Raw genomic sequence first — 115,343 nt, 5'->3', positions numbered from 1 at the left:
GGGGTTCAGTCCTGCGACCGCAACCGTCGGCTCCTCGACGCCCAGTTCACGGAGCGCCTCGTCGGTCACCCGGATGGTGTCGAGCACCGACTGTTCGCTCACGAGGTCGCAGGCCTCTCGCAGTGGGACGTGGGTGCTGACATGCGTGACCCGGAGATCGCCCTCGATCAGCATCATCGAGTAGTTTTCCGTACCCGTGTAGTCGGCAAGCATCCCCGTGTGGCCCGCATACTCGCTGCCCGCGAGTTCAGTCGACTGCTTGTTGATCGGGGCGGTCACCATCGCGTCGATTGCGCCGGACTGAGCGAGCGAAATCGCTCGCTCGATATACTCCAGACTCGCCGTTCCGTACGCCTCGTGGACGATGCCGCGCTCCAAGTCGGCGACGTTGTCCAGATCGAGCACAGGGATTCGCTCGCGCTCGAACGACGCCTCGGTGGGCGAACCGATCCGCTCGACGCCGAGGTCCGACCCACAGATCCCGCAGGCGCTCTCGACGACCCCGGCGTCGCCGATCACCAGCACGTCAGCGGTCTCCCGAAGCTCGCAATATCCCTTGACGACGATCTCCGGGCCGATCCCGGCCGGGTCACCCATCGTGATTCCGATCGTGGGCTTACTCATGGTCGTTACCGAGGAATCGCAGGCAGTTAATTACTGTTCCCTCGTGTCCGAACCCACCCGCCTTCGTGACGGCTGGGGTGCCGTCAGCGATTCCACCGTCGAGCCGACTGACCGGGATTCCCGCCTCGATCTCCTCGCCCGAAAGACAAAGCGCTCTCACCTCCAGCGCATCGAAGACGGCCATCGCGACGTTCCCACCGGTAACGAACAGCCCAGCCGCCTCCTCGATCCCCGTCCGCGCAGCGCTCGCGAGCGCGTTGGCGACCCGCGTTTTGGTCACCTCGTCGTCGAGGCCGCCCTCCCGACCGAGTTCGAGCGTTCGATCGACCGCCTCCCGGTCCTGTGCGGCCGTGACGACGGTGTGCTCGCCGTTTGCGAGACGTTTCGTGGTCCGCTGGCCCGCCTTCCGGCCCGCATCCTCGGGATCGGCGAGCATCTCCTCGGGGTCGAGCGCGAGTACCCACTCGGTAGGTAGGGTCGAGAGTTGGTCCAACGAGCGCTCGCTGACGCTGCCAACGATCCCCAGAGATCCTCCGTCGCCGGCGATTCGGCGGGGCTCGCTATCGAGTTCGCCCGAAACGGCAACGTGTGCGGCGAGGCCGGCGCTCCCGACGTAGAGCGTCGGGCCGTCGAGTTCGCTGTCCGTCCGTGCGATCGCTTCGAGGTGCCGCTCGTGGGTCGTGTCACAGGCGACGAGCGCGCCGGACGGAACCTCGGCGAGCGCCTCGTGAATCGATTCAGATCCGGCGGCGACGACTTCGACTCCGAGAGGTTCGATGGGAGACTCGGCTTCGGCCAAGAGCGTCGGCAGGTGCGCATTCGGAGGACCGTTCGGGTCGTCTGCGTATTCGGTATCAGTAAGTAACTGACCGTCGACGAGGTGGTAGCCGCCAGCCGTGATCCGGCCGAGAGCGGGCGAGGCGGGCGCGAAGAGGGCGAGATCGAAGCCATAGGACATCGCACCCCGGATCTCGGAGACGACGTTCCCCCGAAGCGTCGAGTCGACCTTCTTATAGACGGCCCTCGTGTCGGTCGTTTCGATCGCCCCTCGGACCCGGTCTGCGGCGATCTCGGGGTCGACGTACCGGGAGTCGGTAGTGACCGCGAGGACGGTCGCATCCGGTGGTGTTCGGTCGGAGTCGACCTGTACCGCCGTCTCGTAACCTCGTTTCGCGAACGCGTGGGCGGTGTCGGTCGCACCGGTGAGGTCGTCTGCGACGACCAACGTGTGTGGCATGGTTCAGGCTTCGATTTCCTTGGTAAAAACGGGTTCCCTCGACAGGTCCTCGGCGGAGTACGGCGACGATTACAGCGGTGTGAACGGTGTGGCGTCGCGAGCGATTCTGCCGTGTACTCGAGCGTCTCGTCCTGGTCGGTCCCGTCCGGCATCAGGAGGACGACGATCCGCAGGCGTTTCCGACCGCGTTCTCGCGTGCACCGCCGAGGAGGCCATTGCACACCGACTTCGACGTGTGTATCTGCCGTTACTCGCGGTATTGCTTGCTGTATGGCTCGTCCATATAACGGCCTTTGATGCGGGAGCATGGACAGCGAGTGCTGCAGTCGGTATTCTCCCTGGTGTAGTAGTCATAGCCGTTGTTGGATTGTTCTATCTTGGTGCAGTTATTGCGGCTGTTCGCCCTCGAACGTGGTATGCGAGAGGTGAACTTCGATCGAAAGATCTCCGTGAGTAATGTGCTAATATATACTACAGCCCTCCTCCGTCTCTCAAATTCACTATATATGATGTTTGATATTCGTTAACAGAGCATTTACAAGCGATCACCCCGAAAACAGTAGTGGTATGCAACGTGACTTCGGGCTACTCGACGTGACCATTCGGGGTCCAAAAGAGCCGGAGGTCATAGTTATCGGTGGCGTCCACGGCGACGAACGAAGTGGCATCCGTGCGGTGCGGCGCCTGCGCGAAGCCGATCTCGATCTCCAACGGGGCGTTGCATTCGTACTCGCTAACCCGGCTGCGATCGAAGCCGACAAACGCTACCTCGATTCGGATCTCAATCGCGTCTTTCCCGGTGACCCGGACGGTGATCGAGAAGAACGGATCGCAGCCCAGCTCTGCGAACTCATCGAAGGGCATACAACCCTCTCATTGCACGCGACTGAGTCCGAACCCACGCCGTTTGCGCTCATCCACAGCTCTCGACCCCAGGAGTTCGATCTGGCCTCGGAGCTCCCTGTCCCATATGTCGTTGATCACTGGGGAGTGAATGAGCAGACGATCACCGTGTGTGGTCTTAGCGTCGAGATCGAGCTCGCGTCGGACGATTCCGAGGAAACGGCTGTGACCGCTGAACACCAAGCCCGGGCGTTCCTCAAGCGGGTGGACGCACTTCCGGGCGAGCCCTCTGACGCCGATCCGGAGTATTTCCATATGAGCGAACCCGTTCCGAAACCCTCCGGAACGTGCTACGAGCTATACGGAGAGAACTTCGAGCGTGTTCCTGCGGGAACGGCCTATGCGAGCGTCGATGGGACCGATCTGATCGCCGATGAGTCATTCTGGCCGATAATGATGTCCACGCATGGCTATGAGGATCTCTTCGGCTATGAGGGACACAAGATCGGTGAGTCACTTACAGAAGTAAAAGAAACGTGGCTCGACGGGGACTAGGATCAGCGAAATTCGTATAGCTGTGACGTCTATCCGCAACTATCGCGTTACAGTTGGCCGTTTTACAACCGCCGATCTCGAACCAAGTAAGAGTGTGCGTGATACTGACGAAGAAGGGGAGCGGGACCGTTACTTAACTCCGGTCAGGAATCCAAGTATCGAGAGCGGCCAGCTAAGTTCGAGACCCAGCAACGCCGATCTCATATAGTGGCTGTGTGCGGTCCCATTCACAGGAAAGGGAAACGATGAGCCTGCGTGTTCAGATCTTCTCCGTTACTTCATCCATCCGGTTGGTGGCGACGAACGCGATCACTCGGTCTCCGGTTTCGATGATGGTGCCTGCACGCGGTGTTCGAAGTGTCTCCCCTCGAATAATCGCACCGATGGTGAAACTCTCGGGTAGATGTTGTGCGATATCGTTCGGGGAATCCCCGGCTAAGATGCTCTGTTCGTCTACGACGATATCCAGAACTTCAGCCGCGCCGTGGTTGAGTATACTCACACTCTCCGTCCGCTGGTGATAGACCGATTGTAGGATCTCTTCTGTAACGATGTTTTCCGGGTGAACCGCTACCTCGATACCCCCCTCCTCGAAGATATCAAGCACCTGTGAATCATCAACGATCGCGGCTGTCCGGGCCGTCCCAAGTTCCTGTGCCAACTGTGCCAGCAGGTAGTTCGTATCGTCGTCGGTCGCACCAACCAGAAGGTCAGTATTCGGGAGCTGTTTGCGGCCGAACGCTTCGACGTCAGTCACGTCGGCTTCGATGACTGACGTGTTCTTGAGCCGATCTTCGAGCCAGGAGATCCGTTCGGGATCGTGCTCTACCAGTCGCGTGTCTAACCCGCGCTGTTCGAACAATCGAGCGATTTGATAGCCGATCGTGCCCCCACCAGCAACTATAACGGTGTCGTCCGACTGTGGCACCGGTTGGGCAGCGATGTCGTTTGCGAGTCGGGACACTGCCGTGGGACTCCCGATGACCACGAGTGAGTCCTCAGCACGAATAACGCTCTCCTTCTCTGCCGGGAGAATCCTCTCATCGCGAATGATGGCGGCGAAGGTCAGGGACGGATAGGTGTCTCCGTCTGCAACGGTCCGATCCGTTATCGGTGTGTCCTCTCCAATGTGGAATTCGGCGACCTCCGCCATGCCATCGGCGAGGACGCCGGTGGATCGAGCTCCCGGTACTGTCAAGGTTTGGACGAGGTCTTGTGCAGCGAGCAGGTCGACACAGAGCATCGCATCGACACCGAATCCACCGTCCGACGATTGCCATACCTGAAACAGTCCTGCGTCCTTGACCCGAGCGATCGTACGAATACTGCCGATTCGATTGGCAGTAGTACAGACCATCACGTTGGTCGCGTCATTATCGGTGCTCGCAATGACGATATCTGCGTTCTCCAGCCCGGCCTCTTTGAGCGTTACCAGTGATCGGCCGTCGGCAGTTATGCCCGTTATATCGAGCTGTGCGGTGAGCGTATCGACCAGATCGGGGTTTCGATCGATGACCGTGATCTCGTGCGTGTCAGCGAGATCACGAGCGAGGTTCGATCCCACGTCGCCTGCTCCGACGATGAGGATATCCATTTCTCCTGATAGAGGGATCCGCTATCTTGTAGTCTTTTCCGAACACACGTTCACTCCGGGGAGGAGGGTGTCCTCTCAGTTCGAAATAGGTCCGAAGTTCCGATCGGCCGATAGAGACCTCGCCCGAAGTACGCCGCTTCGACAATGGCTGTTCTCCTCGCCACGAGCCGAATCGTGTCTAACAGTTGTACGTCACCTCGTCCGTAGTGCTTTCTTTTGAGGGAGAGAGGGTTCTCGGCTCACTCGTCGTTTTCGGCGGTCGTTTCGAAAGCGGAATCGGGTGTCTGTGTTACCTCACTATCTGCGGTGATGCCTTCCCAGTCCTGATCGGCATGGAACCCTTCGCGTTCTTTCGCGCTTTGGGCGACCCGGATGAATTCGGCCGTTTCACGGGCCTTCGGGATCGTATGGCCGCCACAATAGGAAAGCCCTGAGCGGAGCCCGGCACAGAACTCCTCGGCCACAGCAGCGATTGGCCCTTTGTATGGAGAGAGGGCTTCGACTCCTTCGTCGGCACTGACGTCGTTCTGCTTGTCCTCACGGTCCTCCGCCGCTGCCGTGGTTGCCATCCCTCGGGACCGCTTGTACCGCGTTCCATCGACTTCGATGACCGCGCCAGGTACTTCCTCGGTACCGGCAAAGAGGCTCCCGAGCATCACGGTATCCGCCCCGGCCATCAGTGCCTTGACCGCATCGCCCGAGGTACGAATTCCACCGTCCGCACAGATAGTGACATCCAGATCCGCAGCCGCTGTTGCACAGTCATCGATGGCGGTCAGCTGGGGGACGCCGGCACCGGCGACCTTTCGGGTGGTGCAGTGAGAGCCGGGTCCGATACCGACTTTCACGCAGTCGGCACCGGCAGCAGCGAGGTCCTCGACGCCTGCAGGCGTCGCGACGTTGCCGGCAACGAGGTCCGTATCAGGGAACTCCACGGAGAGGGTTTCGACGGCGTCGAGCGTCCGTTCGAGATGTCCGTGCGCGACGTCAACGACGAGTGCGTCCACACCAGCGTCAACCACGGCACCGGAGCGTGCGACGTAATCTTCATCGATACCGATGGCGGCGCCGACTTGTTCGTCCGCGGTTTTCACTCGTGTGACCTGTGCGGCCTGTTCATCGGCGGTGAGGAACCGGTGGAGAACCCCGAATCCCCCGGCACGAGCGAGTTCGATCGCCAGGTCGGCTTCCGTAACGGTATCCATCGCGGCCGAGACGAGCGGCATATCCAGTTGCACAGTCGGGGTGAGTGTCGTCGAGAGATCGATGTCGGTCCGACTGTAAACAGATGACCGCTTCGGTACTAACAGGACATCGCCGTAACTCAAGCCGGTGCGCAAATCGTTCATTATCCCCAGTATGGAAACCGTTCCTGACGGATAAGCGTCTCGGATCTCTCGTATCGAGGTGACTATTGGGACGACGATGACACGGTCACGATACACTCAGTTCTCCGGTATCGTTTTCGGTGGTTCGAATCGGTTCAAGTCCCCTCCCGATGATCTCACCTTCGAGACCCGTTCCGTCCCGGTAGACCTGAACGGCGAGTACGTCCCCGGTATCGTAGCGCTGGAGGACGGTACAGTACCCCTGTCTTGCCTTATCTTCGCCCATTTCTGCGTCCGCAATCGTGGTTAGTAGAGGGGACGAGTATTTAGTAACGGGACGACCAAAGAGTAGTAGCGATGGCTACTGCGTTATATCAGATCTCTATGGCTGGACAGCTCTCGAACCGATAGGCCCACAGCGGATCTCGGAGATAGCCGGCAGTACCTCGTCCTGAAACGGCCCGTCGGACCCACCACCGTCTCGGCTCCGGGTCGTCGGTAGGCAGCTCCTTCGGCGTCAACGACCGCCATAACCGCGAGCGGGAGGCTCTCCTTGAGAGACCGTCCGATGTATCCGAGGATCCCAACCGTGGTGGAACGTCACGAATTCCTGACCGTGTATATCGATTTGTGAACCGACCGCCACATATATGTATTATCGTCGCACATGAACAGTCTATACCCATGGAAATAGACATTACGTTGAATGGGACACACCGAACGTTCGAAGCCGAACGTTCGGAGTCGCTTCTCGACGTCCTCCGACGCAACGGGTATACCGGTGCGAAACGCGGCTGTGATACGGGTAACTGTGGGTTCTGTACCGTAGCCGTCGACGACGAACCCGAACGCGCCTGTATCAAGCCGGTTGCTACCATCGACGGAGCGGACGTCGAAACGATCGAGAGTCTCGGCACCCAGGACGATCTCCACCCCATCCAAGCCGCGTTCGTGGACAACGCCGCCCTCCAGTGTGGGTTCTGTATCCCCGGGATGATCATGCAAACGCGAAGCCTCCTGCAGGCGACCCCCGATCCGACCGAGACCGAGATCCGCGAGGGGCTCTCCGAAAACCTCTGTCGGTGCACCGGCTACGAGAAGATCATCGACGCCGTGCAGGACGCCGCCGGTCGAATGAACGACGAGCGGACCGTCGCCACCGACGGTGGTGACGCGCCCTGTGAGCGGAGCGGAGGTGAGAACGAGTGAGTAGAACCGACGAGCCGCACGAGGACGACCAGCAACAGTCCTCGTCGGCCGAGACCGACCATCCCCTCGAATGGGCCGAAACGCCGAACAATAGAAAGGCAGAGAGCGATCGACGGGCCATTTCCAAACGCGAGGAGAAAACCGACGCCCGCAAGATCGTCACGGGCGAGTCGAAATACACCGCCGATTACGCGCAGAACTATCCCGATCTCGCCGAGGCGGCGGTCCTGCGCTCGGAGATCGCCCACGGGTACGTGACCGAAATCGATACGAGCGCCGCCGAGGCCATGGATGGCGTCCACGCGGTCATCACACCGGACTCCGAGACGGTGCCCGATGCGGTGTACACCTCCGCGGGACAGTCGTATCCCGAACCGAGCCCGTGGGATCTGCACGTACTCCGGCGGACGGTGCGTTTCGTCGGCGATCCGATCGCCGCCGTCGCCGCCGAGAACGGCGATATCGCCGACAGAGCCATCAGGACGATCGACGTCACGTACGACGAGTTGGACGCCGTTTTCGATCCCGAAGATGCGATGAAGCCTGACGCGCCGCGGATACACGATCCCGACCGGGTGGAGAACGCCCAGCCGGGTGCGGACTACGAACGAAACGTCGAGGCTCACACTGAAGGCGAGATCGGCGACGTCGATGCGGCGTTCGAGGAGGCCGAAACCCGCGAGGATTGGGTCGTCACCGAAACCGAGTGGGAAACACCGTACCAATCCCACTGCGTGCCCGAGCCGCACACGACCATCGCCCACCGCGACGAGGACAACCGGTTTCACCTCGTCACGAGCACGCAGGTGCCGTACCACACGCGCCGGCAGCTCGCGCACCTGTTCGACGTTCCGATTCGAGACGTCCGGGTAACGAAACCGCGGATCGGCGCCGGGTTCGGCTCCAAGCAGTCGATGCTGATCGAACCCATCACGGTGGCGTTGATGCTCGCGGCCGACCGGCCCGTGAAACTGGAGGCCACGCGCCGAGAGGAGTTCTACGCGATGCGCTCGCGGCGTCCCGCCCGCATCCGTCTGCGAAGCGTCGTCACCGACGAGGGCGACATCGAGGCACTCGACATGTCGGCGATCACGAACTCCGGTGCGTACGGTCCCCATGGACTGACGGTAACCGGTTCGATCGCGACGAAACCGCTGCCGCTGTACACGCACACGCCGAACATCCGATTCGAGATGAAAGCCGTGCACACGAACCTCCCGATCGGGGGTGCGATACGCGGCTACGGGGCTCCCCAAGGCCATTTCGCGCTCGAAGGGCACATGGACGAAGTCGCCCACGAACTGGGAATGGACCCCCTCGAACTCCGCTCGCGAAACCACATCCAGAAAGGAGATCTCGACACCGCGTCGGGTGTCACGACGAACGGCGAACACGTCCGCCGGATTCGCTCGTGCGGTCTCGACGAGTGCATCGCCCGCGGGAAGGCCGCCATCGGCTGGGACGACGTCAAACAGCCCGACGAGGAGCACCTCCATCGGGCCTGCGGCGTCGCCCTCACCGCACAGAAAAGCGGCGTCGCCGGCGACGAACTCGGCGCCGCACACATCAAGATGAACGAGGACGGCTCGTTCATCCTCCAGACCGGGGCCGTCGATATCGGGCCGGGAGCCGACACCGCGATGGCCCAGATCACCGCCGAAGTGCTCGGAGTCGAACCAGAAGACGTCCTCGTTCAGCCATCGGACACCGATATCTCGCCGTTCGATTACGGTGCGTACGCCTCCTCGACGACGTACGTCACCGGGAGCGCGGTCAAGAAGGCCGCCGAGGACGCACGCGACCAACTGCTCGAGTTCGCCTCGCGGATGCTCGACGAATCGGCGGAGGCGCTCGAAACGCGCGACGGAGCGGTGCTCTCCGAACGGACGGGCGAGTCGGTCACGATGGAGGAGATCGGCTACGAGTCGATCTACGGCGACGAACTGCGTGCACAGGTGATGGGACAGGCGAGCTTCTCGACGGACGAATCGCCGCCGCCCTTCGGCGCGCAGTTCGCGGACGTGACCGTGGACGAGGAAACCGGCGAGTTCGAGATCCACGAACTCGTCTTCGCGGTCGACTGCGGCGTCGCGATCAATCCGGACCTCGCCGAGGGACAAGTCGACGGCGCGATGCACATGAGCTACGAGCTGGCTACCTCCGCGGGCCTCTCGTTTGACGAGGACGGCACGCCCGAGACGCTCGGCTTTCGCGACTACGGAATGCCGACGACGGCCGATCAGCCCCCCCTCGAATCGATCCTCGTCGAAACCCACGAGCCGACGGGACCGTTCGGCGCGAAGTCCGTCGCCGAGATCCCCGTTAACGCCGTTCCTCCGGCGTTGAGTAACGCGATTCGTCGGGCGGTCGGGGTTCGGATCAGCGAGCTGCCGATCACCGCCGAGAAGATACGGGCGAAACTCGACGAGAACTGACCGGCGCGCCGTGACTCTCCTCTTACAGTCGAAACGAGTTTAGCGCGGTCGACCGAACCGATGGGAGTACCATCGACATCATGACCGATACGCTACTAACCAACGGGACGATCGTCACGCAGGACGAGAACAGACGGATCATTACCGACGGCGCGGTTGCGATCACCGGCAACCGGATCTCCGACGTCGGTCCGGCCGATCGACTCGAGGCCGACACGTCGCCGGCTCGAACGCTCGACATCGATGGCCGAGTCGTGATACCGGGGCTGATCAACGCGCATACGCACGTCTCCGATATCCTTCTGCGAGGGGCGTTCACACAGGATCGGGGCCTGTACGACTGGTTGTTCAACGTGAAACAACCCGCACTCTTCGAGATGGGTCCCGAAGAGCACGCGCTCGCGGCGCGGTTGTACTGTATCGAGGCGTTACGGTCGGGAACGACGACGTTCGTCGAGAACGACACGGCGCTCGACTGGACGGACCTCGAGCCGACCCGACGCAAGCTCGACGTATACGACGAGATGGGTGTTCGGAACGTCTACGGCGCCGGTATCAGGGACCTCGCGCCGGACGAAGGGTTCGAACAACTGTTCGAGGACGTCACTGCGCGTGATCCCGATGTCCCCCATCCGGGTCCCGACGCGCTCGTCGTCGAGACCGACGACGCCCTCGAGGACACCGTGGCTCTCATCGAGGAGTTTCACGACCCTGCGGGCAGACAATCGGTCTGGCCGGCGCCCGCAACGCTCGCGACGACCACGGCGGACGCTCTCCGGGGCGCGTATCGGCTCGCCGAGCGGTACGACGTGATGACGACCACCCACGTCGCGGAGGCGAAAGCCGAGGTGCGCGAGCGCGGCGCGCTCTCGAGCATCGAGTATCTCCGCAACATCGGCTGTCTCGGCGACCGCGCACTGCTCGGTCACTGCGTCCAGACTGACGCCCGCGACGTCCGACTGCTCGCACGGTCCGGAACGGCGGTCGTGCACAACTACCGGGCGAACATGCGGCTGGCGACCGGGTTCGCACCGGTCGTCTCGATGCTCGACAAGGGCGTACTGACGGCGATCGGGACGGACAACTCGATCCTGAACGACACCGTCAACCCCCTTTCTGACGCCGGTGGCGTCGCGACGGCACACAAGGGCTTCCATCGGGACCCCGGTGTCGTTCCCGCCCAACGGGCGTTCGATATGGTGACCCGCGATGCCGCTACGGCTATCGGACGCGCCGATACTCTCGGTTCGATAGAGTCGGGCAAGCAGGCCGATATTGCCGTCTTGGATCTCGACGAACCACATCTCACCCCGTCGCCGGATCCCGTCCACGCGCTCGTCTACGGCACCCGGGGCTCCGAAGTGGAAACCGTCCTCTGTGCGGGAACTGTTGTCATGGAGGATCGCGAGATCACCGGGATCGACGGGGAACTGCCCGCGGTTCTTGCGGCGGCCACGGCGGCCGCCGAGGACCTCGTCGGGAGAGCGAACATCGCATAGCGGATCCCCTTTCGAGGGAGCTTCGCGAGGGGCTCACGGATCAGTCGTCGTCGACGGGCTCGGAGAGCGGCGGGACGCGCTCGGGTGCATCGAACAGGGGACTCGAGTGGCCCGGAACGAACGTGTTCAACAGCAGTGCAGCCAGACCGGTCATGATCACCGGCTCGCCGAAAAAGGTCCCCACGCCGGCAGGCAGCTCGGCGAGTGCCTCAGGCACAGTCGCGACACCCAGTCCGAGGCCGAGCGCGGTCGCGACGATGACCATGTTCCGGCGGTTCATCTCGACGTTCAAGAACAGCAACCGCATTCCGCTCGCGGCCACCATCCCCACCATGACCAGCACTGCGCCCCCGAAGACGGCGGTGGGAATGGTCGTTACGATCGCCCCGATCTTCGGAACGAGCCCGAGCACGACGAGGATGACGCCGCCGATCCCGACGATGTGTCGGCTCATGATCCCGGTGAAGTTGATGATACCGACGTTCTGTGAGAAGGAGGTCTGGGGAAACGATCCGAAGACGGCGCCGATCGCGCTGATGAACCCATCGGCGAAGATCCCACCGCGAAACTCGTCCGCAGTCGGGTTTCGTCCTTCCGCCGCGGTGATCCCGGACATATCGCCGATCGTTTCCATCCCCGAGACGAAAAACAGGAACGCGAACGTAACCAGTGGAATCGGCTCGAAGCTGAATCCGAACTCACCCGGCGTTGGGATCGTGATCCACGCCGCATCGGCGACCGGCATGAAATCGACCAGCCCGAGTGCGATCGCAGCGACGTAGCCGACGCTGATACCGATGAGAATACTCATCATTCGCCAAACCCCCTTTAGAAGCAGGTTGAACGCGACGGTGATTCCCAGCACCAACGCGGCGAGCGCGAGGTTATACGGCGCGCCGAAACCGGCCGAGTCCACACCACCCGCGGCGTACTCCATTCCAACGGGGATGAGATAGAGTCCGATGATGACCACGATCAGCCCCGTGACCAGCGGTGGGAAGAACGATTGGAGCCGATTGAACTGCCACCCGAGCAGGAAAGGGACGACGGTCGCCGCGACGACGATCGACCCGAAGACGACGTCGAGACCGGAACTCGCGCCGATAGAACTCATCGCTCCCACGAAGGCGAAGCTCGTTCCCATGACGATCGGGAGCCTCGCACCGACCGGGCCGACGGTGTACGCTTGTACCACGGTCGCGATTCCGGCGAACAGGATCACCATCTGGACCAAATACGTCGTATCGCCAGCGCCCAGTCCCGCGGCCCCCGCGACGATGAACGCGACCGCGGTCGAGGGGACGATCATGACGGACACGTGTTGTAATGCGAGGAGAATTGATTTCGGTAATGGTGGTTTTTCGTCGAGACCGTATTCTAAATTGATCTCTTTTCCGCGTTCATTGGACATTTTCCAATCGGGAGATACGTATGCACCCTGTTAAACCTTTGCATCATTCTGTTTCCGGGAATTCGACCAACGGAGAGCGGTGGACTGACCGCAGATGATAGTACGGTCAGGACATCGTTCGATATATACAAACACGATTGCGCCACCCGGTGCGGTTTTCTCGTCAGTCGATCCCCCGAGAACGCTCATGGGATTTAGTTACGCTCGTACTGTTGTAATCCGACTCGTCCCGAATAACTGAGTATACACCAACTATAGGTCTATCTTTACGAATATCTGGGCTTGGGATGACAGCAGAAGTGGATAGTAACGTATTACGTACCGCCCGGAGCTGTACGTGATTGCCGTGACCATTCTCGTACCGTTTTCGGGCGATATCGTATGAGACGTGAGCAAAGACCATACAATGGGTCGGACGCCGATACTCAGTTCTCGTCTTCGATTATCTCCGAACTCCTCGTGGACATATTCACGTTCACCTCGATGACGTTCGCCGTGTTGACCACCAGGTCGACGATCTCCTGGTACTCGGACTCGTCGCCGAACACGCTTTTCGGACCGGAAACGCTTATCGAGCCAAGCACCGCTTCGTCGCGGGACCTGATCGGAGCGCCGATAGCTCGGAACCCCTCGATTTCCTCCTCGTCGTTGTGCGAGTAGCCCTGTTCGCGTATCTCGTCCAACTCTTCGAACAAGCGTTCCCGATGGGTTATCGTTCGGTCGGTACGAGCGGGGAGCCCATGGCGGCCGATGATCTCTTCGGCCCGCTCGTGGGGGAGGTACGCGAGGATTGCCTTCCCGGAAGCGGTGATATGGAGGTAATCTCGCTGCTGGAACTTGGCCGTTTGATAGTCCTCCCCGACTGCTCGGTCCCCCTTCGATTTGTACAGGTTATGACCGCGCCCGTTTTCAGCCACGACTAGGTGTGCGTACTGGCCCGTTTCCGCTGCCAAACCGTCTATTTCGGATTTGCCGATCGTATACAGGAGGCTCTGATTGCGCACGTACTCGCCGAAAATCAGCATCTCGTACGATAGCCGATAGTCGTCATCGGCTTTCGTAACGAGACCGCCTTTCTCGAGCGATTTGAGATAGGTGTACGTCGTGCTCTTCGATTCGTCGAGGTGGTCCGCGAGTTCCGTCACCCCCGCTCCATCGAGACGCATGAGCGCACGCGTGATCTCGATCGCGTTGAGCACTGTGGTCAACGTCCGTGGATCGGATTTCGTACCGGTGGGCGGCATAGAGCCGTCTCCGAACCCGACTCACTTCAATAGTTCGTTGTTGTTCAATATATACAAATACGTTCGCGTTTCGTTCCGGTGTTCTCGCCCCATCATTAGTATTCCGGTGGAGCACAACCAATTATATAGCCGTGTGCGGAAACGCGAGTGATGGCCATCGACACGGTGATTAGCGGAGGAACACTTGTTACCACCCGGACGACCCGTGCGGCTGATATCGCAATAGACGACGGAACGATCGTCAGTATCGGAGCCGGACACGCCATGCCGGACGCCGAACAAACCGTCGACGCATCCGGTCTTCTCGTACTACCGGGGGTCGTCGATCCACACGTCCATATCGACGACCACGTCTCGCTCGATACGTACGAAAGAGCGACGAGCGCAGCCGCATTGGGCGGCGTAACGACGGTTATCGACTTCGCCTGGCAGTCCTACGTCACCGACGAGAGCCCCTGGGACGAGGAAAGGACGCTCCACGACGGTGTCGAGCGAAAGCGTGGGAAGGGCGAGGGTGCGCTCGTCGATTTCGGGTTGCACGGCGGGATCCTCCGCGAGGATCCGGCGCTGTTCGACGAGTTAGCGTCCCTCGTCGAGTCGGGGATCACCTCGTTCAAGATGTACACCACCTACGAGTTCGGGCTCTCGAACGGGTTCATCCGTGCAGTGCTCGAACGGCTTGGAGAGCTGGATGCGGTCGGCGTCGCCCACACGGAGGACGACAGCGTCTGCGAATCGCTGACTGCCGAATTCCGGGCTGCGGACCGGGACGATCCGACGTGGCTTCCCGCTGCCCGGCCCGATTATGCGGAGGCGATGGCGGCGGACGACGTCGCCAGGCTCGCACGGGAAACCGGCACGAAGTACTACGGCATTCACACCTCCTGTCGGAAGGCAGCAGACGCCCTCGCCCGATACCAAGACGACGGTAGTCACGTTCGTGGCGAGACCTGTACGCACTATACGACCCTGACCGATGAGGTATACGAGGAGCTGGGGACCCTTCCGAAGATCGCGCCGCCGATCCGCACCGGTGACGATACCGACGCGATGTTCGAACACCTCAGAAAGGGCGCGCTGAGCGTCGTTTCGACGGATCACGTCGCACAAACCCGCGACCGGAAGGAGAACAGCGAGTGGTGGGAGGACCCCTTCGGTGCGAACGGTTTGCAGACGAGTCTGCCGGTGTTTCACGACGAGGCCGTGAACGAGCGCGGGTTGTCGTACCCGTTCCTCGTCCGCGTGATGTGTGCGAACCCGGCACAGACGTTCGGCCTCCCACAGAAAGGGACCCTCGAACCGGGAACCGACGCGGATATCGTGCTGTTCGATCCGGACGAAACGTACACGATCTCGGCGCGAGACAACGCCTCAATCGCCGACTACACGATCTACGAGGGTCGCGAGGTCACCGGGAGGGTAAAGCGGACGTATCTCCGGGGAGAACCCGTTGCCGACGACGGAGTCGTCGTCGGCGAGGCCGGTCGCGGCGAGTTCGTTCCCCGCGAGTGCCCCGTTTGGGACGATAACTAACGATTGCGATCAGGAATCGGGGCGACCAGTCAATAGCGGTTCGGCAGAGGCATGGGAAGCGGTTCAATGCCACGGTATGTACCGCTGCCCTATCACATTCGGGGAGCCGAAAGAGATAATTGCCAGCGCTCTCGACTGTGAGGCGGCCATACGCCAGTACCAATGAGCGCACTAGAATTCGAGATCGAAGAGCGGTCGTTTACGGCGGAACTGCACGAGGACGCGGCACCCGAATCGGTTGCTGCCGTGAAGGAGTTCCTTCCCCTGCAGTCGGAGTTGATGCACGTCCGTTGGAGTGGTCACGCGACATGGATCAACATCGACGAGATCGAGCTGCCTGAGCTGCCACGGGAGAACCACACGGTGTATCCCTCCTACGGGGACATCCTCCTCTACCCCGGCTACAGGAACGAACAGGAGATCCTCGTTCCGTGCGGGTCGACCTGTTTCAAGAGCCCGGCGGGCGAACTCGCCGGTAACCACGTCGCGACGCTTGAAGCACCGCGCGAGGAACTCCGTGAGATGGAACAGGAGACGCTTCGAACCGGACTGAAGGACGTAACGATCCGCCTGCAGGAGTAGGTCGGTCGGCGCTTCTCCACGTACCTCTCATGTCGTCGGTCGCGAACTCACGCGCTCGCCAGATCGTAGAGCGCCTCCGCGAGCACCCGCGTCGCGGTGGCACAGTCGCTCCAGTCGGTCCACTCGGCCGCGCTGTGTGAATACCCGCCCTTCGACGGGGCGAAAACGAGGCCTCCATCGGTCGCTTTTGCGACGTGCATCGTATCGTGTCCGGCCCCGGAATGCAGATCTACAGTGTCGACACCCGTCCGCGTGGCCGCACCGTGAAGGGCCGTGATACAGCGTTCGCTCATTGAGGTGGGTTCGATATCGTACGGGCGGCTGAACGACGTCTCGACGCCGCGTTCGTCCTCCAACCGTCCCAAGCAGCGCCGAATGCTCGCGACGATCCGCTCCATGGAGTCGTACTCGACGTCGCGGATGTCGACCCCGAGATGGACCGAACCGGGGATGACGTTGATCGAGCCCGGTTCGACGTCGAACTGGCCGACGGTTCCGACGGCGGTCTCGCTGTCCGTTTCGACGATCCCGTTCGTTACCGACTCGATTTCGAGCGCCAGTTCGCTCGCCGCAGTCAACGCATCGGTCCGAGAGGTCATCGACGTGGTTCCGGCGTGGTCCGCCTCGCCGATAACATCGATATGACAGCGGATCGTCCCGGTGATATGTGTCACGATACCGGCGGAAGCGCCGACGTCCTCCAATCGAGTCCCCTGTTCGACGTGGAGTTCGAGCCACGAGTCCCACGCCGTGGCGTCCAGACGTCCCTCGCCCCGGAATCCGATCCGTTCCAACGCTTCGGCAAGCGCTACGCCGTCGTCGTCGCTTGTTGCGAGCGCGTCCGCTACGCCGGTCGCACCGATCGCGACTGAGGAGCCGAGCACGCCGTCGGAAAACCGTCCGCCCTCCTCCTCTGTGAACGAGACGATTTCGATCGGACGATCGGGGGAGAGCGCGGCGTCTTGCATGGCGCGGATCGACTCGAGGCCCGCATAGACGCCGAGTACGCCGTCGAAGATCCCCCCGGAAATGACTGAGTCGAGATGACTGCCGGTCGCAACCGCACTCGCGGCTGGGTTGACACCCTCCGGTACCCACCGGCCGGTGATGTTGCCAACCGCGTCGATGGCCACGTCTAGACCGCGCTCGGCGAGTGCCTTGACGAGGTACTCTCGGGCATGTCTGTTGGCGTCCGTTCCGGTCAGGACCGTTCGACAGTGCCCCTCTTCGCCGGTCACCGACCCGAACTCGGCAGTCTGCGTGATGTCCGTTCGGAGCCTATCCTCGTCGATATGCCGGTGGAGTTGCTGATCCATTCGTCTTGTATGATACGGTACCACACGTTTTCTTTTGAAGCTATCGGAACCACTCATCCGACGGCGGAGAACCGACCAGCCAGCCCCGCATGAAGACAGCCGACCGTCGATCGTCGCGGCTATCAGGACGGTAGACGACAGTAACGACGGTTACAAGGAATGACCGACGGCTGTGACGTATCGTCCGTCGTTCTTGACGGGTCCCATCTAAGGAAAAGTTTAAGTACTGAGTGTACCCCATCTGAGACGCGATGACGCGACTCACGGTTGAGGACCTGAATCAGTCCGACGAAGAACAGTTCGTGGACGCCCTCGGTGGCGTGTACGAGGAATCGCCGTGGGTAGCTACGCGAGCCTGGTCGGAACGGCCGTTCTCCTCCATCGACGACCTGCAGCGGACCATGGCGGACGTCGTTCGCAACGCCTCACGGGACGAACGGCTGGAGCTATTGCGGGCCCATCCCGATCTCGGCGAGCGTACGGAGATGACCGACGAGTCCCGAGAGGAACAGGCCTCCGCCGGACTCGATCAGCTGAGTCCCGACCAGTACGAAACGTTTCACCGTCTGAACGAGACCTACCGGGAGACGTTCGGGTTCCCGTTCATCATGGCGGTGAAAGACGAATCCGTCGATGCGATCCAGCGGGCCATGGAAGACCGGATCGAGCACTCCCGGTCCGAGGAGTTCCGGACCGCCTTGGACGAGGTCAACGCCATCGCAGAACTTCGACTCGATGAGCTAACGGCATCGCGCGACGGGAGACAGGAGCGACACTGATGACGACCGAACCACTGAGCACGACCACCGAAGAACAGCGACACAAACACTGCCGTACTACGCATGAGTTATAGCAACGAAACCGACGCAGAACAGCGGGGTACCGATCGACGAACGATGAACTACGGAAAGGAGAAGATTGCGGTCTACCGGACCTACGCGAACCCGTTGGAGGACGTTCGGACTATTCCGGAATCGTCCTTCGACGGCCGTGACAACATCCTCTTCGGACTGGAAGTGCGCGTACAGTTCGAGGGGGAGGAGTTCTTGCCGTCGTTCAGCGAGGCGGACAACACCACGGTGGTAGCGACGGATTCGATGAAGAACTTCGTGCTCCATCAGGCAGGGGAGTACGAGGGAGCGACGGCGGAGGGCTTTCTCCATTTCGTCGGAACGGAGTTCCTTGAGACCTACCCGCACGTCGAGGCGGTGAAGATGTCGGCCATCGAGTATCCGTTCGACGAACGACCGGTGCCGGGCGAGGACGGGTTCGAACCGAGCGACCTCGTGTTCCGCGTCTCCGACGACGAATCGGCGTTTGGCGAGGTGTCCCTCGAACGGGACGGCGACGAGTTGCGGTTCGAAGAACAAACGAGCGGTGTTACCGAGATCGAACTCGTCAAAGTCAAGGAGAACTCCTTTACCGGGTACGTTCAGGACGAGTACACCACGCTTCCCGAACGGGAGGACCGCGCGCTCTACATCGCGCTTGACGTCTTCTGGACCTACGCCGATCCGGAGGACGCGCTGGGGGATGACCCCCAGCGGTACGTCCCGGCCGAGCAAGTCCGCGACATCGCCCACGTCGTGTTCCACGAGGTGAACTCGAACTCGATCCAGGACCTGATCTATCAGATCGGCCTCCGTGTCTTGGAACGGTATCCGCAGCTCGAATCCGTCAGTTTCGAAGCGAACAACCGGACGTGGATCGAGGTGCGCGACGATTTGGAGGGGGATGCGAAAGTCCTCCGGGAGCCGCCCCGTCCGACCGGCTATCAACAGTTCTCGATGGATCGCAGTGACCTGGAGGAACAATGAGTGCGGGACTGACCACCCACGTCCTTGATACCGGTCGCGAGGGGCCCGCGTCCGGCGTCGACGTGACGCTTCAGCGATTGGATAGTTCGGGCAATGCGGAAACGATCAACCGAGGAACGACCAACGACGATGGGCGACTCGACGAGCCCCTGTTGACCGCTGATCGGATGGAAACCGGTACGTATCAGCTCCTGTTCGACGTCGGGGAGTACTACCGCCAGGGGGAGTCGGAATCGTCGTTCTTAGAGACGGTTCCCGTCCGGTTCGTCATTGATGACACGGACGAACACTACCACGTGCCGCTCCTCCTGTCTCCGGGAGGATATACGACGTACCGAGGGAGTTGACCACCGCCTTCGCATGGAGTGGGGTCGCGGTGGAACCCGTCGCTGCGGTCGGGCACTGAACCGCTTTTGTGCTCCGGTACGCCGATCACAGCAAATTACGGCGATTCGGAGGACTTGAGCCGCCGCTCTTCGTTGTCGATAGCGTCGCCCTGGGATCCGATGGATCGTAATCGCTCCGGGCGGGATGGCCACACAACGGGGTGACGATCACAGGGGACGAGGACGATCTCTCCCGACGACGGTCTCGATCGAACCGTTATTCAATATATACAAACGAGGAAACGAGGGGACTGGAGTCCCATGACCTACCGAGGATCGAAAGCGGCGACAACGTGCTTGACGAGTATATGACTGTAATTATCGTGGGAAAAGAAGAGAATAGAATCATGAACAGGGTCGTTTTGGATAGCCGTTCAGTATATACAAACGATGAATTATATCGTTCGATCCAGCTACCTCGACGGATATATCAGGAACATGGGCGATATCCGATCGCCGGTTGACGCGATAGGCATTGTCAGCGTTCGCGGTCAGGTGGCTACACTAATTCCCCATAATCATGACAAAGCTAAAGCTCGTCTATAAATCTATAGTGTATACCAATAAGCGTTTTGGTGTTTTCGGAAGGCGAAACTGAGGGAACGCGCTATGCAGGTATTCTCGAAGACCCAGTTCGGGGGTTCTATCGCGGCAGCGATTCACGGTGAACGATCGGTTGCTGTTCGCTCCTGTATCGGATCGTGTCGCCGGCTATACGGTGATGTATCCCGTCGTGAAGAGAACGGTATTGTAGAGTGCGTGGACGGTAATCGGAATCGAGTACCGTTCCGGGGGTGAGTCCTAGACGAGTGAGGAGGACAGTCGCGCCGGTAGCGACGGCGAGCGCAGTGACAGCCCCGCCGATCGCATACCTGATACCACGACGGTTCGGTCGGTGAAACGGAACGGACAGGCCATAGCGACGGACGTACAGGTGGCCAACGGCGAGGACCCGATCTGATCGCCGACGAGGCGGATCACGATGGCAGCCGGGCTCTCGTATCGACTCCCAGAACGAACAGAGGAATAACAACGAGAACACCCGAGACGACTGAGAGAACGGTTGCGGCGATCGTCAATCCGAACGAAACCCCAGTGTCCGAAGCCTCCAGTCGTCCTTCGTGGGAGCTGTCGGTCCGGATTGTTCCATACCGTGTTTCGGTGCTGGATTCCTATAATACGCCACGACAACGGTCCCTCCGAGTGTTGCCGACCGAACCCGAGTACATCGAGAGACTCTATTGTACATTCCATTCTATCTATAAATAAAGTTATTACAATATCTTTTTTAGATATAGAAATGAATGCATTAACAGTGAGTGGCGTTCTTTCGGCAGCGGTAACCGCGCTCCTCGTGAGAGGTTGTGTTCACGTTTGGTCGGAGAACAGTCTGAAAGCGGCGCAATCGATCGGCGGACTCGGAACGGAATCGGACTTTACGGAGAGGGTTTCGAAATAATCGATCTCCTGGGCGTGACGACATCGTCGGTCTCCGTACTGGCGACCGTTCCGCCGATATCCGTTTATCAGAAAAATTAATATTAAATTATATATTATATAATTTATTTTATATTTGCACCCATAGAAAAATTTTAGACTATACAATACAGATTCAAATATGAATGCAACAGGATGTTTCACGCCGTGGGTTCATTGTAGGGACAGCAACGGGAGTCGCTGCAGCCAGCGTCGCCGGTTGTACACAATCAGAGTCGGACGAGACGGAGGAGAACGGCTCGACGGACGATAACGGGTCGGCGGCGGACGAACCGTCGGTCCCGGAGGACGCGAGCGTCTCGTTGTCGGTGCCGACGGCCGACGAACTCGACGGTCTGTATACTCCGCTCGTCGCTTTTTTCGAGGCCGAGAACTTCACCGTAGAGGAAGCGGGGGAGGTCAACGAGGGTGCAGGCCACTTTCACGTCCTGATCGATACCGAGCAAATCGAACCGGGGGAGACGATCCCGAACGACGACCAGCATCTGCACTTCGGCGATGGCTCCGAGCGCGGCGTCCTCGATCTCGAACCGGGCGAGCACGAACTCACGCTTCAGATGGGCAATGGGGAACACGTCGCGCTATCGCTAACCGATACGCAGTCCGTTACGGTCGACGGCGCCGGCGAGATCGGTCTCGACGCGCCCCAGGACGGTGCGACGTTCTCGACCGGAGAGACGATCACGTTCGAACCGAGCGTCGAGAACGTCGTTCTCGAGGAGGCTGGCGAGGTCACCCAGAACGCTGGCCACCATCACGTACTGATAGATACGGATCCCGTCGACACGGGCACGGTCATCCCGACCGACGACCAGCATCTGCATTTCGGGGACGGAACCGAAACGCCGGAGGTCGACGCCAGCGACCTCGAAGTGGGCGAGCACGACGTCCTCGTTCAGGTCGCAAACGGCGTACACGAGGCCTACCCGCTCGCCACGGATCCCATCACGATAACCGTCGAGGAGTAAGCGACAGTCACCGACGGAGAACACATCGACGTTCGTGTTCGACCACCTGAGTGATCCGCGCTTCTTGCCCGAGGAAAGAAGAAGACTCAACAGCGTGACCGAGAACGAGTAGGTAGGTGACGACCACCGTTGATACGCTCCCTCTCGACTTCGAAACAGGTGATCGCGGACCTCCGAAGCGGCGGCCGCGGGAAGATGCTCCTCGCGGTCGCCTTCGGCTGGTTCCTCTCGATCAGCGTTCGGATGGTCTATCCAGCGCTGTTGCCCCATCTCCGCGATGCGTATGGCCTCACGCTCGCGACCGCCGGACTCCTCCTGACCGTCCTGTGGGTGGCCTACGCGTGTGGACAGCTCCCCGGCGGGATCCTCGCCGATTGGGTCGGCGAGCGCCTGCTGTTGATCGCCAGCTCCCTTTTAGCGGCGACGATGCTCGCGCTCGTCGTCCTCGCGAACTCGGCGTTGGTCCTGTTCGCTGCGACGGCCCTGTTCGGGCTGGGGACGGCGCTGTACGGCGTCTCACGGTTCACGATCCTCAACGAGATCTACCCCGAGCAGATCGGTACGGCGACGGGCGTGACGTTGGCGGCCGGCGATCTCGGAAACGCGATCATGCCGCCCACCGCCGGGTTCGTCGCGGTTGCGGTGACCTGGCAGTACAGTTTTGGGATCGCCGTTCCGCTGTTCGTCCTCGCGGCGATCGGCCTCTGGTCGACGCTTCCGAGACCTGAGTCGAGAACGACTACGCTACGCGAGAGCCTCGCGCTTGACGGCGTCGTCTCGACGCTACTCCAACCAGCCGTACTGCGTGGAACCGTGTTGCTCATGCTGTGGAGCGTGATCATGCAGGCGTTCATCGGGTTCTACCCGACGTATCTGATCGACGAGAAGGGGCTCGCGACGCAGCTCTCGACCGTCCTGTTCGGCGCCTTTTTCGCCCTCGGAATCCTGATGAAACCGATCGCCGGCCGGGCGTACGACCGGGTCGGCGTACAGCTCCCGCTGTTGGCCATCATGAGCACGACCTGTCTGGCTCTGGTTGCACTCCCGTTCGTGCACGACGTCTGGCTGCTCGTTCCCCTGACCGCGCTCGCTAGTAGCATCCTCGGGTTCGAGACGATCGTAATCTCGGACCTCACCCGTCGCCTGCCGGACGGAACGCGGGGGACGAACCTCGGCGCGCTGCGGACGGTTTACATCGGGCTCGGCGCGCTAAGCCCGGTTCTCTTCGGTGCCGTCGCGGATCAGGGCTACTTCGACGAGGCGTTTCTCGGCGTCGCCGGACTCGCCGGCGTGGTGATGCTCATCGTGCTCGTCTCGGTCGACTACTGAACCGAGACGCGCCCGCTGGCCGTTCGGTCGGTCCCGACGGGAGGGGGTCATATTATCATTATTAATCACGCATAATTAAATTCAGTAGATTAATATAGTGGAAAATAATTTAGTTTATAGTGGTGGCTAACAGATAAAGATTAGTCAGAAATAAATAAAAATAATCTATGCGCGAGCTGCCACCGATCGAGGATGACTATCCCAACCATGGACGACGAAACCGACACTACCGACAACGACAGCGGCGACGCACAGCAGAACCGACGAACGACCCTCCAAGCACTCGGCGCGGCCGGGCTCGCCCTCACGGGCTGTTCCGCACCGGCAGCCGCCCACGGCAGATACGAACGCCGACGGAAGCGCGATCGGGACCGGAAACGAAAGAGAAAGAGCGACCGGAACCGCCGTCGCCGACGCGGCGGCTGCGGGAAGTGGTGCCGCGGCCACAAGGGACGCGGCCGCGAGCACGGATGGGGCTACGACCGCGACCGGGACCACCGCGACGATCGAACCCGGTGGGACGATCGGGACGGGGAGACCGAGGACGGGGATCGGGATTGGTGGGATGATGAGGAAGGGAACGAGGACGATGAGGACGAGCCGGAGGACGACGATTTGGGCGAGGAACCGGGCGAGAACGATCCCGAGCCGGAGCCTGAACCGGACGAGTCCGATAACGCTGACGGCGACGGTGGTGACGACGAGTCGGACCAGGGTGCGGACGGAAGTGGCGATTCGGACGACGACGATAGCGAGGGAGGCGACTCGGGCGGGGACCCGGGACCCGAACCCGAACCGTCGTCGTTCGAGGCGCGCGTCGAGCAGCGCGTCCACGCCGAGATCAACGCCTACCGATCCGACGAGGGGCTCGGCGGGCTTGCATATCACGACGACCTCGCGAGCGTCGCCCGCGCCCATTCGGAGGACATGGCCGACCGGGACTACTTCGACCACGACAATCTCGAGGGGGAAGGACCGGACGATCGCCTCGACGCTGCTGGCATCGACTGTCGCGCGTGGGCCGAGAACATCGCGTGGGAGTCCTCCGGTAGCGTCAGCGACGAGGACGCCGATTCGATCGCCGACAGTACCGTCGAGGGCTGGCTCGACTCGTTGGGCCACCGCCGGAACATCCGCGGCGACTACGAGGCCGAGGGGATCGGCGTTGCCGTCACCGGTCGGGACGTCTACATCACGCAGATGTTCTGTACGCCGAACTGACGTCGCCCGAAACGCCGAATCGGGCGACCATGTTCACCGACACCGTTTGGCCGGTCTCGTGCGATGGTACTACGGATCTAGCTGCGATTCACCGGCACGAGAGCTATACAGATCCATTCGGAACTCCACCGTGGGAAACTCGCCGTGCATTGATTCGAGGCGGACTTCCTCACTCCGTCGAGAGGCGACGTCGTACGTGAGAGCTCGCGTTCCCGCCGGAGCCGTGCGTACCCCTCCATGACACCCGTCGGGCTCGCCAGCGGAATACAGCCGGATCGTCGAGCGCGGCGAGTTCGATTGACTGAAGGGCCGGTTTGACGGTTCTCGCGTTCGCGCCAGTCGCCGGCGCAAAGCCGATACGCATAGCAGGGCGTACCGACCGATTTCCGCACCGCTTCCTCCGACGTCGGCGTTTCGAGCGGTCTCGATTCGGTCTGTTGCACGTTTGTGACGAGGCACTGATAGAGGGTGGTGGAGCGTGGTCCGGCCTGAAAAGGGGATCGTTACGTCGTATTCGGCTCATATGATGATTTACATATATAGTACTAGAAAAATTAGATCACAAAAACTATGTATTTATAGTAGAGTTATCGGATTGCTCATGGTAAGTCAGCCAGCCATCGAGGACGGGGATTCCGACGCGATTCTACGGGACGTAAGGGCGGTCACCCTGCCGCCCGGCCTCGCCCGTCTCGCAGACGAGTACAACGACACCATCGGGGATCGGGATCCGTACCTCTGGAAATGGCTCTACGAAGTGATCCCGCTGTTCAGACTCTCGACCGTCGAAGCGCGGTATGCGGACCAGCTCCTCGAGCAGAAACTCCTCCTCGCGATCTACATCACATTGCTCGACGACCTCGCGGAGATCCACGGCGACGGCGAGACGTTCGACGAGGCCCGAAAGCTGTCCCGTCCCCATCAGGAGATCTCCTATGACCGACACGGGCTCGACGAAAAGCGGCTTCGGTTCGCCGAGACGGTCTGGAACGGGTTCGAGCAGCGCCAACGGGACGCGCCGTTTTACGGGGAGTATCGGGCGCTGTTCGACTTCGACGTCGGACAGACGCTCAACGCCATCGATTACAGCCTCCTCCTCAACGACAACCCGGCGATGGGCAATACCCGGGAGTGTAAGCTCTACGACTCGCACAATATGGCCGTCTACTCCTACGTCGACCTCGATCTCATGTACTCCCCCGGGTTCTCCCGGGCCGATCTCAGCACCCTCCGTTCGATCACCTGGTACGTTCAGTATCTGGCCCGAATCGGAAACTGGATCGCGACCTGGGAACGGGAGCTGGTCGAGGGTGATTACACCTCCGGAGTGATCGCGAGGGCCCTCGAAACCGGTGTGGTCGATGACCTTCCGGTGGACGGCGTCTCCACTGAGACGCGAAACCGGATCGCCCGCCGAATACGGACCGCCGGCATCGAGGAGCACTTCGAAACCGAATGGCGAAACACCCTCTACGAGCTGCAACGTACCGACTGTACGGCCGTCTCCGTCGACCTGCCCGCGTTTATCGATGGGATGCGCCGGGTCGACCGCTACTACGAGGCGGGCCGCGGCTATCTATAAAGGAATCACACTGATCGTCCGCGTCGACGGGGACGAAAGACGGGGATCTGACTGTCCGAACCACGGCCCGTCGTTCCTACCGGGGAGCAGACGGGTCAGGCGTATCGAAGGACGGTGAGTATCCGGTGGTCAGTTGGTCGGCTCGGCTTCCGTGTCCATGAACTGTCGTTCCCACTCGCGTCGCGATTCGAGTTCCCGACGCCCACGCTTGGAGACCGAGTAGACGTTCGTTCGCTTGTCCATCTCCCCTTTCTCGACCAGTCCCTTCTCGACGAGGGTATCGAGGTTCGGATACAGACGCCCGTGGTGGACCTCCGAGCCGTAGTACTCCTCGATGACGTCCTTTATCGCAAGCCCGTGTGGTTCATCGAGTCCAGCGATTGCCCACAGGAGATCCCGCTGAAACCCGGTCAGGTCGTCCATGCCAGATCACTGGACGAGGTCGTTGTCAACTTTTCGTCTCTCGGTCGGTAGACGATTCTGGTCTCGAGTGACGACTCGATGAAAATATCCGAGTTGGTTCTCCGGCTACGCAGCCGATGGCCTTGGCGGTCAAGGGGAAGCGAGACCGATCGCAACCAACGGATCTATTCGTTCGCCCGCCCAGTACGGGGTATGGCTCCCTCAGTTACGTTCGCGATCGACGGCGACGACGGGTCGAGCGACGAGGTGGTCGTCCCGACCGCACTCCTCGAGACGCTCGCAGACGGCGATGAGACGTCCGCGGAAACTCTCGGCGACCTGGCGATGCTTTCGGCCGCCCAGCAGGTCCACGCGATGTTGCACCACTCGCCGGGCGAACCCGACGACGACCTCCGGACGATCGAGGAGGAAACGATGGCACTGTTCGAGGACCGGTTCGGCGTGTCCTTCGCCGAGATGACGGGACACGACCACTAACGGCGGTCGCGGGACAGTACGACGGATGGGGGATTCGCCGCGCTCGAAACACGGCGATCAGGCGACGAACAGTCCCCGTATCCGAGATCGCTATTCGGCTGGAACGTACCGGATCTCCCACTCCCGTCGCGCCTCCAGTTCTCGCCGGCCGCGGGCGGTGAGGGCGTAGACGTTGGTCCGTCGGTCCAGGGATCCCTTTTCGACCAGTCCCTTATCACAGAGCGTGTCCAGATTGGGGTAGAGTCGCCCGTGGTGGACCTCGTCGTCGTAGTACTCCTCGAGAGTGCTCTTGATCGCCAGCCCGTGTGGATCGTCGAGGCCGGCGATCACGTACAGGAGGTCCCGCTGAAATCCCGTCAAGTCATCCATACACCGACCCGTACGCTGGTATCCCTCATATCTCATTTCCCGATATCACCGATAGCTACATTCGTTAAACTATATCTAGATTAAATTATATTATTGAAAGGGCAATTGCGAGAGCATATCGCCGCCGTCCCGCGTTCCCCGTGGTCACGCAAGTCCGACGGAGTGCCAATCAAAAAATTGACATAGGGAGAAGTGGACTAGCCGTCGAACGATGGTAGTAGAGTGTCCCCGCTGCGAGAAGGGATTTCTGACGAAACGAGCGCTGAACGGACATCGGTCGATGTGCCCCGAAAACCCGGATCGGACGGTCCCGACCGAGTGGGCGCCGGACGCTCACGGCCGGTGGGGGACGGATGAGAGCAACCCCTGATCGGGTCGAACGCAAGCGTTCCGTGCCTGCTCGAGACATGGAACGCGCCCGCTTGCTCGTTACCGAAACGCCGAAAAGGCAGGTCGACGCCGTCCAGTGAACCGGTGGATACACCGCCGGGTGGGTTGTTTCGTTGTAGAACGTCATGACCGGATCGAGGAACCCGGTTTCGATCGGCCGCGTGACGGCTGCTGACTGTCGGAGACGACTTCGATTCGTGGTATCGTATCGTTGGTTGCTTATGCAGTGTTTTTTGGATTTCACGAGGGTACGGACGACCGGTGGGGTTGAATCGGTCGATTACCATCCCCACCGAAGAAGGCCGTTCACTCGATTCGGGTCCGGAGGTCGCCTGCGACCGCCTCGGTTCCCGACTCGCCGCCGATATCGGGGGTGCGCGGGGCGTCGCTATCCGCGAGCTGATCTGCGACCGCCGCCCGGAGTTCCCGCGCGACCGCTTCTTCGCCGAGGTGGTCCCAGAGCAGTCCCCACGAGAGGACAGTGGCAATGGGGTTGGCGATCCCTTCGCCGGTGATGTCGAAGGCGCTGCCGTGGACGGGCTCGAACATCGAAGGATAGGTGCGCGTCGGGTCGATGTTCGAGGACGGAGCGAGTCCCATGCTCCCCGAGATACCGGCCCCGAGGTCGGTGAGGATGTCCCCGAAGAGGTTCGAGGCGACGATCACGTCGAACTCCTCGGGGCGCCTGACGAAGTCCATGCTGGCCGCGTCCACGAGCAATCGTTCCACCTCGACGTCGGGGTACTCCGCACCGACCTCCTCGACGACGTCGTCCCAGAAGACCATTCCGTGGGCCTGGGCGTTGGACTTCGTGACGTTCGTTAGCGCCCCTTCACGCTCGGTTGCGGCCTCGAACGCCGCTCGAACGATGGTCTCGGTTCCCTCGCGGGTGAACATCGCCCCCTGAAACGCGACCTCGTTGTCGTGACCCCGGTACTCCCGGCCGCCGATGTGGGCGTACTCGCCCTCCGTGTTCTGCCGGTAGACGACGAAGTCGATGTCGCCGCCGGAGTACCCACGCAGCGGGCCGGTGATCCCCTCGTACAGGTACGTGGGGCGCTTACAGACGTGCTGTTTGAACCCCTTCGTGATCTCCAGTCGCAAGCCGTGTAGAGTGACGTGATCGGGGACGTCCGGGTGGCCCACGGCGCCTAGAAAGATGGCGTCGTGCTCCTGAAGTCGATCGAGCCCGTCCGCGGGTATCATCGCTCCCTCCGCGAGATAGCGATCGCTGCCCCAGTCATAGTGGGTGAACCCGACGTCGACGCCGGCGGCGGTGACGGCCTCCTCGACGGCCGGGATCGAGTGTTCGACGACCTCGGTGCCGATCCCGTCACCCGGAATCACTGCGATATCGTGCGTCATTAGGTATCGGCTACCGCGGTAATGCAAATCCCTTCCGATCCCGGCCGCAATCGCGGGCGTATCCCCGGCGGGGATCCGGGACGCGGGCCAACAAGGTTACGAGCGCGAGGCTCGTAGGAATCGAGAGCCCCGCTGTCGCGGTCGCAGCGATGTCCAATCATGTCCGAGAGAACCCGCCTCAAGTGTCCCTCATGCGGTGAACACCACCCGGTCGACTCGGAGTCACCTATCGAGTGGCGCTGTCCGCAGTGTCGGATCCTCCTGAAACAAACCGACAGGACCGAATCGCTCGTGCAGTTTGCCACCCGGGACAGCAGGACCGACCACATCAACGTCCCGGATCGGTGTCCGTACTGTGAGAACGACGCGATCACATCGTGGACCCCCGAGGACGAGGTGTGGATTCGCCACCGGTGTCAGAACTGTCGTCGCGAGTGGACCGACAACACCGGCCGGCTGGCCGCCTTTTTCGACTGGGGGGCGAACTACCTCCGTACGCGCGGCTGGCTCCAGTAGCTCCGGCATCGGGTCCCTTTGAAGTGCTTCTCGTGGACAGGTGACTCTACTCCCTTCGGCCCAGTAGCTCTCGCGGGTTCTCGTAGACGACCTGCCGGATCGTCTCGACGTCCAGGCCCATCCGGTAGAGTTCGAAGATCGTCCGCTTGTACGCGAAGACGTCGCTACGGAGGATGCCCGCACTGTCCGTCTCGACCAGCACCCGCTCGGGACCGTACTCGGCGACGACCTCGGCGACGTGGTGGGGCTCGACGCCCAGCAACCAGGGATAGCTGACGGTGAAACTGAGATAGCAATCGGTGTTCTCGAGCACGTACGGCGCGACCGTCTTGTCGGCGTGCGAGAGCACCACTCGCTCTTCGGGCAGTCCCGCCTCGGCGGCGAGGTCGACGTCGATCTCGATGGCCTCACGTTTCGGGTTCTCGCCGGTGAGGACCGGTTCCTGTCCGAGCGAGGCGTCGACCTCGTAGCCGGGAATCGACCCGTGGACCCGGTCGGGGAACTCGACGTCCCTGAGATCCGCCGGCGTGTGCAGGATCGCCGGCAGGTCGTGGTCGGCGGCGATTTCGAGTTGCCGGCGGGTCACGTCCTTCTGTCCCTCGAGATCCCACCCGGCGACGTGCTGTGATTCGGTGATCCCGATCTCGCCGACGGCACTCACCTCGTCGAGCGCGCAGTACTCGGGCATGGTATCGAGAAGCTCGTCGTAGTCCTCGACGCGCGCGCCGGTGTGGATGCCGATCCCGAGCGAAGCGTCGAAGGGGTGGGCGTCGCGGATCGGCCCGAGCCGGGCGAGCGCGTCGTCCCAGAGGGAGCGCACGTCCTCGGGCGCGACGGGTTTGTAGGGCGTCCAGTAGTAAGCGGCGGCCATCATCACCATCGCATGACAGCCACTCAGGGCGAACTTCTCACGGTCGTTCCACGAGAGCGTGTGCGCGTGGTTGTGGACGTCGATCCACGGGATGGTCGTCAGTTCTGACGGGAGGTCGGCGGCCGCTCCCTCGGTGCGGTGATCGCGGTCGGTCGGCCGACGGGTGGGATACTCGTGGGGCATCGACTCAGGTGTGCCGGCAGGTGTTGGTCAGCTCACCGATCCCCTCGACGCCGACCGTGACGGTGTCACCGTCGTCGAGGAGCACCTGTGGCTCACGGAAGTAGCCGACGCCGTCGGGCGTCCCCGTATAGATCAGGTCGCCCGGTTTGAGGGTGAACGCCCGGCTACAGAAGGAAACGAGTTCGGCGATATCGAAGATGAGATACTGCGTGTTCGCGTCCTGCAGGCGCTCGCCGTCCACCTCGGCCCAGATATCGAGGTCGCCGATGTCGTCGATCTCCTCGGGCGTCACGAGGTCCGGACCGAGGGGCGCGAACGTATCGAGGCTCTTTCCTCGCACCCACTGCTCGTCGGCCATCTGAAGGTCGCGTGCCGAGACGTCGTTACCGACCGTGTAACCCGCGACGTAGTCGAGAGCCTCTTCCTCCGAGACGTTTCGTGCCTGTTCACCGATCACGGCCACGAGTTCGGCCTCGTAATCGACTGCTTCGGTGAGCTCGGGGTCCCACTCGACGGGCTCGTCGGGACCGACGATCGACTGGGGGAACTTCGAGAACAGCACGGGCTCGTCGGGCGCGTCGAACCCGCCCTCGTCCGCGTGGTCGGCGTAGTTCAACCCGACGCAGACCACCTTCTGGGGGTCGGTAATCGGCTCGCACTGGGTGAGGCCGTCCCGGTCGTAGAGGCCCGTCCCGGTCTCGAGGGCGTACTCGAGCACGAGATCCGCCTTCTCGCGCCAGCGCCACTCGCCAAGGATTTCCCGAAGCTCCACTGGAAACGAGACACCGGCGGCTTCGGCCGCCTCTCCGAGCCGGACGACGCCGTCCTCGTTCTCAATGCCTGCCCACGGATCGTCGCCGCTCTCGGCGGTGAACTGTCCGAGCCTCATCGCTTCTCCCCGTGTTCGTCGCTGGTTCGCATACACATTCCTGTGACGCACAGCCACATACCTCTTACCATCTGGTAGGCTTCGGCGCGGTGAGTATAAACGCTCGAACCGCGATTCGTCCGTATGAGCAGTCCCGACGGGCGTGCCTCCTCGGAGGAAACCCGGAAGGCCATCATGGAGGCGACCTTCCGCGCGCTCAGCAAGCACGGCTACGCCGATCTCCGGATGCGCGACATCGGCGAGGAATTCGAGATGACCCGTCCCGTGATCCACTACCACTACAACAGCAAACACGAGCTGATCTCGTCGTTTCTGGAGTACGTCATCGCCCAGTACAAGGACGACGACATCGTCGACGCCGAGGGCCACTGGGACCACCTCCGGATCCGGATCGACCAGTGTATGTTCGGGCCCGACATCGACGGGTTCGACCACTGGGAACGCATGAAAGTCTATCACGAGCTGTTCTCACAGGCCCAGCACAACGAGACCCATAGGGAGTTATTCAACGAGCACTACGAGGGGATGGTCGTCGGGCTCGCCGACGTGATCCAGGCGGGGATCGACGACGGGACCTTTACCGAGGTCGACGCGATGGAGTTCTCACAGCTGCTGACCGACGTCATCCACTCGGCGCGGGCACGCCGGATCTCACTGGGACAAAAAGAGGCCCCTGAGCGGGCGCGTGCGGCGATCGACCGGTTCGTCCTCCCGCGTCTCGTCCCGAACGTCAGCGTCGATATTCCTAACGATCGGGCCTCAGTCGACGGTGATGTCCGGTAGCTGTTCGTCGATGTACTCGACGTCGACGTCGAGCCAGTCGGGTACCCGGAGCTTCTCGCCGAGCTCCGAGACGTCCTCATCGAGGGTGACCCCAGGGCCGGTGGTCGCGAACTCGAAGATCGAGCCGCCGGGCTCGGTGAAGTACATCGACCAGAAGTAGTCCCGATCCTTTCGGGAGGTCGTGATCAGGTCGGCGTCGCGAAAGCGCTCGCTCCACTCCTTTTGTTCCCACATCTCGCCCGCGTCGAAGGCGACGTGGAGGAAGGTTCCGGTGCCCATCACGCCCTGTGGAGCGTTCGGGCGGATCAACACGTCGACGAACTCCGCGCCCGTCGTGTCGCCCGGAGCCTGGAACCGAACGCGGTCGCCGGCCTGTGGTTCGTCGTGCCGGCCGACCCGATCCCAGTCCATGGTGTCGAGCGCTCTGAAGCTTCCGGTGGGGTCGTTCGAGTGGACCGTCACGCTGTGAAGCCCCTCAATGCCGTGTTCGGCGGGAACCGGTCCGTCGCCCCACGCTTCGATGTCGGACTCGCCGGTAACGAGTTCAAACGGCGTTCCGTCGGGGTCCGAAAAGCCGATGGCCGTCTCGTCGAAACGTTCCTCGACGGTATACTCGACGTCGTGTTCCTCGAACCGATCGGTCCAGTACTCGACCGATCCCTCGGGGATCACCAGCCCGGCGGCACTGAGCTGTCCCTTCCCGAGGCTTCCCTCCGGCATGTCCTGAATCGGGAAGAACGTCACGATCGAACCGGCGGTTCCGACCTCGTCACCGTAGTAGAAATGATAGATCTCCTCGGGGATGTCGAACCGGACGGTTCGTTTGACGAACCGCATCCCTAGCACCTTACGGAAGAAATCGAGGTTTGCCTGTGCGTCGCTTGCGAACGCCGTTACGTGATGTAAACCGTTGATCTGTCCCATATTGCTACGGTCTTACCAAGTGGTAAATCTATAAATACCTACCGGCCATAGAGGGTGATATGAGCGACAGACGCGGCTCGAAACCGGCGGCAAAGCACGATCCACCCGCACTGCTCGGACGACTGCTGTTCGGCGGAATGTTGCTCGCGGCGGCGATCAACAGCTTCCGGGGAATGGAGGGCCAGATCGCCTATGCCGAATCGAAGGAGATCAAACACGCCGACCTCCTCGTTCCTGCCACGAGCGGGATGCTCGCACTCGGGAGCGTTGGGATCGCACTCTGGCGGTTCCCGAAACTGGCGACGGGCGCCGTCGTCACGTTCCTCGCGGGCGTGACTCCGACGATGCACGACTTCTGGAACGCGCCCGACGAGCAGAAACAGAACGAACTGAACCACTTCATCAAGAACGGTGCGATGCTGGGAGCGGCACTCGCCTTCTTCCACCGGGCGTTCAAGTAACGGCGAGCGGGCGCGGTCCGCTCTCCGAGGAATCTCTTTTCGGCGCCAATACCCCCCGACGCTAAAAGATCACGTACAGGCACGCAGAGCCGAACCGACGGCTGGAGCACAGTAGATGGCTACGAGAAAGGTTGATTTCGTCGCGCGGCGTAGGGAATGCGATGAGTCGCACCGAAACGTCCAGCCGACCGGATCGGGTAGAGACTCCGTTTACCGCCGTCGCGGAACACCTCGAACGGTTCAAGGCGGCGATCGTTGACGAGACGGACGACACGCGTCTCATCGAGATCGCGGGGGAGCTGTGGGACATCGTCGCCGCGGTCGAGGCCCTTCTCACGACGATCGATTTCGAGGAGCTTCCCGATGCGATCGCGCCCGAAGCGTTGCCCGACGTCGTCGACGTCGAAACCGTTCCCGACGCGATCGCCGCGGGCGACGCGGGCGAGGCGATCGATCTCAGGGAACTGAACGAGGCGATCGAACTCCGGGAGCTCTGGGAGGCGGTCGACCTCCCGGCGCTTCGCGACGCCAAGCGCGATCTCGACATCGAACTCGCGGACGTCATCGACACGGACGCCGATTTCGGGGACGAGGAGACCGAAACAGCCACCGGAACGGGCGGCGCGGAGAGCCGGGTCGGCGTCGGCGCCCGACGCGAGGCGCTACTACGATCGATCGGGAACGCGACCGAGGCGTTCCGGACGGCACTGTTCGAAGCCCACGAAACGCTCCGGGCGTTCTACGAGCACAATCGCGACTCAGTCGGCGGGACGAGTCGGTCCGCCTCCCGGCCAGCGAGGGGTGCAACGCTTTCCCGGGGGCCGCTCGCGGATTCCGCCTCGACCCGGTATTCGAGCGTTCCCGCCCGGGTCCGTCACTCCCGAACGAGCAATCCGCCGCGGATCTACGGACGACGGTTCCAACGGGCGGGTCGAGGATCATGGAAATAGTTCCCGTCGCGGATTCGACGGTCCACAGGAGCATGAGTGGGTTCGGGAAGTGAAACGTGGGCAGTCGATCAGTCCGAAGGCGTTTCGAGTCGCTTGTGGGCGTCCGTCGGCGCCACAGTCGTCGAGTACTGTTCGACCGAGTGCCCGGTTTCGACGTAGTGTCGAATCGCCGTGGCACCCGGGTCATCCGTCGAGCTATCGTCGGTCGACCAACGACACTCGGTACATCGGTAGTCCATGTTTCACTAACCCGAGCGGGTGGTTACCGGTCGTCGAACTTCATGGTATGGCTTGCAATCCCCGCACCCTGTCACAGTGTTACGACCGTTTCACTTTCATCGCGCTTGGGATCGGTTTATAACCGTCCGTCTATGAAGAACGACTACCTCGATGGCCGGAGACACCTCATCGCCCGATCTGACCGCACCCGAGTCGATTCAGGAGATCCTATTGGCGATGGATCAACGGGAGTTACAGGCGCTCTCCAAGCGGCTCCGGGCCGAACACGACCTGGTGTTCGCCGAGACGACGAGCGGGACGCTGGTCGCACCGCCGTCCGACTCGCCCTCCGAGAGCAGTGTCCGGGCATCCGTGATCTGTCGCGACATCGCCGAACTGCTGACCGAAGCCGAGTGACCCACCTCGATGCAAGGGCCGAACCGGCTGGACAATTCCCTCGTTACGTGGTGAGTCACGAGCGACTCGTCGTCTCCGGCCGGAGATGCCTCAGGGGGCTTAGTCAGCGAGGCGGTGTTTGACGTAGCGGGCGAGCAACGGCAGGTCCTCACGCTGGAGGAGGCGCAGCATCGCCAGCTTGTTACCTTCGTTGGCTTTGCTCAGCGTCTCCCAGTCGAGACGGTTGAGGTCGCGAAGCAGGTCGTCGTAACGCTCGTTTGGCGCGAGATACAGCAGTTCGGTCATCATGAGACGGGCGTTCTGTCGCGGCGCGACGTACTCGTGCCAGAACTGCTCGTACAGCGAGAGGCTCTCCGCGGAGGTGTCACGGTCGTCGGGAGTGAGGGCTCTGTCTGCGGTGATGGCGGCGGCCCGCGCCGAGCGCATTCCCTTGTGGATCCCCTCTCCCCAGAGCGGATCGATCGACGGGACGGCGTCGCCGATCGCCATGAACCCATCCGTACACAGCGATCCGGGCGGCTGAATATGGGCCGAGCCTCGGTGGTTGCGGCCGGCAATTTGCTCGGCGTTGGCAAAGCGCGGGTCGGTGTCGAGCCAGTGTTGGAGGTAGCCGTCGACGGTCCGGTCCGTGTCGACGTACCGGCGATAGCTCTCGTTTTGGATGTAACAGAGCCCGACCTTTGCTGTGTCCGCGCCGGTGTGGAAGATCCACGCGTAGCCGCCGGGCGCGTAGGAGTGATCGAGTCGCAGCATCATCGCGTCGGTCAGGTCGGCGTAACCCGGTGCGTCGAGGTCGACCCCTTCGAACTCGTACTCGATCCCGATGGCTTGTTTCCCTCGTTTGAGCTCGCTGACGCCGAGTGCCCGTGCCAGCGGGGCGGACGGTCCAGTCGCGTCGATCACGACGTCGGCGTAGGCCTCCCGTGAACCGTCGTACTGCACCCCAATGACCTCGCCGCCCTCGGTGATCGGGTTCGAAACGCGCGCATCGAATCGGAACTGCGCACCCTTCTCGCGGCCGTCCTCGACGAGCCAGCGCTTGAACGCACCGAAATCAAGCACGCCACCGGGCTGTTCCTGCGTGAAGTGTTCGTTCGGCGATTCGATGACGATGTTGTCGGTGAAGTTCATCACGACGTCGTCGGGGATCCCGAACGCCGTGAGCATCGACGGGAACGTCCCGCCGGTGGACTTGTTGCTCTGGCGCGGAAACCCCTCTTCCGGCTCGGTTTCGAGGACCGTGACGTCGTAATCCCGCGCAGCGAGGTCGCGTGCACACTGTGCGCCGGCGGGACCAGCACCGGCGATAAGTACGTCGACTGAATCGTCCATAATCGACCAATACGACAGCCAGTTATGAAGATTGGCACTTGGTTCCGACGGACGAGACAGGTCAGAACGTGTGGGGCGGATTCCGGCCCGGTCGGAACGAACCATCGTTTTGCGCGTGTGGGGCATCGGAGAACCGACCGACGAACTCCCCGAGCGGACCGTCGTCGAGGTACGATGCGAACCACTGGCCGAGAAGTAGCGTCCGAGCACTGTTCGACCGAGGAAAACCACCACGACGGGCCACGCAACCCCCGTATGGGGGAAACCGATGCCCAGTCGCGCGTGACCCGGACCAGCCCGCCTAGTACGATCACGTATGTGCTGATCCATGATAACACACACTATGAATTGTAATGAAAGTATCGGTCAATTGGACCGGGTTCGATAGACGGTCTCCCGGTTCGATCGCGAGGTGATTCGGGGACGGCCTACGCGAGTTCCGGTCGGGTCCGTTCGTGCGCCTCGGATCGGGCGTCGGCCTCCGGTTCGGGCGTGCGGGCCGGAGTCGCCGGTGCGGATCGGGGCGGGTTCACGAACAGTGCGTGAACCATGATCGCGATGACAGTCATCGAACCGGCCGGAACGGCCACGACGGTGCTTGCACCGAGCAGGACGAACGAGACAGTGATGCCGATGAACCCCACCGGAATGGCCAGCATGACGAGATCGGCGTAAGAAGCCATAATGTGTTATTATCACACATACTAATAATTTTTTCGTCACACATCAGAAGGGACGGGAAAGGAAACGGATGATTGATCAGGTAGCTATCGAAAGTGATCGGGAACGGTCGATTCGGTATCGGCTCTCCTAGTGCTCCGATCCGGCTTCCGTCCGGCCGGTCATTCGAATGGGGGCAGTCGGGCCGTGATTTCGTCGTCGGGATACGTCCCGAAATGGCCTTCACCGCGTTGTGGGCGAAGCGCCCGGGAGCCGAGTGGGGGCCACGTCGGCTGGCGAACCCTACACCCGGATCGCCTTCGAGACAGTGTTCTCGGCACCACGACAAGACCCTCGTTCGCCTCGGAATGGCGGTGTTGGTCGCGGTCCGTCGAAGGGAGTGAAGCGAATAGAATTCACGAAGTAGATAAATTTCTTCGTCTGTACCGAAGATCGCTTGCCAGATTTGATAACATTGATATGCCAAAGAGACAAGTATCGAGTGATGACAAAGCCCAACCAAGACTGGTGGCCGGATCGGCTACGGCTGGATGTTCTCGATAACAACACTCGGCCCGGAGACCCGATGGACGAGGACTTCGACTACGCCGAGGCGTTCGCGGAGCTCGACCTCGACGAGGTGAAGGCAGACATCGAGGACACGCTGACCACGTCCCAGGACTGGTGGCCGGCCGACTACGGCCACTACGGCCCGCTGATGATCCGGATGGCGTGGCACAGCGCCGGCACGTACCGCTCGACCGACGGTCGCGGCGGCGCGAACCGTGCCGGACAGCGCTTCGCACCCCTGAATAGCTGGCCCGACAACGCGAATCTCGATAAGGCTCGCCGGCTACTCTGGCCGGTCAAACAGAAGTACGGCAAGAGCCTCTCGTGGGCTGACCTGATCGTCCTCACCGGGAACGTCGCGCTCGAATCGATGGGCTTCGAGACCTACGGCTTCGGCGGCGGCCGTGAGGACGCCTTCATGCCCGACGAGTCCGTCGACTGGGGGCCCGAAGACGAGATGGAAGTAACCGATCCCGACCGCTTCGACGAGGAGGGTGAGCTCGTGGATCCGCTCGCCAACTCCGTCATGGGGCTCATCTACGTGAACCCCGAGGGCCCGCACGGCGAGCCGGACCTCGAAGGCTCGGCGCACAACATCCGCCAGACGTTCAGTAAGATGGCGATGACCGACGAGGAGACCGTCGCGCTCATCGCCGGCGGCCACACGTTCGGGAAGGTCCACGGTGCGGACGACCCCGAGCATCTCGGTCCCGAACCCGAGGCCGCCAGCCTCGAAGAACAGGGTCTCGGCTGGACGAGCGATTTCGAGTCCGGACGCGGGCAGGACACGATCACCGGCGGCATCGAGGGCCCGTGGAACAGCGCTCCGACCAGATGGGACATGGGTTACATCGACAACCTGCTCGACTCCGAGTGGGAGGCCAACACGGGTCCCGGCGGTGCGTGGCAGTGGCGGCCCGTCGACGAGGATCTTCACGGCTCCGTCCCGGACGCCCACGACCAGTCGGAGATGGTCGATCCCATGATGCTCACGACAGACGTGGCGCTGAAACACGACGACGACTACCGGGAGGTCCTCGAACGGTTCCAGGAGGACCCCGAGCTGTTCCAGGAGTCGTTCGCGAAGGCGTGGTACAAGCTGATCCACCGCGACATGGGTCCGCCGACCCGGATGGTCGGCGAGGAGGTCCCCGACGAGGAGATGCTCTGGCAGGACCCGATCCCCGACGCCGACTACGAGATCATCGGGAGCGAGGAAGTCGAGACGCTCGCGGCGGCGGTCCGCGATTCCGACCTCTCGGTCCCGCAGCTCGTCAGAACCGCGTGGGCGGCGGCGTCGACCTACCGCGACAGCGACAAGCGCGGCGGCGCGAACGGGGGCCGGATCCGTCTCCGGCCGCAGCGCGACTGGGAAGTGAACAACCCCGAAGAGCTGTCGACCGTGCTCGACACCCTCGACGAGATCCGCGAGGAGTTCAACGAGTCGCAGGACGATGGAACGAAGGTCTCGCTCGCCGATCTCATCGTCCTCGGCGGCAACGTCGCCATCGAGGAGGCGGCGGCGGCAGCCGGTCACGACGTGGACGTTCCGTTCGAGCCGGGTCGAACGGACGCCTCACAGGAACAGACCGACGTCGAATCCTTCGAGGCGCTCAAGCCGAAGGCCGACGGCTTCCGGAACTACCGCTCGAACGAGGCCGACCAGCCCGCCGAGGCGATGCTGGTCGACAGGTCCGAACTCCTCGATCTGACCGCGCCCGAGATGACAGTGCTGGTCGGCGGGATGCGCGCGCTGGACGCGAACTACGACGGCTCCGACCTCGGTATCTTCACCGACCAGCCGGGGACGCTGACTAACGACTTCTTCGACACCCTGCTCGGCATGGACGCCGAGTGGGAGGCTGCCGATGAGGACGAGTACCGCTTCGAGGCGTACGACCGCGACACCGGCGAGCTTGTCCGGGAGGGGACCCGCGTCGACCTCGTCTTCGGGTCGAATGCCCGGCTCCGCGCCATCGCGGAGGTCTACGGGGCCGACGACGGCGAGGAGAAGTTTGTCGAGGACTTCGTGGACGCCTGGGGCAAAGTGATGCACCTCGACCGCTTCGACCTGGAGTGAACTGACTCGGCAGTACGGACGGCTTCGAAGCGCGCCTTCGCGGGCGAAGTAGGCGAACAGAACCGACGGCTGGCACGTCGGCCTCGAAATCGCGGTCGAGACTGGACGCCTATCGGATGCGAACGTGAGCGAGAAGCCATTGAAACCGATCGACCGGCACGGGTCGCGGGTCGATTTTTCCGTTACTACGTTGGACAGTACTTCGCGCTCTCGAAGACCAGAGGCGATCCCGTCGTCAGACCCGACGCCGAAATAGGTATTGCTATCTCTTAACGGGGTGTAACAGGTAGTGATGACGGGATCCGGCGAGAGACGCGAGGCGGACGGGACGGATGAGATAACGGTCACGTTCGTCGGAACGGGCGATCCGCTGGGAAGCGGCGGGCGCCTCCAGACCTGCTTTCACGTCGAGGCACCGTCCGGAAGGTTTCTCATCGATTGTGGAGCGACCACCATGGCGGGTCTAAAGCGTGAGGGGATCGACCGCAACGCGATCGAGGCGATCTACATCACGCATCTCCATGGAGATCACATCGGTGGTCTACCCTACTTCGTGCTCGATGCACAGCTCGTCGCGAAACGAACGGAGCCACTGGTGATCGCCGGCCCACCGGGATTGGAAGACAGGCTCCGCGGGGCGATGGACGTCATGTTTCCGGGCCTTTCGGACGTCGAACAGCGCTTCGATCTCCGGATCGTCGAGCTAGAGGCGGACCGACGAGTCGCCGTCGGCCCCGCCGAGGTGACGCCCATCGAGGTCGTCCACGCCTGCGGTGCTCCGCCGTACGCGCTTCGGCTCGACATCGATGGGAAGACCATCGCATACTCGGGCGATACGGAGTGGACCAACGCCCTTATCGAGGTCGCTCGCGGTGCTGAGCTGTTCGTCTGCGAGTCGTACTTCTACGGGAAGGAGATCCCGAACCACCTCAGCTACCGGACGCTCTCGGCCCACCGCGGGGCATTCGACTGTGAACGGCTCGTGCTCACACACATGAGCGCCGATATGCTCTCGCGACTCCCGGAGATCGACGAGGAGTACGCGGAGGACGGCAAGCGGATCGTCGTCTGAGATTGGATCGGCCGAGGAGGACGACCGCGGGCGTTTCGGGGGACGTATATTCGCGTGTGACATCAAAACCGACCGGTAACGATGGACCCGAACGGAGAAAGAACGGCGAACGCGGAGGGACGCGTCTCGTTCACCCGCGAGGGGGTCCGACACGGCTTTCTGACCACGCTCCCGGTCGCGGTCGGCGTCGGCGGATACGGGATCGCCTTCGGCGTCCTCGCCGATCAGGCCGGTCTGAGCGTCGCGGAGGCGACGCTGATGAGCGCGACCGTCGTCGCCGGTGCCTCGCAGATCGTCGCGGTCGAGCTCTGGGCGAACCCGATCCCGGCCGTGACGATCCTCCTCGCGACGTTCGCGATCAACCTCCGATACTCACTGATGGGGGCGGCCCTGGAGCCGTGGTTCCGGCGACTCTCCCCGAAGCAAGCCTATGGAAGCCTGTTCCTGATGGCCGATGAGAACTGGGCGCTGACGATGCGCGAGCTCAAATCGGGGAGCGGTCGGGGCGCGTTCCTCGTCGGCAGCGGGCTCGCGGTCTGGTCGTTCTGGGTCGGGTCGACCGCGCTCGGCGTCGTCGCGGGCGGCGTGATCGGAGATCCGGCGAGCTACGGGATCGACTTCATCCTCGCGGCGGTGTTCGTCGCGCTGGCGGTCGAACTCTGGGAGGGGCCCTCGACGGTCGTTCCCTGGGGGGTCGCGCTCTGTACTGCCCTCGCCGGCTCGGCGCTGTTGCCCGGTCAGTGGTACGTCCTGATCGGCGGTGGTGCCGCCGCCGTCGTCGAGGTGATCCGCCACGATGACTGAGGCGATCTCGCTCGATCCGGCCGTCGTCGGCGTCGTCCTCGCCATGGCGTTGGTCACCGTGGTGACGAAGTTCGGGGGCCTGTGGCTCCTGAGTCGAATCGAGGTGAGCGACCGGCTCGAAGCCGGACTCTCCGTGCTCCCCGGTGCGATCGTGATCGCGCTGTTAGGCCCCGAACTCGCCGGCGGCGGTCCCGCCGAGTGGGCGGCGGCCGGCGTCGTCGTCCTGATGATGTGGCGCACCGGAAGCATCCTGCTGGCACTGTGTGCGGGCGTCGGTGCCGTCGTCCTGTTCAGGGCACTCGTCTGAGCGCTACTCTCTCTGTGCCGGATCGACCGGATCGAATGGGTTACCCTGGCCACCCATTGAACTATAGCCTATAGCTATACCATATGGCTATATATCTTGACTATATTCATTCGCTACATGATATGGAAGAATGGTTGAGTGAGACCAGCAGAGAGCCGGTAGTTGCGGGAGCGAATCACGACGAGGAAGCGACCGCTCCGGTGAACGGGACGACTCGCTGCGATGGCGTTGATCCCCGGCCGCCCCGCACGGGCTAAAGAGAGCGGACCACCGGTCCCCGAAAACCGGCGGGTTCGCAAAGCAGCGCGAGTTCCATCGCCGTGATTTAGTAGCTCGTTCACGAAACCGGGCATATGGAACCGAACGATATCGGCTCGTATCTCGACTCGTTCTCGCACCGCGACTGGCAGGAAGCAGACGACGGTGCGGGCCCGATCCGGTTCGCGATGGTCGGACTCGGCTGGTGGACCCAGGACGAGGCGATGCCCGCCGTCGAGAACTCGACGTTCTGTGAGACGACCGTCGTCGTCAGCGGCTCGGCCGAGAAGGCAGAGAAAGTGGCGAACGAACACGAAACCATCGAAGCCGGGCTCACCTACGACCAGTTCCAGAACGGCGAGGCAAGCGACGCCTACGACGCGGTCTACGTCTGCACCCCGAACGCCACACACCTCGAACACGTCGAGACGGCCGCCGATCAGGGAAAGGCGATCCTCTGTGAGAAGCCCATGGAGGCATCCGTCGAGCGGAGCGAGGCGATCGTCGAGGCTTACAGCGAGGCGGACGCGACGGCAATGATCGCCTACCGGATGCACACCGAGCCGACCATCAGGCGGGCCCGCGAACTGGTGCGGGCCGGTGCGATCGGCAAGCCGGTCCACGTCCACGGTGACATGTCCCAGGGAATCGTCGGCTGGGGAGCCGATCAGTGGCGTCTCGATCCCGAACTCGCGGGCGACGGGGCGAGCGTGACGGACCTGGGCATCTACTCGATCAACACGACGCGGTTCGTCCTGGATCGCGACCCGGTCGCCGCACAGGCGATGATGCACAGCGACCACGAGTACTTCTCCGAGGTCCCCGACGAGGTCGCGGCATTTACCGTCGCCCTCGAAGGCGACGTCTACGCGACCTGCACCGCGAGCCAGAACGCTCAGCAGGGCAGCCACCTGCGGATCGTCGGGACCGAGGGAACGATCCTGATCGAGCCCGCGTTCCACGGTGAGAGCAACCTCGAACTGGTGAAAGGAGAGACGTCGGCCGTCCTCGACACGCCAGGGGTCGACCAGATGGAAGAGGAGTTCGACTACTTCGCGGACTGCCTGCTCTCGGGACGCGACCCCGAGGGAACGCCCGAACACGGACTGGTCGACATGCGGACGCTCGCGGCCGTCTACGAGAGCGCCGAGCGCGGCGAGCGCGTCGAACTCTGAGGAGCTACTCGCGTGGCGTTGGCGAAGCACCGCTAGCGATATCGGATCCCCGCCGAAGACCACCACGCGGACCAGCGAACTGAAAGCGAGAGGACTATACATCACTCGGTGATTACACCGGGTAATGAGACGACGAGCGTTTCTCGCGTCGGGGGCTGCGATAACGACCGGCTTGGCCGGCTGTTCCGCGAACCCGGTCGACAGCGGCAACGAAGGAACTGACGACGATACGCTGCCGGTCGCGACCTACGGGTCGTTCGTCGACGCGCCCAGCGACAGTCCGGGACAATGGATCAAAGAGGAGTTCGAAGCGCGCCACGACGTCGAACTCGAGTGGCATACGCCCGATCAGGAGATCAACCACTACATCGAGCGCCACAACGAGGACGCCGGGATCGAACCCGGGCTCTATCTCGGCCTCGGTCCTCACGACCTCGTGCGGATCGATGAAAACACCGAAAACGAGCTGTTCGCCGAACTCGACGGGAGCGAACTCGAACACGCCGAGGACATCGATGAACAGTACTACTTCGACCCGAACGACCGGGCGATTCCGATCTACAGTAGTTACTGTGCGATCGTCTACGATGGACGAACCGTCGAAAAGCCGGAGACGTTCGAGGACCTCCTCTCGCCCGAATACGAGGGACGGGTCGCGCTGGCGAACCCCCAACAGGGGACCACGGGACTCCTGTTTTTGCTCTGGACGATCGATCACTTCGGCGAGGACGGCTATCTCGAGTACTGGGAGGAGCTGCGGAACAACGACATTCGGATCCTCGACTCGTGGGAGGACGTCTACACGCAGTTCGAGGAGGAGGAGGTGCCAGTGATCGTGTCGTACTCGAACGACCGGATCTACGCCGAGCGCTCCGGTAACGACATGGAGAAACATCGGGTCTCGCTGCTGCACGACGAGGGGTACGCGGACGTCGCCGGGATCGCCCGCTTCGCCGAGGGCACGAACTACGAGTTGGCCACCACGTTCGTCGATTTCGTCCTCTCGCCGGAGGTCCAAGCGGTGATCGCCGAGCGAAACGTCACCAGTCCGGTCAACGTGGAAACCGAGTTGCCCGAGATCTACCGGGAGTACGCCAAGGACCCCGACGAGCCCGTGCTCTTCGGCTACGACGTGCTCTCGGAGAACCTCTCGACCTGGGTCGACGACTGGGGGCGAGCGATCGCCGGCGGCCAGTGAGCGCCCGCGTGGCGACGGGACTTGGGGGACGATGAGTGACGATTCGCCCGTCCCCCGTTCCGACGGGGTCGCGGGGTCCGAGACCGGACGGCAAGGTGTCCGTCGGGTACGCGATTCGCTCGAACGCCGGGCGCTCGCCCTGCTCGCGGTCGGAACCACCCTCGTTCTGCTGTTGCTGTTTTACTACCCGGTCGCGACGGTGCTGGTCGAGGCGCTCGTCGTCGCGGGACGCCCGACACTGGGAGTGTTCACCGAGTTGCTTCGCGATCCGTTCTACTTCGGCGGCCTCGTGCGCGTGTTCGCCGGCGAATCGCCCCTCTCGGTCGCCCGAGACGTCCTCTCGGGGGAGATCCGCCTCGGGGTCGTCGGGTTCACCGCCTATCAGGCGGTCCTCTCGACGCTGCTGAGTCTCGCGCTCGGACTTCCCGCGGCGTACCTGCTCGCACGCTTCGAGTTCCGGGGTCGCCGGACGCTTCGCTCGCTGACGATCCTGCCGTTCGTGCTCCCCTCGATCATGGTCGCGATCGGCTTCGTCGCCACCTTCGGGCGAAACGGAACCCTCAACGGCGCGCTCGGGCTCGTCGGACTCGGACCGGTCGAGCTCCTCTTTACCCTCGAGGGAGTTCTGATCGCCCACGCCTTCTACAACGCACCGCTGATCGCGCGGGTCACGACCGCCGCCTGGGAGTCGGTCGACGCGAGCGCGGTCGAGACCGCCCGGAGCCTCGGGGCGAGCCCGTTTCGCGCGTTCGTGGACGTGATCGCCCCGCAGCTCTACCCGGCGGTGTTGATGGGCTCGGCGTTGGTGTTCGTCTTCACGTTCGGGAGTTTTCCCATCGTCCTCGCACTCGGCGGGTTCGAACTCGCGACCATTGAGGTGTTCGTCTACCAGCTCGTGCGCGAACTGAACTACACCGAGGCGGCCGCCCTCGCGATCGTCGAACTGGCCGTCTCATTGGGCGTTCTCTACGGTTACCTACGCTACGAGGCCGAACACACCGTCCGCTCGCGCGGGATCCGCCCGCTTTCCCGCCGGTCGCTCGTCCCCAGCGAGTTCTCGGTTCGCGAGCTGCTTCCCCGTCTCGGGCTCGGGATCTACGCCCTCGTTACGCTGTTCGTGTTCGTCTCGCCGATCGTGAGCATGGTGTATACGAGCGTTACCGGCCCGAGCGGGCTCACTCTCGACCACTACCGGTTCCTGGTGGATCGGCAGGCGACCGGGGCGGCCTATCAGGTTCGGCCGTGGCCGGCGATCCGCAACTCGCTTCTGTACGCCGTCGGTGCGCTGTCGCTTGCCCTGCCGATGGGAGTGGTGGTCTCGGTGCTGACGACCCGGCGGTACCGGGGCCGGAAGCTGGTCGATACGGTCTCGATGGCGCCGCTCGCGGTTTCGGGAATCATCGTCGGGATCGGGCTGCTCCGCGGACCGGTCTTCGGGATCGAGGTCGCCGGCTGGCGTCTCTCCGTCGGCGGTGCCCTCGCCATCGTCGCCGCCCACGCCGTCTCCTGTTACCCCTTCGTCGTCCGGACCGTTGCGCCGGGGCTCGAATCGATCGACGGGCGACTCGTCGATTCGGCGCGCGCGCTCGGCGCCTCCCGGATGCGCGCGCTGATCGATATCGAACTACCGCTCGTCTGGCCGGGGGTAATCGCCGGGGCGGCCTTCGCCGTCGCCGTCTCGATCGGTGAGTTCTCCTCGACGGTGATCCTCGCGACCGGCACCGCCCAGTACACGATGCCGGTGGCGATCGAGCGATTCATCGGTCGCCGCCTCGGACCGGCGACCGCGATGGGCGTCGTTCTCCTGGTTGTGACGACGATCAGCTTCGTGATCATCGACCGGCTCGGCGGCGAGAACACCGGCCTCTGATCACCGAGGTGTGACGCCGTCGCCGACCGCGATCCGACCGGAGTCGACGATCCGCGCGCGCAGCCCGCCGCGGTGGACGAGCGCGTCGTGCAGCCCGTCGATATCGAGCAGTCCTTCGAGATACGAACACGGCTCGCAGAGTTCGACGCCCTCGCAGACGACCTCTCCGACCGAAAAGCGCTCGTCGACGAGGTGGTTGAGCGCGACTCCCCGTGTGGTGACGTTCCGCCGGTGGGCCCCAGGAGGAATCTCGATCGAGAAGTCGCGTTCGAGCGCGGCGAGCGTCTCCGCTTCGATGAGCGTGATCTCCCGTGAGGTCCCGCGGGCGGATCGGGAGTAGGTCCCCTGCTCGGCGAAGTAGCGATCCCCGCGCAGCCCGCGTCCGGCAACGGCCTCGACCGTCTCGTGGGACTCGGTCGTGGCGCTGGCTTCGGGCGCGATGTGGATCGTGGAAACCGTTCCGGAGGCTGGTGTACTCATGGTACCTCTACGGGCTCTCGACCATCAATCGTTGCGTCGAGGAAAGCTACGAGCGAGGACGGATCAGTCGTCGCTGCTGACGGCGGGTCTGGCGCCGGTATCGGGCTCGTCGACGAACCAGCCGCCGGTCGTCGCCTGCTCGGCGATATGGGGCTGGAACACCCACGCCGCGAGGACGAGGATGGGAACCATCGTGACCGCGACGACCGCGTAGCCCAAGTGAAGGTTCGGGAGAAGCGTCGCCGAGAAGACGAGCGGGTAGATCGATCCGCCCGAGGAGCCGATTCCGCCGACGATGCCCGCGACGCTGCCCGAGCTATCGGGGAACATCGCGGGTACCTGCGCGAAGATCGCTCCCTCTGAGAACGCACAGCCGACCCCGACGAAAAAGCCCGCGACGACGGCGGCATAGATGTTACCTGAGAGCCCGGCGATAGTCATCCCGATCATCGCGACGACGACGAGGACGAGGGTCGAGAACGTCCACTGTTCCCTGTATCGTCCCTCGAACCACGGCAGGAGTTCGATCTCCTTGCGGGCGACGACGTCGCTGACGTAGCCCCCGATCGGCCGGAGCAGCCCGGCGGCGATCGAGAACGTCGCCGCGAACGTCGCCGCGATCACGATATCGCCCTCGCCGAACGCCTCGCGGTAGTAGGTGCCCAGCCAGCCGTTCATCGCGAGTTCGAGCCCGAACGTCATGACGTAGGCGACCGAGAGCACGACCGCACCGTAGCGGGTGGCGATGTAGAGCCACCGTCGGGGGCTCACGTCGGCCTTGGTCGCCTCCCGTTTCTCGACGTTTTTGGCGGCGTCACCGAAGAGGAAGTAGACGATCCCCAGAACGATCGCGAGCACACCGGTGTAGAAGAAGGCGGCCCGCCAGTTGGTCGTAAAGAGCGGGCCGGCATAGTCCTCGCCGAAGATACGCGGGAGGGTGAAGTAGGCGCCGATCCCCGCACCGGCGTTACCGATGCCGGCGAAGATCCCCTCGGCGGTGCCGAGGTTCTCCTCCTCGAACCACTCGGAGACGTGCTGGATGCCGATGACGAAGGTGATGCCCGCCAGCGAGGCGACGATCCGCGAGGCCGTAAACACCTCGTAGGTCGTGGCGTAGGCGCTGATGATACAGAACACCCCCACAGTTACCATCGTGACCCCGGCGGTCACCGGCGCGCCGAACTTATCGGTCAACGGGCCGATCACGATACGGCCGAGCGGGACGGCGATGACCGCGGCGCTTGAGACGATCCCGAGTTCGGCCACCGAGAGTCCGAACTCCTCGGCGATCCCGCCGGTAAAGGGCGCAAAGGAGAACCAGATCACGAACCCGAGGTTGAACATCGCGGTCGCCAACAGGAGGTTCTTCCACTTGCCGCGGATCACAGTTCCCCTCCACTTTGCCCGGTTCCGATCGCGGTATAACTACGATCTTCCACTACTATCGCGTATTCGATGACGTTCATATCGATAATTCGATTTCAGCTGACCACTCAACCGTAATAACGGCTTCGCTACTGATATTAATAAACCCACCATAGAAGGGGAGGTAACTAGTGGTATATGGTGATTTAGGGGGAGTATAAGGAAGAGATCATCTGATCGGCCGAAATAGGAAACGATCGTCGAAGATAGTTACCGTGCAGAATCACGATTCGAACCGGGTTGCCATCGTCCATCGGCTACCGGACGAAAATTGCTTCGAACTGTAGTTAATCACCGAAAGAACTACTATCCACCCGGTGCAACCGTGTGTTATGAGCACTCACCTCATCGGCGGAGCCGAACACGACACCGAGCACAAACTCGCGGTCCTAGAGGCGGTTCGACGGGAGAACAACGTTCGGCTCAGCGCACTGACCGAAACGCTGTCGCTCGACGGACGAACCGCTCAGGGACTCCTCGAAGAACTGCGCGGTGACGGCCTGGTTTCCTGTAGCCCGCTACGATACGACGACGATCTCGTCGTCTCGTCGCTCCCCCGACTGCGCGACCAAGAGCGCACGAAACTCCACCGGCTGGTCTACAACTGAACCGGCAGCAGGCTCGACACGGCAACGGGCCGATCCGACGGGTTCGGAAGCGAAAACTGCGGGGAAGGATCTTACTGCGGGACAATTTCGAGTGCTACTCGACGAAAGCACGATAACCGGGCGACTAGCCGTCCCTCATTCGTCGTCTTCGCCAGGCCGAGACGCGTAAACCGCCTCGAACGGCCCCGTTCGCACAACGGGCGCCAGTGGAGAACTCCCCGCTTGTTTCATCCGTTATCGCGAGAAGAACGTAAAGGAGGGAGCGATCGACCACGGACGTGTCCGAGTTCTCGACCGGCGAAAGGGACAAGAGAGAGGGACACACCGGTCTTGAATTTCATATCACATATACTATCTAACCAGTCGCTAATCCCTCAGGTCATTCGACAGATACGAGTCTGAGATTTGAGGGGGTATGGAGCCGAAAAATCTAACTGGACGTTTATTTATACCGACTGACTGATTCGGAAGTGACCATGAGCGCAGTATCGGTACTGGCAGGGATCTCGTCTCCCGTGTTGCGGGGGGTGTTAATCGGTGCGATAATGATGTTAGTCGGCGGACCGCCGACGCTTCGGTACGTCGTTCGCCCGGAACTGGAACGCTACGGCTTGGAGACGGCTCGCATGGATCGCTTCACTTCGATGACCGTCGGCGCCGCGCTCGTCGGCGCTGTGCTCGCTGCAAGCGCACTCGCGGTGAGCACGGTCGAAGCGAGCGGCGTTGGTTCGCTCGTCGGGTGGGCGAGCGCGACGCCGGACGGACGAACGTGGCTGGCTCTCGTCGCGGTCGCCGGTTTCCTGGGTGTCCTGACGGCGGGCCGACGATTCCTCTCGCCGCGCCACTGGCTCGACGCCGTCTGCGTCGGCGGGCTCGGAATGTTGCTTGCGTTCTGCTGGACGCGCTACTCGATAGCGGTCGACAGCGAGGCAGTGGCGATCGTCGCGAAGTTCGGTCACATGACGGGTGCGGCACTGTGGGTCGGCGGGTTGGCCGTCCTCGCGGCGTTCCCCGCGCTGTTGGGGAGCGAACCCGACGAGGCGACGGTGGCCCCGTTGATCAGGTCGATCATCCGCCGGTTCTCGATGATCGCCGTCGCCGGCGTCACGGTCGCCTTCGCGACCGGAATCGTGATCGCCGCGTGGCACGTCCCGACGCTCTCGGCGCTCGTTTCGACCCCGTACGGGCTCCTCCTCTCGGCGAAGGTCGGCCTCGTCTCGCTTGCGGCCGCGATCGGCGGGTTCAACCGGGTCGTCGTCCACGAGCGCATCGCCACCTCCGCGGACGAGCCCCGCTCGACGGCGGCGATTCCGGGGCTACTCGCGGTCGCGAAACCTCGGATCGCCCCGTCGGACGCCGTCTCGGCTGTCACACGCTCGGTTCGCCTGGAGCTCGCCGTGCTGGTCGTGGCCATTGCGCTGTCGGTCGTCCTGACCACCATGACCCCGTCGTACGAGCTCTTCGGCGCAACGGTCGCCGCGTCCGGTCGGCTCGCCGTCGGCGCTGCCATCGGGTTCGCGACGCTGCTCAAGACCAGCGCGGTCGCCATCGCGCTCGTCGGTTCACTCGCGCTCGGATACGAGCTCGGCGCGTCCGACCTCGTCGGGTGAGCACCCGAATCGTCGGCCCACACAGTTATTCCCGGTCGACGAGAGATATCAGATATGAGCAACGACGGCACCGAAAGCAACTACGATCTCATGGAGATATTCATCATCAAGTTCGTTCTCGCCGATGTCGTCATCATCACCGCGTTGTTGCTCGCCGATCCCCTGTACGCCGTCGCGATCACCGCACTGCTCGTCGTCAGCGTCTTTTTGACGTGGTATCTGACCCAGCGAATCGGGTCGGAAAGGAACGACGAACCCGAGCCGGATCCGATAACGAAACTGCAGGCGCGCTATGCCGCCGGCGAACTCTCCGAGGCGGAGTTCGAGGCGGCGCTCGACCGATTGATCGATGCGAACGAGCGCGCCGAGCGCGCAGGCGTCGAGACTCGGGAGCTCTCGATCGAACGGTCGGACTGATTCAGGGTTGAGATCCTCGCGCCCGTTCGATCGCCTCGTGAAGGTGCTCGGGCTCCTCGATCACTGTCCGATCGCACCGAAGAGCCGGGAATCGGCGGCGCTCGACGACGAGTTCCTCGCCGGTCAGCCGGACGTCCTCGACGGCCGACCACGGGGAGAACCGCCGCTGGGCCGGATGTTTCACGGTCAATCCCGCCTCGTGAACCCGAAGCTCCGAAAGCCACTGTGGCTCCATCGCGTCTTCGAACCGGTCGGAGAGATACCGCCGCAGCCGGCCGCCGGCGTCGGAATCCGTGGACTCGAACCGGAGCGCGATCCCGTAGAGAAGCGCGTACAGGGTGAAAAATACCAGCCCGACTGAGAGTTGGCCGGTACTGACACTCTCGCCGGCGGAAAGGAGCACGAGAAGGAGAGCATTGAGAAGGCCCAACGCGATCCAGCGCCGGTCCCGGTTCGGGTTCAACAGCGGGGTCGAGGCAAGGGGCTCGTCGGGAGTCATCGCCTTGGTGTAGCGAGTCCGTGACATGGAGGCGATGGCGAGCGCGGGAACCGCGGTGATCCCCGCCCCGACCGCGGCTCCGAGCGCGAGCGCAATCGACAGCCGCGGGACCAGCGCGACGAGCAGGGCGCTCGCGGCGAACGCGACGGGGACGACAAACGGCAGCGCCATCGAACGCCCTCCCCGGCCAAGACGCTCGGGCAGGCCGCGAACGTGACCCGAGGCGATCCCGCCCGCGACAAGGCCGACGGTGATCGCCGAGGCGACGGCCCCGAGTGCGCTTGCCGTCGACGCGTCGGCCGCGACGCTGATAACGACGGCGAGCGCGACGAACACCGCGGCGACGTACGCCCCCGCTGCGGCCATGAACCCGGCGTCTGGCACGCCGGGCGTCTCCGGAAGGGAGGGCACACGCTGATGGCGGGACATACCAGCCGATAGGAACCACTGGCAAATAAAAGTACGCTCCCTGATACGTCACCCGTGTCAGGGCGGACCGATCGGGATCCCACATGAGGCTCGTCACGCTGTCCGGTTTCGTGTGGCGGCGTACCGAACGGTTACGAGCGGGAGTCCGAACAGGGAGATACGCTGGTCCGCCAGGACGTCGCCCTCCGTTCGCGCAGCGTCGGTGCTGGCGGGAACCTTCGTACCCCCGGCCGGCGAGACGCGAAAGCACTGGCTGGCCGGGAGCGCGAAGGCTCCCACGTCCGTGTGGAGGTACAGCCCCCCACCGGGACAGGCGGTCGTGAGCGTGATTCCCTTGCCGTAGTGGTCCATTCGAAGAACGGTGGAGAGGTTCGCTCCCGGAAGCGGCACGGCGATATCGACGAAGCGCTCGCCGTCGTCGACGAAACTGGCGTAGACGGCGACGAACACCCCTTCGCCGGTTGCGGCGTCCGTCCGGATCCACAATCGTGGGTCGTCCCGCGGGTCGGCTGACGCAGCCGACTCCTCCAGCGCGAACAGGTCGCTCGATACCCGCTTCGAATCGGCGCCCGGGCCGGGGAGGTTCAACTGTTCGATTCGGCTCGTCCATCGGCTGGCCATCGGCGCGCCGAGCGAGTAGGGGAAGTGCCACGTGGCAGCGACCGTCATCTCGAAGTCGTCCGTTCGCTCGTAGAGGTCACGGACGTTCGGATGGACGCGGGCCGGATCGAATCCGGGGCGGGCGTAGTCCGCGAGCGACCCCATCTCGCCGGAGATTCGGTCGCCGCGAACCGCCTTGCGCTCCGGCCACGTCGGATCGATCCGAGCGTCGCCGTGGAGCGGGGAAAGGGGAACAGCTCTCGCGCGACGGCGCGCTCGTTCTATCCCGACAGCAGCGACACCGAGGACGGCGAGGACGAACGCTACGGCGCGAGCCGACGGCTTGAACACGGTCGTCGTAGGTGCCACCCGGAGTTAAGCCTCGGGTCGCCGGTCGTCCGAGCGAGGAGTCCCCAGTCGGAAGGAGACCAGTCAACGAACCGTCGTGCTGGCGACCGGCAGTGGACATATTGTATTAATACGTATAATGACGCTATATTATATACAGTAACTATAGTTCTGTCCGGATGTGCTTTAGAGACGTGATATTTTCTATTTATTAAACGGATACGTTTTTACATCCTCGGACACACATCTCAGACATGATTTCAAGGACAGTTGATGGTCGAAAGGGAGTAAAACAGAACGATTACGGATCAGCCTAGTCGTAACTATGGTTCACAAAAAAGAGCACGTCAAAGAGGAGTTGTACGGCGACGCAGTCAGGGAGAAACTCGAAGCGTTCGCCGAGAAGGGGTGGGACGCGATCCCGGAGGACGAACGCGAGGACTGGTTCACGCGGTTCAAGTTTTGGGGTATCTTCCACCAACGCAGCGGTCAGGAATCGTACTTCATGATGCGCCTGACCAACTGCGGCGGGATCCTCGAACCGGACCAGCTCCGCGCGATCGGCGAGATCGCACGCGAGTATGCTAAGGGTCCCGCAGAGAACCCCGAGTTCGGGAACGGGTGGATCGACCTCACCACCCGCCAGTCCGTGCAGCTGCACTGGCTCAAACTGGAGGACGTCCCGGAGATCTGGGACAAGCTCGAAGCCGTCGGCGTCTCGTCGCGGTCGGCCGGCGGGGATACGATGCGTAACATCTCGGGCTGTCCCGTCGCCGGCAAGGCCGAGGAGTACGTCGACTCCCGGCCGATCCTCGACGAGATCCAGGAGACGATCCGGGACGACGACGCCCTCTCGAACATGCCCCGGAAGTTCAACATCTCCGTGTCGGGCTGTCGACAGGGCTGCGCGCAGGACTCGATCAACGACATCGGCCTCGAACCGGCCCACAAGTTCATCGACGGGACGGAGGTCGAAGGGTTCAACGTGCGAGTCGGCGGCGGACTCGGCGGTCGCGAACCGCGGCCCGCCCGATCGTTGGATCTGTTCGTTCGCCCGGAGCATGCTGTCGAAACCGTCCGAGCGTTCGTCGAGCTCTACCACGAGGAGGGCAACCGGCAGAACCGCTCGAAGAACCGCGCGCGCTTTTTCGTCGACGACTGGGGGACCGACGCGATCCGGGAAGCCCTCGAAGAGCGCCTTTCGTTCCCGCTCGAAACCGCGGGGACGAACTTCCGCGGCGAGTACACCTACAACGCCGGTCTCCCGGCGGAGCAGGGCGCCCACGATCACGTCGGCGTCTACGATCAGGAGGACGATCGGAACTACGTCGGGCTCTCGGTCCCGGTCGGGCGTCTCCCGGCCGAGGAGGCCATCGAGCTTGCGGATCTCGCCGACGAATACGGGAGCGGCGAGGTTCGCCTGACCCGTCGACAGAACCCGCTGATCATGGACGTCCCCGACGACCGGCTCGACGAGCTGCTCGCCGAACCGCTTCTGGGAACTCACACGCCTGAGCCCAACCCGTTCGTTCAGGGGGGAATGGCGTGTACCGGAACGGAGTTCTGCTCGATCGCGCTCGTCGAAACGAAGGCACGAACGGCGCGCTTGCTGCGCTGGCTCCGGAACAACGTCGAGGTGCCGGACGACATCGATCGGATCAAGATCCACGTCTCAGGGTGTACCGCCGACTGCGGCCAGGCGATGACCGCGGATATCGGCCTCCAGGGGATGCGCGCGCGCAAGGACGGGGAGATGGTCGAGGCGATGGACGTCGGTATCGGCGGCGGTATCGGGACCGAACCGGCGTTCATCGAGTGGGTTCGCCAGCGCGTTCCGGCCGACGAGGTGCCCGGCATGCTCAAAAACATCATCGAGGCCTACGCCGCGCTGCGGACGGACGAGCAGACGTTCCGCGACTGGGTCGATGCGACCGGCCACGAAACCATCGTCGAACTCGCCGAGCCCGAGGAGGTAGACGGCTACGAGGACCTCTCTCTGACCGACGCGAAGCAGTCGTGGTACCCGTTCGACGACAGCGAGAGTCCCGCACCGACCAACGAGAACGGGGTTCCGATCGCTATGGACGACTGACTCGCATCACGACGAAACTCGAAATCGGGATACACCGATGGAAACACGTTCGTCGACCGCGAAGCTCGCTCGAAACGAGAGTATCCGGAGTGCCTCCTAGGTCGACATGAGACGCAGGGCGAATGTTCCTATTCTCGTCATTTTAATTCGTATTTTATTTTACTGAATGTTTCGATAGAAGCGTTTACCGGTGAACCGCACGTAGGTTCGTGCATGCCCGCTCTCAAGCCGTTCATCGGCAGCGCTTTGCGCCGCCTCTCGATTCCCCGCCGGGATTCGAAGCAGTACGCCGCCCCGATCTCGGTCGACGACCTGACCGCCGAGTACCTGCTGATCGAACTACCGGAGGATCTACCACCGGAGGCCGAGCGCGCCGTGACGACCCTGCTGGCGGAAACGCATCGAAACGGGCTCGCAGCCGAGTGGAACGACTCGGAGGGCTATCCCTCCCTGTTTCCGCCGGGCGCGAGCCTGTTCGATACGGACGACTCGACGAATCGACTGCAGGACGTCCTCTCGGTCCTCGACCGGCTCGCACACGTGTTCCGGCGACGCGACACGAACGTGGTCGTCCTTAATGCCGCACGAATCGAGGAGAACATCCGTATCGCCGAGCACGACCCCGGAAAAAGTGGCCTCATCGCACAACGGAACGTCGACGCGCTCGCGACCTGTCTGAACGTACTATCGGACGAACGCTACCAGTTCGTCGACGGCGACGCCGTGCCCGCGACGAGTCGCGACAGCCACTTCGTCCGGTTCCGGGAGGCCCTTTTGTACCGATAGCACGGACACCACCGGGATTCCGAACGAAACGCACGAGACCCGGAATCGGCTTGGGGTGCGCCGTCGCCACCCTCATCGGGGACTAAATCTCCTTTCGAAAGGTCAAATCTTATTAGAAAGATTTAAATTAACTCTATATGAATAGAAATTAGAGACGGGACAACGTGCACCCTGCGATGATCGGGACGAAGAGCGACCACCCGCACGATACCCCGTCTCAGACGTCGTGGTTGGGAAACGATGTTTCCCGCCCGACAGTCGTCCCCCGCTGACGAGCGCAGCCCCCGGCCCCAAGATCCAGTTCGCTTCGACGGGAGTTTTCACGGAGTGATACCCGCCCGAACCGGAATCGACGTAACGAAACTGATCACGGCAGTGAGTCCGCCGAACGCGGTTTGGTTTCCGTAGCGGCGCCGCTGTCGAAACGAAAACAGGGCCGATCAATGGACTCAGTGAAGGGCTTGGAGGATCCAGAGTGTACTTGTCGGACAAGGGGTGTGTGGGTTGGCCCGATCAAGCAAATGGAGACGATTCCTCACATCTGAGAGATCTATCTATAGTGGATAACGATTGATCCGAGCTACCGAATCGATGAACACCACAAAGGAGGCTGGAACTACCGAGTGTACGGTCCGCTGTTAGAGCGTCTCAACGACCTGGAAATCGTCGATGCTCGCCAGTCCGTAACCCTCGCATTTGGCTCATTGAGAAACCATCTGGTGTGGACATCTCGTACTCTCGTTTAGTACTTTGTGACTTGCTAGACCTCGAGATCGTATCCCCATTCTCGAAGCACCTCGGCGACGAACTCCGGATTGCGCTGTGCGACGACCATCGCTGCCTCCCTGTAATCCGATTTATAGACCGTTTCACCCAGCATTTCTTCGAGCGTGTCTTGGAGGTCACCTTCGGCGCTGATGACCTCCTTCCGAAGGAAATACGGAACCTGGTCGCGCCCTTCGTTCACCTTATTTCGACGTAACTTGTACGGAATTGAGTCTATCGTGGGTCGGTCGTCCGTTTGATCCGATTTTGCGTTGGAGTTCGCAGAAGAATCCACGAGGGGTTCTTCCGATTTAGCGATGGGTTCCTGATCGGACTGCTCGTTGGCTGAGTTCGATTCGTTCGTCTCAGTCGTGTTCCGATCCGGTTGGTGTTCCTCGTCGTCGTTCGTTTCATCGAGTCCTGCGTCCCGTGAACCGGATTTGAGTCCCATTACGCCGTCACCTCCGAGGTTTCGAGTTTCGCTTGGCGTTCCAAGTGGCGAGCGAGCTCGTCGAACTGGTCGAGGGTTTCGAGCTCGTACTCCCGTTTTCGACTCCGGTGGTTCTCGACGTAGGTGTAGGGACTGCATTGCTGTTTCCAACAGCCCTCGATCAGCGACCCTCGCTCGCCGATGACAACCGGCACTGCAAACCCGCTTTCGCGCAGTTCACCGAGGATCTCTCGCTGGTCACGCGTGTCCTTATACCCGATCGGAACGACGGCTAGAACGCCGACGTCGGCCCCGACACTTCCCTCGAGTCCATCGACCAGATCGTCGAGTCCTTCGATGGACTCTTGTCCCTTTGCGGTAGCCTCGAACGGAATCACGACGTTACGAACGGCAACCAGCGCGTTGTAGAGGATCGGACCGGCTTTCCCGGCCGAATCTACGATGATGACGTCGTAGTTCTCACGGACGTTCGCTTCCTGGAGGACTCGATGGAGCTGGTGATACATGCTATACGATTCGCCCAGTCGCTCGGCCTGGTTTTTCTCGTTCAACAGGAACTCGTGGATGTCCTCTAGCATGTTGTGTGAGGGGATCAGATCGACGCCATGTTCGACTTCGTGGGTGAGCGCTTGGAATTCACCGTTCGGTCGACCGACCAGATGGCGGACCAAGTTGTCGCTCTCGGGGTTCCCCCGGTCGTAATCGGGTCCGAAGAAGTACGTGAGGCTCCCGTTTTGCGTATCCATATCGATCGCCAGCACGTCGTATCCCGCTCGCGCGTGACTAACGGCGAGAGTCGCTGCGGTCGTCGTCTTGCCGACTCCGCCCGCTTCCGAAACCGGGGTATAGGTCAACATAACCGGAGTAATGCCGTGCCATGAGTATAAAGTTAAGTCAGACAGTATAGCTATATTCCATAGGTATAATATATAACTATACTATATGACTACTTAACCTGTAAGCATCAGTCGCCTATAGCGACGTGATATTGATCTCGACGATGTTGACCGCTCGCCGGATCATCTCCGGAATATCGTTGGTCAACCGCTCGTCGCTCATTCGCCGGGCCGGACCGATGACACTGATCGCACCATAGACCGTGCCACTCTGGTCTCGGATCGGCGCGCCGGCGCCGACGAGTCCCTTGATGGTCTCCTCGTGGTTGTAGGCGATCCCGTCCTTGCGGATCCGTTCGAGTTCGTCCCGAAGCGTCCGTGGGTCAGTGATCGTGTTCGGGGTCATCGGCTCGAACCTCATTCCGTTGATGAGCGTGTCGCGCCTTTCGGCGGGGAGGAAGGCGAGTATTGCCTTTCCGACGGCGGTGTGATAGAGACCGGTTCGATAGCCGACGTAGACCTCGGTCCGTACCGCATCGTCCCCTCTTGCGACGTACAGACAGACGCCGTCGTCGCCCTCTTCGACGGTGAACAGGGCCATCTCCCCCGACTCCTCGGCGAGTGCGTCGACTTCCGTCGTCGTCACGTCGTAGATATCGATTCGGGCCTTCGCGTGGTGGGCGAGGTCGATGAACTGTAAGCCGAGTTTGTACCCGTTCCCCTCATTGATCACGTACCCGTTCTGCTCAAGCGTGGCCAGATGGCAGTGTGCCGTCCCCTTCGAGACGTCGACTGCGTCCGCGATCTCGGTCACGCGTGCGCCGCCAGTATTACGAAGGTAATCGACGATATCGATGGTCCGCTGAACCGCCTGCACCGGATTCTTCGCCTTATTCATGTAGTTAAATGCTTTGTATAATCGAGATAAAATAAATGTTTTGCTATTCCAAACGACGGCTCTTCTATGGAGAACGATATTGAATCCGTTACGAAACGAACGTATTCTCGCATCTGATTCAGTGTTCTCCCATCGATATTTCTATTAATTAGATCATAAGAACTATTGCGCAAAAGGCTTATTACCGCGCTGATGTGTGCTTTCTCAGTATGCGAGTTGGTATCGCGGGAGCGGGCTTCATGGCCCGTACCCACGCGGAGGAGTACGCAGGGATGGGTGTCGAGGTCGCCGCCGTCGCCTCACGAAGCGGGCCGCAGGGGTTCATCGACGAACTCGGACTAGATGCTACAGCCCATACTGACGTCGCGACGTTGTGCAAGCGGACCGATATCGACTATCTCGACGTCTGCACGCCGACGCACACTCATCTCGATCTCGTTCGGACCGCGGCGGAGGCGGGCGTCGACGTCTTCGTCGAGAAACCGGTCGCGGGAACGCTCGGGGAAGCCCATAAGATCGCCGACATCGTCGACGAGGCCGACCTGACGTTCATGGTGGGTCACGTCGTTCGGTTCGATCAGGCCTACAGGGCGGCCAAGGACCTCGAGATCGGTTCCCACGGCGTCGCTCGCGCGCGACGACTCTCGCCGTTTCCCGACTGGGGATCCGACGACTGGTTCGCCGACCGCGAGAAGAGCGGCGGGATCTTCGTCGACCTCGGGATCCACGATCTCGATTACCTGCGCTGGTGCTGGGGCGAGGTCGATCGGGTCTTCGCGCGCCGGCGGCGCGATGCCAGTGCTGAACACGGTTTCGTCACGCTCCGATTCGAGAGCGGCGCCGTCGGCTACGTCGAATCCTCGTGGAGTCAGCCCGATTCGCGGCCGTTCACGACGGAACTCGAGTTCGCGGGCGACGACGGACTGGTCGAACTCTCGAGTGCGGACGAATCGCCGTATCGAGAGTGGGCCGACGACGCGGTCGTCGAACGTCCGGTCGCGAAAAACGCCTATCGACGCGAACTCGAGCACTTCATCGCCTGTCTCGAGTCGGGAACCGAACCCGAGGTCGGTGTCGCGGACGCGACCGAATCGCTGCGCCTTGCGCTCGCCGCGGAGCGCTCTGCCGAGCGGGGCGAACCCGTCCGACCCGAGGAGGTGGTCGCGTGACGGTCTCGGTCGGCGTCCTCTCGTCGGCGCACGTCCACACCGACGCTTACGCCGGACAACTCGCGGCCCGCGAGGACGTCGAGTTCGTGGGCGTCGTCGACGAGGACCCGGAGCGCGGGCGCGAAACCGCACAGCGCCACGGGACCGAGTACGTCGAGGACGTCGAGGCGTTGCTCAGACGGATCGACGCCGGCGTCGTCTGCTCGCCGAACGTCGACCATCGCGAGTGGATCGACCGGGCGGCCGCGGCGAACGTCGACGTGCTCTGTGAGAAGCCGCTCGCGACGACCGTCGAGAACGCACGCGCCATCGTCGACCGGTGGCGAGCGTCGGACGTCCGGATCGGCGTCGCGATGCCGCTTCGCTTTTGCGAACCCGCTCGCCGGGCCAAGGAGACACTCGAAGCCGGCGGGATCGGAACGATCCGGTCGATCTCCGGGACCAATCGGGGACGAATGCCCGGCGGCTGGTTCGTCGATCCCTACCTGTCCGGCGGCGGTGCCGTCATGGACCACACGGTCCACGTCGTCGACCTCGTCGCCCATCTTACCGGCCAGCACGTCGTCGAGGTGTACGCCGAGATCGATACGCGCTTTCACGACATCCCCGTCGAGGACGCAAACGTCCTCTCGATGGAGCTCTCGGACGGAACGGTGTTCCTCCTCGACGGCTCCTGGAGCAAGCCCGATGCGTGGCACACGTGGGGCGACGCCACCGTCGAACTGACCGGCAGCGACGGGACGGTGGCGGTCGACTACACGGATCAGTCGATCGTTCACACGTCCGCATCCGGGCCGGACGCCGGCGTCAACCGCGTCTTCCACGGGACGAACACGACGGAGGCGCTGATCGACGACTTCGTTGGCGCCGTTCGCGACAACCGCGATCCGATGACGACGCCGGACGAGGGTTTCGAAGCCGTCGCGGTCGTCGAGGCCGCCTACGAGTCCGCCGAGACCGGAAAGCCGGTCCGCGTCGACCGCTGAACGCGACGGACGATACGACACCGGCCGGAAGCTTTTCGGTATCCGGGAGTGCGTCTCGGGGCATGCCCTACAGACTCCTCGTCATCGGTGCACACCCTGACGATCCGGACATTCGAGCGGGCGGGCTCGCCTGTACGGCCGCGGCGGCCGGCCACGACGTCAAATTCGTCTCAATGACCGACGGCCGGGGCGGCCACCACGAACAGGCCGGCGACGAACTCGTGCGGAGACGACGCGAGGAAGCGGCGGCGGCCGCGGCGGTCGCCGGCATCGAATACGACGTCCTCGATGTCCCCGACGGCGAACTCAGACCGGCCCTGGAGAACCGAAAGACGCTCATCCAGCTGATCCGCGAGTTCGAACCCGACGTCGTCCTCACCCACCGGACGAACGACTACCACCCGGACCACCGCTACACCTCACAATTGGTCCGCGACGCCGCCTACATGGTCATGGTGCCGAACGTCTGCCCGAACGTCCCGGCCCTTGAGTATAACCCGGTCTTCTCCTACGTGCTGGACGGGTTCGAGCGCCCCTATCCGTTCGATCCCGACGTGATCGTCCCGATCGACGACGAACAGGTCGAACGGAAGTACGACGCACTCGATCGTCACGAGTCCCAGATGTACGAGTGGCTCCCCTACACCGAGGGGATCCTCGAATCGGTTCCCGACGAGCCCGACGCGCGTCGCGAGTGGCTCGCCACCGATCCGATCGGGGGGCTCGAAGAGATGCGAACCACGGCCGATCGGTTCCGCGACCTGCTGGCCGAGCGTTACGGATCCGACCGTGCCCAGGAGATCGAGTACGTTGAGGCGTTCGAGGTCTCCGAATACGGCGGCGACCTCACGCCCGCCCTCGCCGAGGGACTGTTCTCGTACTGATCGAATTCTGCCGACGCTTCTTCCGAGTTTTTCCCGACGTTCGTCCGGTGATTCTCACGTACGGACTCGTCGGAACCGGGAAATGATGCGATGACACGGCGATCAAGCGTGTTTCCGGCTCCCCATTCCCTACCCGATAGACGACCGCTACGGCGTCGGTGGGCCGTCCCACTCCGCCCCGTCGTCCTCGGGGTCGTAGCCGAGGACGCTTCGTGCGTGGTCGATGTCGAACCAGCGCCCGTCGTTGTCGCTGACGCCGTAGAAGACGTCGAAGGTGACGGACTCGTCGGCAAGCAGTCGGTCGATCATTCCTCCCAGATCGCGTCGGGAGAACCACGTCGCCTTCAGTCGGGCGACCTGTCGTTCGTACTCCTCGCTGTTTCGCTCCCACCGGCCGTCGTCCACCCCCTTCTCGGCGTCGCCGTACGGGTGGTCGTACTCGGGGTCGCGGACCGAGCAGATCCGAAGCGCGTAGAACCGTTTCGGGTACTCGTTCGTCTCGACGAAGAACCGACCGTCGTGTTCGTTGCAGAGCTTCGAGACGCCGTAGGTCGAATCGGGTCGGACAGGGTCGGTGTGGTCGACGGACAGTTCGAAGGCCGGATCGTAGATCTCCGGCGAGAACTCCCGTTCGTACATCCCGACGACGTGGTTCGTCGACGCGAAGATCACGGTGTCGACCTCGGCCTCCCTCGCCGCCCGGAGGACGTTTCGCGTCCCGTCGACGTTCACCGCCATGATCCGGTCCCAGTCCTCGTCGACGAACCCCGGCGCGTACACCGCTAGGTGGATGACCGCATCGACGCCGTCGAACGCGGGCCGGATCGCGTCGTAGTCGGTGACGCTCGCTCGGATCGTCTCGACGTCGGGGTCGGGGTGGTCCTCGATGTCCAGCGCCGTAAACGAGTAGGCGTCCCCGTCGCCGAGTTCGTCGAGGATCGCCCGCCCGACGACGCCGCTCGCTCCGGTTACCAGCACCTTCATGCATCCGATTCTCGGTAGCTCCTCTTAACGATATGGGCCGAAATCGCCAGCCACGGCGCGCTGTGGTCAACTTCTCGTCGTTTTTCTCCCACTGGCTGCCGTAGAAACGATCTCTGACGAAGTGTTCAGTCGGTCAGCGTTCGAGGTGGGCGACGATCCGATCGACGACGTAGTCGACCTCGGAGTCGGGCAGACACCGGGGATTGATCGTGAACCGCGACCGGTGGACGTCGTCGGCGCCAACGAACACCCGCGGGTTCTCCCGGCGCAACGACAGAACGAGTTCGGCGGCGGTCAACGGGGCGTCCTCGCCGACGGTGACGGCGACGGTCGAGACGGCGTCGGTCTTCGCCGCGTTGGCGAGTTCGACCTCGAGGCTATCGACGGATTCGAGCGCGGCGGCGATCCGTTCTGCGCGCTCGTGCCACTCGCCCAGGACGGCCTCGTCGTCCTCCTCGATGAACGCGTCGAGCGCGGCGAGCAGGCCGGCGAGTTCCTCCTTGCCGACCTTCATCGATCGGCCGATCCCCTGTCGGGGGACCCCGGGAAGCCCGTCGGCGTCGACGAGCGCCTCCGGCGGCTCGTAGACGGAGCTCTCGGCGTGCATGTCGAGGTGCTGGCGCGCGACGGACCTGACGAGGGCCTCGCGCCCGGCGAGGATGCCCGACGACTGCGGCCCGCGGATCGCCTTGCCGCCGCTGAACGCGACGAGGTCGGCGCCCTGCTCGACGAACGTCCGCAGGTTCCTCGTCGGCGGTAGTTCCGCTGCCGCGTCGACGATCACCGGGAGGTCGTGCTCGTGGGCGATCTCGACGATCTCGGGGAGCGGCGGTCGCGTGAACGGCTTTTGCATGTAGGCGACGGCGACCGTCTCCTCGGTGATCGCTTCGGCGATCTCCCAGGGCTCGGTGTTCTCCGAGCCGGTCCCGAGGTGGTAGTCGTTCGCGCCGACGTCGACGATCTCGGCGCCCGAGAGGCGGAGCGCATGGTCGTAGCCGTTTCGATGGGTGCGCGCCATGACGATCTCATCGGGGATCCCCTCAGTGTCGGGGAGCCTCGCCATCGTTTCGAGGTCGTCGCCCGCGATACACGCCGCGGCGGCAAGTGCGAGCGCGGAGCTCGCCCCGTTGGTCACGTAACCCGCCTCGGCTCCCGTGACGTCGGCGATCCGCTCGGAGGCGGCGGCCTGCAGGTCCGAGAGGCGGACGAACGCCTCCGCGGCCCGGTCCATCGCTTCGCGGGCCTCCTCGCGGATGAGCGTCCCGCCGATGCGGGTCTTGGTGCCGGTCGCGTTCACGACCGACGGAACGCCCAGTTCGTCGTAGATCGTGTTCCGGTCCGTCATCGGCTCGTGACGTGGTTTTCGAGGGTGCCGACGCCCTCGAAGTCGACCTCGACGGTGTCGCCCTCGGAGAGCGCGTCGGGCCCGAACGGCGTCCCCGTCGCGATGACGTCACCGGCCTCGAGCGTGATCAGTTCCGAGACGTCCGCGACGAGTTCCTCGACGGAGAAGATCATCATCTCGCGGGTGGTCTCCTGTTTCACCTCGCCGTTGTGCCGGAGGGTGAGCGTCGCGTCTTCGGGCACCTCGTCGGGCGTGGCGACGACCGGCCCCATCGGGAGCGAGCCGTCGAAGGCCTTCCCGCGGACCCAGTTTCGCTCCTCGCGCTGGTCGTCGCGGTTCGAAACGTCGTTGACGCAGGTGAACCCCGCGACGACGTCCATCGCGTCTTCTTGCGAAACCCCGCGACACTGCTCGCCGATGACGATGCCGAACTCCGCTTCGAACTCGACGAGGTCACGGCCCGGCGGCAGTTCGATGGCGTCGCCGTGCCCGGAGACGCAGTTGGGCGTCTTCAAGAACAGTTCGGGGCGCTCGGGGCGGTCCTCGAGGCCCGACTCCTCGCGGTGGTCCATGTAGCCGCCGGCCTGACAGACGACCTTCGTCGGTTCGGTCGGCGCCAGAAGCGACACCTCGTTGGGGTCGTACGTCCGGTCGGTGGTCTCGATGCCGTCGTCGGTCCATTCACCCGTTCGGGCGTAGCCGGACGGGTCGCTGAATCGTACCGTGCGCATTGTCATCCGGTACTTCTCGCGGGACACTAACGTTCTTTCGGCCGTCGGGGCGACGTAGTCGGACGCCTATCGTCGTGAATCGGGTCAGGCACGAATGGCGGAGCCAGGGCGGGCGTCAGTGACGGCGCCGTCTCGGACGACGGCCGTCCCGTCGACGAACACGTGTTCGATGCCCCGCGGGTACCGGCGCGGGTCGTCGAAGGTCGCCCGGTCGGCGACGACGTGGGGATCGAAGACGACCAGATCGGCGTCCAGCCCCGGCCGAACGACCCCCTTCGAGTCGAGGCCGTGGATCCGTGCGGGCAGCGCCGTCATCTTGTAGATGGCCCGCTCGATCGAGAGCACGCCCTCCTCGCGGACGTAGTGCGACAGGACGCGCGGGAACGACCCGTAGACGCGAGGGTGGGGTCGCGAACCGAACAGTCCGTCGGTCCCGACCGCCACGCGGTCGCTTCGGAGAATCTCCCGGACGTCCGATTCGATCATGCCGTGGGCGATCATGGCCGCATCGAGGTCCTCCGCGAGCAGGACGTCACAGAGCACCTCTGCGGGGTCGCTGTCGCGCTCGTTCGCGACGGTCGCGAGATCCTTTCCCGCGTCGGCGCGGTACTCCTCGGAGGCGAGGTTCGTGATCTCGACGCGATCCCAGCCGGTCTTTCCCCCGACGTTCTCCCAGCCGTCGATGCGCCACTCCTCGATGTCCCGTCGAACGGCCTCGCGCTGTTCGGGATCGGCAAGCGCCGCGCGCATCTCGTCTGCCCCCTTCGACTGCATCCACGGGGGAAGCAAGGACGTCAACATGCTGCTGCCGGCGGTGTAGGGGTACTGGTCGGCCGTCATGTCGACGCCGCGCTCGCGGGCGAGTTCGACCCGTTCGAGCACGCGTTCGACCTTGCCCCGTTGCCCGCTGCCGGTGAGTTTGAAGTGTGACTGGTGGATCGGGACGTCGTACTCGGCGCCGATGTCGATGAACTCGTCCATCGCCTCCCAGATCCACCGGCCCTCGCTTCGGATGTGGGCAACAAAGGGGCGGCCGTACGGTTCGAGTTCGGCGGCGAGACGCGACACCTCCGCGGTACTCGAGTACACCTGCGGCGTGTAGACGAGCCCGCTCGAGAACCCCACCGCGCCGTCGGCCAGCCCCTCGGCGACCACGGAGGCCATCTCCTCGAGTTCGGCGTCGGTCGGTTCGACGTCGTCCATCCCGAGGACCTCGTAGCGGGCCGTCCCGTGGCCGACCAGCGTCGCGACGTTCGGCGCGACGCCGGCGTCGTCGATCGCGTCCAGATAGTCGGCCACCGAGCGCCACGACCACTCGCGTTCGAGGCGACCCGCGAGGCCGCTAACGTACCCCTGCCATGCCTCGATGTCGTCGGCGTCGGAGAGCGGCGCCATCGAGAAGCCGTCCTGGCCGAGGATTTCGGTGGTAATTCCCTGGCGCGTCTTCGGCGCGAGCGTCGGATCCGAGAACAGCTCCAGATCCGAATGCGAATGGGCGTCGACGAAGCCGGGACAGACGACGCTCCCCGCGGCGTCGACGTGGACCGCGGCGTCGAACTCGGGTTCACGTTCCCTGCAGACGTGGGTGATCGTTCCGTCCTCGACGCCGACCGCGCCCCGAAACCAGGGCGCGCCCGTTCCGTCGACGATACGCGCGTTCTCGATGCACAGCTCGGGCGACATGACTCACCCCTTCACGGGTGAGACCCTAAATCCTCCGCCCCACCCGAGCGCCTCTCGGAGGTCACCGCCGACCGGGCGCTGCTCGGCCCTACTGGCAGGAAATCGCCGTCCAGTGCCCGCTGTGGGACCTCGAGGCACGTCGTCGAGAGATCTTCTCGCTGTTGACGGCCGCCACTCAACGGGTGTGCGCTCGCTCGTGGGAGTCGGCCTGCAGGATCGACGCTACATACCGACGGTCGGCCTCGATCGCGGCCGGGTACGGCCGCTCGTCAGTCACGAACTCGACGTTCGCGGAGCCGTCGAACCCGGCGTCGAGGAACGGCGCGAGGACGGTCTCGAGGTCGTAGAACGCCTCCGAGAGCGGACAACGACGGCTCTCGCCGCACTCGCGGACGGCCTGGAGATGGAGGTTGTTCGAGCGGGGTGCGAGTTCGGTCGCCTCGCGTTCGATCTCGTCTTTCGGGACCGAAAACCCCGGCTGGTAGTTGAGCCCGCAGTGTTCGTCGTCGACCGCCTCGATCAGTCGTCGAGCCCCTTCTAGGGTGTCAGTCAGCGTGCCCGCATGCTTCTCGACCGTGACACCGACGCCGTACGCGGCCGCCCGGTCGGTCAGGCGTTCGAGATCACAGACGACCCGGTTCCAGTGCTCGGCATCGTGGTCCTCATACTCCTGCCGGCCGGCCCAGACGCGGATCAGGTCGGCGTCGAGTCGCCCCGCGATCGCGAGTTCGTGTTCCACCCTGTCGTCGAACTCGTCGGTTCCACAGCGGAGGTACGAACCATAGACGGGAATTCCGAGCCCGTTCGCGTCGACCGCGTCGACGATCCGACGACAGTCGTCCACGGAACCGTCGCCGACGTGATCGCGTCCCCAGAGTTCGACGCCGTCGTAGCCGGCCTCGGCGGCCAGTTCGATGACGGCCTCGACGGCGCGCTCCTTGCTCGAGACGGTACAGAGCCCGATATCGACGTTCATTCGTTCGCACCCGAACCGTCGGCGGCCGCGACCGGCGAGTCGAGACGAACCGCCGTCCCGGACGTACCCGACTCGTAGAGCGTCTCGATAACGCGCTGGACGGACAGCGCCTCCTCGACGATTCCGTTAGGTGGGTCGCGCTCACCGGCGACGGCCTCGAGGAAGGTCCGGTCCTCGGCGAGATGCATGTCCGTCTCGTCGACTGAGACGACTTCGACGGGCTCCGCGGCGTCCGCGCTCACGAGCGATAGCTCCGATCCGCCGATCTCGAACGCCGCACCGGCGTCGGTGCCCCGGACGACACACGCCCGCTCGGGCTCGCAGGTCCCGTGCCAGGCGGTGTCGATGGCGATCGTCCGGCCGTCGGCCGTCCGGAGCAGTCCCGTCGCCGAATCGTCGACGGCGTACTCGCCGTACTCGGAGCGCGTGGTCCCGCTCACCTCCACGATGTCGGGATGCCCGAGGACGTGGAGCGCGAGGTCGATGACGTGGACGCCGAGATCCATCAACACGCCGCCGCCGGCGAGGTCCGGATCCGTGAACCAGCCGTCGCCGCTGCCGGGGACGCCGCCCCGTCGCAGGTAGGTCACCTCAATGTGCGAGATCGAGCCGAACGCCCCCACCTCGCGAAGCGCCCTGACGCGCTCGGTCTGGGCCGAGTGGCGCATCGTAAACCCGACCGTACAGAACCCCTCGGCGTCGCGGGCGGCGGCGGCGATCCGTTCTGCGCTCTCGACCGTGTGGGCGAGCGGCTTCTCGAGGAGGACGTCGACGCCGGCCTCAAGTGCATCGACCGCGACCGTCTCGTGAACGCCGTTCGGGACGCCGACGATCACGGCGTCGACGCCCGATTCGAGCAACGCGTCGTGGTCGGGATAGGTCGGGGCGTCGAACTCGATTTCGAAGTCCGTTCTGGCAGCGGGATCGAGGTCGGCACCCGCGAGTTCGCCGCCGAGCGTGTCGATTCGCTCCGCGTGGATTCGGCCGATCGTGCCGAGTCCGACGATACCGACGCGGACCGGCGTGTCTGGAACCATCGAGGAAACCATCGTCGGACCGATACAAAAAGCTACTCGCCGCGGCCCCGTCCGCTCAGTACTCCACCGCGACCGGTTCGCCCCGCTCGTCGGACTCGTAGACCGCGAGGACGACGGCCGTCTCCCGAAGGCCGTCCTCGCCCGAGACGAGCGGCGGCCGGTCGTCCTCGATCGCATCGAGGAAGTCCCGGAGAAGCCCGTCGTCCGGAATCGACCCCCAGTAGACGCCGTCGACCCCCTCGCCCTCGCGAGTCCGCTTGAGCGTCTGGTCGAAACAGTCGAGTGCGATCTCGCCCTCAGTTCCAATCAGGTTCAGCGTCGCGTCGCCCCAGTAGTCCCAGTCGTCGGGCCGATCCCACGAGCCGTCGAGCGTGAACACGCTGCCGTCCGAGAGCTCCATCGAGAGGACGGTGACGTCCTCGACGGCGAGGCCGTCGTGCATCGTCGACAGTTCGGCGGAGACCTCGACGACCTCCTCGCCCGTGATCCAGCGTACGAGGTTTACGATGTGGACCGTGTGATCCATCGCCGCGCCGCCGCCCGCGTGTTCCGGATCGGCCGACCAGCCCGTCAGGTGACGATCGCGCAACCAGGCGCGGTTCGTCCCGACGGCAACGCGTAACTCGCCTATCTCGCCGGCGTCGAACGCCGCCTTCGCCCGCCGTGCGGGGACGCTGAACGGGAGCGGCATACAGAGCCCCAGCCGGACGCCCGCCGCCTCGCAGGCGTCGACGATCGCCCGTGCGTCGGCCATCGTCGTCGCCAGCGGCTTCTCACAGAGCACGTCGAGGCCCGCGTCGGCCGCCAGTTCCACCCATCGACGGTGGGTCGTGTTGGTCGACGAGACGATGGCGGCGTCGACGTGCTCGACGAGGGCCGCCGGTTCGTAGAAGGTCGTCTCGTGTTCTGCGGCCGCCTCGCGACCGCGCGCCGCGTCGTCATCGGTGACGCCGACGAACTCCACGCCCTCGGCGGCCGCGAGTCGCGACGCGAACCCGCCCGTGTGGACGTGGGCCGTCGAGAGCAGCCCCATCCGGATCACGCCCTCACCTCCGCGGGACGAACGGGCTCACCGCGCTCTGCGGATTCGAGCGCGGCGAGTGCGACGCGCAGAGTTTCGATGCCGTCCTCGAGCGCGATCGCCGGCTCGTCGTCCCTCCGAACGCAGTCGACGAACGCCTCGAGTTCGCGCAGGTACGGGTCCTTTTCGAGGGGTTCGTCGATCGGGTCCCGGTCGAGTTTCTCCGCCGTCGTGCTGCTCACCTCGATCGGGGTCGCGTCCTCGCTGTCGAACTCGAGAAGACCTCCATCGCCGGCGATCTCGAAGCGGGTCACGAAGGGCAGGTCGGGACGCCGGGGCCAGCGGGCGTCGACGTGGCCGACGGCGCCGCTCTCGAAGCGGACGGTCGCGAGCGCGTACTCGTGTGCGTTCCACTGCCGACGGCGGGCGAAAACCCGATCGACCTCGCCGACGGTCCACCGGAGGAAATCGAAGTCGTGGATCGCCAGATCCAGAAGGACGCCGCCGCTCTTCTCGTCGTCCGCGAACCAGTCGGACCGGTCCTCGAACGGCGACTGGCGGAACGTTCTGACGTTCCCGGGCGAGCCGACGTCCCCGGCTTGGACCCGATCGCGAGCTTTCGCGTACTCGGGGAAGAACCGGATCGTGTGTCCGGGAACGACCGTCGCGTCCGCGTCCGTGGCCGCGTCGGCGATCGCTCGCGCACCCGCCATCGTCCGCGCGATGGGTTTCTCACAGAGCACGTCTAGCCCGCGGTCGAGCGCCGGAACGACCAGTTCGCGGTGGGTGTGCGTCGGCGTACAGACGTCCACCGCGTCGAGCGGTATCGAGTCGTACATCTCGGGGGCATCGTCGTAGACCGCCGCACCGTCGGCGTACTCGTCGGCGAACGCGGTCGGGCCACCCGGCGAGGCGACCGCCGCGACGTCGACGCCGTCGATCCGACCGTATCGCTGGGCGTGGACCCTCGCCATGAACCCGCGGCCGAGGATTCCGATCCGTTCCATTACACGTGATCAACAGAAAGCCGCATGATAAGTATTGTGACAGTACGCAGTCGTTATGAAATACTACGCTACCTTGTTCGTATTCAGTTAAAATTGATATATACTAGTACTAAAATTATTTAGATACCGTGGTCGTTGTTGACATTGGCTATGACCAGTAGTCGAGACGGCGACTCGTCCGAGTCGGACGAGTCGTCCAGAACCAGGGACGAACAGCTAACAGACGAGACGCCGACCGGATCACCACCTGCGGCGCCACTCGGCCGACGGGCGGTGATGGCGGCCGCTGGAATCGCCGGTATGGGGTTTCTGACCGGCACTGGGACCGCTGATACCGGACAGAACTCCCGATCGCACCCGTGGAATCGGGACGTCGACGCCCAAGGACACGCTCTGCACGATCTGGGTGCTATCGAGATGGGCGGCTCGGAACCGATCGTCGATTTCTCGGGCGAGAACCTCTCCATCGAGAACGGCGTCCTGAACGCCGCGGACGATGACGTGATCACCAACGTCCGCTACGTCGAAGTCGCGGACGGTGCCGCTGCGGTACAACGCGCCGTCGATGAAGCCGACGCCGAGGGCCACAACAAGGTCGTCGTCTACGGCGACGAGGGAGAGTGGAATCGAACGGTCTACCTTCCCAGCGAGTTCACGCTCGAAATCCTCGACGGCGTCACGATCACGTCCACGATGAACGAGTCGGACACCGAGGTATTCCACGGCGGCGCCGCACTCATCACGAACGACGACCACGAGAACGGCAATCACGACATCACGGTTCGCGGCGGTCACATCGACTTCGAAGGCGTCGACAGTTCCCAGGACGACATTCGGTGGGGCCCGGTCTGGCTTCACACCGTCGACAACGCGCTGTTCGACTCGATCACCGTCGAGAACGTCGACTGGCGCTACGGGATGGTCTTCACCGACTGTACGCGCTCGAAGATGGTCGACTGCCTCGCCCGCAACACCGGCTACGACGGCATCACCCTTCGCGGTACCTGCAGACACGTCGACGTCGTCCGCTGTTCGACCTACGACAACGTGAACGGCCCGGGCATCCAGGCGGCCCCGAGCATCGGCGAGGGGGGAACCGGCGGCCACAACCTGAACTTCATCGACTGCCGAATGGACGAACACCTGGCGATCCACGGCGTCCGCGGCGGCATCACCGACGTCGCCGTTCACGGCTGTTCGGTTCGGCGCATCGGCATTCTCCAGGAGGTCGACGGCTTTCGCATCTCCGATTGTGACGTCGATACGATCGCGTTCTCGGCGTTCACCGGCGAGATCCGGAACGGCCGCGTCGACTCGTGTACAATGGGGCCGCGCTACCCCGACCACGACGAACGGATCCCGGCGGCAGTCGTCCTCTGGACGTGGGGCGACGACCTGATCGAGAACGTCAGTTTCAGCGACTGCACTGCACGGGGTCTCGATACGTTCGTCGAGTGTCGGATCCTTTCGGAGACGTCGTCGGTCCGGTACATCGACTTCAGCGACTGTGCGTTCGACGTCGCGGACGGCGACGAACCGCGCGCGTTCATCGAGCACACGCCGGAGGGCGACCAGCCCTCGGTGGGCGCGCTCTCGAACGTCCGGATCCACGGCTGTAAGGTCTGGAACACGGATACGATCGTTCAGGGCCCGATCGACGGCCTTCGGGTGCGCCTCTCGGAGTTCCACGCCGTCGACGACCTTCATGACGGCGGCGTCACGGACTTGGAGACCTACCAGAACGACTGGTGGTGACGAGGTCGCGAACGAGGCCCCTTCGGGCACGCCCAAGGGATCCGCCCGGACTTCGATGGAATCGTAGTGACCACGGGCGCCGGAACCGATCTGAACGCGAACCCACCGTTAGCGTTCGTCCGGCGGGCCGACGCGGCGAGCCAGCGCCGTCGCCGTCGAGAGGACCCGATCCTCGACGCTGTGGTCGAACTTCGCGGGCAGTTCGGTGAGGTGGACGAACCGATCCGATTCGTAGCCGCCGGCGTAGAGGTCCTCGACCGTCGGGATGTACGTCATGTAGTTGTTCGAGTAGCCGGCGACCCATAGTGGCCCGGACAGCCGTTCTTTGAGTTTCAGCGAGTAGCCGACGAGCACCTCGCCCGTCAACGCCACCATCGTCAGATCGTCGCCGAACCCGATCGCCTGGATCGGATAGGGGTGCGTGCGCGGCAGTTCGCCGTGCTCGTCGAGTTCCCCCAACAGGTGCTCGGCGTGGCGGCGCTCGTAGCGCTCCTCGGACTCCAGTTGTTCCTCGAGTTCAGCCCGGGACGGCGGTTCCTCGAACTCGAGGTCGACCTCCGCCTTCACGCAGCGAAGCGGGCCGTGAACCGTCCGGCGCTTTGCGACGAGCGCACCGCGAACCGCCGTCGCGAGCGACGTCCCGTAGTGTTTCGTGAGTTCGAGATCGCGCTGGGGGTAGGCCTTCTGATCGCCGCCACAGCCCTGAATGAAAACGGCAGTCGCCTCGGGGTACACCTCCTCGAGATGGTTCATGGCGTATCCCGCCCAGTCGCCGCTCCACTCGCGGATGAACAGGCTCGTCGGGTGACACGCGTAACCGAAGAGAATGCCTCGAAGCGTCTCGCCGTCCGGCGATTCGACGGCGAGGACGGGCACGTCGTGATCGACCGGACCGTCCGGATGCGGCTGGAAGCCGATCCCCTCCTCCAGGGGAAGACGCCGGTTCATCGCGATTCCGCAGCGAGCGTGGCTGTACGCGAGCGACGTAGGAGCGAGGTCCCCGAGGGCTTCGCCGATGACCTCGACGAGCGTTTCGACGAGGAACGACCGATACTCACGGGCCCGGGTGCGCTCCTCGTCGTTCAGGGAGAACACCTCGGTCTTTCGCTCCCGGTACACCGGGCCACAGTGGGTGTGTGAAGCGTTCAACAGGAGATGCGATGCGGGGAGGTCGTAGCGGTCCGCACAGGCGGCCACGACCTCCGCATGCAGCGGTCGCGAGATCGCGAGCACCTCGACGCCGACGGCGACGAACCGCGTTCCTCGCTCGTCTTCGAGGGCGATGGCCTTCGCATGCAACGGCTCTAACGTCCCTTCGGCGGGCTCCTCGCGGGCCCCGTAGCCCGCCATCCGCATCGGTTCGGACGGCGTGATGTCCGCCCTCGCAGTCCCGGCGAGCCATTCGGTCGAAGTATCGGTTTCGCTCATACACCCCCATCGACCCCCGGCATGAAAAATACGACTGGTTTCGTAGATTATAATAATGCAAAAAATGGCCTACGGGTCGCAAACTACGTACCTCGGTACACGACGGTTGCAGTCCGGGGATCAGCCTACCGAAATCGACTCGGGTCCGTCCGTTCCCAGGTCAGGTCGCGCTCTTCGAGTGCCGGCAGGAGCTGTGGCACGTCGCACTCTCCGACGATACCGTGGACAACGAGGCGAAAGTCGATCTCGTATTCGGTTGCGGTGGCGATCTCGTAGAACCCCGCCGGGACGTCCGCGGCGTGGATCCGGCGAAACTGCGGGTCGGCCGCCGCGGCGACGAGCGCGTGCAGCGAACCGACACCGGTCCCGTCGAGCGCATAGCCGTCCACACGGTCGAGGTCATCGTGATCCTGAACGCGTCGTTCGAGGTACGTGCGTGCGCGGAGGACGTCGAACACGCGCATCCCGAACAGCGAGGTCCCTAACATGAGCGCGTCGCTCGTCAGTTTGTACTCCGTCCCGTGGTAGTCGAAGTACTCGCCGCCGTTGGCCAGCAGCGTGTTCACGGCCCGTGACCGGACGGCACCGACGCCGCGAGGATCGAACGCCATCGCGATCCCCCGCTCGCGGGCGTGGGCCGCGATCCGTTCCTCAAAAGCCTCGAACTCCTCGGTACCGTGATCCGACAGGACGAGCGTCGGGACGGTTCGCTCGGGCGGTTCGAGAGCGACGGCGACGATGCCGGCGACGAGCACGTCGGGTTCGGCGTAGAAGAAGACCTTCTCCCAGCGAACGCCGGCCACCTCGTCGATCTCCGCCTCGATGCGGCGCGGATGGGGTTCGGAGGCCGGTCTCGCGAGGCCGAACCGCTCGATGACGGTCTCGCGGATCGATTCCGCGTACGCGTCGCGGTCGTCGACTGCGGGTGCGCTCCCGGCGTTATCATAGCGCTCGTGAACGAACTCGCGGTTGCACTCGACGACGTGAGTCTCGTCCTCGTACTCGCCGTGGACCTGCCCGACTTCGGTACACAGGAGCGTCGCCTCGTCCTCGACGGGTGGCTCCTCCGTCTCGAACGTCGGGGCCACACCACGGAGGTGCTTGCGAAACCAGTTGATCATCGCCTCTCGAAGTGGTGCCGAGAGGCCGTGCGTGTCGTCGGCGACCGCGAGGTCCACGTTCTCGGGGCGGTCGTAGAGTTCGTACACGTCACGCGCTCGTCGGAGCGTCTTTCGGCTCCCCTCGATACAGAGGAAGTCCGACTGCGCGGAGCCGATCAGCACGGGTTTCGGCGCGAACGCGGCGATGAAGTCGTCGTAGTCGATCCCCCGTTCGATGGCTCCGAAGAGGATCTGCTCGCCGTCCTGGGCCTGCCCGGTCTTCATGTACTCCTCCCGGGACGTGACGAAACAACACGGAACCGCCGCGTCGAGTCGGTCGTCGGCGAGCAGCAGAAAGCCCGTCTGCATGCCGCCGCCCGAGTTTCCGGTCGCGCCGAGTCGGTCCTCGTCGACGTCCGAGCGCCCTTCGAGGTAGTCGAGCGCGCGCACCATGTCCCAGACGAAGTATCGCGCGAGGTTCGACCCGGCGACCTGACACTGCTGGCCGAGATACGTGTGTTCACGGAGGTTCATCCGGGCGATCTCGCCCGTTTCGGGGTCGTAGCTCTGGATGCGCTCGCCCTGTCCGATCGGATCGATCGCGAACGCGACGAAGCCGTTTCGAGCGAGTTCGATACAGGCCCGCTGGTAGGCCGGACTCGCTTTGCCGGTCGCGGCGTGACCGCACAGGAACAGTACGGCCGGAAACGGTCCGTCGCCGTCGGGCCGGTAGAGGCTACCCGTCACGTGCATTCCCGGCAGGCTCTCGTAGACGACCTTCTCGACCGAATACCCCTCCTGACGCACCCTTCCGGTACACTCGGCACACAACGGCGTTCGTTCGTCGGGCAACCCGCCCAGCGCGTCCAGAAACGCCGCTCGCACGCGCTCGACGCGGCGCTCGTGATCGGTCACCGATCGGATCGCGTCCTTTCGCTCCCGTGTGGCTTCGAACCGCGTTTCGGCCCGTTCGCGGAGGTGTCGCGGGAGCTGATCGCCCACGTCGTAGTACCCGTCGAGGTTCGCTCGAAAGCCGTCCATCACCCACCCTCTCGTCACTGCCGTCTTCAACGTTGTGGCACCCCCGAGCCTCCGCCGGAAGTGACCACCTACACTTATCTCGCCGGACATCCGCCTTGATCATATGGAAATCAGCGTGAAGCGAGCGGAGCGGTACGTGAGTGATCTTGACAAGCGAATGGCGTTTTACTTCGGTAACGTCGTCGCGACCGAAGGACCTCACCACTTCCTCGAACTCACCCTCGAGATCGACGGCGAGGAGGCGACCGGGCTCTCGATGGTCGGAATGGCCCCGATGTGGTTCCTCAAGGAGCCCGACCTCTCGCTCGCCGAGGCGACGACGGCCCTTCTCGACGTCTTTCGGGCTGCGACCGAGAACGCCCTGCGACAGGAGCCGTCGCCGACCGTCTTCGACCTCTGGTACGACCTCTTCGAGCGCCAGCGGGCGTGGGCCGCCGGGACGTCACACCCGCCGTTGCTGTGGGCTTACGGCGTGAGCATGGTCGAGCAGGCGGTGATCGACGCGTTCTGTCGCCATCACGAAATCACGTTCGCCGAGGCGGTCCGTAGCGGCGTATTGGGCGTCGAACCCGGCCGGATCTACGACGAACTCGACGGCGTCTCCCTCGCGACCGATCTGCCCGACGAGCCGACCCGCGAGGCCGCAGTTCGTCACACGGTCGGCCTTTCGGATCCGCTCGAACCCGACGAGATACCTGAGACCGACCGTCTTGACGACGGCCTCCCGCAGGCGCTCTCGGCGTACGTCGAACAGCAGGGGATCGACCACTTCAAGATCAAGCTCTCGGCCGATGCGGAGCGCGACGCGGATCGCCTCGCACGGATTGGTGCCGTCCTCGAGGCGAGTTCGCTCGAGTCCTATCAGTGTACGCTCGACGCCAACGAACAGTACGACACCGTCCGTGCGTTCAAGGACCAGTGGGAGCGCCACGCGACCAATTCCGCCCTCGCGCCGGTCGTCGATCACGTCGCGTACGTCGAACAGCCCCTTCCCCGGGCGGCGGCGCTAACTGACGAAACCCGCGACGTGCTGACCGACTGGGAGGGACGCCCGCCGATCATCATCGACGAATCCGATGACGACCTCGACAGCGCCGGGCGCGCCCTCGAGTGTGGCTACGCGGGGACGAGCCACAAGAACTGCAAGGGCGTCTTCAAGGGCGTGATCAACGCCTGCCTGATCGAGAAGCGCCGTCGGGAGGACGGCGGCGAGTACCTCATGAGCGGCGAGGACCTGACGACGATCGGGCCGATCGAACTGCTTCAGGACCTCGCCGTGATGGGGACGATGGGGCTGGACCACATCGAGCGCAACGGGCACCACTACTACCGCGGGTTGAGTTTCCTTCCGGAGGATCTCCAGACCCGAGTTCTCGAGGCCCACGGCGACCTCTACCGTCGTCACGAGGACGGCTTCGTCACGATGGCCGTCGAAGACGGGCGGTTCCGGTTCGGGAGCGTCATCGACGCTCCGTTCGGCCGGGACTTCGATCTCGATCCCTCGCGATTCACGCCGATCGACGAGTGGGACGTCGACTCGATGCTCGCCTAGGATCGCTCAGGCGTCGGGTTTCGTCCGGTAGGCGTCGGCCCATGGCCGTCGTCGTTCGAACGCCGCACTCGCGGCGAGGACCGCCTCGTCGCCGAATCGCGGGCCGACGAGCTGCATGCCGATGGGGCCCTCGTCGAGGAACGCCGCCGGGATCGACGCGGCCGGATGGCCGGTCATGTTGATCGGCCACGTTAGTAGCCACCCCGCCCGCGGATCGACCGGCTCCCCGTCGACGCCGACGTCTTCGAGCGAGTCGTTTCGAAGCGGTGGTCTCGATAGCGTCGGCGTGACGAGGAGGTCGTAGTCGTCGAAGACGTCCTGAATGCCGTCGAACAGCACGGTCCGAACCTGATTCATCCGTCCGATGTCGACCGGCGAGAAGCGTCGCCCGGCCTCGATCCGGTCGCGAAACGACGCCGGGACGTCGTCGGCCGCATCACCGAGGAAGTCGATTCCGTGTCGTCGTTCGATGGAATCCGCGATCTTGGCCGAGAACGCCTGCATCAGCCCGAAGCGCGTCTTCTCGGCGAGTTCGTCGAGCGGAGCGCCGAGATCGACGTCGACGCGGTCGACGGTCGCACCCTCCCGTTCGAACGCCGATAGAGCGTTCTCGATCCGCTCGCGAACGGTTCCGGCGACCGGGAACGCACCGAGATCGGGGCTGTAGGCGATCGACCAGTCGTCGAGCGGCCGGTCGAGGGCTCTGCGGTAGTTCGAGTCGCTCGCCGGGAGCGAGAACGGATCGCGCGGGTGTGGGCCGGCCATGACCTCGAGGGCGATCGCGGCGTCGGCGACCGACCGCGTCAGGACGCCCTTATCGATGAACGGGGAGTGGTACTGGAACGGGTTCGGCCGTGCCGGTTTGGGAATCCGACCGAACGAGGGTTTCAGCCCGTAAACGCCACAGCACGCCGCCGGAATCCGAACGGAGCCTGCGGCGTCGCTTCCCTGGCCGATCGCGACCATCCCATCGGCCACGGCGGCCGCGCTCCCGCCCGAGGAGCCGCCGGCGTTGCGTGTCGGATCGAACGGCGTCGACGTCGGCCCGACGAGCAGGTTGTCCGTCACTGGCCGGTGACCGAACTCCGGCGTGTTGGTCTTCCCGACGACGATCGCGCCGGCCTCTTCGAGTCGCTGCACGAACGCGGCGGTATGTGTGGCGACGTTCTCGGAGAACGCCCGACAGCCGAACGTGTGGCGGATCCCCTCGCGAAAACCGGTCAGGTCCTTGAGCGCGATCGGGACGCCGTGGAGCGGCCCGACGTCGTTGCCACGTTCGAGCGCCCGCTCGGCCTCACGAGCCTGCGCTCTGGCGTGGTCGGGCGCTACCGTGATGAAGGCGTTCACGTCGTCGTTCCGGTCGTCAATACGTGCTAAAGACGCGTCGACGACCTCGAGCGGCGAGACGTCACCGTCCCGTATCCGTGCTGCCAGTTCGGACGCGGGTGCGTACCGAGGGGTACTGCTCATCAGTGTTTGAGGAGGTTCATGCAGCGAGAAAAGTATACTGGTCGATCAAGCATTGAACGGGCCGCCATCGAGCCTCGATCGAGATAGGATGACCCTCGAGTAGCGTCGCCCTCGTCGCGTTTTGTATCTCCAAACGATGTGCGTCGACTCCCCTCATGCTCTTACGTCTGTACGACTGTAAATGACGACGGATTTGTAGCTCGTACCGATTTGTAAACATGAGTTTACATAGTTCCATATTATATTTTTATTGAAGGAAAATATAGGAAATGGTACCCCTCGGATCCGGCTCGGTTCGGTGTGTCTCGCATCTCGGAGCGAGATCGTTTAGCATTACAAAACTCATGTGGGAGTCGATACCACGGAAGTATTCAGTAAGGGAGTCAGAACTATCCGAGTCCCCGTATCGCGTCCGAGTGCTGATCAACCTCGAATCGCGTTCCGACTACGCTCGCGTGGGCGTAGGCCGGGGGAGACGTTCGATAGGCATCGTTAAGGGGGTAGAGGGAGATCGAAGGAACAGCGAGTCCTCCTCGAGGTAGCTCGTGGGTTACATGATCAACGTCGGCATCATCGGGCTCGATACGAGCCATTCCGAGAAGTTCGCCGAACTGCTATCAGACCGGTCGGATACGACCGTTCGTGGGGTCTGGGACGGCGGCGACGTCCGCTCCGATGCGTACACCGAGGCGTTCTGCCGGGACCATCGCGCACGCAGATACGATCGCCCCGAGGAGATGATCGACCACGTCGACGCGGTGATGGTACTGACGGTCGACTGGGATCGCCATCGCCCGATCGCGGTCCGGTTCCTCGAGGCCGGCGTCCCGACGTTCGTCGACAAACCAATCGCCGGTTCGATCGACGACGTCGAAGCGCTGCGACGCACCGTCGAACGGAACGGGACGCCGTTCTACGGCGGGTCGGCCGTTCCCTATCATCCCTCTCTGGCAGTCATGCGTGGGGACGACGGGACACATGACCTGTTCGCCGCCGGGTACAACGATCCGTTCTACTACGGCGTTCACATCACCGACACCGCACGTACGATCTGCGGTGCGGACTGGACCCGAATCGTCCCTGTCGATCACGGTGTGGCGACGACCGTCACCTTCGCCGACGGATCGAGCGCGACGCTCCGATTCGACGGCCCGACCGAGAACCCGGCGTTCGGGGTGCTCGACGTCGGCGGGACGACCCGCACCGCTCGAATCGACGGCACCGCGGAGGAACTCGACCGGATGTACGACCCGTTCATCGAGACGTTCGTCGAAACCGCCCGCGGAGATCGCGACGAGAGCGACCGGCTGTTCGACGCCGCGACGCTCCTTCTCGGCGTCCAGGCCACACTAGAGTTCGACGTGGCAGTGACCCCCGAGAACCCGCTGCTGGCCGATGTCACGCACGACGGCGGTTCGTTTACGGAGACCTACGAGCCGTTTTACTAAATGATTGACGAGCTGTTTTATATGAAATGAAGTACAATCGGTGAATACGATATGTCCAGAGCGAGCACCCTCGCGATCGATGGCGGCGATCCGGCCGTCACGATCGACGATCCGGAACGGTGGGAACGGCCAATCGAGGCCGAACGGGAGATCGTCACGGATCTCCTCGAATCGGGAGTGATCTCCGGGTCGGGCTCGGGCTTTCCGCTCGAGTTCGAGGAGAAGTTTCGAGAGTACAGCGGCGCCGAGTACTGTCTGACCGTCGATCATGGCTCGACGGCGATCGAGAGCGCGTTCTACGCGGTCGGCGTCGGCCCCGGCGACGAGGTCATCACCCCGACGGTCGGCTACATCGGCGCGTACGCCGGCGCGCTCCATCTCGGCGCGCGACCGGTCTTCTGTGAGATCGATCCCGAGACGCTCCTGCCGGACCCGACCGACATCGAGCGCCGGATCACCGACCGGACCGCCGCGATCGCGATCACCCACTGGAACGGGCGGGTCTGCGATATGGACGCGATACTCGACATCAGCGACCGATACGACATCCCGGTCGTCGAGGACGCCGCCCACGCACACGCCTCCGAATGGAAGGACGAACACGTCGGGAGCGTCGGCGACATCGCCTGTTTCAGTCTGCAGGGCGTCTCTCCTCACGGAAAGCCGATCGCCGCCGGCGAGGGCGGCATCGTCACGACCAACGTCCGGGAGTACTACGAGCGCCAGCTATCGTACTGTCACCTGCATCGGTCCGGCGTCAACGACGAACTCACGCTCGAACCCTACGACGGCCTCGACTGGGAGGTGCTGGGGCTGAAGTACCGTGCCCACCCGCTCGCGCTCGGCATCGCGACAGTCGGCCTCGAGAACCTCGATTACCGGGTCGAGCGGCGACTGCGATATCGCGACCGGCTGTTCGAACACCTCGATGAGCTACCGGGTATCAGACCGGTGTGGCCGTACGAAGAGTCCGAAACGGACGGCCTGTACGGCGGGCTGAAAGTGGTCCTCGAACCCGACGAACTCGGCCGCTCCCCCGAAACCGTCGTCGACGCGCTCGCGGCCGAGGGCGCACCCGTCCGCGGCCCGGGGTTCTCGTACATGGAACACCGCCGGAGGATCTTCCGGGAGGGATACGACCTCTGGGGTCGCGGACGGAGCCCGATCGACGGCGAGTTCTGTGGCCTCCCCGCCTACGAGGGGTATCAGGAGGGGGACTTCCCGATCTCGGAGGCGCTCGACGAGCGCGTGGTCACCGTCGCCTCGTACATCGAACCGGAAGAGGAGTTCGTCGATCAGGTCGCCCGCGCCTTCGAGAAGGTCGCCCGGTAGCACGCCGACCACGCCATTTCTGATGAACCCGCGCGAGCGCCACCGGGATCGAAGATCGGGACACGACATCGCGTTATCGTGTCCCGATGACTACGCCGTTTCGACGTCGACCCAACGCCCCGTTTCGGCGGACTCGTAGGCCGCATCGAGGATCCGGAGGACGACCAGTGCGTCCGCGAGCGTCACCGGCGGGTCACCGTCACCGTCACAGGCGTCGAAGAACGACTCGACGAACTCCCTGCCCCACGCACCGCCGTATCCCGGTGTCGGGTCGTACTCGTGGGTGATGGTCCGGTGTGGAGTGCTGGCCCACTCGCCGCTCGCGTCGTCGAGTTCGAGCGTCGTCGTCCCATCGAAGCCGAACTCCCGACCCATCGGGTCCCAACTGCTCCGACCGGCGGTCCCGTAGATGTCGAGTTTCGTGTCGTAGAGGGCCTCACTCAGATAGTAGCCACACTGGAGCGTACCGAGCGCACCTGTCGACGTCTCGAACTGGAGGGTCGCGCCGTCCTCGACGTCGACGCCGTCGGTTCCGGCGACCATACTGGCGTTGACGCGGCTGATCGGCTCCGCGAGGAGGCGAGTGAGCAACTGGATCCAGTGGATCCCGAGCCACTGGAGGATGCCGCCCCGACTGGCCGCCTCGTCGAAGACGAAGTGTGACGTCTCCCGGTAGGCCAACTGTGAGGCGATGAACCGCACGTCGAAGGCCCGCAGTTCGCCGAAGAACCCGTCCTCGACGAGCGAGGCGAGTTCCCGTGCGATCGGGTGGGACTGCCAGGGATACGAGACGCCGACGGTCGCATTGCTCTCCTCGGCACGTTCGATGAGCGTTTCGAGTTCCGCTGCGGTCCGAGCGGCCGGTTTCTCCGTATAGACGTCGACGCCGGCGTCGAGTGCCCGCTCGATCGCGGCCGGGGTATCCCGATTGGGCACCGTCAGGAACACGACGTCGGGCGTCGACGTCGCCAGCAGCGATTCGAGGTCGTCGTAGATCGGAACGTCGCCGAGGCTCGGGACCGAGGACGGATCGAACGCGGGGTTCGGTTCGCACGCGCCCGTAACCCTCGCCGGCAGCTCCCCGAGCGTCCGTAGGTACGGGTCCGCGTGGTGGTGGTCCAGGCCGACGTAGCCGACGGTTCGGTCGGTCATCGAAATGCCGGCATGACCTCGGTTCCGAAGCGTTCGAGCGTCCCGAGCGTGACGTCCTGTGGCTGGCCGGGGAACTGACAGCGAAGGTATATCTGGTCGACGCCGAGGGCCTCGTACTCACGGAGCTGCTCGATGCAGTCGTCGGGTGACCCGAGGACGAACTTCTCTTCCAGTTCCTCGTAATCGACTTCCACCTCGTTCTCGTCCATGTAGGTCTGTCCCCAGCGAGCGTACCACTCGTACATCTGCAGGAGGTACGGCTCGATCGTCTCACGGGCGTCCGCGACCGAGTCGCCGACGAAGCAATCGCGCATCAACACGACGTCGTGATCCGACCGCGCCTCGCCGAACTCCTCGAGGGAGTCCTCGTAGACGCCGATCTGGTGTTCGAGGTCCTCGGTCGTCGACGAGGCGCTGGCGATCCAGCCGTTGCCGCGGTAGGCGGCTCGTTTGATGGCGATGTCGGCGTGCCCGCCGATCCAGACCGGGAGTTCGGTCTCCGGGCGCGGACTGATGAAGACGTCGTCGAACGACCAGTACTCGCCGTCGTGGCTCACGCTCTCCTCGTTCCAGAGGCGCTTGAGGACGTGCAGCGATTCGATGAAGGCCGAACTCCGATCGTCCATCGGGACGCCGAACGGTTCGATCTCCCGCTCCCGGTAGCCGATGGCCGCCCCGAAGTGCATTCGGCCGTCCGAGAGGCGATCGATCATCGCGACCTGTTCGGCGAGGTGAAGCGGGTCGTAGAGCATCGGCAACATCGCCATCGTCGAGAGATCTAGCGTCTCCGTTCGCGCCGCGATCGCCGCCAATGCGGTGATCGGCTCGACGAACCCCTCCTCGTGAACGTGGCGCTCGCCGAGGGCCGCACCGTCGAACCCGAACCGTTCTATCGCCTCAGCCTGTTCGTACAGGTCCGTCACCGAGAACCCGCTCTCTGGCGTGTAGTATTGGTTCAGAAAGACGCCGAACTTCATTGGTTACGCTCCTCCGCCCGGTTTGTCTGGCAGACGTACATGATCCGTCCGCGTCGAGGGAGCCCACTATAATGTACGTTGTGATGGGAAGAACCCCGTTGTCGTACGCTCTCATCGACCGCTGATATCGGACACATTGCGCCTTAGTATACTATTTCATACTATAATAATCAATATCATAGAGATGTTCACACTCGGAAAAAGCTTATTATAGAGTAGCGGAACGTATCGCTATGGTTGATGATATCAATCAACGTCACAGCTATCTCTCGGGAGCGAACTCGATCGATCGACGGCGATTCCTCGCCCTGACGGGGGGGACGGTGGCCGGACTCGCGGGATGTATGGGTACCGAACAGACCGATAGCAACCCGACGCTAACGCGTGTCGCTGGAAACACCCTCCCCGACGAGTATAACTGGAGCCCGTACGGGGAGAACTGGCCGTCCCGTATGGTCGACTTCGCCAACGATCGCCTCTACATCCCGTACAACGACGGCGAAGTCGGAACGCCCGCCCTCGAATCGTGGGACTACGACGGGAACGAACAGGTCCTGACGAAGACGCTTCGGGACGATTTGGCGTTCTGGAACGGCGATCAGTACACCGCCGAGGACATGTACACCTGGGAGGAGATGAACCGCCTCATGTCCCCTGAAGGGAGCGACTACGGCGAGATCCGCCAGGAAGACGAGTTGACGATCAAATACCGGCTGAAGGAGCCGAAGAACCCCGCCCTCATCGAGACGCTTAACCTCGGCGTCGAGATGGGTGAGAACCTCCACACCCTCAACACGGCGACCTGGAAGCCGTACCTCGAGCGGCTGCAGGACGCATCGTCGGACGACGCTCGCGACGAGGTGGCAGCGGAGATCCTCGACGTCACCATCGGGATGGACCAGTACATCGACGAGGGGCTCGGAACCGGGTCCTACGAGATCGTCGACTGGTCCATGGAGTCGGTCACGTTCGAACCCGCCGAGCACCACCGTCACTCCGACGCCGTTCAGATCGAGCAGTACGAGGAACTGATCGCGGGAGGGGCCGCGGAGGACGAGATGATAATGAACCAGCAGATCGATCTGGGAACGGTCGCACTGGAAAGCAAGTACGCGGAGGGGCTTCCGGATCACTACCAGAACATCGCCCGGTACCCCTCGAAGTTCATGTACAAGGTGCTGATCAACTGGAACCACACCGACGCCCTCGCCGACTACGCGGTGCGTCGCGCGATGGCGGCCGTCATCGATACCCAGAACGTGGTCACGAACTTCGAGACCGGGTTCCCGATCGAGGTGCATACGGGGATCGAACGCGAATGGAATGAGACCTATGTCGGCGACGACCTCGATGACTTCATCGACTACGCACCGAAGACCTCCGACTACGACCTCGCCGACGGCTTCCTCGAACAGGGTGGCTACAGCCGGGAGGACGGGACGATATACGGGCCCGACGGCAACGAGATCGACCCGATCGTCATGACGATCGGTACGGACGGTTTCTTCAACGTGCCGGGACAGACCGTCCGTGGTCAACTCGAGGAGTACGGCTTCCCGATCGAGTTCGAAGGCGCGGAGCAATCGACCGTGAACGATCGGATCGAGGAGGACATGGACTGGGGGCTCAGCATGTACAGCCACTACGCCGCCGACACGCTCCATCCGGTCAGCTTCTTCCGGACACACCACCTCTTCGGGTTACGGCTCGCGTCGACGGCGGCACTCGGTGGTGACTCTGCGGCCCGTGGACAGATCACCGAGTGGCTCGACGAGGGCCGCACCCACTCGCCGTACAACGGCAAAGCGCTGCTGTGGGAGGTCCCGACCGAGATCGGCCAGCAGGACCTCTCCGGAGGAACCGAGGAGATCAATCTCCACGAGACGGTACGGGAGATCCACAGGACCGACGACGTCGAGTGGACGAACGACCAGATCAAGAAGCTCTGCTGGCTGTGGAACTTCTATATGCCCGATATCGACGTTCTATACCGTGAATCGGGTCACTGGGCGAACACCCAGGACTTCGACTGGCCGATCGACGACCGGAAACTCCAGACGAACAACGGACCGTATCCGCTGATCAAGGACGGAACGGTCGGGTACAAGTAGCACTGACCCCTATTCGACTCGCTATCACTTGCTTGACCCGATTGATTTTTCCACTCAAACAATGCTATTTCATACAAAAATTTATATGAGAATGTTACTACTCATCCGTATGGACGAACTACCGACTTCGATCTCTGGACGGAGCGTTTCCGGCGGCAGTGAGGCGAACGGTGAGAACCTGTGACGATACACGAAACCCAACGACCGACTGCGCGCGAGAATCAGCAAGAACTCCTCCTCGAGGTCAGAAACGCGTCCGTTTCGTTCGATATGGACCGGGGAACGTCGAGGGTACTGGACGACGTCTCGATCGACATCTACCGAGACGAGATCATCGGCGTCGTCGGCGAGAGTGGAAGCGGGAAGTCCATGTTCGCCTCGGCGTTACTGGACGCGGTCGTCGAGTCCGGCGTTCTCTCGGGGGAGGTCATCTATCATCCGCCGAACGGTGATCCGTACGACGTGCGTACACTCAGCGATCAGGAGCTCAAGGAGTTCCGCTGGGAGGAGATCTCGATGGTGTTTCAGGGTGCGATGGACTCGTTCAATCCGACGATGACGATCGGCGGGCACTTCGAGGAGACGCTTCACGCTCACGACTACGATCTCGAGGCGGGAATGGAGCACGGTCGAAGCCTCCTCGAAGACCTGTATCTCGACCCGGATCGCGTCTTGGAGTCGTACCCACACCAGCTCAGCGGTGGGATGGCACAGCGAGCGCTGATCGCGCTCAGCTTGCTCCTCAAGCCGAACGTGCTCGTGATGGACGAACCGACTGCGGCGCTGGATCTGCTCATGCAGCGCTCGATAACGAGTCTGCTCTCGAAGCTCCACGAGGAGTACGACATCACGATCGTCTTCATCACGCATGACCTCCCGCTGGTCGCGGATCTGGCGGACCGGCTGGCCGTCATGTACGCGTTCCAGTTCGTCGAGGTGGGACCCTGTCACGACGTTCTGCGGGACGCCGCACACCCGTACACCAGAGCGCTCCTCAGGGCCGTCCCGAACCTCGCCGCGGCGCTCGACGAGATGCGGCCGATCGAGGGAGACAGTCCGGATCCCGTCAACGTCCCCGTCGGCTGTTCGTATCACTCCCGGTGCCCGCTCGCAGACGAGCAGTGCGTCGAAACCCAGCCGCCGCTTCGGGACGTGAGCGATCGCCATCGAGCGGCCTGTCATCACTGGTCGGAGGCACGGGAGGAACTCCCGTACACGCTCGGCAACGAGACGTCCGAGGTGATGATCGATGACGCGAAGTGAGGAGACGGTCGTCTCGCTCGAGAACGTCGGCGTCGAGTTCTCGAACGCGTCACTGCTCCAGACGCTTCGTAGGGACAAGGAAGTCGTGACGGCGGTCGACGACGTCTCGCTCGACATCCGCGAGAACGAGGTCATCGTTCTCGTCGGCGAGAGCGGCTGTGGGAAGACGACACTCGGGAAGACGGCCGTGGGCCTCCAGCGCCCGACCAGCGGCTCCGTGATATATCGGGGACAGGACATCTGGGACGCGAAGGACGGAACCGGCGACACCACCGTCCCGTTCGCGGAGATCCGGAAGTCGCTGCAGATCATTCACCAGGACCCGGGCAGTTCGTTGAACCCGAACAGAACGATCCTCAACTCCCTCTCGGTACCGCTCAAGGAACACTACCCGCAGATCGGTACCGAAGAACGGGAAGAGCGGATCTACAAGCTACTGGAGTACGTCGGCATGAAACCCGCCTCGTCGTACGCGTCCCGATATCCCCACCAGCTCAGCGGCGGCGAACAACAACGGGTCGCGCTGGGGCGAGCGCTGTTGATGAACCCGGATCTGATACTCGCGGACGAAGCCGTCAGCGCCCTCGACGTCTCGCTTCGAATCGAGATGATGGACCTCATGCACGACCTGCAGCGGGAGTTCAACACGTCGTACCTGAACATCTCCCATGACCTCGCGAACGCCTACTACTTCGCCGAGAAGGTCGGAGGACGGATCGGGATCATGTACCTCGGAAAGCTCGTCGAGATCGGCCCGGCCGAGGAGATCATACGGAACCCCCGACACCCGTATACCAAGGTGCTCCGGTGGGCGACACCCTCGATGGACCCGGACTCGATATCGGAGGGCTCCGACGAGCCGCCGATCCGACGGATCGACATTCCGGACCCGAAAAACCCGCCGAGTGGCTGTCGGTTCCACACGCGGTGTCCCGAAGCCCGTGAAGCCTGCGTGAACCGCGCCCCGCAGCTGACGCGAACCGACGAAGCCATCGAATCGGGAGTCGCCTGCTTCAGACGCGACGAGACGGACGAATACTGGCAGAGCAACGAGATCGCGTAGCCGGTCGATACCTGTCTCCTCCTCACCGACCGCGACGCTTCGCGATCAGGATCCCACCGCAACACAGGCCGATGACGAGCACGAGGGTTCCGATGTTTACAATAGTGATGTAATAGGCCCCGCTTCCCGTCGCAACGACGGTAAGCGAGACGACCGACAGGAGGAGGAACACGATCGAGAACGCGATGCCGAGGACGAAGTAGTGTCTGTATGCACCGATCTCCCTCGCCAGCTCCTCGGCGAACGAACGTTCCATACCGTCGAAGGCCACCATGCGGCGATAAGTATTGTGGCTACTCAGGGTCTCCCGGTGTGCTGAAGCAAACGCTTCGATTTCGAAGGGGGAAGGGCAGCTGCAGTGGACGGCTAGCCGGGCCGTGATCCTCTCCCGTCGCGGAGTCACTTTCCGTTCACCGTCGAAGGCGGTTCGCAAGCCGCGCGAGCGACGAAACCGACCGACGAGTCCTGTTCAATGGTCGCACAGTACGCAAAGCTTATAATCATACCATATGAGATATATCTTATGAATTATTACGTGAGAAGAATAGGGCAAGCGATCATCACGTTGTTCTCTGTTATAACGATAACGTTCGTTCTGTATCGATTGATGCCCGGTGGTCCGCTCGAGGTGATGCGAGAGCAGATGATACAGGACGCTGTCCAACAGGGCCAAAGCGTCAATATCGGTCAGGTGAACCGGATCATCGAACTCCGGACGAACGTCGATCCGGACCAGCCCATTCACGTCGCGTACTACCAGTATCTCGTGGACATCATCGTCTATCAGGATTTCGGCGAATCCATCTGGCGACGTGAACCCGTCTTCGACATCCTCTTCAGGGCGATGCCGTGGTCGATCTTCATCAGCGTCTATAGTCTCCTGATCGGGTTTACCGCGAACATCCTGCTCGGGGCAGTGATGGCCTACAAGGAGGGGAGCTACTTCGACAACGTCGGCTCGATCGGTGCGACGTTCCTCAACTCCGTCCCCTACTACGTCGGGGCCATCCTGATGCTGTCGTTTCTCGGCTTTCAGCTCGAACTGTTTCCGACCAGAGGGAGGTACGACCCGAACACCGTCCCCGGGTTCAACGTCTACTTCATGGCAAGCGTCGTCCACCACTCCATCCTCCCGATCGCTTCGGGCATCATCGTCGGGTTCGGTGGAACGGCACTGTCGATGCGGGGCAACTGCATCCGTGTGATCGGCGAGAACTACCTCCACGTCGCCCGACTTCGAGGGATCAGCGACAACCGGATCGCACTCCGATACGTCGGCCGGAACGCCATCCTACCCCTGTATACGCGGTTCATGCTCGGTATCGCCGCGATATTCAGCAGCTCGATCATCATGGAACAGATCTTCACCTATCCCGGGATCGGCTGGTACACGTTCGAGGCACTCACCCAGCGGGACTACCCGCTTCTCATGGGGCTGCTCATCTTCTTCTCGACGATCACCATCGTGGGAATCCTGATAGCCGACCTCACCTACGGCGTGGTCGATCCACGAGCGGGAACGAGCGATCGCGAAGCATACTGAACACGGAGCACCAACAATGTCAGACGAAAACGACACGATGACCGACGGAGGAACAGTCCCCGACTTTCTCGTAGACACACCCGCATCGTCCGGACCGAACGTCTCGAGGACGGAACGCGCGACACGCTTTATCGATCGGTACGTCCTGACACAGGCCAGAATCGCGTGGACCGATTGGCGAACCCGGTTCGGCATCATCGTCCTCGGCCTGTTCGTCTTCGCCGGGACGGTCGGTGTCCATCTCGTCCCCGAGCCGGGGATCAACGAGGCCGAAACGTACATGACGTGGTTCCAGTCGTGGGAATACCCGCTCGGCACCGACAACATGGGTCGGCCGATCCACAAGCAACTCGTCCACGCGACGCCGGCCGTTCTCAAGATGGGCTTGGCCGGCGCCATCTTCGCGGCCGGCGTCGCGGTCGTCGTCGGGACGGTCGCCGGGTACAGGGGCGGACTCACGGACTACGTGTTGATGTTGCTCTCCGACATCCTGATGGTCATCCCGGGGCTGCCGCTCATCGTGGTGCTCGCGGCGATCTGGCAGCCACGAGATCCGTTCACTATCGGCGTGATCCTGGCGATAGACAGTTGGCCGGGGTTGGCGAGGACGATCCGATCGCAGGTCCTGACGCTTCGGGAGGAGGAGTACGTCGAGGCGTCCCGGTCGATGGGCGTCTCGATCCCGTCCATCCTGCAAAAGGACATCGTCCCGCAGCTCATGCCCTACGTACTGATCAACTCCGCACAGGCGGCCAGAGGTGTCATCTTCGCGTCGGTCGCGCTGTACTTCCTCGGGTTCCTTCCATACTCGGATCCGAACTGGGGTAGTATGATGAATGACGCGTACGCGACCGGCGGTGCGCTCTCGAACCCACAACGTGCAGCGCACTGGCTGTACCCACCGATGTTCGCCCTCGTCCTCCTCTCGTTCGCCCTAGTATTGCTCTCACAGGGGCTCGATAAAGTCTTCAACCCCCGCCTCAGAGCCCGCCACTCGAAAACCGTCGACGACGACGGAGCGGAGATGACGAACAGGTAACGCCGAAAAACCCGTTGTCAGGACTCACCGCCGATTCGGACGGAAGCATCCCTCGATTACGTGCGTTCGGCGCGGCCGGTCACGTCGTGTACACGACTCGAATCCTCGGCTCCGCCGATAACTACCAATCGTTGGCTTGCCTCGTTACCCGAACTAGTATTTAAGTTTAAGATAGAAATATTTATATATGAAGTAATATAATTATGCAACCATATACCATGGCTACCGATACGACGATATCGCGCGAGGAACCTCCAGCCGTCACCTCCTATCTCGGGACGATCCGACGGTCGAAACCGTTACTGGGGATCGTCTTCGGACTGGTTCTCGTCGCGGTCGGGTTGATACTGCAGGTCGGTGTGATGGCCGGAATGATGGGAATCTACGGCGTCTCGGCGATACTCGTCTCCACGGCTGCCTACGTGGCGTTACGGGTGCTGAGGCGAGAAACGTAAGCGGGTGCCCGATCGAGGCGGATCACCGACGTCGTAACTACTGTTGCGTCCCGTTCCTCTATATCTCGCCGGCGATCAGGATCCCCCTATCGCTGATCCGATCCAATCGAGCTGGGTCTCAGACAGGAGACCATGGTGGTAGAACGACAGCTGACCGTCCAGATCATCCTCAAGAATGTCGACGAGTGCATGCAGTTCCGACGGAGTTCCAACGACGCCCGGGTCGAGCGTCAAGCCGGCGTCGACGGGACTATCGACCATCCCCTTGAGCGTCCGAACCCGCTCCCGAGCGAGCGTCGGATCCGTGACGTAACACATCGCGGTCATGTGGTCGAGGGACGCATCGAGTCGGTCGGGTCTGACACCCGCCGGCCACACGGCCTCCGGGTCGGCACCGCCGGGTGACTCCGCGACGTAGTAGTTCAGCGGGACGGTTCCGGCGGCGTCAGCGAGTCGTCCGACGAGTGCCTCCACGACCATCGCCCGGAACTCGAACAGGGCATCGAGGATCGGTTCGTCCCGGATCAGGCTTTCGAGCGATGGCGTTTCGGTCGTCGGATCCGCCAACGCCCTCCCGAGGAGATCCCTGACGCGCGCTTTCGCACGAGCGAGGTCGACCGGACGTGATTCGGCCGCGTGCTGGCATCCGGTACAGAAACACTGCGAGAGCAGCACCGTTTCGGCCGGATCGGTCAGCACCTGCCGCTTGTCGTGACCGAACTCCCGTCCGTGGCCGTGGAACGCGCTCGGGAATCCGATCGACTCGAGGTGAATCCCGTCGACGGACCGGTCGACGAGCGCCTCCACGACCGTCGCAAAGTACTCGCGAACCGCCGGGTGAGACGGACACAGCGAGTGGTCGTGGCTGTCGCCGAACGCGCTCTCGATCCGATACTCGGGGTTCATTGCCCCGAGGCGAGTGTTGTGGAGACACACCATCCAGGCGTTGACGGTGAGCCCGTGGTCGTGCGCGACGGCCGTGATCTCCGCGAGCGGGTCCTCGAAGCCGTCTATGGTGACCGTGGGCGGGATGATAGGACACTCATCGAACCGGTCCGCGTCCGGCGAGAAGTGACACCCGCCCGGAAACTGCCGAAAGAGCGCGGTTGGGTGTTGAGGCTGGAGCGATCGAACCGAGTGGTAGTGGCTCGAAACGGTTATCGCGTCGAGGCCACGTTCGACGATTGACTCACATGCCTCGTCGAGGCCCTCCTGGACCATCGTCCACGGATAGGTCCACAGTGCTGCCATACCCCTACGAGGTAGATCCATGGTAAAACGGTTCCTGCCGCTGTGGTCCATGCTGGTCGTTCGGCAGGTTCGTTTCGTGTCACCAAACAGTTCGTTCCGTAGTGACCAGTACCACCTCGGTTGGCGGCGTGGATCGCACCCCGTACCACTTCAATTCGATATTCTAACAAAAATATTTTACTATAGTAAACAAAATAAATAGTTGCCGATAGCCGGTACTAGCGACCCGATGGGGCGTTCACGAGCGTCAAACCCGAAGGGAACACCATGATCTTACGATAGTGCATCTGTAATATCCCATCCACTACTGCTGGCCGGGGTTTTGCTGTTCCAAACAGGTGGGATGCGGTATCGTTCGATCAGTCGTCTGAACCTGTGATCACGCGACAGTACCTTTAGTAGTGTGTACTACCCTCACTGTCCTATGACCCTCGATATCGATCGATTGTCGACCGACGACATCGACGACGCCTGGCGGCTGTCGTCACAGGTCGGTTGGAACCAGACGAAAGACGACTGGCAGCGTCTTCTCGAGCTATTTCCGAGCACGTGTTTCGCGGGCCGTCTCGATGGCGACCTCGTCGCGACGAGTACGCTCGCGACGTACGGGGACGTCGGCTGGATCGGCATGGTCCTCGTCGACGAGGCCTACCGACGACGTGGGTACGGCAGCGAACTCTTCGAGCGGGCGCTCGCTGCCGGCCACGATGGAGCTCTAGATGTGATCGGGCTCGACGCGACCGACGCGGGCCGAGAGGTCTACCGCCAGTACGGGTTCGAGACGACGGTTGGAATCGATCGGTGGGCCGGTCCCCTCCGGCGACCGGTCACCGATGGAATCCAGGGATACGACGACGATTCCGTCCGCGTCGAGCCGATCGAGACGGCCGGGCCGATCGCCGACTTCGACCGCACGCACGTCGGTACTGACCGGCGTGTACTGCTCGAACACGTGATCGGTGCTGATGACTCGGCCGCGCTGTGCGTGAACCGTGGCGGACGGGTTCGAGGCTATGCCGTGGTCCGATCCGGCCGCAGGCGAAAGCAGGTCGGGCCGCTCGTTGCGGTAGACGACACGGACACGTCCGCACTCCTCTCGGGCGTCGCAAAACGGGTCGACGGGCCGGTCATCGTCGACGCCCTCCGTGGCGAGCGAACCGAGTCGCTGCTTCGCCGGTTCGGACTCGACGTCCGGCGCCGACTCCACCGGATGACGGAAGGGGATCCGCGGTCGGTCCTGGACGGGGATGCCGTCGTGGCCGCGGCAGGATTCGAATGGGGCTGATCCGAGAGGGAGTCGCTCGTCGAAACGGCTTTGGGGGTTCGGCGCGCTCGTGAGATCGATGTCGCTCTCACGGGACGAACTCCGAGCCGGCCTTCGTGGCCTCGGACTCGAGTCCGGGTCGCGGGTCGTGGTCCACAGTTCCGTCAGCAATCTCGGCCGGATCGAGGGCGGGGCCGAGGCGGTCGTCAATGCACTCCTCGATGCCGTCGGCCCTGGTGGAACGGTTGCAGCACCGACGTTCACGAGATACGACGAGCCATACGACCCCGACGAATCGCCGTCGACGACGGGCGCAGTGACGGAGGCGCTTCGCCAGCGCGACGAGGCCGTTCGGAGTCCACATCCGACGAAATCCATCGCGGCCATCGGCCCCGACGCGGACGCGCTCGTCGCCGACCACACCCCGGCGAACTCGCTCGGCCCCGAGAGCCCGCTCCACCGGCTACTCGAGCGGGACGGTCGCGTGCTCCTCCTCGGCGTCGACCACACCGCGAACTCCGCGATCCACGTCGCCGAACGGCTCGCGAACGTCCCGTATCGCGATCAGACCGCGTGGACCGAGACCACGATCGACGGCTCGGTCGAGTCGGTCGAGGTCAATCGGGTCCATTGTTCCCGCGGGTTCGAGGTGGTCCGCCCGCTCGCCGAACACGCCGGAATCGTCGCCCGCGGTGAGATCGGTCAGGCGAACGCGCGACTGCTCGACGGGCGCTCGCTCCTCTCGGTCGTCGTCGAACTGCTCGAAGCCGATCCCGGGGCACTTCTCTGTTCCGTTCCCGGCTGTGATCGCTGTCAGTACGCGCGCGAGCGGATCGCCGACGCCGTCTGACCGAACGGCCGGTCCCGACTCACTTCGGAAAGCGCTCTGTCAGCCACAACGGTGTTGCCGATGCGGCTGAAACCAGCTCTCATGACCGTGTCCTTCGACGGCCCGCGACTTGCCCGACCCGACGAGTTCCGGGAGACGATGGCGCTCACGAACCGATGTTTCGGGTTCGAACCCGGCGGACTCGAAGAGCGGATGCCCCACTGTTTCGACCCGGCCCACCCTGAACGACACGCGATCATCGAGGCGAACGGCAGCATCGTGAGTCACGTCGCCTGCGTTCCCGCGGAGCTATGGGCTGGTGACGCATACGTCGAGTGCGGCGGGATCGCCGGCGTCGCGACCGACCCAGACCACCGCGGAAACGGGTATATGCACCGATTACTCGCGTTCTGGCTCGACCAACTTGATGACCGTGGCGTACCGCTCGCAGAACTTGAGGGCGACCGGGTGCGCTACGGCCGATACGGATGGGAGAACGCGGGTCGAGAGAACTGCTATCGGGTGACGAAGCGTTCGTTCACCGCCGCGTTTGGAGAGGGATACGCCGACTTCGAGGCCGTTCGTCACTTTCGCCCGCGGACCGACCTCGCAGTAGTACAACGGATTCACGAATCCGAACGCTACCGCGTGGGTCGCGACCGCCGTCGCTACAAACGCCTCCTCGAGCAGGCCGGACTCGAGACGCTCGTCTACGACGCGGTTCGGCCGGCGTATCTCTGTTATCGCGGCGACGGCCCCGTCTCCATCCTCGAGTTCGGCGGCTCTCGCGACGGGGTTACGGCGCTACTCGCTCGAGTCCTCGACGTCACGGCGGACGACATCGTCGTTTATACGCATCCACGCCATCCCCTGACCGGATTCTTTCGTACCGTCGCGACCAGCTGGAGCCAACGCCCACACCGAAAACTGAACGTGCTCGACCTCCCGGCGACGCTCGCCGCGTATCGGCCGCTGCTGGAGGAACGATGGTCGAACACGGTCGAGGCGTTCGGAAGTACTGTCGGGGATCTTACTCTCGAAATGGTTGATCCGACGGGTCGATCCGTGGATACCATGGCTGCCACGGACCGGCAGTCGGCGACGATCGCGTACGACGCGTCGGGCGTGAGCGTCGAGCGAACCGACCGCGACCCGGACGTTTCGCTCGGCCGGTGGGAAACGGTCGATCTGCTCTTCGGTTCGCAGGACGTCCTCCGCTCGATCAAGCGATCGGAACCGTTTTTGGACGCTATCTTCCCAGTCGAGTTCTATTTCTGGCGGACGGAGACGATCTGAGGTCTCGTTCGATTCGACGGCGACCGCCGACGGCCCGGTCGTCGATCACGAACGGCGCGTCTCGCCGACCGTGGCGATCTCACCCGTTTCGGCGGCGTCGATGACCGTCCAGTTGAGCGATAAGGTCCGGAGCGCGTCGGCGAACTCGGACCTGACGTGGGACCGATCGCCCGAGCGCACCGCATCGAGGAACGCCTCGACCTCTCGTCCGTATCGGTCGGTCGCGAACTCGTAGTGGATCTCGTCGCCGGCGACCGTGCCGGTCAGCTCCTGGGCAGCGTAGTCGAGTCGGAGCGAGACGTCATCGCCGAGGACGTCGAGTTCGGCGACCCACTCGGGTGAGGTGACGCCCGAACTCACCGTACTGACGATCCCGTTTTCGTGGTCCAGTCGCGCGGCGGTCGCGTCCGGGTAATCGATCCCGTCGGTCCCGAGGCGGTCGGTCCCGTTCGCGGATACCTGCTCGACGTCACCGCCGAGATAACGGATCGTATCGTAGATGTGGGTCGTCCGCGTGACGATCTCACCGCCCGAAAGGTCGAGTTCGTTCCCCCACGAACTGGCGAGCAGGCCGCTCCAGTACCGACCGTTCAGGAGGGATATCTCGCGGTCTTCGAGGAGTTCGAGCGCGACGTCGGTGAGCTCGTCGTAGCGAAACACGTAGCCGGTCCCGGTGAGGATATCGGTCTCCTCGATCGCCGCCAGCGTCTCCCTGCCCTGATCGGGTTTCAGCGCGACTGGCTTCTCGACGAAGACGTCGATGCCGTGTTCGGCGGCCAAGGACGCCTGGTCGTCGTACGCAAAGGGCGGAATCGCGAGGAAAACGGCGTCGAGCGACTCCTCGGCGTACAGTGTCTCGTGGTCGGTGTAGACCGTCGCGCCGCGCGGTTCCGCCGCCTCGAGAGCGGCCGCTTCGTTCACGTCGCAGATCCCGGTGATGGTCGCATCATCGACTGCGTCTACCTTGTTTATTAGCGTGCCGGCCATCTTGCCGGCCCCGACGAATCCGATCTCCATGCCACCTACTGCGTCGAAACCCTCTTGTACTCTTCGATATATATTAAATTAATATAATTAAAAATAAATTGTAAATAACAAATCGACTGTCCCACCGGCAAGTGTTCGCGGACGCTGACGGGCGGTACTCGCGAGGAGCCAAGCGGGAAACACCTTTACTGGCGCGCATCCACGGGGAGAACGTCATGGGTACACGCAAAGCGATGTCGAAAGCGAACCTCGTTCGGTACGTCTACACGCTCGGCGTGATGGTGACGGGCGTCTTCCTCAGTCAGCGGTTGGGCGGGTTCGACGACCCGCTGCTCTGGGTGTCGCTGTTCGTCGTCGCGTTCGGTTGGATCGGGTACTACCACGTCGCTATCGTACCCCGGTTCGAGGACCTCGACGGGCGCACACAGAACGCCCCGACCACGGCGGCTGATCGCGGTCGATGAGTCGTGTCTACGGAGAGACGAGTGGCCGGAACCATAATGATCCGTCAGCGTAGACGTTCTCGGAGCGACGCATGAGCTACGACGAGTTACAAACCGATCTGGCTGCGGTCGCCTTTACCACGGCGACGCCGTTCGGCGACGACGGGGATAGGGTTCTCACTGACGAAATCGAGCGGAACGTGCGGACGCTGTATGAGGCCGGTGCCCGCGTCTTCGTCCCGTGTGGCAACACCGGCGAGTACTACTCGCTTTCACGGACCGAACGGATCGACGTCGTTCGGACGACGGTCGAGTCACTCCCCGACGACGCAACCGTTATCGGCGGAGCGGGCGGCAGCACGAAAGACACGATCGAACTACTCGAGGCCTACGAGGACGCGGGGGCCGACGCGGCGATGATCATGAGCCCCGCTCACGCCTATATTCACGAACGGGGGCTGATCGAGTACTACCGAACGCTCGCATCGTCGACCGATCTCGGAATCGTCCTCTACAAGCGCGGGCCGTACATCACCGAACGGGTCATCGACGAACTCGCGTCGATCGGGAACGTCGTCGCCGTGAAATACGCCGTCAACGACGTGAAGGCCTTCTCGAGACTGGTCGAAACCGTCTCCGGCGACCTCGTCTGGCTCAACGGCGTCGCCGAACGGTACGCGCCGGCGTACGCGCTTGAGGGTGCGGACGGGTTCACGACCGGAATCGGAAACTTCGTCCCCGAACCGGTCTTGGAGCTATCGAGAGCGCTCGCAGAGAGCGACTGGACCCGGGCGAAACGGATCCGGGACGTCCTTCGTCCGTTCGAGGACCTCCGCGAGGAGGCCGGAAATAGGCCGCCGTTCGGCGCTGCGAAGAACGTCCCCGCAGTGAAACTCGGCTTGGATCGACGGGGCATGTACGGCGGCCCCGTCCGCGAACCGCTCGTCGAACTTTCCGAGGAGGATCGGAACCGTGTCGAAACGTACCTCGATGAGATCGAGCGGGTCGACGTCGAGTAATCAGGTCGATTGGGCATCATCGCTTCGTAGCTCGAAACTCCTTCAACGATGAAACGTCGGCATACATCGTCCGATCGCGCCATTTCGTCCATAGACGACTCCATGAACGCCCTCACAGTCACCATCCGACGGTAAACTGAGCCCGTCTCCCCGCCCCGTAGGCGCCATCTCCCAGTCGTTTTGCCTCTCCAGTTATATCTACTATCTATTACTAATAGCTATAGAATACAACTATACTATACAACTATACTATAGAGACGGACTCGTTCGCTATCGAAATCGATGACCGACCTGTGGATGGTGGGGAGTTGCTCGAAGTACGGTGACGATTTCGAACCTTGACCGCCCGCTCACGGGGAGTCCGATCGCCGAACTGCGACACGGCAGGAAAGTTGCCTCCGTCGTCGACGACTAAAGCCGTATGAGTGGGTCCCCGTCCCGAAGAACAGAACGCGAGCATCGAAACAACCACAAGGGAGTCGAGTAGTTCTCACGTATGGCCGGTTCACTCGACGAGAAAACCGCTGTTGTCACCGGTTCGAGTAACGGTATCGGGTTCGCTATCGCTCAACACCTCGCGACGGAGGGGGCGAACGTCGTCATCAATTCTCGCTCGCAGACCCGAGCCCAAGAGGCCGCCGAGGAGATCGACTGTAGCAGTGGCGTCCTGCCGATCGAGGCCGACGTCACGGATTACAGTTCGCTTCGATCGCTTGCCGAGCAAACCGTCGACGAGTTCGGGTCGCTGGATATCTGGGTGAACAACGCCGGCATTAACATTCGCGGCCCCGCCGAAGACATCTCGCTGGACGATTGGCAGACCGTTCTCGACGTCAATCTCAGTGGGACGTTCTACGGCGCCCGGGTCGCTGGAAACCGGATGATCGAGCAGGGAACGGGCGGGAACATCATCAACATCTCGAGTATGATGGGAGAACAGGGCCAAACCGGTCGAACACCGTATAACACGTCGAAAGGCGGTGTGAACAATCTCACGCGGTGTCTGGCCGTCGAATGGGCGGAACACGACATCCAGGTCAACGCCGTTGCGCCGGGATACATCCAAACCGACATGGTCGATGACGCACAGGACCAGATCGGGTTCGAGAAACAGGACGTCGTCGACAGAACGCCGCTGGGTCGGTTCGGAACCGTCGACGAAGTCGCGAACTGTGTGGCGTTCCTCGCGGAAGGGGCTCACTTCATGACCGGCGAGATCCTGCATCCCGACGGCGGATGGCTCGCGTTCGGTTGGGGAAGTAAGGAGTAAGCAGCCACTGTCCTCGGCTTCCTCGGAAATTCGACGAGAGGAGATTGAGCGGACGAAGCGCCGTCCTTCATCCACAACGGAACGGTGACGTGACCTCGTTAGTGATCGCTCTCGTGAGGGTTGAGCGTCGTCCCGTAGTTCTCGGCGTGCTCGGTGTACTCAATGAACCGCGGTGCATCGGGGTCAAACGGGCGTTCGAGCGACTCGAAGGCCTTCTTCTTGTCCCAGCCCTGGAGCTTACCGACCGCGCTCTTGTCCTCCAAGTCGTGGTAGTCGAGATCCGGCGCGGTCAGTTCCCAGGCGTCCATTCCGCGCTCGGTGCGGACGATGACGCTCGAGTACTCGTCGCCCGATCCCACGGAGCCGACGGTGAGATCCGCACAGAAGCCCGTGAAGTCCGCACACTCGTCACAGCCCTTGAGGGTGGCGTCGTGGAACTCCGTGACGTCCTCGCGCAGGATCTCCTCACCCTCGTGGTCGTAGACGATCATGTCGCCGTGAAGCACGTCCATCTTCCCGATTTCATCGGTGGTGATTCCGCGTTTCTCCGCTAGCTGCTCGCCGATGAGCCTGTGATAGTTGAAGTTCTTCGTACACATCAGCGCGATGGTGTAGTCGATCGCGCGAACGCCCGCGTTCTGGGACTGGTAGTCCCACTCGAAGTCCTGCAGCGCGCGGATCCCCTCGATCTCGCAGGGCGTCCCTACCATCGCGAGGCTGATCTCCTCCGCGGGCTTGTCAGGCAGCTTGTGTTCCCAGCGATCCAGATCGAGGTTACCGAGCGCCATCGTCTGGTTATAGAAACTGCCCGCGTTCGCGACGACCTCCTCGTGGCTCGTCGCGAGGAAGCTTTCTGCCTTCCAGGGCTCGTCGTCGGACTCGGTGGCGATCAGCGCGCCGTCAATCTCGCCAGCCTCGAGCAGGTGCGAGAGGACGCTGGTGACGACGCCGCCGTCCTGGGCGTTTCGCTGCCAGGACTCGCCGACCTTCGCGGAGAACTCCGTGATCGGGTCGCCCGCGCCCTTGACGTTGTCCTCGCCGCCCGTGATCTTCCACTGGCGCTCGTAGCGCAGGCCGCCGCGGGGACAGAAGTCCCAGCAGAGCGAACAGCCGGTACACATCTTTACGAGCTCGGGCAGGTCGTCGTCGCCGATCCCGATCGAGTCGGAGGGACACGCGGCGACGCAGGTACCACACTGGATACAGCGGCCGTCGTCGATGACGGCCGCGTCGAGCTCCATGAACCAGGTCTTCTCGTCCGGCGTCTCGATGTCGTTCATCTCGCTCCGGATCGAGTAGGATGGAGTGTCGAGCTCGACGCCGTCGGGGACGCCGACGCGCTCGGCAGGGTTGTCCGAGAGGTCCTGGGTCGGCTCCGTCGAGGGCTCGGTGAACTGGACGTCGCCGAGGCTTCCATCGGAACCGACGTTGACCGCGCCGCCGCTGCCGTCGGCGGCGACCGCCGTATCGGCCCGCTCGCTTGCACCGTCGCCACAGCCACAGCTCCCACAGCCACAGCCGTCGGCGACATCGTCCGTGGCCGTTTCGGCGTCCTCATCGGCCCGCCGGTACCGGATCGGCTTCGCGTCGGGGTCGGTTCCTTCGGGGTCGCGTGCCCCACTCGTCGGTGGGACGCTCGTTCCAGAGGCGTCATTGCCCGCCTTGGGCACGCTCGGAAGCGGACCCCGATCGCGTTCGGGATCAGTCATCGGCGGCCACCCCCTTTGAGACGGGTGCCTCCGCACCCTGCATCACCGTCCGCAAGCGGTCGTTGTCGACCCGCCGGGTCCACTCGTAGAATCGCTCGCCGTCCTCGTGCTCCTCGCCGTAGGCCGCAAAGAGCTCCTCCAAGGCGGGAATGACGGCGTCGGCGGGGACCGCGGTCTCGACCCAGTCGAGAAAGTCGTTGTCGGGACCGAGGCTGCCGCCGAGGCCGAAGTCCATTCCCTCGACGATGTCATCGGGGTCTCCGTCGCCGTCGGTGTCCAGTTGGACTGTCTCGCCGCGGAAGCCAATGTCCGCGATCTGGGGCTGGGCACACGAGGCCGAACAGCCGCTCATGTGCATCCGGACTACTTCGAGGTCGTCGGGCGTCTCGATGCGCTCGTCGAGCTCGCGCGCCCAGCGCTTTACTCGATTCTTGGTCTCGATGATGCCGTAGTTACAGAACTCGCTTCCGGTACAGCCGACCGCGCCCCGCGAGAAGGGACCGGGGTCGGGCTGGTAGTCCGCGGCGAAGGGTTCGGCGAGCAGGCTGGAGACGTTCTCCTCGGGAATGTGGCTGATCAGGAAGTTCTGATCGGTCGCGAGCCGAATCGACGTCTCTTCGGTACCGTACTCGCGAGCCGCGCGGGCCGCCTCGACGAACTCATCACCGCCCATCCGGCCCGTGATCACGTTGAAGCCGACGTACTGCAGGCCGTCCTCGCGCTGGTCGTGGACGCCGACGTGATCCCCGGTATAGCCCTCGGTGAGATCGCGCCCGCGAGAGCGCAGGTCGACCGAACACCGGTCGCGAACCGCCTGTTCGAACCCGTCGGGGCCCATCTGCTGGACGAGGTAGCGCATCCGGCAGACCCCGCGGTTGTGCCGGTCGCCCAGTTCCTTGAACGTCTGGGCCACGGCACGGCAGAACTCGACGGCGTCCTCCGGGCGAACGAACACGTCGAGTTCCGATCCCATCCGCGGGCCGTCCGAGAGGCCGCCGCCGACGCGGACGTGGAATCCGTAGTGGGGCTCGCCCGCGATGTCCTTGCGGGCGGGCACCAGCCCGACGTCGTTGATCTGGGATTGGGCGCAGTCCTGCCGGCAGCCCGTGATCGTCATCTTGAACTTCCGGGGGAGGTTGCCGTACTCGCGGTTGCCCGTGAAGAACTCCGAGACCGCGTCGATCACGGGCTGGGCATCGAAACACTCGTGATCGTCGAGGCCTGCAGCCGGACAGCCGAGCACGTTCCGCGCGCCGTCCCCACAGCCCTGTATCGTCGTCAGCCCCACGTCGTCGTAGCGCTCCCAGACCTCGGGGACGTCCTCGATCTCGATCCAATGTGTTTGAACGTCCTGCCGGGTCGTGATATCAAGGAAGGCGTCGCCCCACAGCTCGTTCTGCTCGCTGCCGCCGTACTCTTCGGGGGCGGTGGCGAACTCGTCTGCGACCTCGCCGATTACCTTGGCCTGTTCGGGTGTGAGATACCCCCCAGGGACCTTCGTGCGCATCATTAAGTAGCCCCGCTGGCGGCCGTGGGTGTACATCCCGGTCCACTTCATGCGCTCCCAGACGCCCTCGCCCGCACGCTCCTCGATCTCGTCGAACGAGAGCTCCTCCTCGGCGTACTCGTAAACGTCGTCGATGACGTCAAGCGGGTGTTTCTCCCGTTTCCACTCCTCGACTGTGTTCATGTGAGATCACCTCCGTGACCGAATGTGGGATCGCCAGAGCTCGCTCTGGCGGTGTTCATCTGAGCCACCTCCGGTGGTGAAGCCGGATAAGGAACGGATTCGCCGTGACCGTGTTCACGCCGATCGCCCCGCAATCCACATTTCCGCCCGGGCGTTCATTGCTTGTCGGCCCATTATTCCCGATATCGCGTCGATACTCCGCTCGATTATGCATACTCGATTCATATCGATTATAAGGGTCGCATTTGGCATTGATAGCTGTTGACACTGTTCATACGATAGGTAGGTGTCGAGCCGTATAGGCGACTTCATTCAGGCGAAGACTGTCAGGGATACCGATTAGCGGTGATTACTGCATCTATCCGTGAGAGGACTAATTAGACTCCCTTTCATGTGATGCGTTCGTTCCAAACGTCGTCGATATACCAGCAATTTTATCCGGTAGACGTGTCACGTGACAACCCGAGGTAGGAACGAGAGGACCGGATGAATGAGACACGAGATCCGTTCACTCGATTAATGTTCGCAATGGGGGTTCAACCAGCAGATGAAACGGGTCTCGATTCGGTCGATTCAACTGAGTTTATCGTCGTTACTGATCGTTGCTCATGTATAAGCAACTGCATTACTTACTTCCTGTACAGCGTTCGCTCTTCTGATGGAAAACCAGAGGCTGCGCGAGCGGTTCGCTACGATAGGAACGTTCTTTACGTTCTTCGGGCTGCTGTTCGTGCTGTTCAAAGAGTTTTTCGAGGCACTCAGCCAGATCGCACTCACACCATGGGGATCCTATCTCGGAGTCGTCTGCTTCGTAGTTGCTGCATTCGCGTTCACAACCGTTGTCTATCTGGATGAAACTCACAACCACAAGGGTGACCATCCTCGATTATCGAAATAGTTCGTGGCGACTAGTAGGTATCCGTTTGGTGCTGTGAAGGGGGAGTACAACCCCTCTAGTACGTTATCACTGTAATCCTACAGGGTTCGAGTTTGGAATAGATTTTACTTCTAGAAACGGGATAGAGATCTAATCGGCAGGAACTGATCCTGTATTACGAACCGGTAGTGCTTCCGCTGCTCGTGTGCTGTTTTGATAGCGGTACTGTATTCTGGTTCCCAGTACAGAAGATATACGCTCGTGTAGCATATCTGGGCCCACACAGGGCTTCTACTGGCACTTTCCGGAATAGAGACTGACTCGTATACGCCCAGTTCTGACCGACTACCGGGAGCCCATATATACGCGACTCCTTTTGTCGTCTGTTGAGTCGGCGGTCGATTATCGAGGTCGACTGCTCCTCGCTTCCGAAACAATGGGTACGAGTGAATCAAAAATAGACGTCGAACAGTTCGTGACGAATCTTCTGGATTTCCAGTACCGCGAGGTACTGATGACGGGAGCGACACTCGCCGTTATCACCGTAGCAATCGTGCTCTTTCCGGGTGCAGAGAACGTCACGCAAGGGATTCAGTCGGACGTTTCAGTGGGACTCTTCGTTCTATTCATTGGCATTGCAATCCTCGCTGGGACGGTCATGGGTATGCTCGGGTTCGGGTTCTCGCTGATCGTGACACCCGTCTTCGCTAGTGTTATTGATCCGACGCTCACGGTTGTCGTTCTGGCCGTCCCGCCATTGATGGTCAACGTGTTTCAGATGGGTGAAACGGGCACCGGTATCGAGTTCGTTCGGAAGGAGTGGCCACTGCTTGGTCTCGCTATCGTCGGGACTCTCATCGGTGTGGCTTTTCTCTCGTGGTTTAGCACTGGGCCACTCGTCCCGTTTCTCATCGGGCTGATCGTCCTGGGGTATGTCGTCTTCCAGGTGGTGAAGAACTTCGTCGTCATCGAGGAGGCTCACCATCCCGTTGCGCTCGGTGGTATTGGACTCCTCGAGGGATTCCTGCTTGCCGCTGCGAACCTCGGTCCGGTTCTCCCGGCGTATTTCCATACGTTCGAACGCGACGCGGAGCGGTACATTGGCGGGCTTTCGATGACGCTCGGGACGATTTTCGCTACTCGTCTCGTAGTGATGACGTTCTTTACCGACCTGATGACGCCGTATCGCCTCTGGCTCGGGTCGGTTATCGCCGTCGTCACTATCGTGGGCTTGTTGCTTGGGACCTATCTACGACGCATCGAGATCGACGAGCAGAAATTCACGTGGTTCGTCATCACGCTTCTGTTCGTTATCTCGCTCAACATCTTCCGGAACACGATTCCGGCGCTGTTTTTCTGACTCGTATGACGAGTAAGAGTATCTCTACCTGTGAGTACCGCTCTACGGCTTGACCGTCTACAACGAGTCCTACCTGTAACGTCGATTATTGCATGATTTCCAGACCATACTATTTTTGATGATTCGAGTTCGTCGAGATCCCCGTAGCGGACGGTATCTCCGAATAAGGCGTGATAGTATCCTACTCGTCGCTTCGATGGTCCTCACATTGCGTATCGTCGGGTGAACGAGCGATCAATAACTTCCTGTATAGAATCATTCGTTGTGAGTTCTAGCGGGTGTACACCTTGGTAGCTCCGTCTTCACGTAGAAAACCTCAGTAGTTGTGAGTCAGTGGTACTGGAATTAGTTCGAGAAACCGAGGGTAGAACTGGCGTTTGTAATCGACGTACTGGGATCCAATGAAGTACTACACTGGTTTCCGGTCTTCTGTGGGCCGTATCGAACTTCCTCGTTCTTATTATATCTCGCCCTGTACATCCAGTAGTGAGACGACGACCTTCCGTTCCTTCAGGGGCCACTACCTTGACTAGTGGCCTGATCGCCGGTATGGCGGCGATTCGATCATTCCAACACTCTCCAGGTCGTTCGCTTGACCGGGCCAAGAACGCGCTCGATCGGGATCGAATCGTCGAAACCATCATGGAAAATACTGCTCACGAAACGGCGGTCTACGAAGTCACCGGGTCGGCGGAGGGACCAACGGCAGTGATTCTTGGCGGAATGCATGGCAACGAGATCAACGGCTATCGGGTCGCAGCCAATATCACGAGTTGGGACATAGACGCTGGTCGATTAGTCGTAATCCCTTTTGCCACTATCCTCGCTATCGAGCGAAACGATCGCCGAGGACCAGATGGCGACCTCAATCGATCGTTTCCCAGCGAGCAACCGCCCGAAAGTGCCCTCGCTCGCGCGATCTGGCGCGTCATCACGGACGCTGATCCGGATGTCGTGATTGATCTCCATCGCTCACGAGGACTGTTCAACACGCATCACCGATGGGTTGGCCAAGTCATCCTACATACGGAAGCGAACCGAGCGACCGATACCGCGACGGACGTCTGTCGATCCATGAACGATCATTATGTGCCCCGACTAATGCGATTCCACCGTTTTACGCCGGTGGCTATGGACGATATCGATCGGGGGACTGGACTTCTCATTCAGAAGGCTCAGCATGATCTGGACGTCGCTAGCTATCTCGTTGAGTCGACAGACTTCTTGCTTGATATCGATACACAGATCCGATGGACAGCGACGATAACCAACCTATTACTCGCAGAACACGGTATCCAACGAACGGCATGACTAGAACACCTATCCCTCTCAGAGAACTCGCCATTACCCCTGTCGTCCGGGTATGTTTCGCACTGCTCGTGTTCCCGTTTGCCATCAGTGCTATCGACTCACGATTGTTTTCCCCGCTTGCCGTTCCGGGATACGTCCTATTCGTTATCATGACTGTCGTTGGTAATGTCCTTCCCTGGGTTCGGAACTTCGGCTTCCGGCTCTATTGGATCCCTTTTATCGTCGTCTGTTATGGTTTCTCGCTTACTGTTGGTATCAGTTACTACGCTATCGTTGGCGAAACGAGATCTAACTCCAATACCGTAGCTGAAAGCGACCGAGATACCCAACAGCAGTCTTCCTTCGGCACATCGTAAATAACGATGACGGTCGGTAATGTTCTTTTATAGCGGTTGCTGATACTCAGATAGATATGGCAATCGATACACCCGAGAATCGTTCCCTGTTTTATCGCTCGCTACCGAGTCACACCACTGAATTCTATACTGAACACGTGATAAACAGTTCCTCTGATGACCCAAAAGGACGGAGCAACTGGGGAGAGGAGCGTTGATATATTAGTAATCGCCATTAGACGTGACGATACCACCTCCATCGGTTATACACGGTAGCTACTCAGTCTTGCCCAGGAGCCATACGTGAAGTCGATAATACCGGAAATCAGGACTATCTATATGAAAATAAGTAATATCAGAGATAGATTATCTCGATTCTCTTCGCCGGTATTTCGTGAAGGAACAGTCTAGTAAGAGAAGGACTCAATACTGACTGATTTATTTATCAGAATTATAAACGGATATTGCTTCCCGAAGCGTCATGACTTCGATCTCGCGCTCTTCGATCCATTCAAGCATCTCCGTAATCGATTCCTCGTTTACTCTCTCCTTGATGGAGTGTGCCCCGACCACACCGAGAAGTGCGTCGTCAGCGATTTTATCTAGGTCCTGCTTGACTGCTGCCTCCGTCGTGAATTCGATGAAATAATCTCGCTTGGTCTCATATGGATCGTACTCATCAGGATCGTTCATATATGACCCGTGTCGGGCGTTCGCCACTCCGTCGTAATATTCAGGGACGAACAGGTCCGAATACCCTGAATACGCATCATACGGTGCCAATAGCGTTGATACGTCATAGCCCATCTCTTCGAGTTCCTCCTTTGAGTCACCCAGCGCTTCATGCATTACCTCGGCCGGATGGCGGATCTCCGTGTCCTCTGCGTCGAACGACTCGCCGACTGGTTCCGTCAGTGCAATACGGCGCTCACCGGGCGCACCACCAAGCCCGGCAACCTCACGAATGACCTTCGTGTCTCCATCACTGATCTCAACAGTGCTCCCCTCGTGATGACCCTGGCGATAGCCTTCCGCTGAAATCTCTGTGTCCTTGGGATGAGCGTCCTTCAGAAGTGGAAACGCTGCAAGCGGTCGATGCTTCTCCGTATGACTAGCGATCTCCCAGCCTGCATCAACCAACTCGTCTAATTCCTCGGTATCCATGAAATCACTGCGTCCAACCCACTCGGTCACGATACCAGTAGTCGCAGGCGCATCGAACTCCTTATGAGCCGGAAATGCCTCGGTATAGTCGGTTATCGGCCCGTCATCGTAGATGAAAACGATCGCTCCGTTTTCTGGTTTGGTTGATTTCGGGTCTTCTTTCTCGTGCTCTTGCTCTTCCGTTTTCTCGTCCGACTTTTCAGCCGGGTGGTGGTCCGCCTGTGGCGACTCACTTTTGTTCGCCTTCTCGTTTCCTCCGCTTCCCTCTAATCCGAGTGATCTCTTGATCCTGGTAATGAACCACGATAATGCCCCCACGAAACGATGTTTTGCAGAACTCTACGGCGCAGTAACTTCTTCCTCCCCATATAGTTCAATTTTTGATACTAGTTATGTATACCTTGCGAAAAGAAATTTAGACTGATGAATTTGTCCTCCTACTATAATGAATCGAGTATTATAATAAGTATTATATAGGATTCAGAACCACGTCTGGTCCTTCGATCGGTTCGTGGAGAACTGTACTGCTCCCCCCATGAAACGACTACGTCGAGATAGTGTGAATCTACTCTTCGTAATCAGCACGCCGTTTGTGTCCCATTTCGAGGGTTTCAGTCGATCATAGAATATTTACGCTTTCAACTGGAACGGTTCCATAGCGCCGGAGTAGCTCAGCCTGGCAGAGCAACTCCTTTGTAAGGAGTCAGCCAAGAGTTCAAATCTCTTCCCCGGCTTCGCAAACCGAGTTTCGATAGCGCCGCTTCCATGACCCTCATACTATCGTTCAGACAGTAGTTCGTCCGTGAGTTCAGACCAACCGATTTGATCTCCCTCCTAACGGGAGTAGTTCACACTTGACGGATCAGTATCGTATTGATAGCGATTATGCAGTCGGAGGAACGACCCACAGTGAAACGAGCACGAGAACGCCCGCGAACACGCTACCGGCGGAAAGACCGACAGTGATCGAAACGACTCCCAACCAGCCGACTATCGCACCACCAGCGACTGAGGCCGGCATGGCTGCGAGCAATCCGTCGTAGGCGTTCATGGTTTGGACAGTGGGACGAGTGGATCGAATTCCGACACTCCGAAATTTACTGCCGATCGTCAGTCGTTTCCTGTGGTCGATTCGTTGTCGCCGCCATCGACCGCGACGCCCGCGCTCGGACGCTCCAAGGCCCGCTCGCGGATCGCGTTCGCCAAGCGGTCCTGAAAGCCGTGGTACTTGGCGACGCCGGTCGCGTCGGCCTGCGTGATGTCGCCGACCGTCTCCGTGTTGAACGAGGCCGCTTCGGCGGAATAGACCGCATACTCGCTCTCGCGTCCGACCGGTCGGGCCCGACCGCCTTCGAGCCGCATCGTAACCGTCCCGGTCGCGTGTTCGTTCGTCGTGTCGACGAACGCTTCGAGCGCGTCCACGAGCGGGGCGTCAACGAGGCCCTGATAGGCGTTCTCGGCCCACTGTTGATCGATCTGCTGCTTGAACGAGCGCTCGTCCTTCGTGAGCACGAGGTCCTCCAGAGCTTCGTGGGCGTTCAACAGCACCGTCGCCGCGGGATGCTCGTAGTTCTCGCGGACTTTGAGCCCCAGCATCCGGTCCTCCATCAGGTCGGTCCGGCCGACGCCGTGGGCACCTGCGAGTTCGTTCAGTTGCTCGATCAGTTCGACGTCGTCCATCGCCGTTCCATCTACTGCGATGGGGTACCCCTCCTCGAACTCGATCTCCACGAGTTCGGCCGCCCCGTCGGGGGCTTGCGTCCACTCGTAGATCTCCTCGCCGGGGACGTAACTCGGCTCCTCCAACTGCCCCCCTTCGATCGAGCGGCTCCAGAGGTTCGTGTCGATGCTGTACGTCCCCTCGTCGCCGCCCTCGACCGGGAGACCACGCTCGGCGGCATACTCGGTTTCCCACTCGCGGGTCAATCCGAGTTCGCGCACGGGCGCAACGACCTCCATGTCCGAGCCGCGCCAGACCGCCTCAAAGCGGAGTTGGTCGTTACCCTTGCCCGTCGAACCGTGAGCGAGCGCCGAACAGTCGTGTTCCTCGGCGGTCTCGAGGATGGCCCGGGCGATGACCGGACGGGCAAGCGCCGTCCCTAGTGGATACCCTTGGTAGGTCGCGTTCGCGCGCACGGCGTCGAAGCAGGTCTCGGCGAACTCCGACGTGGCGTCGACGACGTGGTGATCGAGGTCGAGCGCTGCGGCGGTCTCCTCGGCCTCGGCGAACTCCGCTTCGGGCTGGCCGACGTCGACGGTGAGGCCGATCACCTCGTCGTAGCCGTACTCCTCCTCGAGTAGCGGGACACAGACGGTCGTATCCAGCCCGCCCGAGAACGCGAGCGCGACACGGTCGCGGTCCGCGGTGTTCGATGCCATGGGAACTCAGTCCGCGAAGTGCTTGCCTTCGAGGAGCTCGCTCTTCTCGTACTCCGCTCGGGTGTCGGTACCGCTGATCTCGGCGACCTCCTCGGGCACCGAGACCACCGAGTAGCCGACGTCCCGCCCGATGGCGACGGTATCGACGTCCGGGATGATCATTGTCTCGACGTTCGGGTGGTCCTCGTAGACCTCCTCGATGAGCTCCTGGCGCTCCTGGGCGGTCAGCGGGTTCTTTTCGCTGAGCTCGGTGTCCCGGATCGCAATCACGACGTCCTTGCCGTTGTCCGCGGCCGAGTCGATGATCGTTCGGTGGCCGTCGTGCAGCGGCTGCCAGCGCCCGATGAAGATGTGGCTCGGGTCGAACTTGACGCCGAGTTCGTCGTTGATCTCCTTGATCGTCGCCTCGGACGACTGGGCCGTCGTGCGCACCTCTAGGGCGACCTCCTCGCCGTCCTCGGGCTCCTCGAAGGGATCGTCGACACCGGTAAAGCCCTCGATCTCTCCCTCGCGGGCCTGCTCGTACATTCCCTTGACGTCCCGCTCCTCACAGACCTCGATGGGCGTGTTGACGTGGATGAACGAGACATTCTCGACCTTCTCGGCCACCAGTTCGCGCTGGGAGCGATAGGGCGTGATGAACGAGGCGACGACGTCGAAGCCCTGCTCGTTGAGCGCCTGGGCGACCCCGGCGGCGCGTCTGAGGTTCTCAGTCCGGTCGTCCTTCGAGAAGCCCAGATCCGAGTTGAGCGTCTCGCGGAGGTAGTCGCCGTCGAGATGGACCGTGTTCGGGCCGACCAGCCCCTCGGCGAGGGTGGTCTTGCCCGAGCACGGCAGGCCGAACAGCCAGGTGGTTTCTCCAGCCATTAGTCGACCCTCCCCGTGAGGCAGGCCAGTCCACCGGCCCCGCTTCGGATCTCCTCGACGCTGGTCGTTTCGACGTCGTACTGTTCGGCTAGCTTCGTCTCCGCGTTGGGTGTGTCGTTAGGCATGAGTATGGTCTCGTCTGCCGCGATCGTGACGTTCATCGCCTGTTCGTGGGTAACCTCCTCGGTCTCGTCGAACTCGAGGAGGTCGTCGTAGCACCGTTCCAGTTTCTCGTGGTCCTCGATCTTCTCGGGGCGGACCGCCGCTCGTCCGTCCGGCAGCGGGCGGAGCGCGCCCATCAGGTGCTGCATATCATCGCTGATCCTGACGATCGTCGTCTCGCAGTCGACGAGCGAGGCGAGCCGTCGCGCCGCCGCCTCCGTTCCGCGCTGCCCGACTCCGAGGACCAGCCCGTCGTTCGACGGGATCGCGTTGCTGATTTCGAAGTACTCGCCGAATTGGAAGGGAACGATCGGGTCGTACCCACGCTCGTGGACGAACGCGAACCGCTCGGGCTCCTCGCGTCTCCGCATGTCGGAGGCCATCCGCGAGAGGTACAACTCGCCGTCGAACCCGAGGTACGCGTCCGCCGTGTAGGTCGCGTTGGGGTACCGCGATTCGGCGACGACCGTTTCGGTTCCGTGGTCCTCGAGCAGGTCCGCATACGCCCGGACCTCCTCGTTGAACGCCTCGACGTCCGGCGTCTCGAGGAATTGGTACTCGTCCGGCTCTTCGTCGGGTTCCCCCGAGAGGATACAGAGGAACGCCGTCCCGAGGGTCCCCCGGTAGTCGCCGCCCGCCGGGCTCTCCCGGTGGGAGTACGACGAGCCGTGGTACGCCGCCGTTTCGGTCAGATCCATTCGGATTCCTCCGTGTATCCCAGCTTCTCGACAACCTCCTCGAAGGGCTCGTCGGCCCGGTCGAGCGCACCCCGGACGAGTTCCTCGCGGTTCCGCCAGCGGGCGCGTTCGGGCTCCTTCGTCGTCATCACCTGATTGAGGTCCTCAGCGTTCTCCGCGAGCAGCGACGACTCGCCGAGATCGGTGAACTCGACGATCTCCGCGATCGTCGACTCCGTCTCGGTAAGCAGGTCCTCGAAGCGGACCCGGAGAACGTCATCGAACGCCTCGCGACCCTCGAGGATGTGCCGATGGGCCTGGGTCCACTGCTTCAGGCAGACGTCGATCAGCCGGCCGTCCCTGAACCAGCCCGGCGGGAGGTCGTAGTTCCACAGCGAGCCGCCGTAGTCCTCGAGATCCAACTCGCCGACGTCGTAGGTCTGAAAACCCCGGTTGAGCCGCCAGCCGTCGTACAACCCGTTGATCGATGCCGCGGGGTTGCGCGTCAGATGGACGACGTCGACGTCGGTCTCGGGGAACAGCTGCTCGCGGATCCACGGGAGCCGGTAGGCGTCGACGCTCGTCTTCAACACGAGCGTCCGCTCGAAGTCCTCCTCGACGAGCCCGCGCTTGTGGTCGTGGGAGGTGATGAACGGCCGCTCCTCGATCGCCTCGTCCTCGACCGGGTCGTCGGCGTCCCCGTCGGCGAACGCGTCGTAGTTGAGCGTCGAGATCCCGACCGAATCGAGCACTTCGTCGAGCGAGGCACCGTCGAGCAACTGCTCGCGCATCTCGCCGTATGGTAGCTCCCGGTCGGGGAACTGCAGTGGAAGTCGGACGAGCGCGTCGTCGACCCGGTGGAGCCGGTCGCCGGACGCCTCGGTCGCGCCGACGTCCGCAAGCAGGTCCGTCAGGAGCCGCTCCCGGTCGAACGCCTCGAAGTCGGCGGGGATTCGGTCGGAGTCGAACGCCGGGTAACAGGTCCCGTTGAACGTGTACCACTTGCCGTGCTCGCCGTCGGGGCTACACGTCCCCTCGTGGTGTCGAAGGGTGTCGAACAGGAGGCTACTTCCCCCCCGTGACGCCGACACGATGAGCAGGATACTGTCGAAATCGTCGGCCCGATGCTCCGATAGGATCGATCGTTTGTCCTCCGAGACGACCTCGTTCGTCACGCGACTGTACGCCTGCCGTGCCCGGCTCCGCGGATCTCGTAGTGATTCCTCCACACTTATCGATCACTCACCATGGCGCTGTCCTCCGAGCCGAGCCGCCGATTCCCGTGTTCGTAGCTGTCATCATGGACCCGTTCGTTCGTCGCCCTCCCGTCCCGGCGATCGAGCGGCCCAACGGATGTGGGTTCGATCGCCGCTGGATGGGGGCCGACTGGATAGACACACACTCGCAAGCCGGAAAAACGCAAGGCTTTCATATTCGGGGGTAAGGGGGTGTTTTCTACCATGGTGTAATTAGTTCTCTTTCTCCCATAGTGTATAGAGGGGGTTTCCGGTCCTATATCGGATGCCGGTGTACGCACTTCGGGTTCGGTCGGACGGCCCGCCCGTAACATACATCACGGCCCGATTCGCAACTGCTGATAGGCGGTCCAATGGTCAGTAAAACGACAGCGATCTACATCCGCGACACGGAAGCGACGGGTTCGGAAGACAGGCAACTGGAAACGGCACTCGATTACGCGACGACCGTACTGGATCTCGATCCCGCGGAAATCCTCGTGCTGTCCGATACCGCTTTGCGGGCGCGCAACACGTCTTCGTCGGGCGATCAGAAGTTATTTGACCTGGCTGCGGAGGGGGCTATCGGCCGGGTGATCGTTCGCGACGCCTCGCGGATCGCGATGAACATGCGTGACCTCTACGACCGCGTCACGCAACTCGTCGAATGCGGCGTTGCGGTCCATATCGTCGAATCCGGTCTCCGGATCAACGACCCGGAATCGGAGTCGGATGGGGGGGAGAAGGGACACACGATGCTCCGCGCGCTCGGCGTCGCTGCGGAACTCGAGACGGCAATGAACAGCCGCCGAACCAAGGAAGGCATCGCCGCTGCCCGAGCCGAGGGCAAACACGTCGGGCGTCCCCCGTTCGGGTTCGACAGCGACGGAAACGGCAATCTCGTCCCGAACGAGGACTACGAAACCGCTCTCGCCGTCATCACGGAGATCGAAACCGGCGAAAGCAAGCGAGCCGTCGCGCATCGAGCCGATATTACGCGTGCGACCGTTCGCAACATCGTGGACCGCAAGGAGATCTACCGCTCGGACTGAACGGCCCGGATCCCGTCGGACGTTCGCCTAGCGGATCGACCGCTCCGGGCTAAACAGTACTATCTCCGCCTCCGTCGGTAGCTCACACGGCATCCGACGGCAGAGAACTTAACCCCGAACGGAGGGACCCATGAGTCATGGAAGATTCGATATATGCGGACCTACACGTCCACACGACGAATTCCGACGGGGAGTTGGTACTCGATGAGGTTCCGGCAGTGGCAGCCGACGTAGGAATCTCCGCCGTCGCCATCACGGATCACGACCGGCTCCACCCTAAACTGGACGCCCCGCGGACGCGTATCGACGGTATCGACGTTATCCACGGCATCGAACTGCGTGTCGAGGTCGCGCCGCTGGACGAGCGGATCGACCTGCTCGGATACGGTGTGAGCGAATCTCCTGCGCTCCGCGACGAACTCGACCGCCTCCAGAAGAATCGAAAAAACCGTGCCACGCGCATCGTCGACCTAATTGAGAACGAGTTAGGCATCGAACTCGACGTGGCGATCGACGGCGGCACCGGTCGCCCACATATCGCTCGTGCGATCGACGCCCACCCCGATATCGACCTCTCGTATCAGGAGGCGTTCGACG

Annotated in this window: 102 protein-coding genes and 1 tRNA gene (2 of these 103 running past the window's edge); 57 read left to right on the top strand and 46 right to left on the bottom strand. The window is 62.5% G+C overall.

Annotated elements, in window-relative coordinates:
• Positions 1-624, bottom strand: the 5' portion of a protein-coding gene (gene pdxA, locus EAO80_RS18355; RefSeq protein ID WP_122091274.1) for a 4-hydroxythreonine-4-phosphate dehydrogenase PdxA. Its footprint begins 405 nt before the window's first position; only the first 624 of its 1,029 coding nucleotides appear in the window; the start codon lies at positions 622-624; the stop codon falls past the left edge of the window.
• Complete coding sequence (locus tag EAO80_RS18350; protein WP_122091273.1) at positions 617-1,861, bottom strand: four-carbon acid sugar kinase family protein; 1,245 nt, start codon at positions 1,859-1,861, stop codon at positions 617-619. Before EAO80_RS18350 ends, pdxA begins: the two co-directional genes overlap by 8 nt.
• Between EAO80_RS18350 and EAO80_RS20985 the strand changes: the two genes are divergently transcribed.
• Positions 1,860-2,318, top strand: coding sequence for a DUF2270 domain-containing protein (locus tag EAO80_RS20985; RefSeq protein WP_122091272.1), 459 nt, complete (start codon positions 1,860-1,862; stop codon positions 2,316-2,318). The genes EAO80_RS18350 and EAO80_RS20985 overlap by 2 nt on opposite strands.
• A 110-nt stretch (positions 2,319-2,428) precedes the next feature.
• Positions 2,429-3,259 (top strand): M14 family metallopeptidase, encoded by an 831-nt coding sequence (locus tag EAO80_RS18340; protein ID WP_122091271.1) that lies wholly within the window; start codon positions 2,429-2,431, stop codon positions 3,257-3,259.
• A gap of 259 nt (positions 3,260-3,518) precedes the next feature.
• Here EAO80_RS18340 and trkA read toward each other — a convergent pair whose 3' ends face one another.
• The 3 genes from trkA to EAO80_RS18325 form a co-directional block, all read right to left on the bottom strand.
• Positions 3,519-4,853, bottom strand: coding sequence for a Trk system potassium transporter TrkA (gene trkA, locus EAO80_RS18335; protein WP_122091270.1), 1,335 nt, complete (start codon positions 4,851-4,853; stop codon positions 3,519-3,521).
• Positions 4,854-5,092: 239 nt separating this feature from the next.
• Entirely contained in the window at positions 5,093-6,202 is a 1,110-nt protein-coding gene (locus tag EAO80_RS18330) for a guanosine monophosphate reductase (protein WP_122091269.1), read from the bottom strand.
• Between the two features lie 85 nt (positions 6,203-6,287).
• Positions 6,288-6,467: a hypothetical protein gene (locus EAO80_RS18325; protein ID WP_122091268.1), complete on the bottom strand. Its 180-nt coding sequence runs from the start codon at positions 6,465-6,467 to the stop codon at positions 6,288-6,290.
• A gap of 398 nt (positions 6,468-6,865) precedes the next feature.
• On the opposite strand from EAO80_RS18325, the gene EAO80_RS18320 reads away from it, so the two are divergent.
• The 3 genes from EAO80_RS18320 (at position 6,866) to EAO80_RS18310 (ending at position 11,324) form a co-directional block, all read left to right on the top strand.
• A complete protein-coding gene (locus tag EAO80_RS18320) occupies positions 6,866-7,390 on the top strand; it encodes a (2Fe-2S)-binding protein (RefSeq protein ID WP_211330767.1) in 525 nt (174 codons plus the stop codon).
• Positions 7,387-9,825, top strand: a complete 2,439-nt coding sequence (locus EAO80_RS18315; RefSeq protein WP_122091267.1) for a xanthine dehydrogenase family protein molybdopterin-binding subunit — start codon at positions 7,387-7,389, stop codon at positions 9,823-9,825. The genes EAO80_RS18320 and EAO80_RS18315 overlap by 4 nt, the downstream gene beginning before the upstream one ends.
• An 80-nt stretch (positions 9,826-9,905) precedes the next feature.
• Positions 9,906-11,324: an amidohydrolase family protein gene (locus EAO80_RS18310; protein WP_122091266.1), complete on the top strand. Its 1,419-nt coding sequence runs from the start codon at positions 9,906-9,908 to the stop codon at positions 11,322-11,324.
• A 40-nt stretch (positions 11,325-11,364) separates the two neighbouring features.
• On the opposite strand, the gene EAO80_RS18305 is transcribed toward EAO80_RS18310, so the two are convergent.
• Together EAO80_RS18305 and EAO80_RS18300 are read right to left on the bottom strand one after the other, a co-directional pair.
• Positions 11,365-12,735 carry a uracil-xanthine permease family protein gene (locus tag EAO80_RS18305; RefSeq protein WP_122091265.1) on the bottom strand — a complete coding sequence of 457 codons (1,371 nt, stop codon included), beginning with the start codon at positions 12,733-12,735 and terminating at the stop codon, positions 11,365-11,367.
• 425 nt (positions 12,736-13,160) lie between these two features.
• Positions 13,161-13,979, bottom strand: a complete 819-nt coding sequence (locus tag EAO80_RS18300) for an IclR family transcriptional regulator (protein WP_122091264.1) — start codon at positions 13,977-13,979, stop codon at positions 13,161-13,163.
• A 150-nt stretch (positions 13,980-14,129) separates the two neighbouring features.
• Here EAO80_RS18300 and EAO80_RS18295 point away from each other — a divergent pair, with 150 nt between their 5' ends.
• Entirely contained in the window at positions 14,130-15,512 is a 1,383-nt protein-coding gene (locus EAO80_RS18295) for a dihydroorotase (RefSeq protein WP_162994083.1), read from the top strand.
• Between the two features lie 162 nt (positions 15,513-15,674).
• Positions 15,675-16,094 (top strand): DUF3830 family protein, encoded by a 420-nt coding sequence (locus tag EAO80_RS18290; RefSeq protein ID WP_122091262.1) that lies wholly within the window; start codon positions 15,675-15,677, stop codon positions 16,092-16,094.
• 47 nt (positions 16,095-16,141) lie between these two features.
• Here the strand turns inward: EAO80_RS18290 and EAO80_RS18285 are convergent, their stop codons facing one another.
• A complete protein-coding gene (locus EAO80_RS18285; protein WP_122091261.1) occupies positions 16,142-17,410 on the bottom strand; it encodes a Zn-dependent hydrolase in 1,269 nt (422 codons plus the stop codon).
• A 251-nt stretch (positions 17,411-17,661) separates the two neighbouring features.
• Here EAO80_RS18285 and uraD point away from each other — a divergent pair, with 251 nt between their 5' ends.
• The 7 genes from uraD (at position 17,662) to EAO80_RS18250 (ending at position 26,210) form a co-directional block, all read left to right on the top strand.
• On the top strand, positions 17,662-18,189 hold the full coding sequence (uraD, locus tag EAO80_RS18280; RefSeq protein ID WP_122091260.1) for a 2-oxo-4-hydroxy-4-carboxy-5-ureidoimidazoline decarboxylase: 528 nt from the start codon (positions 17,662-17,664) through the stop codon (positions 18,187-18,189).
• Between the two features lie 63 nt (positions 18,190-18,252).
• Positions 18,253-19,227, top strand: coding sequence for a factor-independent urate hydroxylase (pucL, locus tag EAO80_RS18275; protein WP_122091259.1), 975 nt, complete (start codon positions 18,253-18,255; stop codon positions 19,225-19,227).
• The gene (uraH, locus tag EAO80_RS18270) at positions 19,224-19,574 is read left to right on the top strand and encodes a hydroxyisourate hydrolase (RefSeq protein WP_122091258.1); all 351 of its coding nucleotides are present in this window, start codon (positions 19,224-19,226) and stop codon (positions 19,572-19,574) included. Before pucL ends, uraH begins: the two co-directional genes overlap by 4 nt.
• A 1,661-nt stretch (positions 19,575-21,235) precedes the next feature.
• A complete protein-coding gene (locus tag EAO80_RS18265) occupies positions 21,236-22,078 on the top strand; it encodes a DUF4399 domain-containing protein (protein ID WP_122091257.1) in 843 nt (280 codons plus the stop codon).
• 195 nt (positions 22,079-22,273) lie between these two features.
• Positions 22,274-23,407, top strand: coding sequence for an MFS transporter (locus EAO80_RS18260; RefSeq protein WP_211330782.1), 1,134 nt, complete (start codon positions 22,274-22,276; stop codon positions 23,405-23,407).
• Between the two features lie 207 nt (positions 23,408-23,614).
• A complete protein-coding gene (locus tag EAO80_RS18255) occupies positions 23,615-24,628 on the top strand; it encodes a CAP domain-containing protein (protein WP_122091256.1) in 1,014 nt (337 codons plus the stop codon).
• A 601-nt stretch (positions 24,629-25,229) separates the two neighbouring features.
• Complete coding sequence (locus tag EAO80_RS18250; protein WP_122091255.1) at positions 25,230-26,210, top strand: hypothetical protein; 981 nt, start codon at positions 25,230-25,232, stop codon at positions 26,208-26,210.
• Positions 26,211-26,339: 129 nt separating this feature from the next.
• On the opposite strand, the gene EAO80_RS18245 is transcribed toward EAO80_RS18250, so the two are convergent.
• Complete coding sequence (locus tag EAO80_RS18245; protein WP_122091254.1) at positions 26,340-26,633, bottom strand: PadR family transcriptional regulator; 294 nt, start codon at positions 26,631-26,633, stop codon at positions 26,340-26,342.
• Positions 26,634-26,825: 192 nt separating this feature from the next.
• Here EAO80_RS18245 and EAO80_RS18240 point away from each other — a divergent pair, with 192 nt between their 5' ends.
• Positions 26,826-27,110, top strand: coding sequence for a DUF7545 family protein (locus EAO80_RS18240; RefSeq protein ID WP_122091253.1), 285 nt, complete (start codon positions 26,826-26,828; stop codon positions 27,108-27,110).
• A gap of 90 nt (positions 27,111-27,200) precedes the next feature.
• Here EAO80_RS18240 and EAO80_RS18235 read toward each other — a convergent pair whose 3' ends face one another.
• Positions 27,201-27,479 (bottom strand): PadR family transcriptional regulator, encoded by a 279-nt coding sequence (locus EAO80_RS18235; protein ID WP_122091252.1) that lies wholly within the window; start codon positions 27,477-27,479, stop codon positions 27,201-27,203.
• Positions 27,480-28,175: 696 nt separating this feature from the next.
• Positions 28,176-29,234 (bottom strand): isocitrate/isopropylmalate dehydrogenase family protein, encoded by a 1,059-nt coding sequence (locus EAO80_RS18230; RefSeq protein ID WP_122091251.1) that lies wholly within the window; start codon positions 29,232-29,234, stop codon positions 28,176-28,178.
• Positions 29,235-29,393: 159 nt separating this feature from the next.
• Between EAO80_RS18230 and EAO80_RS18225 the strand changes: the two genes are divergently transcribed.
• Positions 29,394-29,750, top strand: a complete 357-nt coding sequence (locus tag EAO80_RS18225; protein WP_122091250.1) for a hypothetical protein — start codon at positions 29,394-29,396, stop codon at positions 29,748-29,750.
• Between the two features lie 46 nt (positions 29,751-29,796).
• Here EAO80_RS18225 and EAO80_RS18220 read toward each other — a convergent pair whose 3' ends face one another.
• Together EAO80_RS18220 and EAO80_RS18215 are read right to left on the bottom strand one after the other, a co-directional pair.
• On the bottom strand, positions 29,797-30,804 hold the full coding sequence (locus EAO80_RS18220; protein WP_122091249.1) for a TatD family hydrolase: 1,008 nt from the start codon (positions 30,802-30,804) through the stop codon (positions 29,797-29,799).
• Between the two features lie 4 nt (positions 30,805-30,808).
• The gene (locus EAO80_RS18215) at positions 30,809-31,693 is read right to left on the bottom strand and encodes a fumarylacetoacetate hydrolase family protein (RefSeq protein WP_122091248.1); all 885 of its coding nucleotides are present in this window, start codon (positions 31,691-31,693) and stop codon (positions 30,809-30,811) included.
• A gap of 123 nt (positions 31,694-31,816) precedes the next feature.
• Here EAO80_RS18215 and EAO80_RS18210 point away from each other — a divergent pair, with 123 nt between their 5' ends.
• The gene (locus tag EAO80_RS18210) at positions 31,817-32,476 is read left to right on the top strand and encodes a TetR/AcrR family transcriptional regulator (protein ID WP_122091247.1); all 660 of its coding nucleotides are present in this window, start codon (positions 31,817-31,819) and stop codon (positions 32,474-32,476) included.
• Here the strand turns inward: EAO80_RS18210 and EAO80_RS18205 are convergent.
• Positions 32,453-33,400 (bottom strand): VOC family protein, encoded by a 948-nt coding sequence (locus tag EAO80_RS18205; RefSeq protein WP_122091246.1) that lies wholly within the window; start codon positions 33,398-33,400, stop codon positions 32,453-32,455. The genes EAO80_RS18210 and EAO80_RS18205 overlap by 24 nt on opposite strands.
• Before the next feature lie 59 nt (positions 33,401-33,459).
• Between EAO80_RS18205 and EAO80_RS18200 the strand changes: the two genes are divergently transcribed.
• The 3 genes from EAO80_RS18200 to EAO80_RS18190 all read left to right on the top strand — a co-directional run bounded on the left by EAO80_RS18200 (position 33,460) and on the right by EAO80_RS18190 (position 35,447).
• On the top strand, positions 33,460-33,861 hold the full coding sequence (locus EAO80_RS18200; protein WP_122091245.1) for a DoxX family membrane protein: 402 nt from the start codon (positions 33,460-33,462) through the stop codon (positions 33,859-33,861).
• Between the two features lie 161 nt (positions 33,862-34,022).
• Positions 34,023-34,811: a hypothetical protein gene (locus EAO80_RS18195; RefSeq protein ID WP_122091244.1), complete on the top strand. Its 789-nt coding sequence runs from the start codon at positions 34,023-34,025 to the stop codon at positions 34,809-34,811.
• 390 nt (positions 34,812-35,201) lie between these two features.
• The gene (locus EAO80_RS18190; protein WP_122091243.1) at positions 35,202-35,447 is read left to right on the top strand and encodes a hypothetical protein; all 246 of its coding nucleotides are present in this window, start codon (positions 35,202-35,204) and stop codon (positions 35,445-35,447) included.
• Positions 35,448-35,546: 99 nt separating this feature from the next.
• On the opposite strand, the gene EAO80_RS18185 is transcribed toward EAO80_RS18190, so the two are convergent.
• Together EAO80_RS18185 and EAO80_RS18180 are read right to left on the bottom strand one after the other, a co-directional pair.
• A complete protein-coding gene (locus tag EAO80_RS18185; RefSeq protein WP_122091242.1) occupies positions 35,547-36,779 on the bottom strand; it encodes a digeranylgeranylglycerophospholipid reductase in 1,233 nt (410 codons plus the stop codon).
• A gap of 428 nt (positions 36,780-37,207) precedes the next feature.
• Entirely contained in the window at positions 37,208-37,462 is a 255-nt protein-coding gene (locus tag EAO80_RS18180) for a hypothetical protein (protein WP_122091241.1), read from the bottom strand.
• A gap of 482 nt (positions 37,463-37,944) precedes the next feature.
• On the opposite strand from EAO80_RS18180, the gene katG reads away from it, so the two are divergent.
• From katG to EAO80_RS18145, 7 genes are all read left to right on the top strand, one after another.
• The gene (gene katG, locus EAO80_RS18175) at positions 37,945-40,089 is read left to right on the top strand and encodes a catalase/peroxidase HPI (RefSeq protein WP_122091240.1); all 2,145 of its coding nucleotides are present in this window, start codon (positions 37,945-37,947) and stop codon (positions 40,087-40,089) included.
• A 292-nt stretch (positions 40,090-40,381) separates the two neighbouring features.
• A complete protein-coding gene (locus tag EAO80_RS18170) occupies positions 40,382-41,161 on the top strand; it encodes an MBL fold metallo-hydrolase (RefSeq protein WP_122091239.1) in 780 nt (259 codons plus the stop codon).
• A gap of 81 nt (positions 41,162-41,242) precedes the next feature.
• Positions 41,243-41,965, top strand: coding sequence for an AzlC family ABC transporter permease (locus EAO80_RS18165; protein WP_122091238.1), 723 nt, complete (start codon positions 41,243-41,245; stop codon positions 41,963-41,965).
• Entirely contained in the window at positions 41,958-42,272 is a 315-nt protein-coding gene (locus EAO80_RS18160; RefSeq protein WP_122091237.1) for an AzlD family protein, read from the top strand. The genes EAO80_RS18165 and EAO80_RS18160 overlap by 8 nt, the downstream gene beginning before the upstream one ends.
• A 353-nt stretch (positions 42,273-42,625) precedes the next feature.
• Complete coding sequence (gfo6, locus tag EAO80_RS18155) at positions 42,626-43,705, top strand: D-xylose 1-dehydrogenase Gfo6 (RefSeq protein ID WP_122091236.1); 1,080 nt, start codon at positions 42,626-42,628, stop codon at positions 43,703-43,705.
• Between the two features lie 124 nt (positions 43,706-43,829).
• Positions 43,830-44,903 (top strand): thiamine ABC transporter substrate-binding protein, encoded by a 1,074-nt coding sequence (locus EAO80_RS18150; protein ID WP_122091235.1) that lies wholly within the window; start codon positions 43,830-43,832, stop codon positions 44,901-44,903.
• A gap of 31 nt (positions 44,904-44,934) precedes the next feature.
• The gene (locus tag EAO80_RS18145) at positions 44,935-46,773 is read left to right on the top strand and encodes an ABC transporter permease (RefSeq protein ID WP_122091234.1); all 1,839 of its coding nucleotides are present in this window, start codon (positions 44,935-44,937) and stop codon (positions 46,771-46,773) included.
• On the opposite strand, the gene EAO80_RS18140 is transcribed toward EAO80_RS18145, so the two are convergent.
• Both EAO80_RS18140 and EAO80_RS18135 read right to left on the bottom strand, forming a co-directional pair.
• Positions 46,774-47,253 (bottom strand): MOSC domain-containing protein, encoded by a 480-nt coding sequence (locus tag EAO80_RS18140; RefSeq protein ID WP_122091233.1) that lies wholly within the window; start codon positions 47,251-47,253, stop codon positions 46,774-46,776.
• 63 nt (positions 47,254-47,316) lie between these two features.
• A complete protein-coding gene (locus EAO80_RS18135; protein ID WP_122091232.1) occupies positions 47,317-48,639 on the bottom strand; it encodes an MFS transporter in 1,323 nt (440 codons plus the stop codon).
• Between the two features lie 371 nt (positions 48,640-49,010).
• Between EAO80_RS18135 and EAO80_RS18130 the strand changes: the two genes are divergently transcribed.
• The 3 genes from EAO80_RS18130 (at position 49,011) to EAO80_RS18120 (ending at position 51,313) form a co-directional block, all read left to right on the top strand.
• On the top strand, positions 49,011-49,286 hold the full coding sequence (locus EAO80_RS18130) for a hypothetical protein (RefSeq protein WP_122091231.1): 276 nt from the start codon (positions 49,011-49,013) through the stop codon (positions 49,284-49,286).
• A gap of 476 nt (positions 49,287-49,762) precedes the next feature.
• Positions 49,763-50,896 carry a copper resistance D family protein gene (locus tag EAO80_RS18125; protein WP_122091230.1) on the top strand — a complete coding sequence of 378 codons (1,134 nt, stop codon included), beginning with the start codon at positions 49,763-49,765 and terminating at the stop codon, positions 50,894-50,896.
• Positions 50,897-50,950: 54 nt separating this feature from the next.
• A complete protein-coding gene (locus tag EAO80_RS18120) occupies positions 50,951-51,313 on the top strand; it encodes an SHOCT domain-containing protein (protein ID WP_122091229.1) in 363 nt (120 codons plus the stop codon).
• Position 51,314: 1 nt separating this feature from the next.
• Here EAO80_RS18120 and EAO80_RS18115 read toward each other — a convergent pair whose 3' ends face one another.
• The gene (locus tag EAO80_RS18115; RefSeq protein WP_122091228.1) at positions 51,315-52,241 is read right to left on the bottom strand and encodes a PH domain-containing protein; all 927 of its coding nucleotides are present in this window, start codon (positions 52,239-52,241) and stop codon (positions 51,315-51,317) included.
• Between the two features lie 93 nt (positions 52,242-52,334).
• Positions 52,335-53,192 carry a hypothetical protein gene (locus EAO80_RS18110; RefSeq protein WP_122091324.1) on the bottom strand — a complete coding sequence of 286 codons (858 nt, stop codon included), beginning with the start codon at positions 53,190-53,192 and terminating at the stop codon, positions 52,335-52,337.
• Positions 53,193-53,514: 322 nt separating this feature from the next.
• Here EAO80_RS18110 and EAO80_RS18105 point away from each other — a divergent pair, with 322 nt between their 5' ends.
• On the top strand, positions 53,515-55,281 hold the full coding sequence (locus EAO80_RS18105; protein ID WP_122091227.1) for a nitrite/sulfite reductase: 1,767 nt from the start codon (positions 53,515-53,517) through the stop codon (positions 55,279-55,281).
• A 213-nt stretch (positions 55,282-55,494) separates the two neighbouring features.
• Entirely contained in the window at positions 55,495-56,067 is a 573-nt protein-coding gene (locus EAO80_RS18100; protein WP_122091226.1) for a hypothetical protein, read from the top strand.
• 760 nt (positions 56,068-56,827) lie between these two features.
• Here EAO80_RS18100 and EAO80_RS20510 read toward each other — a convergent pair.
• The 3 genes from EAO80_RS20510 to EAO80_RS18085 all read right to left on the bottom strand — a co-directional run bounded on the left by EAO80_RS20510 (position 56,828) and on the right by EAO80_RS18085 (position 59,017).
• Positions 56,828-57,034 (bottom strand): hypothetical protein, encoded by a 207-nt coding sequence (locus EAO80_RS20510; protein ID WP_245998712.1) that lies wholly within the window; start codon positions 57,032-57,034, stop codon positions 56,828-56,830.
• 248 nt (positions 57,035-57,282) lie between these two features.
• Positions 57,283-58,140 carry a ParA family protein gene (locus EAO80_RS18090; protein WP_122091225.1) on the bottom strand — a complete coding sequence of 286 codons (858 nt, stop codon included), beginning with the start codon at positions 58,138-58,140 and terminating at the stop codon, positions 57,283-57,285.
• Positions 58,141-58,255: 115 nt separating this feature from the next.
• Complete coding sequence (locus tag EAO80_RS18085) at positions 58,256-59,017, bottom strand: IclR family transcriptional regulator (protein ID WP_122091224.1); 762 nt, start codon at positions 59,015-59,017, stop codon at positions 58,256-58,258.
• 209 nt (positions 59,018-59,226) lie between these two features.
• Here EAO80_RS18085 and EAO80_RS18080 point away from each other — a divergent pair, with 209 nt between their 5' ends.
• From EAO80_RS18080 to EAO80_RS18070, 3 genes are all read left to right on the top strand, one after another.
• The gene (locus tag EAO80_RS18080; protein WP_122091223.1) at positions 59,227-60,186 is read left to right on the top strand and encodes a Gfo/Idh/MocA family protein; all 960 of its coding nucleotides are present in this window, start codon (positions 59,227-59,229) and stop codon (positions 60,184-60,186) included.
• Positions 60,183-61,172 carry a Gfo/Idh/MocA family protein gene (locus tag EAO80_RS18075; RefSeq protein ID WP_122091222.1) on the top strand — a complete coding sequence of 330 codons (990 nt, stop codon included), beginning with the start codon at positions 60,183-60,185 and terminating at the stop codon, positions 61,170-61,172. Before EAO80_RS18080 ends, EAO80_RS18075 begins: the two co-directional genes overlap by 4 nt.
• Before the next feature lie 62 nt (positions 61,173-61,234).
• Positions 61,235-62,056, top strand: a complete 822-nt coding sequence (locus EAO80_RS18070; RefSeq protein ID WP_122091221.1) for a PIG-L deacetylase family protein — start codon at positions 61,235-61,237, stop codon at positions 62,054-62,056.
• 147 nt (positions 62,057-62,203) lie between these two features.
• Here EAO80_RS18070 and EAO80_RS18065 read toward each other — a convergent pair whose 3' ends face one another.
• From EAO80_RS18065 to EAO80_RS18030, 8 genes are all read right to left on the bottom strand, one after another.
• Positions 62,204-63,040: an NAD-dependent epimerase/dehydratase family protein gene (locus tag EAO80_RS18065; protein WP_122091220.1), complete on the bottom strand. Its 837-nt coding sequence runs from the start codon at positions 63,038-63,040 to the stop codon at positions 62,204-62,206.
• Between the two features lie 133 nt (positions 63,041-63,173).
• Positions 63,174-64,385, bottom strand: coding sequence for an aminotransferase class V-fold PLP-dependent enzyme (locus EAO80_RS18060; RefSeq protein ID WP_122091219.1), 1,212 nt, complete (start codon positions 64,383-64,385; stop codon positions 63,174-63,176).
• Positions 64,382-65,116, bottom strand: a complete 735-nt coding sequence (locus tag EAO80_RS18055) for a fumarylacetoacetate hydrolase family protein (protein ID WP_122091218.1) — start codon at positions 65,114-65,116, stop codon at positions 64,382-64,384. Before EAO80_RS18055 ends, EAO80_RS18060 begins: the two co-directional genes overlap by 4 nt.
• 84 nt (positions 65,117-65,200) lie before the next feature.
• On the bottom strand, positions 65,201-66,799 hold the full coding sequence (locus EAO80_RS18050; protein ID WP_122091217.1) for an N-acyl-D-amino-acid deacylase family protein: 1,599 nt from the start codon (positions 66,797-66,799) through the stop codon (positions 65,201-65,203).
• Between the two features lie 175 nt (positions 66,800-66,974).
• Positions 66,975-67,775 carry a sugar phosphate isomerase/epimerase family protein gene (locus EAO80_RS18045; protein ID WP_122091216.1) on the bottom strand — a complete coding sequence of 267 codons (801 nt, stop codon included), beginning with the start codon at positions 67,773-67,775 and terminating at the stop codon, positions 66,975-66,977.
• Positions 67,772-68,812: a Gfo/Idh/MocA family protein gene (locus tag EAO80_RS18040; protein ID WP_122091322.1), complete on the bottom strand. Its 1,041-nt coding sequence runs from the start codon at positions 68,810-68,812 to the stop codon at positions 67,772-67,774. Before EAO80_RS18040 ends, EAO80_RS18045 begins: the two co-directional genes overlap by 4 nt.
• A 55-nt stretch (positions 68,813-68,867) precedes the next feature.
• Positions 68,868-69,845, bottom strand: coding sequence for a Gfo/Idh/MocA family protein (locus EAO80_RS18035; protein ID WP_122091321.1), 978 nt, complete (start codon positions 69,843-69,845; stop codon positions 68,868-68,870).
• Positions 69,846-69,850: 5 nt separating this feature from the next.
• Positions 69,851-70,840 carry a Gfo/Idh/MocA family protein gene (locus tag EAO80_RS18030; RefSeq protein WP_122091215.1) on the bottom strand — a complete coding sequence of 330 codons (990 nt, stop codon included), beginning with the start codon at positions 70,838-70,840 and terminating at the stop codon, positions 69,851-69,853.
• A 150-nt stretch (positions 70,841-70,990) separates the two neighbouring features.
• Between EAO80_RS18030 and EAO80_RS18025 the strand changes: the two genes are divergently transcribed.
• Positions 70,991-72,595: a glycoside hydrolase family protein gene (locus tag EAO80_RS18025; protein WP_162994082.1), complete on the top strand. Its 1,605-nt coding sequence runs from the start codon at positions 70,991-70,993 to the stop codon at positions 72,593-72,595.
• A gap of 108 nt (positions 72,596-72,703) precedes the next feature.
• Here the strand turns inward: EAO80_RS18025 and EAO80_RS18020 are convergent, their stop codons facing one another.
• Together EAO80_RS18020 and EAO80_RS18015 are read right to left on the bottom strand one after the other, a co-directional pair.
• Entirely contained in the window at positions 72,704-74,023 is a 1,320-nt protein-coding gene (locus EAO80_RS18020) for a neutral/alkaline non-lysosomal ceramidase N-terminal domain-containing protein (RefSeq protein ID WP_122091213.1), read from the bottom strand.
• A gap of 125 nt (positions 74,024-74,148) precedes the next feature.
• Positions 74,149-76,164, bottom strand: a complete 2,016-nt coding sequence (locus EAO80_RS18015; RefSeq protein ID WP_122091212.1) for an alpha/beta hydrolase family protein — start codon at positions 76,162-76,164, stop codon at positions 74,149-74,151.
• Positions 76,165-76,267: 103 nt separating this feature from the next.
• Between EAO80_RS18015 and EAO80_RS18010 the strand changes: the two genes are divergently transcribed.
• Complete coding sequence (locus tag EAO80_RS18010) at positions 76,268-77,716, top strand: enolase-like domain-containing protein (protein ID WP_122091211.1); 1,449 nt, start codon at positions 76,268-76,270, stop codon at positions 77,714-77,716.
• A 6-nt stretch (positions 77,717-77,722) separates the two neighbouring features.
• On the opposite strand, the gene EAO80_RS18005 is transcribed toward EAO80_RS18010, so the two are convergent.
• Positions 77,723-79,186, bottom strand: coding sequence for an amidase (locus tag EAO80_RS18005; protein ID WP_122091210.1), 1,464 nt, complete (start codon positions 79,184-79,186; stop codon positions 77,723-77,725).
• Between the two features lie 554 nt (positions 79,187-79,740).
• Here EAO80_RS18005 and EAO80_RS18000 point away from each other — a divergent pair.
• Both EAO80_RS18000 and EAO80_RS17995 read left to right on the top strand, forming a co-directional pair.
• Positions 79,741-80,634 carry a Gfo/Idh/MocA family protein gene (locus EAO80_RS18000; protein ID WP_122091209.1) on the top strand — a complete coding sequence of 298 codons (894 nt, stop codon included), beginning with the start codon at positions 79,741-79,743 and terminating at the stop codon, positions 80,632-80,634.
• 51 nt (positions 80,635-80,685) lie between these two features.
• Entirely contained in the window at positions 80,686-81,966 is a 1,281-nt protein-coding gene (locus EAO80_RS17995) for a DegT/DnrJ/EryC1/StrS family aminotransferase (protein ID WP_122091208.1), read from the top strand.
• Between the two features lie 90 nt (positions 81,967-82,056).
• Here the strand turns inward: EAO80_RS17995 and EAO80_RS17990 are convergent, their stop codons facing one another.
• Together EAO80_RS17990 and EAO80_RS17985 are read right to left on the bottom strand one after the other, a co-directional pair.
• Complete coding sequence (locus tag EAO80_RS17990) at positions 82,057-83,118, bottom strand: Gfo/Idh/MocA family protein (RefSeq protein WP_122091207.1); 1,062 nt, start codon at positions 83,116-83,118, stop codon at positions 82,057-82,059.
• Positions 83,115-84,095 carry an LLM class flavin-dependent oxidoreductase gene (locus tag EAO80_RS17985; protein ID WP_122091206.1) on the bottom strand — a complete coding sequence of 327 codons (981 nt, stop codon included), beginning with the start codon at positions 84,093-84,095 and terminating at the stop codon, positions 83,115-83,117. The genes EAO80_RS17990 and EAO80_RS17985 overlap by 4 nt, the downstream gene beginning before the upstream one ends.
• Positions 84,096-84,328: 233 nt before the next feature.
• Here EAO80_RS17985 and EAO80_RS17980 point away from each other — a divergent pair, with 233 nt between their 5' ends.
• The 3 genes from EAO80_RS17980 (at position 84,329) to EAO80_RS17970 (ending at position 88,532) form a co-directional block, all read left to right on the top strand.
• The gene (locus EAO80_RS17980; RefSeq protein ID WP_122091205.1) at positions 84,329-86,206 is read left to right on the top strand and encodes an ABC transporter substrate-binding protein; all 1,878 of its coding nucleotides are present in this window, start codon (positions 84,329-84,331) and stop codon (positions 86,204-86,206) included.
• A gap of 180 nt (positions 86,207-86,386) precedes the next feature.
• Positions 86,387-87,469 (top strand): ABC transporter ATP-binding protein, encoded by a 1,083-nt coding sequence (locus tag EAO80_RS17975; protein ID WP_122091204.1) that lies wholly within the window; start codon positions 86,387-86,389, stop codon positions 87,467-87,469.
• Entirely contained in the window at positions 87,456-88,532 is a 1,077-nt protein-coding gene (locus EAO80_RS17970) for an ABC transporter ATP-binding protein (RefSeq protein ID WP_122091203.1), read from the top strand. Before EAO80_RS17975 ends, EAO80_RS17970 begins: the two co-directional genes overlap by 14 nt.
• 22 nt (positions 88,533-88,554) lie before the next feature.
• Here EAO80_RS17970 and EAO80_RS17965 read toward each other — a convergent pair whose 3' ends face one another.
• The gene (locus EAO80_RS17965; RefSeq protein WP_162994081.1) at positions 88,555-88,788 is read right to left on the bottom strand and encodes a hypothetical protein; all 234 of its coding nucleotides are present in this window, start codon (positions 88,786-88,788) and stop codon (positions 88,555-88,557) included.
• A gap of 216 nt (positions 88,789-89,004) precedes the next feature.
• On the opposite strand from EAO80_RS17965, the gene EAO80_RS17960 reads away from it, so the two are divergent.
• The 3 genes from EAO80_RS17960 (at position 89,005) to EAO80_RS17950 (ending at position 91,569) form a co-directional block, all read left to right on the top strand.
• Positions 89,005-90,075 carry an ABC transporter permease gene (locus EAO80_RS17960; RefSeq protein WP_368280565.1) on the top strand — a complete coding sequence of 357 codons (1,071 nt, stop codon included), beginning with the start codon at positions 89,005-89,007 and terminating at the stop codon, positions 90,073-90,075.
• Between the two features lie 16 nt (positions 90,076-90,091).
• A complete protein-coding gene (locus tag EAO80_RS17955; protein WP_122091200.1) occupies positions 90,092-91,114 on the top strand; it encodes an ABC transporter permease in 1,023 nt (340 codons plus the stop codon).
• Positions 91,115-91,332: 218 nt separating this feature from the next.
• On the top strand, positions 91,333-91,569 hold the full coding sequence (locus EAO80_RS17950; protein WP_122091199.1) for a hypothetical protein: 237 nt from the start codon (positions 91,333-91,335) through the stop codon (positions 91,567-91,569).
• A gap of 75 nt (positions 91,570-91,644) precedes the next feature.
• On the opposite strand, the gene EAO80_RS17945 is transcribed toward EAO80_RS17950, so the two are convergent.
• Entirely contained in the window at positions 91,645-92,820 is a 1,176-nt protein-coding gene (locus tag EAO80_RS17945) for a hypothetical protein (RefSeq protein WP_122091198.1), read from the bottom strand.
• A gap of 424 nt (positions 92,821-93,244) precedes the next feature.
• On the opposite strand from EAO80_RS17945, the gene EAO80_RS17940 reads away from it, so the two are divergent.
• The 3 genes from EAO80_RS17940 to EAO80_RS17930 all read left to right on the top strand — a co-directional run bounded on the left by EAO80_RS17940 (position 93,245) and on the right by EAO80_RS17930 (position 96,209).
• Positions 93,245-94,105: a GNAT family N-acetyltransferase gene (locus EAO80_RS17940; protein WP_122091197.1), complete on the top strand. Its 861-nt coding sequence runs from the start codon at positions 93,245-93,247 to the stop codon at positions 94,103-94,105.
• 58 nt (positions 94,106-94,163) lie between these two features.
• On the top strand, positions 94,164-94,934 hold the full coding sequence (locus EAO80_RS17935) for an AAC(3) family N-acetyltransferase (RefSeq protein WP_162994080.1): 771 nt from the start codon (positions 94,164-94,166) through the stop codon (positions 94,932-94,934).
• 81 nt (positions 94,935-95,015) lie between these two features.
• Positions 95,016-96,209: a GNAT family N-acetyltransferase gene (locus EAO80_RS17930; protein WP_162994079.1), complete on the top strand. Its 1,194-nt coding sequence runs from the start codon at positions 95,016-95,018 to the stop codon at positions 96,207-96,209.
• Between the two features lie 45 nt (positions 96,210-96,254).
• Here EAO80_RS17930 and EAO80_RS17925 read toward each other — a convergent pair whose 3' ends face one another.
• Positions 96,255-97,226, bottom strand: a complete 972-nt coding sequence (locus tag EAO80_RS17925; protein ID WP_122091194.1) for a Gfo/Idh/MocA family protein — start codon at positions 97,224-97,226, stop codon at positions 96,255-96,257.
• A 185-nt stretch (positions 97,227-97,411) separates the two neighbouring features.
• Here EAO80_RS17925 and EAO80_RS17920 point away from each other — a divergent pair, with 185 nt between their 5' ends.
• From EAO80_RS17920 to EAO80_RS17910, 3 genes are all read left to right on the top strand, one after another.
• The gene (locus EAO80_RS17920; RefSeq protein WP_162994078.1) at positions 97,412-97,660 is read left to right on the top strand and encodes a hypothetical protein; all 249 of its coding nucleotides are present in this window, start codon (positions 97,412-97,414) and stop codon (positions 97,658-97,660) included.
• Between the two features lie 71 nt (positions 97,661-97,731).
• Positions 97,732-98,658 (top strand): dihydrodipicolinate synthase family protein, encoded by a 927-nt coding sequence (locus EAO80_RS17915; RefSeq protein ID WP_122091192.1) that lies wholly within the window; start codon positions 97,732-97,734, stop codon positions 98,656-98,658.
• A gap of 496 nt (positions 98,659-99,154) precedes the next feature.
• Positions 99,155-99,928 (top strand): SDR family NAD(P)-dependent oxidoreductase, encoded by a 774-nt coding sequence (locus EAO80_RS17910; RefSeq protein WP_122091191.1) that lies wholly within the window; start codon positions 99,155-99,157, stop codon positions 99,926-99,928.
• Positions 99,929-100,026: 98 nt separating this feature from the next.
• On the opposite strand, the gene EAO80_RS17905 is transcribed toward EAO80_RS17910, so the two are convergent.
• A complete protein-coding gene (locus EAO80_RS17905; RefSeq protein WP_122091190.1) occupies positions 100,027-101,637 on the bottom strand; it encodes a Coenzyme F420 hydrogenase/dehydrogenase, beta subunit C-terminal domain in 1,611 nt (536 codons plus the stop codon).
• A complete protein-coding gene (locus EAO80_RS17900; protein ID WP_122091189.1) occupies positions 101,630-103,327 on the bottom strand; it encodes a nitrite/sulfite reductase in 1,698 nt (565 codons plus the stop codon). The genes EAO80_RS17905 and EAO80_RS17900 overlap by 8 nt, the downstream gene beginning before the upstream one ends.
• Before the next feature lie 658 nt (positions 103,328-103,985).
• Here EAO80_RS17900 and EAO80_RS17895 point away from each other — a divergent pair.
• From EAO80_RS17895 to EAO80_RS17885, 3 genes are all read left to right on the top strand, one after another.
• Positions 103,986-104,225, top strand: coding sequence for a hypothetical protein (locus tag EAO80_RS17895; protein ID WP_122091188.1), 240 nt, complete (start codon positions 103,986-103,988; stop codon positions 104,223-104,225).
• Between the two features lie 415 nt (positions 104,226-104,640).
• Positions 104,641-105,564: a sulfite exporter TauE/SafE family protein gene (locus EAO80_RS17890; RefSeq protein WP_122091187.1), complete on the top strand. Its 924-nt coding sequence runs from the start codon at positions 104,641-104,643 to the stop codon at positions 105,562-105,564.
• A 549-nt stretch (positions 105,565-106,113) separates the two neighbouring features.
• On the top strand, positions 106,114-106,875 hold the full coding sequence (locus tag EAO80_RS17885; protein ID WP_122091186.1) for a succinylglutamate desuccinylase/aspartoacylase family protein: 762 nt from the start codon (positions 106,114-106,116) through the stop codon (positions 106,873-106,875).
• A 773-nt stretch (positions 106,876-107,648) separates the two neighbouring features.
• On the opposite strand, the gene EAO80_RS17875 is transcribed toward EAO80_RS17885, so the two are convergent.
• The gene (locus tag EAO80_RS17875) at positions 107,649-108,692 is read right to left on the bottom strand and encodes a polysaccharide deacetylase family protein (RefSeq protein WP_245998711.1); all 1,044 of its coding nucleotides are present in this window, start codon (positions 108,690-108,692) and stop codon (positions 107,649-107,651) included.
• Between the two features lie 342 nt (positions 108,693-109,034).
• Here EAO80_RS17875 and EAO80_RS17870 point away from each other — a divergent pair.
• Positions 109,035-109,108: transfer RNA gene (locus tag EAO80_RS17870), tRNA-Thr, on the top strand.
• Between the two features lie 376 nt (positions 109,109-109,484).
• Here the strand turns inward: EAO80_RS17870 and EAO80_RS17865 are convergent.
• Genes EAO80_RS17865 through EAO80_RS17850 form a run of 4 tightly spaced genes read right to left on the bottom strand, consistent with a single transcriptional unit; the run spans position 109,485 to position 113,634 of the window.
• Positions 109,485-110,753, bottom strand: a complete 1,269-nt coding sequence (locus EAO80_RS17865; RefSeq protein WP_122091185.1) for an argininosuccinate synthase — start codon at positions 110,751-110,753, stop codon at positions 109,485-109,487.
• 6 nt (positions 110,754-110,759) lie between these two features.
• On the bottom strand, positions 110,760-111,620 hold the full coding sequence (cysC, locus tag EAO80_RS17860; protein ID WP_122091184.1) for an adenylyl-sulfate kinase: 861 nt from the start codon (positions 111,618-111,620) through the stop codon (positions 110,760-110,762).
• A complete protein-coding gene (locus EAO80_RS17855) occupies positions 111,620-112,480 on the bottom strand; it encodes a hypothetical protein (RefSeq protein WP_122091183.1) in 861 nt (286 codons plus the stop codon). Before EAO80_RS17855 ends, cysC begins: the two co-directional genes overlap by 1 nt.
• Entirely contained in the window at positions 112,471-113,634 is a 1,164-nt protein-coding gene (locus EAO80_RS17850) for a sulfotransferase family protein (RefSeq protein ID WP_245998710.1), read from the bottom strand. The genes EAO80_RS17855 and EAO80_RS17850 overlap by 10 nt, the downstream gene beginning before the upstream one ends.
• Before the next feature lie 434 nt (positions 113,635-114,068).
• Between EAO80_RS17850 and EAO80_RS17845 the strand changes: the two genes are divergently transcribed.
• Together EAO80_RS17845 and EAO80_RS17840 are read left to right on the top strand one after the other, a co-directional pair.
• Positions 114,069-114,746, top strand: a complete 678-nt coding sequence (locus EAO80_RS17845) for a recombinase family protein (protein ID WP_122091181.1) — start codon at positions 114,069-114,071, stop codon at positions 114,744-114,746.
• 137 nt (positions 114,747-114,883) lie between these two features.
• A protein-coding gene (locus tag EAO80_RS17840; RefSeq protein WP_122091180.1) for a PHP domain-containing protein crosses the window boundary here: on the top strand, positions 114,884-115,343 show its 5' portion. The gene runs 353 nt beyond the window's last position; only the first 460 of its 813 coding nucleotides appear in the window; it begins with the start codon at positions 114,884-114,886; its stop codon lies off the right edge, out of view.

This window comes from Halalkalicoccus subterraneus (assembly GCF_003697815.1).
GTDB lineage: Archaea > Halobacteriota > Halobacteria > Halobacteriales > Halalkalicoccaceae > Halalkalicoccus > Halalkalicoccus subterraneus.
The sequence above is the reverse complement of the archived record's forward strand: the minus strand, read 5'-3'. Positions and strand labels throughout refer to the sequence as shown.

Coding starts and splice junctions, on each gene's coding strand:
- EAO80_RS20985 (WP_122091272.1), top strand. CDS start 1,860: ATGGTTCAGGCTTCGATTTCCTTGGTAAAAACGGGTTCCCTCGACAGG.
- EAO80_RS18350 (WP_122091273.1), bottom strand. CDS start 1,861: ATGCCACACACGTTGGTCGTCGCAGACGACCTCACCGGTGCGACCGAC.
- EAO80_RS18340 (WP_122091271.1), top strand. CDS start 2,429: ATGCAACGTGACTTCGGGCTACTCGACGTGACCATTCGGGGTCCAAAA.
- trkA (WP_122091270.1), bottom strand. CDS start 4,853: ATGGATATCCTCATCGTCGGAGCAGGCGACGTGGGATCGAACCTCGCT.
- EAO80_RS18330 (WP_122091269.1), bottom strand. CDS start 6,202: ATGAACGATTTGCGCACCGGCTTGAGTTACGGCGATGTCCTGTTAGTA.
- EAO80_RS18325 (WP_122091268.1), bottom strand. CDS start 6,467: ATGGGCGAAGATAAGGCAAGACAGGGGTACTGTACCGTCCTCCAGCGC.
- EAO80_RS18320 (WP_211330767.1), top strand. CDS start 6,866: ATGGAAATAGACATTACGTTGAATGGGACACACCGAACGTTCGAAGCC.
- EAO80_RS18310 (WP_122091266.1), top strand. CDS start 9,906: ATGACCGATACGCTACTAACCAACGGGACGATCGTCACGCAGGACGAG.
- EAO80_RS18305 (WP_122091265.1), bottom strand. CDS start 12,735: ATGTCCAATGAACGCGGAAAAGAGATCAATTTAGAATACGGTCTCGAC.
- EAO80_RS18300 (WP_122091264.1), bottom strand. CDS start 13,979: ATGCCGCCCACCGGTACGAAATCCGATCCACGGACGTTGACCACAGTG.
- EAO80_RS18295 (WP_162994083.1), top strand. CDS start 14,130: ATGGCCATCGACACGGTGATTAGCGGAGGAACACTTGTTACCACCCGG.
- EAO80_RS18290 (WP_122091262.1), top strand. CDS start 15,675: ATGAGCGCACTAGAATTCGAGATCGAAGAGCGGTCGTTTACGGCGGAA.
- EAO80_RS18285 (WP_122091261.1), bottom strand. CDS start 17,410: ATGGATCAGCAACTCCACCGGCATATCGACGAGGATAGGCTCCGAACG.
- uraD (WP_122091260.1), top strand. CDS start 17,662: ATGACGCGACTCACGGTTGAGGACCTGAATCAGTCCGACGAAGAACAG.
- pucL (WP_122091259.1), top strand. CDS start 18,253: ATGAGTTATAGCAACGAAACCGACGCAGAACAGCGGGGTACCGATCGA.
- uraH (WP_122091258.1), top strand. CDS start 19,224: ATGAGTGCGGGACTGACCACCCACGTCCTTGATACCGGTCGCGAGGGG.
- EAO80_RS18265 (WP_122091257.1), top strand. CDS start 21,236: ATGCAACAGGATGTTTCACGCCGTGGGTTCATTGTAGGGACAGCAACG.
- EAO80_RS18260 (WP_211330782.1), top strand. CDS start 22,274: ATGCTCCTCGCGGTCGCCTTCGGCTGGTTCCTCTCGATCAGCGTTCGG.
- EAO80_RS18255 (WP_122091256.1), top strand. CDS start 23,615: ATGGACGACGAAACCGACACTACCGACAACGACAGCGGCGACGCACAG.
- EAO80_RS18250 (WP_122091255.1), top strand. CDS start 25,230: ATGGTAAGTCAGCCAGCCATCGAGGACGGGGATTCCGACGCGATTCTA.
- EAO80_RS18245 (WP_122091254.1), bottom strand. CDS start 26,633: ATGGACGACCTGACCGGGTTTCAGCGGGATCTCCTGTGGGCAATCGCT.
- EAO80_RS18240 (WP_122091253.1), top strand. CDS start 26,826: ATGGCTCCCTCAGTTACGTTCGCGATCGACGGCGACGACGGGTCGAGC.
- EAO80_RS18235 (WP_122091252.1), bottom strand. CDS start 27,479: ATGGATGACTTGACGGGATTTCAGCGGGACCTCCTGTACGTGATCGCC.
- EAO80_RS18230 (WP_122091251.1), bottom strand. CDS start 29,234: ATGACGCACGATATCGCAGTGATTCCGGGTGACGGGATCGGCACCGAG.
- EAO80_RS18225 (WP_122091250.1), top strand. CDS start 29,394: ATGTCCGAGAGAACCCGCCTCAAGTGTCCCTCATGCGGTGAACACCAC.
- EAO80_RS18220 (WP_122091249.1), bottom strand. CDS start 30,804: ATGCCCCACGAGTATCCCACCCGTCGGCCGACCGACCGCGATCACCGC.
- EAO80_RS18215 (WP_122091248.1), bottom strand. CDS start 31,693: ATGAGGCTCGGACAGTTCACCGCCGAGAGCGGCGACGATCCGTGGGCA.
- EAO80_RS18210 (WP_122091247.1), top strand. CDS start 31,817: ATGAGCAGTCCCGACGGGCGTGCCTCCTCGGAGGAAACCCGGAAGGCC.
- EAO80_RS18205 (WP_122091246.1), bottom strand. CDS start 33,400: ATGGGACAGATCAACGGTTTACATCACGTAACGGCGTTCGCAAGCGAC.
- EAO80_RS18200 (WP_122091245.1), top strand. CDS start 33,460: ATGAGCGACAGACGCGGCTCGAAACCGGCGGCAAAGCACGATCCACCC.
- EAO80_RS18195 (WP_122091244.1), top strand. CDS start 34,023: ATGAGTCGCACCGAAACGTCCAGCCGACCGGATCGGGTAGAGACTCCG.
- EAO80_RS18190 (WP_122091243.1), top strand. CDS start 35,202: ATGGCCGGAGACACCTCATCGCCCGATCTGACCGCACCCGAGTCGATT.
- EAO80_RS18185 (WP_122091242.1), bottom strand. CDS start 36,779: ATGGACGATTCAGTCGACGTACTTATCGCCGGTGCTGGTCCCGCCGGC.
- EAO80_RS18180 (WP_122091241.1), bottom strand. CDS start 37,462: ATGGCTTCTTACGCCGATCTCGTCATGCTGGCCATTCCGGTGGGGTTC.
- katG (WP_122091240.1), top strand. CDS start 37,945: ATGACAAAGCCCAACCAAGACTGGTGGCCGGATCGGCTACGGCTGGAT.
- EAO80_RS18170 (WP_122091239.1), top strand. CDS start 40,382: ATGACGGGATCCGGCGAGAGACGCGAGGCGGACGGGACGGATGAGATA.
- EAO80_RS18165 (WP_122091238.1), top strand. CDS start 41,243: ATGGACCCGAACGGAGAAAGAACGGCGAACGCGGAGGGACGCGTCTCG.
- EAO80_RS18160 (WP_122091237.1), top strand. CDS start 41,958: ATGACTGAGGCGATCTCGCTCGATCCGGCCGTCGTCGGCGTCGTCCTC.
- gfo6 (WP_122091236.1), top strand. CDS start 42,626: ATGGAACCGAACGATATCGGCTCGTATCTCGACTCGTTCTCGCACCGC.
- EAO80_RS18150 (WP_122091235.1), top strand. CDS start 43,830: ATGAGACGACGAGCGTTTCTCGCGTCGGGGGCTGCGATAACGACCGGC.
- EAO80_RS18145 (WP_122091234.1), top strand. CDS start 44,935: ATGAGTGACGATTCGCCCGTCCCCCGTTCCGACGGGGTCGCGGGGTCC.
- EAO80_RS18140 (WP_122091233.1), bottom strand. CDS start 47,253: ATGAGTACACCAGCCTCCGGAACGGTTTCCACGATCCACATCGCGCCC.
- EAO80_RS18130 (WP_122091231.1), top strand. CDS start 49,011: ATGAGCACTCACCTCATCGGCGGAGCCGAACACGACACCGAGCACAAA.
- EAO80_RS18125 (WP_122091230.1), top strand. CDS start 49,763: ATGAGCGCAGTATCGGTACTGGCAGGGATCTCGTCTCCCGTGTTGCGG.
- EAO80_RS18120 (WP_122091229.1), top strand. CDS start 50,951: ATGAGCAACGACGGCACCGAAAGCAACTACGATCTCATGGAGATATTC.
- EAO80_RS18115 (WP_122091228.1), bottom strand. CDS start 52,241: ATGTCCCGCCATCAGCGTGTGCCCTCCCTTCCGGAGACGCCCGGCGTG.
- EAO80_RS18105 (WP_122091227.1), top strand. CDS start 53,515: ATGGTTCACAAAAAAGAGCACGTCAAAGAGGAGTTGTACGGCGACGCA.
- EAO80_RS18100 (WP_122091226.1), top strand. CDS start 55,495: ATGCCCGCTCTCAAGCCGTTCATCGGCAGCGCTTTGCGCCGCCTCTCG.
- EAO80_RS18090 (WP_122091225.1), bottom strand. CDS start 58,140: ATGTTGACCTATACCCCGGTTTCGGAAGCGGGCGGAGTCGGCAAGACG.
- EAO80_RS18085 (WP_122091224.1), bottom strand. CDS start 59,017: ATGAATAAGGCGAAGAATCCGGTGCAGGCGGTTCAGCGGACCATCGAT.
- EAO80_RS18080 (WP_122091223.1), top strand. CDS start 59,227: ATGCGAGTTGGTATCGCGGGAGCGGGCTTCATGGCCCGTACCCACGCG.
- EAO80_RS18070 (WP_122091221.1), top strand. CDS start 61,235: ATGCCCTACAGACTCCTCGTCATCGGTGCACACCCTGACGATCCGGAC.
- EAO80_RS18065 (WP_122091220.1), bottom strand. CDS start 63,040: ATGAAGGTGCTGGTAACCGGAGCGAGCGGCGTCGTCGGGCGGGCGATC.
- EAO80_RS18060 (WP_122091219.1), bottom strand. CDS start 64,385: ATGACGGACCGGAACACGATCTACGACGAACTGGGCGTTCCGTCGGTC.
- EAO80_RS18055 (WP_122091218.1), bottom strand. CDS start 65,116: ATGCGCACGGTACGATTCAGCGACCCGTCCGGCTACGCCCGAACGGGT.
- EAO80_RS18050 (WP_122091217.1), bottom strand. CDS start 66,799: ATGTCGCCCGAGCTGTGCATCGAGAACGCGCGTATCGTCGACGGAACG.
- EAO80_RS18045 (WP_122091216.1), bottom strand. CDS start 67,775: ATGAACGTCGATATCGGGCTCTGTACCGTCTCGAGCAAGGAGCGCGCC.
- EAO80_RS18040 (WP_122091322.1), bottom strand. CDS start 68,812: ATGGTTCCAGACACGCCGGTCCGCGTCGGTATCGTCGGACTCGGCACG.
- EAO80_RS18035 (WP_122091321.1), bottom strand. CDS start 69,845: ATGGGGCTGCTCTCGACGGCCCACGTCCACACGGGCGGGTTCGCGTCG.
- EAO80_RS18030 (WP_122091215.1), bottom strand. CDS start 70,840: ATGGAACGGATCGGAATCCTCGGCCGCGGGTTCATGGCGAGGGTCCAC.
- EAO80_RS18025 (WP_162994082.1), top strand. CDS start 70,991: ATGACCAGTAGTCGAGACGGCGACTCGTCCGAGTCGGACGAGTCGTCC.
- EAO80_RS18020 (WP_122091213.1), bottom strand. CDS start 74,023: ATGAGCGAAACCGATACTTCGACCGAATGGCTCGCCGGGACTGCGAGG.
- EAO80_RS18015 (WP_122091212.1), bottom strand. CDS start 76,164: ATGGACGGCTTTCGAGCGAACCTCGACGGGTACTACGACGTGGGCGAT.
- EAO80_RS18010 (WP_122091211.1), top strand. CDS start 76,268: ATGGAAATCAGCGTGAAGCGAGCGGAGCGGTACGTGAGTGATCTTGAC.
- EAO80_RS18005 (WP_122091210.1), bottom strand. CDS start 79,186: ATGAGCAGTACCCCTCGGTACGCACCCGCGTCCGAACTGGCAGCACGG.
- EAO80_RS18000 (WP_122091209.1), top strand. CDS start 79,741: ATGATCAACGTCGGCATCATCGGGCTCGATACGAGCCATTCCGAGAAG.
- EAO80_RS17995 (WP_122091208.1), top strand. CDS start 80,686: ATGTCCAGAGCGAGCACCCTCGCGATCGATGGCGGCGATCCGGCCGTC.
- EAO80_RS17990 (WP_122091207.1), bottom strand. CDS start 83,118: ATGACCGACCGAACCGTCGGCTACGTCGGCCTGGACCACCACCACGCG.
- EAO80_RS17985 (WP_122091206.1), bottom strand. CDS start 84,095: ATGAAGTTCGGCGTCTTTCTGAACCAATACTACACGCCAGAGAGCGGG.
- EAO80_RS17980 (WP_122091205.1), top strand. CDS start 84,329: ATGGTTGATGATATCAATCAACGTCACAGCTATCTCTCGGGAGCGAAC.
- EAO80_RS17970 (WP_122091203.1), top strand. CDS start 87,456: ATGACGCGAAGTGAGGAGACGGTCGTCTCGCTCGAGAACGTCGGCGTC.
- EAO80_RS17965 (WP_162994081.1), bottom strand. CDS start 88,788: ATGGAACGTTCGTTCGCCGAGGAGCTGGCGAGGGAGATCGGTGCATAC.
- EAO80_RS17960 (WP_368280565.1), top strand. CDS start 89,005: ATGGTCGCACAGTACGCAAAGCTTATAATCATACCATATGAGATATAT.
- EAO80_RS17955 (WP_122091200.1), top strand. CDS start 90,092: ATGTCAGACGAAAACGACACGATGACCGACGGAGGAACAGTCCCCGAC.
- EAO80_RS17950 (WP_122091199.1), top strand. CDS start 91,333: ATGGCTACCGATACGACGATATCGCGCGAGGAACCTCCAGCCGTCACC.
- EAO80_RS17945 (WP_122091198.1), bottom strand. CDS start 92,820: ATGGCAGCACTGTGGACCTATCCGTGGACGATGGTCCAGGAGGGCCTC.
- EAO80_RS17940 (WP_122091197.1), top strand. CDS start 93,245: ATGACCCTCGATATCGATCGATTGTCGACCGACGACATCGACGACGCC.
- EAO80_RS17935 (WP_162994080.1), top strand. CDS start 94,164: ATGTCGCTCTCACGGGACGAACTCCGAGCCGGCCTTCGTGGCCTCGGA.
- EAO80_RS17930 (WP_162994079.1), top strand. CDS start 95,016: ATGACCGTGTCCTTCGACGGCCCGCGACTTGCCCGACCCGACGAGTTC.
- EAO80_RS17925 (WP_122091194.1), bottom strand. CDS start 97,226: ATGGAGATCGGATTCGTCGGGGCCGGCAAGATGGCCGGCACGCTAATA.
- EAO80_RS17920 (WP_162994078.1), top strand. CDS start 97,412: ATGGGTACACGCAAAGCGATGTCGAAAGCGAACCTCGTTCGGTACGTC.
- EAO80_RS17915 (WP_122091192.1), top strand. CDS start 97,732: ATGAGCTACGACGAGTTACAAACCGATCTGGCTGCGGTCGCCTTTACC.
- EAO80_RS17910 (WP_122091191.1), top strand. CDS start 99,155: ATGGCCGGTTCACTCGACGAGAAAACCGCTGTTGTCACCGGTTCGAGT.
- EAO80_RS17905 (WP_122091190.1), bottom strand. CDS start 101,637: ATGACTGATCCCGAACGCGATCGGGGTCCGCTTCCGAGCGTGCCCAAG.
- EAO80_RS17900 (WP_122091189.1), bottom strand. CDS start 103,327: ATGAACACAGTCGAGGAGTGGAAACGGGAGAAACACCCGCTTGACGTC.
- EAO80_RS17895 (WP_122091188.1), top strand. CDS start 103,986: ATGGAAAACCAGAGGCTGCGCGAGCGGTTCGCTACGATAGGAACGTTC.
- EAO80_RS17890 (WP_122091187.1), top strand. CDS start 104,641: ATGGGTACGAGTGAATCAAAAATAGACGTCGAACAGTTCGTGACGAAT.
- EAO80_RS17885 (WP_122091186.1), top strand. CDS start 106,114: ATGGCGGCGATTCGATCATTCCAACACTCTCCAGGTCGTTCGCTTGAC.
- EAO80_RS17865 (WP_122091185.1), bottom strand. CDS start 110,753: ATGGCATCGAACACCGCGGACCGCGACCGTGTCGCGCTCGCGTTCTCG.
- cysC (WP_122091184.1), bottom strand. CDS start 111,620: ATGGCTGGAGAAACCACCTGGCTGTTCGGCCTGCCGTGCTCGGGCAAG.
- EAO80_RS17855 (WP_122091183.1), bottom strand. CDS start 112,480: ATGGATCTGACCGAAACGGCGGCGTACCACGGCTCGTCGTACTCCCAC.
- EAO80_RS17845 (WP_122091181.1), top strand. CDS start 114,069: ATGGTCAGTAAAACGACAGCGATCTACATCCGCGACACGGAAGCGACG.